Origin of the sequence: Streptomyces mashuensis (assembly GCF_014654785.1) — a bacterium.
Lineage (GTDB): Bacteria > Actinomycetota > Actinomycetes > Streptomycetales > Streptomycetaceae > Streptomyces > Streptomyces mashuensis.
The window spans coordinates 691767-804015 of the sequence record NZ_BNBD01000001.1; the positions used below are offsets into that span (position 1 = coordinate 691767).

107 protein-coding genes, 6 pseudogenes and 2 riboswitches (2 of these 115 only partly in view) are annotated in these 112249 nt (G+C 70.0%); of the genes and pseudogenes, 43 read left to right on the forward strand and 70 right to left on the reverse strand.

Translation table 11 applies throughout. The annotated features are described in order from the left end of the window. Nucleotides 1-442, forward strand: the 3' end of a protein-coding gene (locus IE305_RS02750) for a helix-turn-helix transcriptional regulator (RefSeq protein ID WP_190127714.1). Its footprint begins 695 nt before the window's first position; only the last 442 of its 1137 coding nucleotides appear in the window; its start codon lies beyond the left edge, outside the window; its stop codon occupies nt 440-442. On the opposite strand, the gene IE305_RS02755 is transcribed toward IE305_RS02750, so the two are convergent. The 9 genes from IE305_RS02755 to IE305_RS02795 form a co-directional block, all read right to left on the reverse strand. Continuing rightward, entirely contained in the window at nt 430-828 is a 399-nt protein-coding gene (locus IE305_RS02755) for a hypothetical protein (protein WP_190127715.1), read from the reverse strand. The two genes, IE305_RS02750 and IE305_RS02755, sit on opposite strands and share 13 nt — an antisense overlap. Nucleotides 829-914: 86 nt before the next feature. Continuing rightward, on the reverse strand, nt 915-2645 hold the full coding sequence (locus IE305_RS02760; protein ID WP_190127716.1) for a relaxase/mobilization nuclease domain-containing protein: 1731 nt from the start codon (nt 2643-2645) through the stop codon (nt 915-917). 11 nt (nt 2646-2656) lie between these two features. Continuing rightward, the gene (locus IE305_RS02765; protein WP_190127717.1) at nt 2657-3310 is read right to left on the reverse strand and encodes a plasmid mobilization protein; all 654 of its coding nucleotides are present in this window, start codon (nt 3308-3310) and stop codon (nt 2657-2659) included. Continuing rightward, nucleotides 3307-3543 carry a hypothetical protein gene (locus tag IE305_RS02770; RefSeq protein ID WP_229890450.1) on the reverse strand — a complete coding sequence of 79 codons (237 nt, stop codon included), beginning with the start codon at nt 3541-3543 and terminating at the stop codon, nt 3307-3309. The genes IE305_RS02765 and IE305_RS02770 overlap by 4 nt, the downstream gene beginning before the upstream one ends. A gap of 80 nt (nt 3544-3623) precedes the next feature. Then, on the reverse strand, nt 3624-3815 hold the full coding sequence (locus IE305_RS02775; RefSeq protein WP_190127719.1) for a hypothetical protein: 192 nt from the start codon (nt 3813-3815) through the stop codon (nt 3624-3626). Between the two features lie 88 nt (nt 3816-3903). Beyond that, on the reverse strand, nt 3904-5175 hold the full coding sequence (locus IE305_RS32775; protein ID WP_229890452.1) for a DUF2637 domain-containing protein: 1272 nt from the start codon (nt 5173-5175) through the stop codon (nt 3904-3906). After that, nucleotides 5172-5771, reverse strand: coding sequence for a WhiB family transcriptional regulator (locus IE305_RS02785; RefSeq protein ID WP_190127720.1), 600 nt, complete (start codon nt 5769-5771; stop codon nt 5172-5174). Before IE305_RS02785 ends, IE305_RS32775 begins: the two co-directional genes overlap by 4 nt. Nucleotides 5772-5885: 114 nt before the next feature. Further along, nucleotides 5886-6590 (reverse strand): ATP-binding protein, encoded by a 705-nt coding sequence (locus tag IE305_RS02790; RefSeq protein WP_190127721.1) that lies wholly within the window; start codon nt 6588-6590, stop codon nt 5886-5888. Next, complete coding sequence (locus IE305_RS02795) at nt 6590-7633, reverse strand: hypothetical protein (RefSeq protein ID WP_190127722.1); 1044 nt, start codon at nt 7631-7633, stop codon at nt 6590-6592. Before IE305_RS02795 ends, IE305_RS02790 begins: the two co-directional genes overlap by 1 nt. 464 nt (nt 7634-8097) lie before the next feature. Here IE305_RS02795 and IE305_RS02800 point away from each other — a divergent pair, with 464 nt between their 5' ends. Beyond that, entirely contained in the window at nt 8098-8598 is a 501-nt protein-coding gene (locus IE305_RS02800) for a helix-turn-helix domain-containing protein (RefSeq protein ID WP_308440223.1), read from the forward strand. 29 nt (nt 8599-8627) lie between these two features. Here IE305_RS02800 and IE305_RS02805 read toward each other — a convergent pair whose 3' ends face one another. Beyond that, nucleotides 8628-9461, reverse strand: coding sequence for a helix-turn-helix transcriptional regulator (locus IE305_RS02805; RefSeq protein WP_190127723.1), 834 nt, complete (start codon nt 9459-9461; stop codon nt 8628-8630). Nucleotides 9462-9733: 272 nt separating this feature from the next. Between IE305_RS02805 and IE305_RS02810 the strand changes: the two genes are divergently transcribed. The 4 genes from IE305_RS02810 (at nt 9734) to IE305_RS02825 (ending at nt 13522) form a co-directional block, all read left to right on the forward strand. Continuing rightward, nucleotides 9734-10438: a beta-ketoacyl-ACP reductase gene (locus IE305_RS02810; RefSeq protein ID WP_190127724.1), complete on the forward strand. Its 705-nt coding sequence runs from the start codon at nt 9734-9736 to the stop codon at nt 10436-10438. A 158-nt stretch (nt 10439-10596) separates the two neighbouring features. Next, complete coding sequence (locus tag IE305_RS02815; protein ID WP_190127725.1) at nt 10597-11121, forward strand: M48 family metalloprotease; 525 nt, start codon at nt 10597-10599, stop codon at nt 11119-11121. A gap of 35 nt (nt 11122-11156) precedes the next feature. After that, nucleotides 11157-12344 (forward strand): MAB_1171c family putative transporter, encoded by a 1188-nt coding sequence (locus IE305_RS02820; protein WP_308440224.1) that lies wholly within the window; start codon nt 11157-11159, stop codon nt 12342-12344. After that, complete coding sequence (locus tag IE305_RS02825) at nt 12341-13522, forward strand: cytochrome P450 family protein (protein WP_190127727.1); 1182 nt, start codon at nt 12341-12343, stop codon at nt 13520-13522. The genes IE305_RS02820 and IE305_RS02825 overlap by 4 nt, the downstream gene beginning before the upstream one ends. A gap of 228 nt (nt 13523-13750) precedes the next feature. Here IE305_RS02825 and IE305_RS02830 read toward each other — a convergent pair whose 3' ends face one another. The 3 genes from IE305_RS02830 to IE305_RS02840 are packed head-to-tail and all read right to left on the reverse strand — an operon-like array spanning nt 13751 to nt 15658. Further along, nucleotides 13751-14170, reverse strand: coding sequence for an arsenate reductase ArsC (locus IE305_RS02830; RefSeq protein ID WP_190127728.1), 420 nt, complete (start codon nt 14168-14170; stop codon nt 13751-13753). Beyond that, entirely contained in the window at nt 14163-15266 is a 1104-nt protein-coding gene (gene arsB / locus IE305_RS02835) for an ACR3 family arsenite efflux transporter (protein WP_190127729.1), read from the reverse strand. The genes IE305_RS02830 and arsB overlap by 8 nt, the downstream gene beginning before the upstream one ends. Next, nucleotides 15263-15658 (reverse strand): ArsR/SmtB family transcription factor, encoded by a 396-nt coding sequence (locus IE305_RS02840; protein WP_190127730.1) that lies wholly within the window; start codon nt 15656-15658, stop codon nt 15263-15265. The genes arsB and IE305_RS02840 overlap by 4 nt, the downstream gene beginning before the upstream one ends. Before the next feature lie 82 nt (nt 15659-15740). On the opposite strand from IE305_RS02840, the gene IE305_RS02845 reads away from it, so the two are divergent. Next, on the forward strand, nt 15741-16250 hold the full coding sequence (locus IE305_RS02845; RefSeq protein WP_190127731.1) for an ArsI/CadI family heavy metal resistance metalloenzyme: 510 nt from the start codon (nt 15741-15743) through the stop codon (nt 16248-16250). A gap of 74 nt (nt 16251-16324) precedes the next feature. Here the strand turns inward: IE305_RS02845 and IE305_RS02850 are convergent, their stop codons facing one another. From IE305_RS02850 to IE305_RS02925, 16 genes are all read right to left on the reverse strand, one after another. After that, on the reverse strand, nt 16325-17050 hold the full coding sequence (locus IE305_RS02850) for a 3-deoxy-manno-octulosonate cytidylyltransferase (protein WP_190127732.1): 726 nt from the start codon (nt 17048-17050) through the stop codon (nt 16325-16327). Nucleotides 17051-17110: 60 nt separating this feature from the next. Further along, complete coding sequence (locus IE305_RS02855; RefSeq protein WP_190127733.1) at nt 17111-18232, reverse strand: adenosylhomocysteinase; 1122 nt, start codon at nt 18230-18232, stop codon at nt 17111-17113. A 24-nt stretch (nt 18233-18256) separates the two neighbouring features. Then, nucleotides 18257-19252, reverse strand: a complete 996-nt coding sequence (locus tag IE305_RS02860; RefSeq protein WP_190127734.1) for an NAD-dependent epimerase/dehydratase family protein — start codon at nt 19250-19252, stop codon at nt 18257-18259. A 31-nt stretch (nt 19253-19283) separates the two neighbouring features. Next, nucleotides 19284-20120: a phosphotransferase gene (locus IE305_RS02865; RefSeq protein ID WP_190127735.1), complete on the reverse strand. Its 837-nt coding sequence runs from the start codon at nt 20118-20120 to the stop codon at nt 19284-19286. After that, nucleotides 20117-20773, reverse strand: a complete 657-nt coding sequence (locus tag IE305_RS02870) for a histidine phosphatase family protein (protein WP_190127736.1) — start codon at nt 20771-20773, stop codon at nt 20117-20119. The genes IE305_RS02865 and IE305_RS02870 overlap by 4 nt, the downstream gene beginning before the upstream one ends. Then, on the reverse strand, nt 20770-21522 hold the full coding sequence (locus IE305_RS02875) for an aminoglycoside phosphotransferase/kinase family protein (protein ID WP_190127737.1): 753 nt from the start codon (nt 21520-21522) through the stop codon (nt 20770-20772). The genes IE305_RS02870 and IE305_RS02875 overlap by 4 nt, the downstream gene beginning before the upstream one ends. Next, nucleotides 21519-22364 (reverse strand): class I SAM-dependent methyltransferase, encoded by an 846-nt coding sequence (locus IE305_RS02880; protein WP_190127738.1) that lies wholly within the window; start codon nt 22362-22364, stop codon nt 21519-21521. Before IE305_RS02880 ends, IE305_RS02875 begins: the two co-directional genes overlap by 4 nt. A gap of 31 nt (nt 22365-22395) precedes the next feature. Beyond that, a complete protein-coding gene (locus IE305_RS02885) occupies nt 22396-22908 on the reverse strand; it encodes a P-loop NTPase family protein (RefSeq protein ID WP_190127739.1) in 513 nt (170 codons plus the stop codon). Between the two features lie 93 nt (nt 22909-23001). After that, the gene (locus tag IE305_RS02890) at nt 23002-24060 is read right to left on the reverse strand and encodes a glycosyltransferase family protein (protein WP_190127740.1); all 1059 of its coding nucleotides are present in this window, start codon (nt 24058-24060) and stop codon (nt 23002-23004) included. Further along, nucleotides 24057-25775 carry a carbamoyltransferase family protein gene (locus tag IE305_RS02895; RefSeq protein WP_190127741.1) on the reverse strand — a complete coding sequence of 573 codons (1719 nt, stop codon included), beginning with the start codon at nt 25773-25775 and terminating at the stop codon, nt 24057-24059. Before IE305_RS02895 ends, IE305_RS02890 begins: the two co-directional genes overlap by 4 nt. 7 nt (nt 25776-25782) lie before the next feature. Continuing rightward, complete coding sequence (locus tag IE305_RS02900) at nt 25783-26733, reverse strand: thymidylate synthase (RefSeq protein ID WP_190127742.1); 951 nt, start codon at nt 26731-26733, stop codon at nt 25783-25785. A 62-nt stretch (nt 26734-26795) separates the two neighbouring features. Beyond that, nucleotides 26796-28589, reverse strand: a complete 1794-nt coding sequence (locus IE305_RS02905; RefSeq protein WP_190127743.1) for a hypothetical protein — start codon at nt 28587-28589, stop codon at nt 26796-26798. Continuing rightward, nucleotides 28586-29296 carry an HAD family hydrolase gene (locus IE305_RS02910; RefSeq protein WP_190127744.1) on the reverse strand — a complete coding sequence of 237 codons (711 nt, stop codon included), beginning with the start codon at nt 29294-29296 and terminating at the stop codon, nt 28586-28588. Before IE305_RS02910 ends, IE305_RS02905 begins: the two co-directional genes overlap by 4 nt. 89 nt (nt 29297-29385) lie before the next feature. Further along, complete coding sequence (locus IE305_RS02915) at nt 29386-29580, reverse strand: hypothetical protein (RefSeq protein ID WP_190127745.1); 195 nt, start codon at nt 29578-29580, stop codon at nt 29386-29388. After that, nucleotides 29577-29894, reverse strand: a complete 318-nt coding sequence (locus IE305_RS02920; protein ID WP_190127746.1) for a DUF6415 family natural product biosynthesis protein — start codon at nt 29892-29894, stop codon at nt 29577-29579. Before IE305_RS02920 ends, IE305_RS02915 begins: the two co-directional genes overlap by 4 nt. Nucleotides 29895-29992: 98 nt before the next feature. Beyond that, nucleotides 29993-30787, reverse strand: a complete 795-nt coding sequence (locus IE305_RS02925; RefSeq protein WP_190127747.1) for a TauD/TfdA family dioxygenase — start codon at nt 30785-30787, stop codon at nt 29993-29995. 168 nt (nt 30788-30955) lie between these two features. On the opposite strand from IE305_RS02925, the gene IE305_RS02930 reads away from it, so the two are divergent. Next, entirely contained in the window at nt 30956-31375 is a 420-nt protein-coding gene (locus IE305_RS02930) for an NUDIX hydrolase (RefSeq protein WP_190127748.1), read from the forward strand. A gap of 24 nt (nt 31376-31399) precedes the next feature. Continuing rightward, a complete protein-coding gene (locus tag IE305_RS32780; RefSeq protein WP_229890456.1) occupies nt 31400-32560 on the forward strand; it encodes a helix-turn-helix domain-containing protein in 1161 nt (386 codons plus the stop codon). Nucleotides 32561-32580: 20 nt separating this feature from the next. Here the strand turns inward: IE305_RS32780 and IE305_RS02940 are convergent, their stop codons facing one another. Next, nucleotides 32581-32784, reverse strand: coding sequence for a hypothetical protein (locus IE305_RS02940; RefSeq protein ID WP_190127749.1), 204 nt, complete (start codon nt 32782-32784; stop codon nt 32581-32583). A gap of 197 nt (nt 32785-32981) precedes the next feature. Between IE305_RS02940 and IE305_RS02945 the strand changes: the two genes are divergently transcribed. The 6 genes from IE305_RS02945 (at nt 32982) to IE305_RS02970 (ending at nt 40661) form a co-directional block, all read left to right on the forward strand. Beyond that, on the forward strand, nt 32982-34373 hold the full coding sequence (locus tag IE305_RS02945; protein ID WP_190127750.1) for a helix-turn-helix transcriptional regulator: 1392 nt from the start codon (nt 32982-32984) through the stop codon (nt 34371-34373). Beyond that, a complete protein-coding gene (locus IE305_RS02950; protein ID WP_190127751.1) occupies nt 34370-35269 on the forward strand; it encodes a phosphotransferase enzyme family protein in 900 nt (299 codons plus the stop codon). Before IE305_RS02945 ends, IE305_RS02950 begins: the two co-directional genes overlap by 4 nt. Before the next feature lie 724 nt (nt 35270-35993). Beyond that, entirely contained in the window at nt 35994-36596 is a 603-nt protein-coding gene (locus IE305_RS02955; RefSeq protein WP_190127752.1) for a hypothetical protein, read from the forward strand. Continuing rightward, on the forward strand, nt 36596-37267 hold the full coding sequence (locus tag IE305_RS02960; RefSeq protein ID WP_190127753.1) for an ABC transporter ATP-binding protein: 672 nt from the start codon (nt 36596-36598) through the stop codon (nt 37265-37267). The genes IE305_RS02955 and IE305_RS02960 overlap by 1 nt, the downstream gene beginning before the upstream one ends. Continuing rightward, entirely contained in the window at nt 37267-38019 is a 753-nt protein-coding gene (locus IE305_RS02965) for an ABC transporter ATP-binding protein (RefSeq protein ID WP_190127754.1), read from the forward strand. The genes IE305_RS02960 and IE305_RS02965 overlap by 1 nt, the downstream gene beginning before the upstream one ends. Continuing rightward, a complete protein-coding gene (locus tag IE305_RS02970) occupies nt 38016-40661 on the forward strand; it encodes an FtsX-like permease family protein (protein ID WP_190127755.1) in 2646 nt (881 codons plus the stop codon). Before IE305_RS02965 ends, IE305_RS02970 begins: the two co-directional genes overlap by 4 nt. A gap of 28 nt (nt 40662-40689) precedes the next feature. Here the strand turns inward: IE305_RS02970 and IE305_RS02975 are convergent, their stop codons facing one another. The 3 genes from IE305_RS02975 to IE305_RS02985 form a co-directional block, all read right to left on the reverse strand. After that, the gene (locus IE305_RS02975) at nt 40690-41982 is read right to left on the reverse strand and encodes a sensor histidine kinase (RefSeq protein ID WP_190127756.1); all 1293 of its coding nucleotides are present in this window, start codon (nt 41980-41982) and stop codon (nt 40690-40692) included. Nucleotides 41983-41984: 2 nt separating this feature from the next. Further along, nucleotides 41985-42668, reverse strand: coding sequence for a response regulator transcription factor (locus IE305_RS02980; protein ID WP_190127757.1), 684 nt, complete (start codon nt 42666-42668; stop codon nt 41985-41987). A 147-nt stretch (nt 42669-42815) separates the two neighbouring features. Continuing rightward, on the reverse strand, nt 42816-43646 hold the full coding sequence (locus IE305_RS02985; RefSeq protein ID WP_190127758.1) for a ZIP family metal transporter: 831 nt from the start codon (nt 43644-43646) through the stop codon (nt 42816-42818). 605 nt (nt 43647-44251) lie between these two features. On the opposite strand from IE305_RS02985, the gene IE305_RS02990 reads away from it, so the two are divergent. From IE305_RS02990 to IE305_RS03010, 5 genes and pseudogenes are all read left to right on the forward strand, one after another. Then, nucleotides 44252-45355, forward strand: a complete 1104-nt coding sequence (locus tag IE305_RS02990) for a bile acid:sodium symporter family protein (RefSeq protein WP_190127759.1) — start codon at nt 44252-44254, stop codon at nt 45353-45355. 125 nt (nt 45356-45480) lie between these two features. Further along, a riboswitch (M-box (ykoK) riboswitch) is annotated at nt 45481-45654 on the forward strand. A gap of 316 nt (nt 45655-45970) precedes the next feature. Further along, entirely contained in the window at nt 45971-47626 is a 1656-nt protein-coding gene (locus IE305_RS02995) for an NRAMP family divalent metal transporter (protein ID WP_190127760.1), read from the forward strand. Between the two features lie 148 nt (nt 47627-47774). After that, entirely contained in the window at nt 47775-47945 is a 171-nt protein-coding gene (gene rpmF / locus IE305_RS03000) for a 50S ribosomal protein L32 (RefSeq protein ID WP_190127761.1), read from the forward strand. A gap of 5 nt (nt 47946-47950) precedes the next feature. Then, on the forward strand, nt 47951-49135 hold the full coding sequence (locus IE305_RS03005) for a GTP-binding protein (protein ID WP_190127762.1): 1185 nt from the start codon (nt 47951-47953) through the stop codon (nt 49133-49135). A 513-nt stretch (nt 49136-49648) separates the two neighbouring features. Next, nucleotides 49649-49831: pseudogene (locus tag IE305_RS03010) on the forward strand (hypothetical protein); the annotation flags it as partial. Between the two features lie 3 nt (nt 49832-49834). On the opposite strand, the gene IE305_RS03015 reads toward IE305_RS03010, so the two are convergent. From IE305_RS03015 to IE305_RS03035, 5 genes and pseudogenes are all read right to left on the reverse strand, one after another. After that, nucleotides 49835-50320: a Fur family transcriptional regulator gene (locus IE305_RS03015; protein WP_229890459.1), complete on the reverse strand. Its 486-nt coding sequence runs from the start codon at nt 50318-50320 to the stop codon at nt 49835-49837. Between the two features lie 23 nt (nt 50321-50343). Further along, entirely contained in the window at nt 50344-51168 is an 825-nt protein-coding gene (locus IE305_RS03020; protein ID WP_190127764.1) for a metal ABC transporter permease, read from the reverse strand. After that, a pseudogene (locus IE305_RS03025) lies at nt 51165-52072 on the reverse strand (metal ABC transporter permease). The gene IE305_RS03020 and the pseudogene IE305_RS03025 overlap by 4 nt, the downstream one beginning before the upstream one ends. Beyond that, nucleotides 52059-52922 carry a metal ABC transporter ATP-binding protein gene (locus IE305_RS03030; protein WP_190127765.1) on the reverse strand — a complete coding sequence of 288 codons (864 nt, stop codon included), beginning with the start codon at nt 52920-52922 and terminating at the stop codon, nt 52059-52061. The pseudogene IE305_RS03025 and the gene IE305_RS03030 overlap by 14 nt, the downstream one beginning before the upstream one ends. A gap of 8 nt (nt 52923-52930) precedes the next feature. Continuing rightward, the gene (locus IE305_RS03035; RefSeq protein ID WP_190127766.1) at nt 52931-53917 is read right to left on the reverse strand and encodes a metal ABC transporter solute-binding protein, Zn/Mn family; all 987 of its coding nucleotides are present in this window, start codon (nt 53915-53917) and stop codon (nt 52931-52933) included. Between the two features lie 907 nt (nt 53918-54824). Here IE305_RS03035 and nicT point away from each other — a divergent pair. Together nicT and IE305_RS03045 are read left to right on the forward strand one after the other, a co-directional pair. Continuing rightward, on the forward strand, nt 54825-55964 hold the full coding sequence (gene nicT / locus IE305_RS03040) for a Nickel transporter NicT (protein ID WP_190127767.1): 1140 nt from the start codon (nt 54825-54827) through the stop codon (nt 55962-55964). Between the two features lie 149 nt (nt 55965-56113). Then, nucleotides 56114-56674: a GNAT family N-acetyltransferase gene (locus IE305_RS03045; RefSeq protein ID WP_190127768.1), complete on the forward strand. Its 561-nt coding sequence runs from the start codon at nt 56114-56116 to the stop codon at nt 56672-56674. 38 nt (nt 56675-56712) lie between these two features. Here IE305_RS03045 and IE305_RS03050 read toward each other — a convergent pair whose 3' ends face one another. The 3 genes from IE305_RS03050 to IE305_RS03060 all read right to left on the reverse strand — a co-directional run bounded on the left by IE305_RS03050 (nt 56713) and on the right by IE305_RS03060 (nt 58788). Continuing rightward, on the reverse strand, nt 56713-57333 hold the full coding sequence (locus tag IE305_RS03050) for a phosphatase PAP2 family protein (protein ID WP_190127769.1): 621 nt from the start codon (nt 57331-57333) through the stop codon (nt 56713-56715). A 154-nt stretch (nt 57334-57487) separates the two neighbouring features. After that, a complete protein-coding gene (locus tag IE305_RS03055; protein ID WP_190127770.1) occupies nt 57488-58420 on the reverse strand; it encodes a M48 family metalloprotease in 933 nt (310 codons plus the stop codon). Next, nucleotides 58417-58788 (reverse strand): BlaI/MecI/CopY family transcriptional regulator, encoded by a 372-nt coding sequence (locus IE305_RS03060; RefSeq protein WP_190127771.1) that lies wholly within the window; start codon nt 58786-58788, stop codon nt 58417-58419. Before IE305_RS03060 ends, IE305_RS03055 begins: the two co-directional genes overlap by 4 nt. Before the next feature lie 115 nt (nt 58789-58903). Here IE305_RS03060 and IE305_RS03065 point away from each other — a divergent pair, with 115 nt between their 5' ends. From IE305_RS03065 to IE305_RS03080, 4 genes are read left to right on the forward strand one after another with little or no spacing between them, the layout of a single operon-like run. After that, complete coding sequence (locus IE305_RS03065; protein ID WP_229890465.1) at nt 58904-59581, forward strand: DedA family protein; 678 nt, start codon at nt 58904-58906, stop codon at nt 59579-59581. Between the two features lie 23 nt (nt 59582-59604). Then, nucleotides 59605-60273 carry a phosphatase PAP2 family protein gene (locus IE305_RS03070; RefSeq protein ID WP_229890467.1) on the forward strand — a complete coding sequence of 223 codons (669 nt, stop codon included), beginning with the start codon at nt 59605-59607 and terminating at the stop codon, nt 60271-60273. A gap of 9 nt (nt 60274-60282) precedes the next feature. Continuing rightward, a complete protein-coding gene (locus IE305_RS03075) occupies nt 60283-60945 on the forward strand; it encodes a response regulator transcription factor (RefSeq protein ID WP_190127774.1) in 663 nt (220 codons plus the stop codon). Then, nucleotides 60942-62315 carry a sensor histidine kinase gene (locus tag IE305_RS03080; RefSeq protein ID WP_190127775.1) on the forward strand — a complete coding sequence of 458 codons (1374 nt, stop codon included), beginning with the start codon at nt 60942-60944 and terminating at the stop codon, nt 62313-62315. Before IE305_RS03075 ends, IE305_RS03080 begins: the two co-directional genes overlap by 4 nt. Here the strand turns inward: IE305_RS03080 and IE305_RS03085 are convergent. After that, nucleotides 62296-63138, reverse strand: a complete 843-nt coding sequence (locus IE305_RS03085; protein ID WP_190127776.1) for a COG4705 family protein — start codon at nt 63136-63138, stop codon at nt 62296-62298. The two genes, IE305_RS03080 and IE305_RS03085, sit on opposite strands and share 20 nt — an antisense overlap. Before the next feature lie 291 nt (nt 63139-63429). Beyond that, the gene (locus IE305_RS03090; protein ID WP_190127777.1) at nt 63430-63906 is read right to left on the reverse strand and encodes an ATP-binding protein; all 477 of its coding nucleotides are present in this window, start codon (nt 63904-63906) and stop codon (nt 63430-63432) included. Nucleotides 63907-64124: 218 nt separating this feature from the next. Between IE305_RS03090 and IE305_RS03095 the strand changes: the two genes are divergently transcribed. Beyond that, nucleotides 64125-64487: a hypothetical protein gene (locus IE305_RS03095; protein ID WP_190127778.1), complete on the forward strand. Its 363-nt coding sequence runs from the start codon at nt 64125-64127 to the stop codon at nt 64485-64487. Nucleotides 64488-64611: 124 nt separating this feature from the next. Then, the gene (locus IE305_RS03100; protein WP_190127779.1) at nt 64612-65256 is read left to right on the forward strand and encodes a carbonic anhydrase; all 645 of its coding nucleotides are present in this window, start codon (nt 64612-64614) and stop codon (nt 65254-65256) included. An 11-nt stretch (nt 65257-65267) separates the two neighbouring features. Here IE305_RS03100 and IE305_RS03105 read toward each other — a convergent pair whose 3' ends face one another. Continuing rightward, nucleotides 65268-65912, reverse strand: a complete 645-nt coding sequence (locus IE305_RS03105) for an L-threonylcarbamoyladenylate synthase (RefSeq protein WP_190127780.1) — start codon at nt 65910-65912, stop codon at nt 65268-65270. 710 nt (nt 65913-66622) lie between these two features. Here IE305_RS03105 and IE305_RS03110 point away from each other — a divergent pair. Further along, complete coding sequence (locus IE305_RS03110) at nt 66623-67831, forward strand: IS701 family transposase (RefSeq protein ID WP_190113413.1); 1209 nt, start codon at nt 66623-66625, stop codon at nt 67829-67831. Between the two features lie 136 nt (nt 67832-67967). On the opposite strand, the pseudogene IE305_RS03115 reads toward IE305_RS03110, so the two are convergent. From IE305_RS03115 to IE305_RS03155, 9 genes and pseudogenes are all read right to left on the reverse strand, one after another. Further along, nucleotides 67968-68888, reverse strand: a pseudogene (locus IE305_RS03115) (IS5 family transposase). 52 nt (nt 68889-68940) lie between these two features. Continuing rightward, nucleotides 68941-69297 carry a VOC family protein gene (locus tag IE305_RS03120; RefSeq protein ID WP_229890469.1) on the reverse strand — a complete coding sequence of 119 codons (357 nt, stop codon included), beginning with the start codon at nt 69295-69297 and terminating at the stop codon, nt 68941-68943. A gap of 246 nt (nt 69298-69543) precedes the next feature. After that, nucleotides 69544-69864, reverse strand: a pseudogene (locus IE305_RS03125) (transposase); the annotation flags it as partial. A 161-nt stretch (nt 69865-70025) separates the two neighbouring features. After that, complete coding sequence (locus IE305_RS03130; protein WP_229890471.1) at nt 70026-70919, reverse strand: hypothetical protein; 894 nt, start codon at nt 70917-70919, stop codon at nt 70026-70028. Between the two features lie 331 nt (nt 70920-71250). Further along, nucleotides 71251-71925: a tyrosine-type recombinase/integrase gene (locus tag IE305_RS03135; protein ID WP_190128191.1), complete on the reverse strand. Its 675-nt coding sequence runs from the start codon at nt 71923-71925 to the stop codon at nt 71251-71253. Next, nucleotides 71922-72707 carry a tyrosine-type recombinase/integrase gene (locus tag IE305_RS33725; protein WP_190127782.1) on the reverse strand — a complete coding sequence of 262 codons (786 nt, stop codon included), beginning with the start codon at nt 72705-72707 and terminating at the stop codon, nt 71922-71924. The genes IE305_RS03135 and IE305_RS33725 overlap by 4 nt, the downstream gene beginning before the upstream one ends. Before the next feature lie 705 nt (nt 72708-73412). Beyond that, entirely contained in the window at nt 73413-73982 is a 570-nt protein-coding gene (locus IE305_RS03145) for a hypothetical protein (protein ID WP_190127783.1), read from the reverse strand. After that, a complete protein-coding gene (locus IE305_RS03150) occupies nt 73979-75187 on the reverse strand; it encodes a WD40 repeat domain-containing protein (protein ID WP_190127784.1) in 1209 nt (402 codons plus the stop codon). Before IE305_RS03150 ends, IE305_RS03145 begins: the two co-directional genes overlap by 4 nt. A 117-nt stretch (nt 75188-75304) precedes the next feature. Then, entirely contained in the window at nt 75305-76597 is a 1293-nt protein-coding gene (locus IE305_RS03155; protein ID WP_229890476.1) for a PDDEXK family nuclease, read from the reverse strand. A 566-nt stretch (nt 76598-77163) separates the two neighbouring features. Here IE305_RS03155 and dcm point away from each other — a divergent pair. Next, complete coding sequence (gene dcm, locus IE305_RS03160) at nt 77164-79146, forward strand: DNA (cytosine-5-)-methyltransferase (RefSeq protein ID WP_190127785.1); 1983 nt, start codon at nt 77164-77166, stop codon at nt 79144-79146. Here dcm and IE305_RS03165 read toward each other — a convergent pair. Further along, entirely contained in the window at nt 79061-79555 is a 495-nt protein-coding gene (locus IE305_RS03165; protein WP_190127786.1) for a very short patch repair endonuclease, read from the reverse strand. The two genes, dcm and IE305_RS03165, sit on opposite strands and share 86 nt — an antisense overlap. Before the next feature lie 55 nt (nt 79556-79610). Here IE305_RS03165 and IE305_RS03170 point away from each other — a divergent pair, with 55 nt between their 5' ends. Further along, nucleotides 79611-79799, forward strand: a complete 189-nt coding sequence (locus IE305_RS03170) for a hypothetical protein (RefSeq protein ID WP_190127787.1) — start codon at nt 79611-79613, stop codon at nt 79797-79799. Nucleotides 79800-79818: 19 nt separating this feature from the next. Here IE305_RS03170 and IE305_RS03175 read toward each other — a convergent pair whose 3' ends face one another. The 8 genes from IE305_RS03175 to IE305_RS03210 all read right to left on the reverse strand — a co-directional run bounded on the left by IE305_RS03175 (nt 79819) and on the right by IE305_RS03210 (nt 94062). Continuing rightward, a complete protein-coding gene (locus IE305_RS03175; protein WP_190127788.1) occupies nt 79819-81828 on the reverse strand; it encodes an AIPR family protein in 2010 nt (669 codons plus the stop codon). Next, nucleotides 81821-82831: a PD-(D/E)XK motif protein gene (locus IE305_RS03180; RefSeq protein WP_190127789.1), complete on the reverse strand. Its 1011-nt coding sequence runs from the start codon at nt 82829-82831 to the stop codon at nt 81821-81823. The genes IE305_RS03175 and IE305_RS03180 overlap by 8 nt, the downstream gene beginning before the upstream one ends. Next, a complete protein-coding gene (locus tag IE305_RS03185) occupies nt 82828-85608 on the reverse strand; it encodes a Z1 domain-containing protein (protein WP_190127790.1) in 2781 nt (926 codons plus the stop codon). The genes IE305_RS03180 and IE305_RS03185 overlap by 4 nt, the downstream gene beginning before the upstream one ends. A 62-nt stretch (nt 85609-85670) precedes the next feature. Further along, on the reverse strand, nt 85671-87146 hold the full coding sequence (locus IE305_RS03190; protein WP_190127791.1) for an ATP-binding protein: 1476 nt from the start codon (nt 87144-87146) through the stop codon (nt 85671-85673). Nucleotides 87147-87188: 42 nt separating this feature from the next. Next, entirely contained in the window at nt 87189-87542 is a 354-nt protein-coding gene (locus IE305_RS03195) for a hypothetical protein (protein ID WP_190127792.1), read from the reverse strand. Between the two features lie 465 nt (nt 87543-88007). After that, the gene (locus tag IE305_RS03200) at nt 88008-89906 is read right to left on the reverse strand and encodes a DUF8724 domain-containing protein (protein ID WP_190127793.1); all 1899 of its coding nucleotides are present in this window, start codon (nt 89904-89906) and stop codon (nt 88008-88010) included. Further along, a complete protein-coding gene (locus IE305_RS03205) occupies nt 89906-93361 on the reverse strand; it encodes a helicase-related protein (RefSeq protein WP_190127794.1) in 3456 nt (1151 codons plus the stop codon). The genes IE305_RS03200 and IE305_RS03205 overlap by 1 nt, the downstream gene beginning before the upstream one ends. Before the next feature lie 548 nt (nt 93362-93909). Further along, nucleotides 93910-94062 (reverse strand): hypothetical protein, encoded by a 153-nt coding sequence (locus tag IE305_RS03210; RefSeq protein ID WP_190127795.1) that lies wholly within the window; start codon nt 94060-94062, stop codon nt 93910-93912. 395 nt (nt 94063-94457) lie between these two features. On the opposite strand from IE305_RS03210, the gene IE305_RS33915 reads away from it, so the two are divergent. Both IE305_RS33915 and IE305_RS03220 read left to right on the forward strand, forming a co-directional pair. Further along, nucleotides 94458-94619, forward strand: a complete 162-nt coding sequence (locus IE305_RS33915; protein ID WP_190127796.1) for a hypothetical protein — start codon at nt 94458-94460, stop codon at nt 94617-94619. A 41-nt stretch (nt 94620-94660) separates the two neighbouring features. Continuing rightward, a complete protein-coding gene (locus tag IE305_RS03220; protein ID WP_190127797.1) occupies nt 94661-95032 on the forward strand; it encodes a NaeI family type II restriction endonuclease in 372 nt (123 codons plus the stop codon). A 121-nt stretch (nt 95033-95153) separates the two neighbouring features. Here the strand turns inward: IE305_RS03220 and IE305_RS03225 are convergent. Further along, a pseudogene (locus IE305_RS03225) lies at nt 95154-95381 on the reverse strand (SGNH/GDSL hydrolase family protein); the annotation flags it as partial. A 44-nt stretch (nt 95382-95425) separates the two neighbouring features. Further along, nucleotides 95426-96019: a PadR family transcriptional regulator gene (locus tag IE305_RS03230; protein WP_190127798.1), complete on the reverse strand. Its 594-nt coding sequence runs from the start codon at nt 96017-96019 to the stop codon at nt 95426-95428. 93 nt (nt 96020-96112) lie between these two features. Between IE305_RS03230 and IE305_RS03235 the strand changes: the two genes are divergently transcribed. After that, a complete protein-coding gene (locus IE305_RS03235; RefSeq protein WP_190127799.1) occupies nt 96113-96499 on the forward strand; it encodes a nuclear transport factor 2 family protein in 387 nt (128 codons plus the stop codon). Between the two features lie 56 nt (nt 96500-96555). After that, nucleotides 96556-96690 (forward strand): annotated as a pseudogene (locus IE305_RS03240) (FAD-binding protein); the annotation flags it as partial. Here the strand turns inward: IE305_RS03240 and IE305_RS03245 are convergent. After that, nucleotides 96667-97620, reverse strand: coding sequence for a LysR family transcriptional regulator (locus IE305_RS03245; RefSeq protein WP_190127800.1), 954 nt, complete (start codon nt 97618-97620; stop codon nt 96667-96669). The pseudogene IE305_RS03240 and the gene IE305_RS03245 overlap by 24 nt on opposite strands. A gap of 190 nt (nt 97621-97810) precedes the next feature. Here IE305_RS03245 and IE305_RS03250 point away from each other — a divergent pair, with 190 nt between their 5' ends. The 7 genes from IE305_RS03250 to IE305_RS03280 all read left to right on the forward strand — a co-directional run bounded on the left by IE305_RS03250 (nt 97811) and on the right by IE305_RS03280 (nt 103277). Then, entirely contained in the window at nt 97811-98506 is a 696-nt protein-coding gene (locus IE305_RS03250) for a type 1 glutamine amidotransferase domain-containing protein (RefSeq protein ID WP_190127801.1), read from the forward strand. Between the two features lie 5 nt (nt 98507-98511). After that, on the forward strand, nt 98512-99087 hold the full coding sequence (locus IE305_RS03255; RefSeq protein ID WP_190127802.1) for a TetR/AcrR family transcriptional regulator: 576 nt from the start codon (nt 98512-98514) through the stop codon (nt 99085-99087). Between the two features lie 166 nt (nt 99088-99253). Next, nucleotides 99254-99442, forward strand: coding sequence for a hypothetical protein (locus IE305_RS03260; RefSeq protein WP_190127803.1), 189 nt, complete (start codon nt 99254-99256; stop codon nt 99440-99442). Between the two features lie 73 nt (nt 99443-99515). Then, complete coding sequence (locus IE305_RS03265; protein WP_190128192.1) at nt 99516-100934, forward strand: aldehyde dehydrogenase family protein; 1419 nt, start codon at nt 99516-99518, stop codon at nt 100932-100934. 146 nt (nt 100935-101080) lie between these two features. Continuing rightward, nucleotides 101081-101425, forward strand: a complete 345-nt coding sequence (locus IE305_RS03270; protein ID WP_190127804.1) for a hydrophobin family protein — start codon at nt 101081-101083, stop codon at nt 101423-101425. Nucleotides 101426-101523: 98 nt separating this feature from the next. Next, complete coding sequence (locus tag IE305_RS03275; RefSeq protein WP_190127805.1) at nt 101524-102093, forward strand: DUF3995 domain-containing protein; 570 nt, start codon at nt 101524-101526, stop codon at nt 102091-102093. A gap of 188 nt (nt 102094-102281) precedes the next feature. Beyond that, nucleotides 102282-103277, forward strand: a complete 996-nt coding sequence (locus IE305_RS03280) for a phosphotransferase family protein (RefSeq protein ID WP_190127806.1) — start codon at nt 102282-102284, stop codon at nt 103275-103277. Here IE305_RS03280 and IE305_RS03285 read toward each other — a convergent pair. The 5 genes from IE305_RS03285 to IE305_RS03305 form a co-directional block, all read right to left on the reverse strand. After that, entirely contained in the window at nt 103267-104481 is a 1215-nt protein-coding gene (locus tag IE305_RS03285; protein ID WP_190127807.1) for a cytochrome P450, read from the reverse strand. The two genes, IE305_RS03280 and IE305_RS03285, sit on opposite strands and share 11 nt — an antisense overlap. Before the next feature lie 51 nt (nt 104482-104532). Next, nucleotides 104533-105756, reverse strand: a complete 1224-nt coding sequence (locus IE305_RS03290) for a cytochrome P450 family protein (RefSeq protein ID WP_190127808.1) — start codon at nt 105754-105756, stop codon at nt 104533-104535. Next, nucleotides 105753-108935 (reverse strand): amino acid adenylation domain-containing protein, encoded by a 3183-nt coding sequence (locus IE305_RS03295; protein ID WP_190127809.1) that lies wholly within the window; start codon nt 108933-108935, stop codon nt 105753-105755. The genes IE305_RS03290 and IE305_RS03295 overlap by 4 nt, the downstream gene beginning before the upstream one ends. A 67-nt stretch (nt 108936-109002) precedes the next feature. Further along, a complete protein-coding gene (locus tag IE305_RS03300; RefSeq protein ID WP_190127810.1) occupies nt 109003-109491 on the reverse strand; it encodes a pyridoxamine 5'-phosphate oxidase family protein in 489 nt (162 codons plus the stop codon). Between the two features lie 149 nt (nt 109492-109640). Continuing rightward, nucleotides 109641-111209, reverse strand: a complete 1569-nt coding sequence (locus tag IE305_RS03305) for an MFS transporter (protein ID WP_190127811.1) — start codon at nt 111207-111209, stop codon at nt 109641-109643. A 163-nt stretch (nt 111210-111372) separates the two neighbouring features. Continuing rightward, a riboswitch (cobalamin riboswitch) is annotated at nt 111373-111596 on the forward strand. Between the two features lie 168 nt (nt 111597-111764). Between IE305_RS03305 and metE the strand changes: the two genes are divergently transcribed. After that, on the forward strand, nt 111765-112249 hold the 5' end (the start) of the coding sequence (metE, locus tag IE305_RS03310; protein WP_190127812.1) for a 5-methyltetrahydropteroyltriglutamate--homocysteine S-methyltransferase. Its footprint extends 1840 nt past the window's final position; only the first 485 of its 2325 coding nucleotides appear in the window; its start codon is at nt 111765-111767; its stop codon lies off the right edge, out of view.

The following is a 112249-nucleotide window of genomic DNA, read 5'->3' on the forward strand; positions in this document are numbered from 1 at the left end:
AAGGAGTGGTGATGGAAGAGTCAACTCCATGACATGCCTGGATGCGGAGGATACCTCGGACTGGCAGCGTGGTCGCCCCGCGTGGCGGATGAAGTATGCGATCACTGTTGATCATCAAGTGATGAGAAATAACCTACAGGCCCTCGGTCGCTACTATGGCGGTACCTTTATTCCTGTTCTTGCGCACCATACTGGACTCCCTGCTAAGTCCATAAAAAACTATCTGGACGGGGGAGGTCTCACGGTAGACGGCAAGAACCGCCTGGCGGCAGCCCTCATGCGTATTGGTAAAACTCCACCGAACCGTGATGCTCTGCACGTCATCCTGCCTCCCCAAGCGGTCGGGAGGCCCGCCTCTGGCGCACGTACTCAGCCGGGAGGATACGGGCGAATGAAAGGAAATGCCCCGCGCTCCTCTGATTATGTTCCCTATTGGAGATAGGCGCCAGTGAAGGTGCCGTCGTAGCCCAGGAAGCGCACAGCGTGGCTGAAGTCCTGTGCCACGGCTGCCACGGGCCCCATCAGGGCCTCGAACTGCTCTGCCGACATGCGCGGTTCGGGCCAGGTGCGGGTGCAGCGGCAGCGGATGCACATGCCTTCGGCTGTCTTGATTACCATCCACTCCCTGTCTGCCCCGCACTGATGGCAGACTACTGTCGTATTGGCGATGACCAGCGGGCCGGGGTGGGGGAACGCCAGGAAGGACACCGCCGTCCGGTCCACCCGTAGCTCCGCCGGAATATCGACGGATTCCGGGGAGGAGCCTGTCTCCGCCGGAGCGGCGGGTTGCTGCTCAGAGGAGCCAGATTTCCCGCTGCGCCAGAACATCCAGTGTCCTCCCTACTGCGTTTGCCGTTTGCTGTTTTAGGATCGGCCACGAGTGCCGGGTCGGGCCACTTGCAGTTCGGCGTGCATCAGCGAGCGTTCCTCCCGTCCCGGCGGTGATCGCTGGGAGGCATCGGACGCGCAGTCCGGGTAGCTGTTGCCGGTGGCACGGTGGTTGTGGCCTGCGGGGTGTGGGCGTGCAGGTTGGCGATGCGGCGTACGCGCCAGACCAGTACGTCGCTGACAGAGCCAGCGGAGTCCAGTTCGCGCTGGCCGGCGGCCTCGCGGAGGAGAGCGGCGGGGTCGGCCCCGGCTCGTGCAGCATCGCTGAGGGTGGCGGCCAGGGCGTCCCAGCCCCTTTCGGTCAGCACGGTCTCAGCGAGGTGCGGGAGCACGGTGCGCACCGTCGTCTCGTACCGGGCGCGGGTGGTTTTCGGCAGGCGTCGGCCTCGGCCGCGCAGTGTGGTCAGCGGTGCATGAGCGGCGGAGTTGTAGGCGGCGCGCAGGTGCTCGGCAGCCTGGCGGGCGGCTGCGGCCTGCTGGGCGTGCTGATGCTCGGCGTGCCAGCGAGCCGCGGCCACCACGACGAGGAGCAGTGTGGAGAGCACCATGGCGGTGGCTGCTCCGTCTTCTCCGCGGCCGAGGGAGGGTCCGGCGTAGACGATTTCCCGGGCGGCCTTGCGCAGTGCGCGCGCTTCGGCGTGCTGGGCGCGGATGTGGGAACGACTGGCGCGCTCGAAGGCACGTGCTGCCAGCCGCAGTTCTTCGCGTGTAGTGGCAGCGGACGTTTTGGCGAGGGTGTCGAGAATCTCGCCGACGGCCGAGAGCTGGGCTGCTGCTGCGCCGTCATCGCCCTCGTTGTCGAGGAGGAGCACGGCGTCCCAGATAGAGGTTGTCGCCGCGCGGCGGGCCGAGGCTGGACCGATCGGCCGGGAGCGGATCGTGCTCTCCTCGCCCGAGTCCGGTGCGCCGACACGTTCCTCGGTTCCGGAGGTGAGGCGTTCGCGGATGCGGGGGAGGGAGAGATCGGGTGCCAGTTTCGACCCGGAGTAGAAAACGGGCTGGCCGTCCTTGTTGCGGTCGCCGGGCAGAGCGACGGTGTAGCCGAGCAGGTCGCCCGATGGCGCGGTGCGGGTGCGGACGAGGAGGCCGGAGGCGGCGAGGCGGTCGAAGAACTCCGCTTCGGTGTTCGCGCCAGCCACAGCCCGGCGTACGCTCTCGCGCAGTTCCTCCCGTGGAGTCTGCTCGCGGCACTGCCGGTCAGCCTTGTGGCGCTCGGCGCTGGTGGGTCGTTGAGCGGCGGTCCTGTCACCGGTGTTGAGCCGGCGCAGCCCGAAGTCGGCTTCGATACGGCGGGCTTCCTCCTGTGAGCGGCCGGCGTCGTTGTGGATCCGCGGCTTGCGCCCGTCCTCGCGCATGAGGGTGGCGATGATGTGGACGTGGTCGTGCGCGTGGCGTACGGCGGCCCAGCGGCACCCGGCCCCGTCGCCGGTGTCGATGCCGGTGGCAGCCACCATGCGCCGGGCGATCTCGCCCCACTGGTCATCGGCGAGCACCGGGTCGTCGGGGGCGGAACGGATCGAAAGGTGCCATACGTGCTTGTCCGGGCGCCGGTCGGCGGCGACGGCCATCACGGGCTGGTCGAGCAGCTGCTGCAGCTGCTTGTACGTGGCCTGCGGGTCCCGGCCCGGGTCGGGGGCCATTCCGTCCCAGGAGGCGACCAGATGAGGGTCGATGTGCTCCTCATGGGTGCCGGGCCCGTACAGGTAGGCGAGCAAGCCGATGGTGCGGCTGCCGCGTTTGTGGACTCGAGGGATCACGCTGGAGTGCCTTAGCGGTCGATCAGCTGCTGGGCGGCGGCCTCGACGCGCTGGACTGCGCGGCGGACGGCCTGGAGGACGACCTCGGCATGCGGGGCATCGGCACCCGAGTTGAGCGCTTTCGTCACCTGGTTGAGGTTGTTGCCGATGTAGCCGAGATGCCGTCGGGCGGCGAATAGCTCGGAGATCACTTCGCGCTCGGAAGCGACTTCAGCCGCAGTGCGTTCGAGGTCGCGGGCGGCAGTGAGCGCGCAGTGTGCGAGGAAGCCGGCGACGGTCATGCCGGCGGCCTTCGCCCCGGCGGTGATGCGGGCGAGCTCTTCGTCGTTCAGGCGGGCGTTGCGAACGTGGGTGCGCTGGCCCTGGCTGCGCGGTCCGCGCTGGTAGGGGCGGCGACGGACAGGGAGCTCGGCGCGCTCGAGGTGCTCGCGCGAGGAGGCGTGGCACGCGTGATACTCCGCCTCGTGCTGCGGCCCGCCCTCGGTCGCAGCCTCTTCCTCTGGTGCCCCCTGGTGCCGGAGGGCCTCCTCCGCCCGCTGGGCGGAGGCCCCTTTGGATACTCCACCACCGGTGGAGTATCCAAAGGTATAACTTGCTCGGCCCTGTGCCGAGTTGGGCGCCTGTGGCGGGCCGTGGTGAACCGGGGGCGATGCGCGGTCGCTCATCGCGGTGCTCCGTCAGAGTCGCGCAGCTGCTGCTGGAGCGTGGCGGCCAGGACGAGGACTTCGCGGGCGTCGCGCAGCAGCCACACCGTGCTGCCGGGGCAGAGCTGGGCGAGCCATTGGCCGTCTGGGCCTTCGACCGCGGCGTGCACGAGACCGAAGCGCATCAGGACGTCGACCCACGCGGCGGCCTCCAGGCCGGTGTTCTTCTGCACGGGCGTCGGGCGGTGTTTCATGTGCGCGTCCATTTCTTCGATGGGGGAGCGGGGTGGGCTCGACGGCTTGGCCGCTCCCTCGTGGCGTTTGGAATGTCCGGTCAGCCGCATTCGCGGCAGCGGCCGAGGTGCCGGTTCAGGGCGCGGGCCATGGCGTGGCGGGTGGTCTGGGCGCTGCTGTGGCAGGACCTGCCCATCGGGCTGTGCACCGCGCGCTCGGCGCGGAGCTCGTAGCCGGCGATTTCGCGTTCGAAGGCGGTCCGGATGGTGCGGAAGCGGTGGCAGTGGTGCACGGAGAGGGTCCTTGGTCGTTCGCGCGGTGCGCGGCAGGCCGGAGCGGGTCGGCCAGCCGCGCACTGCGGGGATGGGGGAGTCGGAGCGTCAGGCGGCTTCGGCGCGCAGGCGCTGGAGGATCAGGCCCAGGCGCTGGTTGCTGACCTGGATCTGCTGCTCCCGCAGTCCGCCCCGGACGACGGTCCGGTTGATGCGGCCTTCACGCCGGACCGCGGCACGGGCGATGGGGAGGAGCTGCTCGAGATCCTGCTCGTCACCATCGCCATCGTGCGGACCGGGCGCGGACCGGTCCGCACCTTCCCGGTCCGCAGCGGAGCCGGTCCACCGACCGTCGTCGACGGCGCTCAGCGGTGCGGACCGCTCCTGCGGACTGGTCCCCGCTTCCTGGTCCGCGGGCTGGCCCGCGCTGGGGGTGCTGGTCCGCTGGTCCGCTGCGGACCGGTCCGCCGAACCTGTGGACGGTCCACCGGGTGTCTGATCGCCTGCAGCCGGCGGAGCGTCAGTGGGGCCCTTCGCACGAGCGGACCGGTCCGCTCGGCCGACCGGGAACATGGGGCTGGCCACCTCGTCCTGCGGGTGCGGCCGGGCGCGTTCGCGATCCGGAGCCGGGTGCCGGCTCTGCCGTCCGCTGCCCGTAGTGGTCCGCGGTCCGCCGGCGGTGCGGACCGGTCCGCTGGCCGCTCCGGAGTCTCCGCTGTGGCGTGGACCGCTTCGCGCGGTCCGGTCCGGCCGGCTGGCCGCGTGCTCTTGCTCAGTGGACTGGTCCGCATCCGCGGTCCACTGGTCCGTGTCGGCAGAAGCCTGCGTGCGGACCGGTCCGTCGGTGTCGTCTGACAGGTGGGTGCGGACCGTGTCCGCGGACCGGTCCCCGCCCGTGGAATGGTCCGGGCGGACCGGTCCACGCCAGCTGGCTCCGACAGCGTGCTGGTGGCGGGTGATGAGGATGTAGAGGTGGACGGCGCCGGCGAGCGCGAGCGGAGCCAGGGTGGACAGGACGCCGACAGTGAGGTCGCCGAGACGTAGACCGGCGCCGGAGACATGGTTGATCTGGTTGAGGCGGACGGCGTGCAGGGCGTTGGCCCAGATGCTGGCCGCAGTCGCGGTGCCGAACAGCACCCATATATAGAGGCGGGCTCTCCAGGGCGCCGTCCGGGTGACGATCAGCGCGCGGACGCCGTAGCCGATGAACCCGTCGACCAGGAGGGGGAAGAGGTAGGTGAGCAGGCCGCGGATGTGGATGGCGGTGGCCATCTGCTGCAGCGCGTCGTAGGAGATGGCGCAGCCGGCGGCACCGAGGAGCAGGATGGCGGCGCGGTCCCAGCCGCCGACCTCGGCGGTGGTGGGGTGGGCGTGGGTCACGCTGCCTCGCCGAGGCTGTCGCGGTCGATCGCTGCACCGAGCGGTTCGGTCACGGTCGTCGCGGGGGCGCCTGCTGGTCGGCCGTCGGTCTTGGTGCCGTCCCAGTAGCGGTCGCGTTCCTCGACCTCCAGGTGCGCGGTGCGCAGGAGGTCGGTCGCCCAGTCCTCGCTGACGTTCAGGGTCCAGGCGAGCTGTTCGGCGGAGAAGCCAAGCTGGTAGGCGCGGCGGGCGACGGCGGTGCGCTCGGCGTTGCTGAGGTGGACGTCCATGCCACGCAGCCGGGCAGCGATGCGGTCACGGTCCAGGCGGCGGGCGAGTTGGTCGTGCAGGGGGCGGCGCTCGGCCTCGGTCAGGCCGCCGCGGATGCCATGGACGCTCTCGCTTTCGAGGGCGGCGTCCAGGCAGATCCGGCGTACGGGGCACTGGGCGCACAGTGCTTTGGCCTGGGCGATGTCCTTACGGGCGCGGGGGGTGGGGAAGAACAGCTGGTCCGCGGTCTGCGGGTCGAGGCTGCTGCAGGTGGCCTTGTCGTGCCAGGAGTGGTCGCCCAGTCGACGGAAGTCGGTCGAGGGCAGGGTGGTGGTACGGGCGTGCATGCTGGTGGCTCCGTTCGCCCCCAGGGCGCTGTGCGGGTAGCGCTCGGCCAGGGGTTCGGGTCTGCGGAGATGTTCGAGGGGATGCGGCTGGCCGCTTTGGCGGTCTGGGCCGGGTTAGGCGGCGTTGCCGTGGCGGCGGCGGTCAGAGCCGGTGAAGACCACTTGCTCGCACATGCCGGCCAGGCGGGAGGCGACACGGTCGCCGATCTGCGCCCGGAGGTCGCCGACGGGCAGGTTGCTGGTGACCAGGGTGGGCAGCTGGTGGATGCTGCGCTGGTTGATCAGCCGGTAGGTCAGTTCCTCGGTCCATTCCGAGGACTTCGCGGCGCCGAGGTCATCCAGGATCAGCACCGGGATGCGGATGATGCGGCGCAGCATCCACTCCGGGTCGGCGCCCTGACGCGAGCGCATCTCGGCGTAGAGGTCGGCGGCGGTGGTGGCGTGCCAGCGCACGTCGATGCCGGCGCCGAGCAGGCTGCGGATCGCCCCATAGGCGGCGTGGGTCTTGCCCCGTCCGGTCCGGCCGACCAGTAGCAGCGACGGGCCGTGCGTCACCTGCCGCCGCGCGGAGACGTTCGGTGCCTCGGCGGTGCCGGCGATGGTGTGTACCCAGGCGGCCACCCGGGGGTGGTCGGCGACTGCGTCCCGGTACAGGCGCGGGATCTGCTTCTGGGCTCGCTCGAGGGCGGGGATCGGCTCGGGGGTGTCGCTGACCGGCATCCCGCTCGGAGGCATGCCGCGCTCGGCGAAGATCCGCTGGAAGCGGGCGGCGATCGGGGCGGCCGACAAGGGCGCTGGATCGCGACGGTGAGGGTGCATCAGAGTGCCTCCTCGTACGCCGAGTCGTCGGCCGGGTTCATCCAGGGCGAGTACCCGCCGCCTACCCCGGAGGGGGCATGCCGGGCGGTGGCGTTCATGACCTCGTTGACCAGGCTCGGCAGCACACTCGGGCTCAGCCCCTTCGCCCGCAGCCGCTCCAGCGCGGCGCGCAGGTGCTCGGTGGCGATGCCCTCGCCGAGCAGCTGGTTCAGCTCCCGCCCCAGATGCCCGAGTACCCGCTCCGGAGGCCGGTGCGCGCAGGCGGCGATGTACTCGCCGATCAGGGTCTTGGCCGAGACGGTCGAGGGCGGGGGCGCGGTGCGCCCCGAAGGGATGGATCCAGGATCCAAGATCCTAGATCCAGACGGCGAGGGCTCGTCGAGTCCTCGCCGAGAGTTCGATGAATCTTCGTCGAATGTGCTTTGACCTGCGTTTTCCTCGTCAACCGTGGAGGTGGCAGCTTCCAGGTGCCCATCGGAAGGCGCCGGGGTGTCCGCGAGTGTGGGGGAGGGGGCGGTCTTCGGCGGCGAGGGCTGTTCGGGGCTCGCGAGGACTCGTCGAACGTTCGTCGAGGGCTCGACGAGCGCTCGGGGAGTGTTCACCGAGTCCTCGACAACGCGGACCGAGGGTGTTGGCGCGTGATCCGGCCGTGGCGTGTGGCCGCACTCGGCCTTGCAGGCACCGCATCGCTTGTCCTGGTCGTGGGCGGAGCACAGCGGCAGGCGCGAAGCGCTGGGCCGGTCGATCTTCTGGTGCTTCGCCCAGGCCACGATGTGCAGGTACCCGCGCCCGTCGCACCCGGTGTACCGGCAGATCAGCCCGGCACTGGCGAGCTGCTGGAGATCGTCTTCGACGTCCAGCGGGGTGTGCTCGGGGCGCAGCGGCCACAGCTTCCCGGCGATGATCGCGGGATGATCACGGTGACGCCCGTGGTCGTCGGCCTGGGTGAGTAGCCCGAAGAACGTCCGCTCGGCGGTGACCGTGCAGGCGGCGAGGGACTCGGAGACGAACGCCTCCGGCTTGATCGTGCGGATGCGCGCCATGATCAGCAGCCCCCGTCAGCCGCGCGGCGCCCGGCGTGCGGGCCGAGGCCGGCGGCTTGGTCCGCCGAGCTTTCCTGCTGGTGAGCAGGCATGTAACAATCGCTCCTTCGAGTGGGGCCGTCCGGGATGCCTCGTCCAAAGGGTCCGGATCGGCTCTGGTTGGACCTCCTCGCCTTTGCAGAGGCGGGAGCGTCGCTGTGGTTGGCGCCTGAGAGTTACCGCTCTCGGGCGCCAGCTCGTGTCTGCGTCTGTCGTGGCGCCGCGTCTACCACCCCTTCTCCCCGGACCTCCCTGGCTGCGGGGATCAGCACCATACGGTTAGCCCTCCGCCACAGTCCAGCGGTGCTACCTATCTGACCTGCGACGGAACACTCGGGTGTTGCGGGCCGTGAAAAACTTACACCCCAGTTACACCGTGCGGTCAACTGGAGTGTCCGACCTCAGGCTGGCGCTACACTGGAGTGGTGATCGCTAAGTTGACCGGTGACCCGGGTGAGGGGAGGGCGGAGATGGCAGGCAGTTCGGGAAAGACGTTCGCCGAGCTTCTGGAGCACCTGTTCCAGGAGATCCACCCACCCGGGCGCGGCTCGTACACCAATGCGGAGGTCGCGGAGGCGATCACCAAGGCCGCAGCGAACGGCGGCAAGGGCATCTCCGCCAGCGCCATCGCACAGCTGCGCACCGGGCAGAAGAAGAACCCGATGATGTCGACGATCAAGGCACTCGCCGACTTCTTCGGCGTCGAGCCCGGGTACTTCTTCGACCAGGAGGCCAAGGAGCGGACGGAAGCCGAGATCGCGCTGGTCGCCGCGATGCGGGACCAGGACGTGCGGCGCGTTGCCCTGCGTGCGAAGGGGCTGTCCGGGAACAGCCTGAGCATGGTCACGGCGCTCATCGAGCAGGCTCGGAGCATCGAAGGCTTGTCCGATGGAGAGCCAGCGCACGGTCTGGATCTCAGCCAGTAGCCTGCCTGTGGTAGGAACTGCCGCGCTGCTTAGGGCCGGCGCGGTGTCCAATTGCGCATGAGGACGATGAAGCGCAGCTGCGTATTGCGCAATGGGGCCAGGGCCATGATTTTCACCGGCACCTCTTCCCTCTGGTGGTAGGGCAGTCGCAGACGCCGGATATCCCCGTCGGGATGTACCTGAGTCCGGTTTGCCTTCCAGAGTTCCGCCGCTTCTGCGTTTCCGGAGAGGATGTCGTCGCGGAGCTGCGCAAGTTCCTTGCTCTTCGGGTTATGTGCGATGGCCACCCGGATTTGCGCCAGAAAGGGATTCGCCCAGTCGTCTCGCCAGTTGACCAGCTGCTCGCGGGCCTCCGGGTAGAGGAAGGCCCACCGCATGCTGTTCCGCTCGTACGGAATCCAGGGGAACCAGTCCGCCTGCTGATCGTTGTGCGCGACGATGTCCCACCAGAGGTTGGTGACGTAGGCCGGATTCGGGAGCTGGGTATCCAGGAGGGCTTGCATGCTCTCGTCGACCGCTGTGTCCACGGCCAGGCGGGTTGGCTCGGGTGTCCGGCCTACGGCCAGCTGGAACAGTACTCCGCGCTCGGTCTCGTCCAAACGCAGTGTCATGGCGAGCCGCTGCAGGAAGGCGTCCGAGAAATCGGCCGGCTCGCCCTTCTCCAGCTTGCGGTACCAGGTGACGCTCACCCCTGTCAGGGTGGCCACTTCCTGTTGAGTGAGGCCGGATCTCAGGCGGCGTCGCTGCGTATCGATGCCGGGGATCCTCCGCGGGTCGAGCCTCTCACGCCAGGAGACGAGCAGCTGCCCAAGCTCGTTCCCTGACGGCCTGACATCTTTGAGATGTCTGTCACCGTTCTCCATGGTGGGCGCGGTCCTCCCTCTTACGCAAGGGCAGCGGTTCTTTTTCTGATCGTGCCCTCAGAACGATGGATGCGCGAGCCAACTGGCGAGGTCAGGGCGAAGGCAGGGACTGACAGACCGTGCGGGGGAAGATCCCCCGATCGGCCTAATGCAGGCAGCGTCACACCGACTGTCGCCACTCCGAGTGGCGATTGTGAAGGTGCAGAATGCAGGGGCTGGTCATTGAGCGATCGGCCGACATGGAAGTTCAATTCGAGAAAGTTTAATTCGCAATGTCGCGCTCTGTTCTTGTCACGGGTGGAAACCGAGGGATCGGACTGGCCATCGCCCGGGCTCTCTCGGCCGCGGGGGACCGGGTCGCGGTCACCTACCGCAGCGGCGAGCCCCCGGAAGGACTGTTCGGCGTGCGCTGCGACGTCACCGACTCGGACCAGGTAGCCCAGGCCTTCTCGGCGATCGAACAGGAGCAGGGGCCGGTCGAGGTCCTTGTAGCCAACGCCGGCATCACCAAGGACAACCTGCTCCTGCGCATGGACGAGGCCGACTTCCTCGCCGTCCTGGACGCCAACCTCATCGGGGCCTTCCGTGTCGCCAAACAAGCGGCCCGAGGCATGCTCCGCGCCCGCAAGGGCCGCATCGTCCTGATCGCTTCCGCCGTCGCCCTCGCCGGCGAGGCGGGTCAGTCGAACTACGCGGCCTCCAAGGCCGGCCTTGTCGGATTCGGCCGTTCCCTGGCCAAGGAGCTCGGCTCCCGCGGCATCACCGTCAACATCGTCGCCCCCGGCCTGACGGACACCGACATGACTGCCGCCCTGCCGGAGGAGCGCAAGCAGCACATCCTCGAGCAGATCCCTCTGCGCCGCGCCGCGGCACCGGAAGAGATCGCCCACGCCGTCAGATTCATCGCCAGCCCCGAGGCCGCGTACATCACCGGAGCAGTGATCCCGGTCGACGGCGGCGTCGCCATGGGCCACTGACCCGCAACCAGCACACGAGCGGCATGGCCCGTACAGCCGCATCCCAGCTCTGGTGAGTGCTGGCGAAAGCCGCCCCCAGATGGACAACGCCGTAGGCATCGCGCCCGCGCAGGGAGGTCGGGAAAGCGACACGGGCCCAGACGGAATTGGAGGAGAACATGGACGACCGGCTGCGCATAGCCTGCTCGGAGCGGCTCGAAGCCCTGAGTCTTCCTCACCGCTTCGGCACCCAACAGCTGTGCGACGCCGTGGCCGAACTCCGCGGCAAACCGATCATCCTGCGCCCCATGGACACCGCGGTCACGGGCGACCTGCCGTGCGGTATCCGCGTTGAGACCTCCACCGCTGACGTCCTGTACTTCGAGCGCGGCACCTCCGCGCTCCACCAGATGCATATCCTCGCCCACGAAATCGGCCACGTCCTGTGCGACCACCCGGGCACCCTGTCACTGGGCGACAGCGCGGACCAGGCGCTCGGGCTGAATCCCACGCTCGTACAGCGGATGTCCGGCCGTACCAGCTACCGCACCGACGACGAGCGCGAGGCGGAAGTCATGGCCACCGTCATCCGCCAGCGGATCTACCGCGGAATGGAATTTCCGCCCAGTCAGCCTCACGACCGAAGTGAACGCTGGGAAGCCCTCTTCGCACACTTCCCCCAGAAAAAGCGCAAAAGACTGTGACCCCACCCCTCATTTTCCATACCGCGGACATTCTCATGCTGGCGGCCCTCTTCTGGTTCGTCCGGGGCCGTCGTACGAATCGGCGCCCAGTAGGCGCGAACGCAATGGTCGCCATCTTCGCCTCGCTCTGGGTGGCCTTCGCCGCGTACGCTCCCGCAGGCCGGTACGTCGTCGAGTCCGTCATCCCCCACGGCTCCCGGCTCGTCAGCAACTGCGCCAGTCTGACCGCCGCTACCGCGGTCCTGGCCTTCATGTTCCAGATCAGCGACCCCGACACGGCCCGCCGACGCATCCGCTTGCGCCTGATCTACCTGATCTCCGCGGTCTCCGTGATGAGCGGGCTATTCGTCGCCGGAGACGAAGACCGGTTCTCCCCGCAGCTCTACGCGCTCTACCTCTTCGTCTACGTCGCCTACCTGGGCATCACCGTCGGTGAATTCCTCGTCCAGACCTGGAAGCAGTCCTTCCGATCCCGCCGGACGAGCCAACGCATCGGACTGCGCACGGCGTCCGTCGGCTGCGCCTCCGCCCTGGTCTACTGCTGCTACAAGATCTTCACCCTGGTCTCCCTTGGGTTCGACCTGGGCCTGATCACGCACGGCTACCAGTGCTCCAGCATGGTGACCCCGGTGCGCTGCACATTCAGCGTTGCAGCGCCTGCCATCGGCGTGCTGCTGGTCGTCTTCGGCCTGACCCTTCCGGCGCTGGCCTGGCCCCTCAGTCAACTGGCCCGCAAGCGCTGGGAGACCCGCTCCTTCAAGGCCCTCGCGTCTCTGTGGAGCGAGCTCGTCGAGGTCAGCCCGGACATTGTTCTCACCCCCGCCGGCTCCGGCGAAGTGGCGGAGGACGACGCGGACTTCTTCCTCCACCGCCGCGTCATCGAGATCAACGACGGCATCCTCACCCTGCGGGCATACCGCTCCGGACGGGTCCAGCACGCCACCACACACGCGCTGGCCCAGCTCGGTGAGGCCGACACGCTCCGCGGACATGCCACCGTGGAAGCGGCTGTCCTCAAAGACGCTGTCAGGGCCAAGCACCGCGGCCTGAAACCGAACGGCGACATCGCCCGGCCTGCACCCGGCACCGACAAACGAGAGGGCAACCTGAGAGCCGAGACCGAGTGGCTGCTCCTCGTCGCAAAGGCATACGCCGACAGCGACGTCGTGCGCGCGACCACCACCGAGACCGCCCAGGAAAAGGAAGTAGTTTCCACACCATGAGCGACCCGCTGTCGTGCCCGGAGCTCCTCCAGAACCCCTATCCCTTCTATGACGAACTCCGGGCGGCAGCCCCAGTCAAGCAGGTGACCACCGGCTCCGGCGGCAGGCACAGCTATCTGGTGACCGGCTACGCCGAAGCGAAGGAGGCGTTCACGGACCCGGGACTGTCCAAGGACACCGCCCGGTTCTTCGCGGACCGTCCCTCGGGCCGTAACCTCCACCCCGCGGTCGCCCACACCATGCTCGCCACCGACCCGCCTGAGCACACCCGGCTGCGCCGCCTGGTGACCAAAGCCTTCACCACCGGCGCCGTCACCCGCTTGCGGCCGTACATCCGGGACACCGCCGACCGCCTCCTCGACGGCTTCCCGGACGACGGGGAAGCCGACGTCATCGCCGGTCTCGCCGTGCCACTGCCGGTCACGGTGATCTGCCAGCTGCTCGGCATCCCCGAGGCCGACCGAGCCCAGGTACGTACCTGGTCGAGCGACCTCTTCGCTGCCGGACAGCCCCAGCGGATCGACGAAGCCTCCCACGCCGTGGCCGGCTACATGGCCGACCTCATCGAGGCCAAGCAACGAACCCCGGACGACAGCCTCCTGCACGACCTGATCACCGTCCGGGACGAAGGCGAACACCTCAGCGAGGACGAGCTCGTCTCCCTTGCCGTCCTCCTGCTCGTAGCCGGCCACGAGACCACGACCAACTTCATCGGCAGCGCCGTCCTGGCGCTCCTCCAGCACCCCGAACTCCTCAACCGCGTACGAACCGAACCCGGCACGATGAGCAGCATGCTGAATGAGCTGTTGCGCTACGACTCGCCGGTCGGCATCGCCACCTTCCGCTACAGCACAAAGGTGATCACTCTCGGCGATACCGAAATCCCCGCCGGCGTGCCCGTGCTCATCTCGCCGGGAGCAGCCAACCGGGACCCCGCTCAATACCCGACTCCCGATCTCCCTGATGCCGACCGCGACGCCAGGGGGCACCTGGCCTTCGGGCACGGAATCCACCGTTGCCTGGGCGCGCCGCTCGCCTTGGCCGAGGCGGAGCTCGGCCTAGGCGCGCTCCTGGCCCGGTTCCCCGGACTCCGCCTCGCGGTAGCGCCCGAAGAACTTCGATGGCGTCGAACGCGACTCATGCGGGGACTGGAATCCCTGCCGGTGCTCACTCGGTAAAGGGAGGTTCCGCATACGGAGTGGTTATTGGGCCCTCTCGTATTGGCGCGCAGCTGAGTAATCACTCCATTGTGAACTGTCCTGGCCGACCGGGGGCTGGTACCCGCTGGCTCGTTGACGCCTATCCCATACTGGCTCGGAGGAGTTGGCACTTCTCGTCGCCTGTTGATCTCAATCGGACCCTCCGCGCTTGTAGTTGACCCGTCGTACAGGCCCTGGGGACACCCGTCATGCGCCAGCCTCGATACCGAGGTCGGTGAGCAGGCTGCGGACGTGGTGCTCGATCGCGTCGCGGATGGGGCGGACGGCGTCGACGCCCTGGCCGGCGGGGTCGTCGAGTGTCCAGTCGAGGTAGCGCTTGCCGGGGAAGACGGGGCAGGCGTCGCCGCAGCCCATGGTGATGACGACGTCGGACGCCTCGACGGCGTCGGTGGTCAGCAGCTTCGGCGTCTGGGCGGAGATGTCGATGCCGACCTCGCGCATCGCCTCGACGACGGCCGGGTTCACGGTCTCGGCGGGGGCGGAGCCGGCGGAGCGGACCTCGACCCGGCCTGCGCCGAGGTGGGCGAGGAAGGCGGCGCCCATCTGGGAGCGGCCGGCGTTGTGGACGCACACGAAGAGGACCGAGGGCTTGAGGGACTCAGACACGGGCAGAACCTTCCGGGGCGGTGGCCGGCTGGCCGGCGGGGGACGGCGGGAAGTAGCGACGGGCGGCCAGAGCGACGTACACCAGGCCGATCAGGACGGGTACCTCGATCAGCGGGCCGACGACTCCGGCGAGGGCCTGGCCGGAGGAGGCGCCGAAGGTGGCGATGGCCACCGCGATGGCCAGCTCGAAGTTGTTGCCCGCAGCGGTGAACGCCAGGGTCGTGGCGCGCGGGTGGTCCAGACCGGCCGCGCGGCCCAGTGCCATCGATCCGGCCCACATGACGGCGAAGTAGACCAGCAGGGGCAGCGCGATCCGGGCGACGTCGAGAGGCCGGGAAGTGATGGCGTCGCCCTGAAGGGCGAAGAGCACGACGATGGTGAACAGCAGCCCGTGGAGAGCGAACGGCCCGATGCGGGGGATCAGCTTCGTCTCGTACCAGGTGCGGCCCTTGGTCTTCTCGCCGAGGCGGCGGGTGAGGTAGCCGGCGGCGAGCGGGATGCCCAGGAAGATCAGCACGCTGCGGGCGATCTCCCACACGGAGACGTCGAGCGCGGTGGTCTCCAGGCCGAGCCAGCCGGGCAGGAGGGACAGGTAGAACCAGCCCAGTCCCGCGAAGGCGATCACCTGGAAAACGCTGTTGAGCGCGACCAGGACGGCGGCGGCTTCGCGGTCGCCGCCGGCGAGGTCGTTCCAGATGATGACCATGGCGATGCAGCGGGCCAGCCCGACGATGATCAGGCCGGTGCGGTACTCGGGCAGGTCCGGCAGGAACAGCCACGCCAGCGCGAACATCACGGCGGGACCGAGCACCCAGTTCAGCACCAGGGAGGGCACGAGGAGCCGGCGGTCGCGGGTGACGGTGTCGAGGCGGTCGTAGCGGACCTTGGCCAGCACCGGGTACATCATCACCAGCAGCCCCAGTGCGATCGGCAGCGAGACCCCAGTGACGGTCACCTTCGCCAGCGCATCCCCTAGGCCGGGCACGAGACGCCCCAGGCCGAGACCGGCGGCCATCGCGGCGAGAATCCACACCGCGAGGTACCGGTCGAGGAAGGACAGCCGGGCCGCCACCGGGGCGGTAGCCGTGCGGGTCACGAGGCAGACTCGGCCGGCTCGGGCAGGGGCTCGCCGGCGGGTCGGGTGAGGATGCCGGCGAGACGGTCGGTCATCTCCGGCAGCAGCCGGTAGTACACCCACGTACCGCGCCGCTCGGAGGCGATCAGGCCGGCCTGCTTCAGCAGCTTCAGGTGATGCGAGATCGTCGGCTGCGACAGGTCGAACGCCGGGGTCAGGTCGCACACGCACACCTCCCCGCCGGCCCGCGAGGCGATCATCGACAGCAGCCGCAGCCGCACGGGGTCACCCAGGGCCTTGAAGACCTTCGCGAGCTCTACGGCCTGGTCCTCGGCGAGCGGGGCAGTCAGCAGGCCGGGGCAGCAGCCACCGGGGCCGTCCTGCCCGAGCATCACGAATTCTTGATTCGACATGTCTCTATGTTGACGCTTGTCGATTCAAGGCGCAAGCTTGCATCGAAGTCGATCGATACAGTTAGAGATCGAGGAGATCGCCATGTTCCGTGTTCAGCTCGCGCTCAACGTCGCCGACCTCGAAGCGTCGGTGACCTTCTACTCCAAGCTCTTCGGCGTCGCGCCCGCCAAGCGGCGGCCCGGCTACGCGAACTTCGCCGTCGCCGAGCCGCCGCTGAAGCTCGTCCTCATCGAGGGCGAGGCCGGCCAGGACACCCGCCTCGACCACCTCGGCGTAGAGGTGGAGAGCACCGACGAGGTCACCGCCGCGACCGAGCGCCTCAAGGCGGCCAGCCTGGCCACCTTCGAGGAGAACGACACCTCCTGCTGCTACGCGCTCCAGGACAAGGTCTGGGTCCACGGCCCCGGCCGCGAGCCGTGGGAGGTCTACGTCGTCAAGGCCGACACCGACGCCCCTGGCAAGATCGCCGACATCACGACCGCGGAGTGCTGCGGTGCCACCGCCTGCTGCACCTCCAACGAGCAGGCCGCCGCCCCGGACCCAGCGTCGGCCGAAGTGGAGGCCAACGCCGGGTGCTCTTGCGCCGCCTGAGCCTCGTGGCTATTTTGCCGCCCGAGAAGCTGGCCCCGAGTCGGTCGGCTACTGCTCAAAGTCAACGGAGTTCGTCACAGCATTGCCCGCGCTCTTTCGAGGTCTTCCGGCGTATCGATGGCGATTCCGTTGTCCGGTACGGGCACCATGCGGACTCCGTAGCCATGTTCGACGAGGCGGAGCATCTCTATGCCCTCGGCACGCTCGACGGGGCCTTGCTCGAGCTGCCGGAACAGTTCGAGCCCGTCACGAGTGAAGCCGTAAAGGCCGAGCTGCCGAAGGTAGGTGGGGTGGTGGCTCTTCGGGTACGGGATCGGCTGGCGGGAGAACATCAGGGCCTTGTCGTTGTCATCGATGACGACCTTGACGACGTTGTGGTCGATGACCGCTGCGGCGTCGCTCAGAGTGGCGTACGCATTGACGGCCAGGGCGTCGGCGTCCGGGCGGGTGAGCGCGTGCGATACGGCGTCGATCGCCTCGGGGGAGATGAAAGGCTCGTCGCCCTGGACGTTGATGTATGCGTCCGCCTGAAGACGTTGTGCGCATTCGGCGACTCGGTCGGTGCCGGTGGGGTGCTCGCCGGTCATGATGCAGGGGATGCCGAGCTGGCGACACGTGGCTTCGATTCGGTGGTCGTCGGTCGCGACGACGGCGTAATCGAGGTGGTGCGCCTGCCGGCAACGTTGATGGACGTGCCAGAGCAGCGGCATCGTGCCGAGCACGGCAAGTGGCTTTCCCGGGAATCTCGACGCTCCCCAGCGGCAGGGGATGACCGCTATGTGACGGCGTGCGGCATTCATGGTCAGCTCTCGTTGATGGGGTGTGCACGGGCGTGTGCGCCGTGGCGGGAATACGAGTGATCACCTGTCGAAGTGGTCGAGCCAGACTTGCGCGATGGTCTGCCGGACCGTCGACGGCACTTCGTGCAGGCCGGGGTCGCACCCGCCGTGGCTGAGCGCGGCGGTGGCGGCGATGATCTCGGCCTGGACGAGGTGGATATAGCTGCCGACCGCCGCACCGTGCACGAAGTTGACCGCTCCTCCTTCGGCGAGCACGTAGAAGTAGTGCCCGGTCACCTCGTAACGGGTCAGGTGGTCGCCGACGGGAGCGCGCTGATAGAGGCCGTCGAGCGCGTCGAGCTCGAGCTCGTCTTCAGAGGAGGTGACCGAGGCGACGTAGGCGCCGTTGCGGAGGGCTTCGAAGTGACCTTGCCGCAGCGCCAGGTTGCCCGTGGCGCAGAGAACGAGTTCGGCGTCGCGGATCGCCTCGGTGCAGGACGACGGGGTGCAGAAGCCCTGGGAACGAGCCTGTACTCGTTTGACGGGATCACTGTCGAAGACGGTGACACGCAGGTCGTGGGCGCGCAGGGTGTGCGCGACGGAGCGGCCGACCTTGCCGAAGCCGATGACACAGGCACCGCGGCTGGTGAGGATGTCGCCCCGAGTGCGGACGAGCGCATCGGTCGAGAAGACGATGGAGCGGCCGACCAGGTGGTCCTCGCAGTGCTTCAAGGGAGATCGGGCCACGGAGAAGACCGGGCACGGCAGCTCTTCCAGAGCCTCGTACCGCTGGTGACCGTTCTCCGTGTCCTCGACGATGCCCAGGACGTGGCCGGAGAACTTCTCGGCCAGGGTGGCGACGGCGGGAGCGAAGTAGCCGCCGATGTCGAGCAGGACGACGTCCTGGCCGGGGGCGGTCTTCTCCAGGTAGTCCAGGGTTTTGGCGGGGTCGGCGAACGTGGCGCGGCTGAGGTCGTGCACGGCGTAAGTGCGCCGGACTTCCAAAAGCGCCTGGCGGTTGACGGAACGGGGCTTGGGCAGAACGGCCGCGATGGTCGACGCGCGGGCCAGCGCGTGCAGGAAGGCCGGCCTTTCCGCGAGCAGGTGGGTGATGACCAGCAAGCTGATCGCGCCGTCGAGGGGGAATTCGGCGGTGATCCGACGGAAGTACGCGTCGAGCCGGGCTTTCTCGGGACCTTCCACGGCATCTCCCTCTCTGCGGCGAGGTCAGGCCGCGGCGGGGTAGGTGGACCGGGCGAGCGCCTGCATCTGGGCGCGCATGCCGCTGGGCAAGTCGGTCGTGGCGCGCCAGCCGAGAGCGGCTTCGGCGAGCCGGGTATCGGCTCGGGTGCTCAGGACGTCTCCGCTGCGCGCCGTGTCGGAACGAACGTCGATTTCCCGGCCCGCGAGGCTCTGGGCGATGTTGATCACGTCGATGAGGGAGGCGTTTGTCCCGCCGCCGATGTTGACGATGCTCATGTTGTCCGAGGCGGCGCCGGCGGCGATGGTGGCGGCGACCACATCGTCGATGAAGGTGAAGTCCCGGCGCTGGTGACCGTCTCCGTAGAGCCGCAGGGAGCGGCCGGTGAGCGCGGCGTCGAGCGCGCGGTGGATGAACATGTCCGGGCGCTGGCGGGGTCCGTAGACCGTGAAGTATCGCAGGGCGATGACGGAGGTCGGGCATCCGGCGCGGGCGGCGTGGGCCAGGCACAGCTGTTCCTCGGCGAGCTTGGTGACCGCATACGGAGAAGCCGGGCGGGGACGGTCGCTCTCGACGCTGGGCCCTCCGCTGGTCACCCCGTAGACGCTCGAGGAGGAGGCCACCACCAGGCGGGGGACGCGCATGCGGGTGGCCGCCTCCATCACGCGCTGGGTGGCGAGGATGTTGGAGCGGACGTACTCGCTGAACTGCCATCCCCACGACGGGCGCACACCGGGGACGCCGGCCAGGTGGAAGACGAGGTCCGCGTCGACGAGCAGCGGGTCGATCGCGCAATCGATGAGGTCGGCGGTGACGGGGATGTAGCCGTCGCGGCCGTGCAGCACGCTGAGGTTGATGGCTGTGACCTCGTCGCTGGCCGGGCCGCGCCGGTCCACGGCGACCACGGTGGCGCCTGCCTGGAGAAGGGCGTGTGCGAGGTGGGAGCCGATGAATCCGGCCGCACCCGTCACGACCGCACGCTGGATGACCGGTGCGGAGACGGCGGGATGGATCTCTGACATGGTGACCTCCGAATGGGTCGCGGCAAAGGGTTCAGCTAAGGCGTGAGAGGACGGTGCGGCCGTGGGCGGCCAGGGTGGGGTCGCCTTGCTCGTGTCCGCGGACCAGGGCGGTGGCGGCTTCGATGGCGCCGAAGCGCTCGAGAAGGCGCTGCTCGGTGGCGGATGGACGGGATCCGTAGCCTTCGAAGAAGGCATCGCGGAGGCGCGGAGCTGCCTGCCAGCGGCGGAACTCCAGCCGCGCGAAGTCGCGCACGCGGGCATCACGTCGCATGTGCTCCATGTCAACGACCCGGAACGCATCTCCAGTGATCCAGTTATGCGGCTGGTAGTCGAGGTGGCAGACGGCGCTGTCCATCGGGGTGCCGGCCAGCTCGGCGGCGATCCGGCCGAGGAGCCGGTGCTCGGCTCCCGAGAGGAGGCCGGCTCGCTCGGCCTTGGCGATCCAGCCGCGCAGGCGGGTGGCGAGCTCGATGCTCAAGGCGCTGGCACTGCGTGCTGCCGTGGCCCGGTGAAGGGCCTGCAGGGCACGGCCGGCGTCGTGGTGCGCCTGCTCCTCCTCGGGAGATCCGGGAGGAAGGCTCTGACCTCCTTGCCCGTCGACGGCAGTGAGCAGCAGCGTTCGCGTGGCGTCCTGTCGGGCGACGAGCGCCGGTGCGTGACCCCGCAGGTGGCGGACCCATGTCGTGTAGGCCCGGACCTCTTGGGCGTAACGGACGGACCGCTCGTGCTGCTTGGCGACGTAGGTGTTCCCGACGCTGTCGGCGAGGCGTAGGAGCCGTGGGGGGAGCGCCAGGTCTGCGACGACGGTGACCTTGCCGACGACTCGATGAGCGAGTTGGACGCGCGGGTCGTCGAGGTCTGCGCTCATGGCGTGGGCTCCGCCGCCGGCCCGGCGAGGTGCGCGGCGTCGTTGTGAACCTTCAGCAGCCACCGGTGCTGGCCGAGCCGGTTGAGGTGGTGCTGCCACCGGCTGATCGATGCGTGGGAGACGACGAAGCCGGCATCGGTGCCTGGGCCGAGACCGAGCAGCAGGGTGTGGGCGGCGATCACGGTCTCGCCGTGCGCGGCGAACAGCAGGCGGTCGCCTTCGTGCGCGGCGATGAGGTTGCGGAGAAAGGCACTGGCCCGTTGCAGGTAGCCGTTCCAGGTGTCGGATCCCTCCGCCCACGGCTGGTCAGGGTGGACGTGCGGCGCGCCTCCGGCGGCGGTTTTCACCTCGGTCCAGGGTTTGCCGTCGGCTGCGCCGTGGACGGGACCGTCGAGGCCAGGGTGGGTGCCAACCGGCAGGCCGAGGGCCTGGCCGAGGATCTCGCCGGTCTGGCGGAGCCGGAGCCGGGGGCCCGTGTAGAGCGCGGTGAACGGGGTGCTTCGGTGCTCGGCGGCCAGCCGGGTAGCCGCCAGCGTCACCTGGGCGTAGCCGCGGGTGGTGAGTCCGGTGCAGGTCGCGGGCCCGCCGACGACGCCGTCGACGTTGCACTGGGCCTCGCCGTGCCGGATGAAGACGAGTTCGGTGGTGATCATGTTGAGCCTCCGAATCCGGGGACGCCGAAGCGATAGCCGTTGCGTCCGGCGTACGGGGCGGTCAGGTGCACGTGGAGGGCGAGAAAGGTATGAAGGTGCTGGAGATCGATGGCGGCCAGCCGGGTGTCGTGACGGGAGGCGGCCTCGTTGTAGAGGTCCAAGGCCTGTTCGACGCTGGGCGGTTCGATCGGGCCGTGCGTCATGATCAGCGTGGTGATCAGCTTGGCCAGGTCGTATCCGAAGGGGGCGAGCGTGAGGTCGTCGGTGTCGACCGTGAAGATCGTGCCCTCGGTGGTGATCAGGAAGTTCCGCGGGTTGCTGTCCTTGTAGAAGGCGACGGGCCCTTCAGCGGTCTCTTCCAAGAGCGCGAGCAGCATGTCCAGAACCGATGAGTCGGGCAGGTGGCCCTGTTCCAGCCGCTTGCGCAGGGCGACCTCGCGGCAGGCGACGTAATCGGGGAAGAGGGCGCCGTCGCGGAAGGCGTGCGGCCTGGTGAGCGAGGCGCGGTGCAGGTCGCTGGTCCAGGCGGCGCCGTGGGCATCACCCAGCAGGCCGGCCAGTCGGGGCAGGTCGTGCGGCTCGGCGTGTCGGCCCTCGATCCACGCGAAGGTCAGGCTGGTGGGGGCGGTGGCTGTGAGCGCGGGTTGGAGCAGCGGCCGGGCGTGCGCGGCCAGCCAGCGGTGGTGCCGGGCGGCTTCGGCCGCTTGCCTGGCGCTGACGTAGCCCTTGGTGAACCGGGTGGGGGTCATGGTCGGCCTCCCCGGTGCCGGGCCACGACATAGGTGATGACGGAGCTGGTGGTGATCGGCTGCTCGGGGAGCGCTTCGTGGAGTGCCTCGGCCAGTGCGCTCGGGTTGCCGTACAGGCCGGGGGCGAGGTGGTACTTCGGGTTCGTGGCGAGGTACTCCGCTGCATGATCAAGGCCGTCGAACGTGAAGCGGTGCTCTTCATGCTCGGTCGTGATCACTTCCAAAGAGGTGTCCGTCAGCTCCGCGAGGTTGCTGCTGTGCGCGGCGGTGTAGAGGCTCTCGTGTTGCTCGGCGAGCGGGTCGAGCCCGGCGGCGGCGACAAGGGCGTCCATGTCCCGATAGCTGTCCAGCGCTTTGGTGACCAGGACAGCGAGCCCGTCACCAGCCAGCACGCGGGCGATCTCGGCGAGGGCCTGCTCGGGCTGCGGCGAGTGGTAGAGGCAGAAGGCGGCCACCACCGACTCAGCTGAACCGCTGGCCAGAGGCAGCTGGTGGAAGTCCGCCTGGACGAACTCCGTACGAACACCGCGCTGCCTCCCCGCCCGCGCGCGGGCGTCGGCCAAGAGCGCCGGGGCCAGGTCGATGCCGATCAGCCTCGTCGGCCGGAGCTGCTCGGCCAGGGCCCGGCAGGTGGTACCGCGTCCGCAGCCGATGTCCACCACCAGCCCAAGCTGCGGTGCATCCTCGTCGCGATGATCCGTGAGGCGGCGGACGATGACCTCGGGCACCGGCCGACCAGAGGTCTTCGCGCGCATGAGGGCGCCGGTCCGGCGGGTCAGCCGGGTAGCTCGGCCGTACAGATCGTGATGCAGTCCGGGGTCGAGAAACGGGTTGGTGATCATGAGCCGCACCCCCGCAGGGGCTGCGACCGGGTCAGCCGTGCTCGGCGGCGACCTGTCGGAGCCAGCGGCGCGTGTGGCGTCGGCTGGTCAGCAGCACCACGGTGGCGTGCCCGGCGGCGAACTGCTCGATCTTGGCCATGACGCGGGGCCGCATCTTGCGCCGGTACGTTGCGACGTACTTGATCACGCCCCAGTGGATCCGGTTGTGCACCCCGTTGCCCCGGTGGCCGGCGCCGTGCCGGATCTGCCGGGAGAAGATCCCCCACAGGGCGGCCGGCGTGGAGACGTCCATGAGGACGACCGTGTCGCAGGCTTCGAGCCGGATCCGGAGCGTGGAGTTGTAGTTGCCGTCGATCACCCAGGCCGGCTGGGCGACGAGGTTCCGCTGCAGCTCGGCGAACTCCGCCATGGGCAGCTCGTTCCACTCCTCGTCGTAGAACGCGGCATCCAGGTGCGTCACCGGTGCGCCGAGCAGGGCGCCGAGCTTGCGGGCGACGTGCGACTTGCCGCTGCCTCCGCAGCCGACGACGGCGACCTTCTTCATGGTGCTCCAGCCTAGGGCTACGGGGACGGCCAGGCGGCCTGGCTGGCGGGAAAGGTCCGGGTAATCCGGGACGGGCTGCCCGGGTGCGGTGCCTCATCGGGCCGCTCCTCGGCAGGCACCCGCCGGGGTGCTGGCGACCGAGTCGAGGACGGCTTCCAGCGCGTCCACCTGGCGGCTCAGACCGAAGAGCTCAAGGCGGGCGAGGCAGGCGGAGATCAGTTCCGCGTGTCGGCGGGTGCCGGCGATCTTCTTCAGGTCAGTGATCTTGCGGACCACGTGGCCGCCCGACCGGACTACCAGCTCGTCGGGTACGAACCGCTCGACGTGCCGGATGCCGGACGGGGCCAGCGGCAGGCAGCCGGCCAGCACGGCCTCGAAGATCCGCTGCGTCATCTGGCCCGCCGCGGCGTACCGCTCGGGCAGCAGCAGGACGGTGGTCAGTGCGTCACCGTACAGGTTGGCGACTTCTGTGAAAGGGACCCGTCCGAGAAAGGTGACGTGCGGCCAGCGACCGGTCTGGGACCACTTGCCGCCGACCCGGTGCTCGAAGCAGGAGGCGGCCGGGGCGAAGAAGCGGTCGAAGGCTTCGTTGCGGTCGTACTGGTTGCCCACGTAGGCCAGCGGCACCTCGCGGGGCTTCATCGCCAGGGTGTTCGGATCGGCCTGGGCGAGCAACTCCTCGTCGACGGGGAACAGGAGCGTGTGGGCGCCCGGGGTGGGTTCCAGGGCGGCCTCGCACACCGCGACCGTGGAGCAGCGTCGCCAGATGCTGTCCGGTCGCAGCTGGCGGTCCTTGTCCCAGATCACCGTGGGCACGCGACGGTGCGTGGTGTAGTGCAGCAGCAGCTCGGACTGGCGGTGCAGATCACAGGTGTGACTCGAGGTTCCGCAGATGGTCGTGTTGCGCCCTTCGATGGGCCAGCGCCACTCGAGGAACAGGACGTCGATGTCGGGGAACCCGGCGTCGAAGGTGTAACGGCTGCCGACGGCGTCGCCGGCTTCGAACCGGTCGCGGTCGGCCTGCAGGAAGAGGATGTCGTGGCCGCGCGCGAGGAGGGCATCGATCAGGGGACGGCGGTGGCTGCGGCCTCCGTCGGGGGTGTCGGTGATGCCGTTGCCGAGGAAGCCCCAGAAGCTGTATCCGATCTTCATTTAGTGATCCACCGGCCTTCCAGGAGCAGCGCGTCCAGCCCGGAAGTCGCGAGGCAGTCGAGTGCCATCTCCGGAGTCCCGCAGATGGGCTTGCCCCTGACGTTGAGCGACGTATTGATCAGTACGGGGACGCCGGTGCGGCGCCCGAACGCCTGGAGAACGTCGTGCATGAAGAGGTTCTGCTGCGCGGTGACGGTCTGGAGCCGGGACGTTCCATTGGCGTGGACCACAGCGGGGATCTGCTCGCGGGCCTTGGCGGTTACCTGGGAGGCCATCGACATGTACGGGGCGTCCTGGCCGAGAGTGAAGAACTCCCCGGCCCTCTCGGCGAGGGCGATAGGGGCGAACGGGCGGAACGACTCCCGGAATTTCACCGTGGCGTTGAGCCGTTCCACGACGCCGTTTTCCAGAGGTGAGGCGAGGATCGACCGGTTTCCCAAGGCACGGGGGCCGGCCTCGACGCGTCCCTGGAACAGACCGACGATCATCCCCTGGGCCAGCTGGTCCGCGAGAAATTCCGCGGCCTCTCCGCCCAGCATCTTCTGCTTCAGCCCCGGCCGCCGGGTCAGGTCCAGGTGCGGCTGTGGGTAGGACGGCCCGAGGTAGCAGGCGCGAGCGACCCCTTCGAGAGGCTGCCGGCTTCCGGTGTCCGCGTGCACGGCGATCGCGGCGCCGATCGCCGTGCCGGCGTCGCCCGGTGCGGGCGGGACGAAGACTTCATCGAAGATCCCTTCCTCGACGATCCGCCCGATGCTGACGCAGTTCGTGGCCACGCCTCCGCCCACGCACAGCCTCCGCGACCCGGTGACCCGGTGAGCGCGGCGGGCCAGGTGGCGCATGACCTGCTCGGTGCGTTCCTGGAGCGCTGCGGCGAGGTCCTGGTGGACCTGCTGGGGCGGCTCCTCTGGGTTTCGCGGTGGGCAGGTGTCGGTGGTGAAGAGGGGCGAGATCCGGGGGTAGCCGGAGTGGAGGGCCCGTGGGGGAAAGTAGGCCGGGTCCACGACGAAGCCGGTGGCGGTGGTGCGGAGCGCGCGGGCGAAGACGGGCCGGAACCGGGCGGCGTCGCCGAGGGCCGCGAGCGCCATCACGGTGCCCTCCTCGTCGCCGCGTCGCCAGCCGAGATGTTCGGTGACGGCCCCGTACACGTAGCCGAGGGAGGCTGGGTCTCGGATCTCCTCCAGGGAGCGGATGCATGGGCGTTCGGCATAGTGGCCGTGGGCGACGGTGGTGGTCTGCCGTTCTCCGAGGCTGTCCATGACGAGGACGGCCGCCTCGTGCCATCCCGAGGCCGCGAAGGCGATCAGCTGGTGGGCGCGGTGATGCAGTACGGGGACGACCCGCGCGCGGGGGAACTCCCGCCGCAGGTATTGGAGGCGGCGCTGGGTGCGTACGGCGACCTTGGCGAACCCGGTGGCGCGTGGCAGGGCCCGCGAACGAGTTGCACTCGACAGCAGCAGCCGCGCCGAGGCGGGGACCTCGGCCAGGTAGCGGGCGGGCTGGAAGTTGTACGCGACGGCGTCCACATCGGTCGGCGCGAGGCCGGCCCGGCCGAGGAGCCAGGCGATGGCGTGGTGGGGGTATTCCCGCGTGTGCTTCTGCCCGGAGAGGCGTTCCTCTTCGACGAAGCCGACCAGCTTGCCGTGCACCAAGAGGGCTGCGGCCGAGTCGTGCGTGAAGGAGCACAGGCCGAGGATGACGCCGGGTACCTGATCCATCGCGGTCTTACCTTTCCGCCGCGGACGGGACGGAGACGCTGGCGCGGCGGTTCAGCTCGCCGTACCAGTGGATCAGCGCCTCGCCGAGCGGTCCCTCGACGGTCGTTGCGGTGTGCTGTGCCTCCCGGCGCGCCCCGTGCTTCCACAGGCGGTAGCTGCGCATCGTCGTGGCCATGGCGTCCCAGGTGGGATGCCCGATCTCGTCTCCGGCTTCGACGCGGCTGAGCAGTTTGTCGAAGCCCTCCCATGGGGTGACGAGGGTGGGCATGACCTGGCTCGCGTTGACGTCGGTCAGGCCGTCGGCCTGCTCGAGGTCGTGCTCGTAGATGTGCAGGGAGCCGACCTGGTGGTGGTACTCCCCGAGTTCGGCGCCCAGCCATCCGGCAACCAGCTCGTGCAACATGGTGTAGAAGAACAGGTCGTACGGCATGCCGGTCCACACGTCCTGACCGCGCATGCTCGTCGTCATGTGCAGGCGGCCGGCGCGCAGGTGGAAGCGGAAGCCGAGGGTGCACGGGACGTCCTTGTGGCCGGCGGCATCCCGTGCCGGGTCGTAGAGCTGGATCAGGGCCCGGCGGGAATCGGGGTCGTCCTTGAGAATCTCGACGACCCTCTGGAGCTGGTCGATCCTCCCGGCCCAGTTCCGCATCCGGGGCCCGTACGCGCCCTTGAGAACGCCGTCGTCGGCGTAGCGGCGCAGACGTCCGTTGAACTCGTGGATCCACGGAGCATCGGTTCCGGACAGGTACCAGACCGTCTCCGCCACGGCGAAGGCCGGGTTGATGATCCGGGCCGGCGGAGCGCACAGCAGCCGTGCCCTGGGTTGGGTCAGCTGCATGGTGACGTTGAGGACCTCGCGGGTCGCCATCCCACGAGGGCTGACTTTGTCCCCGTTCTTGGCCAATGTCACGGCTCCGACAAAGAGTTCGGCGATGCTGTCGGCGGTCAGATGCGTCATGGTCGCGTCTCCTCACCTTGCGATTCGCCAGGGCCAGCGCCCCGGCACGGTGGTGAACGGGGCTACGCCGGACCGGTCCGAGACCGGTCGACGACGAGGCGGGCGATGTCGCGGGCGCTGGTGCCGCGCCAGTGGCACACCGCGTCGGTGGCCCTGCGTGATCCCTGCGACTGGGAGGGCGTGCTCAGCGCGTTGGCGATGTCGTCCGCCGAGCTGCAGCGCTGGGCCAGGCCATGGTCGGCGAGGCCCAACGTCCGCCCACCGGGATGAGCAAGTTCGAGAACGGGCACACCCAGCAGCACGGCCTCGATGCCGCAGGTGGAGTAGGCGCTCAGGACCGCGTCGGCGCCGGCCAGGCACCCGCGGGCGCCGATCCCTGGATTGGCGGTCGCCACCGGCGGCCTGCTTGCCCTTTCGAGGAAGAGGTCGAAGGAGCCGGCGCTCTGCGCAGGGTGGGGCGCGATGACCAGGCCCCAATCTCCCCCGGCCTTCCGCATGCCCTCCAGGACGAGGTCCCCCTGGGCGCGGAGAAGGTCGGGGCCGAAGGGCTGGCAGGCCCACACCGCGATCTTCTCCGGTCGGCGGCCCGCGCGGGCGGACAGAAGGTCGTCGAGGTAGCGGCGCTGCCGCTCTTGATCGAGGCCAGCGAGGGCATCGAACCGCGGCTGCCCCAGGGCGTGGACCTCGGCGTCCGGGTGCCGTGCCCAGGCCCTCGCGGTCGCGACGTCCCGTTCGCCCATGACGACGATGTGACGGCTGTGCAGGGCCGGCCACGCCACCGATTGCGGGGTCCAGGCTCCGTGCTGGACGTAGACCGCCGTGATGCCGTTCCGCTCGGCAGCATGAACCGCGAGCGCGCCCAGCGGGCTGGTGTCGTTGCAGAGCAGGACGGTGTGCGGCCGAGTGGACGCGAACACGCCGTCCAGCCAGGTCTCGGCGCGGAGCACCGCGCGCCACGACGGCTGGCTGCTGCCGCAGCTCGTCTCGACGACGGAGGCAGCGAGGCGCTCCAGCCGGTCCAGTCGCACGGCCAGCTCGCGGACGCGGATCGTCTTGTCGTCGTCGCCAGGGTCCTCGTCTGTGGAGGCGGGGCCGGAGACCGTACCGGCGGGGGAGAGGAGGTCGGCTGGCGCCGGGCACAGGTGGATGGACGGGGCCGTCGGCTCCGGGCATCGGTCCGCGGAGTTCGTGGCCAGATCGACCAGGACACTGCGGTGGCCGTCGCGGGCCAGTTTATCCAGGACCGGCAGGATGGTCTCGGCGTGACGGGATGACCACGACAGAGCTACGACTACGGACTGCGGCAGCGCTGGCAGTATGGGGCGGGGTACAGGCGAAGCCTCCGCGGGGGAGACCGTGAGCTGCCCGAGCTGAGCCGCCCGCATCGGATCGCCGGCAACCGGCGCGCCCAGGAGGTAGGCGGTGCCGGACCAGCTGACGGTGTAGAGGCGGTACTCACGGGAGCTTGTCTCACGCGTCCCGATCAATGCTTCGCCCGCAGCGGGGATGATGCAGCCGGGGTTTTGTGCGAACGGCTCCCACGAGCTCAGGGCGAGCAGCTTGCGGACAAGTTGACCGACGAGGCGGCGCACAGGGACGTGCTGCACGTGCAGCCATGAGGCCCCGCCGGGGGTCAAAGCCCGCTGGCCGCTGTGCGCCTCCAGCTTGGCCATCACGGCCTGGACGTGGGAGTCCAACTCTTGCCGATCGATGGGCACATCTTCGAGATCCGTCGTGGCGATCCACGCCGTCGTCCGCTGGTCCGGCAGGGCGTCTTCCGTGACGAGCGCCCACCAGCACGCCCTGTCCGCCCCCACCCGGGCGAGCAAGAGCGGGCCTATGCCGACCGGGCTCACAGCAGACTCCCTTCGAGGAAGGGCCCGGAGTGCCGGCCCTCATCGAGGAAGTGCAGGAGATCCTCCGGAGCGCGCGCGACCGGAGGGACCGGGGCACCGGGAGATCCATAGCCCCATTCCGCGTGGACGTAGGCGATGCCAGCCCGGCGCGCGGCTTCATGGTCGACCGCCATGTCGCCGACGAAGGTGGCTTGCGCCGGATCAGCACAGAGATCGACGAGTGCCAGCAGCAGGGGATCGGGGGCCGGCTTGCTGCGGCCAGGACCGCCAGCTGCGCGAACCGAGCCGAACGGGCACCCGAGCCGCGCCAGCAGCGGGGCCGCACGATCCAGCGGCTTGGACGTGACGACACCGAGCAGCCACCCGCGAGCGATGAGGGCATGGAGCACTCCCTCCACGCCTTCGAACGGCCGAGCCAGATGGGCGACGGCCTTCGACGCTTCCGAGTACGTCCGATGCACCGCCTCGGCGTCAGCCACGGCCAGGCGCCTCATGATGTCGTTGAACGGGCGGCCCAAATGCTGCTCGTACTGTTCGAACGGCACATCGATGTGGTGGCGCTGCTGGACCGCGCGCCACGCCTTCTGCATCACCGGTCGTGTGTCGAGCAGGACTCCATCGAGGTCCAGGAGCAGCGAGCGCTGTCCGCTGCGGCGCGCCGGATCAGTGTGAGGAAGCTGTATCGCGGGGCGGGGTGTCGAGGGCATGTTCTGCTCCCTGGAGTCCGGGGTGGAAGTGCCGTGGTTCGAAAGGGCGTGGTGAGCCTTCGGATGCCGGCGAAGCGCAGCGTGGGCGATCACTCCTCAGCCGGAAGGTCGGGCACGCTGGCCGGCGGTGGGCTCGGGAGGGCGTTGTGGTGGTGTTCGAGCCGGACGAGCTGCCCGAGCAGCCCCAGCGTGGCGACGATGCCGACCCCGTACGTCCACTTGCACACGGTGCCGACGGGGTCGTACCAGACGAGGCGGCGTCGAGGCTGTGCGCGGCCCCTCATGACGCGGCTGCCGGGTAGGGCTGCTCGAAGCCCGGCTCGGCGAGCGCGAGAGCGAGGAGGTCGCGACAGATGTGAGCGAGCTCTTGGGCGTACACGCAGCGCACGACCGCGGGCCCGGTCTTCGGTTCGTTGTTCAGCCTGTCTCGCACGGATGCGGCCATGAAGCGGATCTGGTCGTCCTGGCCGTACCGGGCCCAGTCCTTGGTCTCGATCTCGGGCAGGAGCAGCTGGATGTGGCCGCGCAGGCGCAGCAGCAGGTGATCGACTGTGGCGGCCAGCGGCAGCCTGCCGAGGGTTACGCGGACCGTGCTCATGATGTTGTCGACGTCGATGGGGTAGTCGATTTGCCTGGACTGGGGAGCGCCCCGGCGAGTAGCGTGCGGTCGGCGACCAGCGGCCGTCTTGAGAGTTCTCACGACGCGACCACCCGCCCGGATGCGGCCGGCCTCGCGGCGGATCGCGAGGCGGGCGCGAAGCCGCGGGGGAGGGGGAAGCGGGGTTCGCCGAGGACGCGCCAGCACAGGCGGTTGCCGGTGAAGGATTCGCGGGCGTGGAGCCAGCGCTGGTTGTCGATCAGGTAGCCCTGGCCGGCGTCCAGCGGGAGCCGGACCTGGTAAGTGATGAGCGCGCTTCGGAGATCCGGCAGGTAGCTCTGCACGGTGGGGCTGAAGCGGGCGAGGCCGTCGAGCCTGAGCCGTACGGATACGCGGTCGTCGGGATGCTCGGTGAACACCTGTGTCGCATGGCCGTCTCCGCCGCCGAAGAACGCCGTGCGCTCCTTGCTCAGCGCGACGATGGCTTCGCGGCGGCGTGCTGCGATGTCCGCGTAGACCGCTCGGCCGTCGGTGAGCAGACAGTCGCCGCCGGAGTGGGCGGGCGTGCCGCAGACCAGCAGCATGAGCCGAGGCGGCTCGGGGACGCCGGAGCGCTCGGTGTGCGGGGTGAGTTCGCCGTTGCCGAAACCCCCGTATCCGGCAAGGTGTGTGTGGCGGCGGGTGTCGCGGAGGGTGGTGAGCCCGTCGGGGTCGCTGTCGCGGTGAGGGGTGATGTTCATGATCCGGGAGGCGAACTCGCGGACGATGGTGCGGGAGGTGAAGCCGCTGAGTGTGATCATCCCGGTGTCGCGTAACCGCTCGCGGACCATCTCTTCGGCCCGCGACGCCTGAACGTCGACGTAGTGGGCCGTGTACGGCTTCGCCTCGCGCATCAGTGCGCTCCTCTCTTCCGGGACGGTGCGGCCAGGGTCGACTCGGACCAGTGGCGTGGTACAGCGACGGATTGTCGACTCGGACAATTCACATATCGAGACGGAGGGTTGTCGGGCGCGTGCTATGTTCCGCACGCCCCAAGGACCGGCGACGTACGAAGGACAGCGATGACCTACACGCCCCCGACCTGGCCCGTTTCCGTCAAGGCCGTTGCCCTCGACGTCCACCAGCGCGTGCTGCTGCTCAAGAACGAACGCGCGGAGTGGGAGCTGCCCGGCGGCCGCCTCGAGCACGACGACGACAGTCCGGAGACGACGGTCGAGCGGGAGCTGCTGGAGGAGACCGGCTGGGAGGTGAAGACCGGGCCGCTCATCGACGGCGGCGTGTGGATCTACGAGCCGATCCCCGGCCGACGTGTGCTGATCGTGACGTACGGCTGCACGGTGCTCACCCCGCATCGCGAGCCGGTCGTCAGCCATGAGCACAAGAGCATCGGCCTCTTCACGGCCGACGAGGTCCCGGACCTGAACATGCCCGACGGCTATAAGCGTGCCATCGCCACCTGGTACGGACAGCGGCAGCGCTGACCGGCCGTCGGGAGGCGTGACGTGATGCCGCCGGCGCCCCGCCCCGCCGCCCGCCATGTGCTCTGGCACTGGGCGACCCCGCAGGCCGAGGCCGTCCTCGCCAGCCGCGAACTCGGCACGATCCTGCGTTTCCACAGGGCCATGCACCGGCTCAACCAGACCGAGCTCGGCGAGGCCCTGGGCTACGACAAGACGTACGTCTCGGCCCTGGAGCTCGGCAAACGCTCGCTGGACGACGTCGGCTCCCGCCGTCGCGTCGCGGAACGCCTCGGCCTGCCGCCGCACGTCCTCGGCGTGACCGACGCCGCCGACACCGACCACCGGGCCATGGTGCAGTTCGGGGAGTCGACCGTCCGGCTCGCCGAGATCGCCCGCCAGTCCGGCCACGCCTCCGAAGCCGTCGCCGAGCTCTGGCCGCTCGTCGCCCGCCTGGAAGCCCGTGTCGAGGACGGGCACAGCGAACGTGACGTCGTACGGCTCCTCGCCCGCGCCCGCCTGGGCATCGGAGTCGCCCTCGGCAACGTGCTCCCCGAGGAGCGCCTGGCGACCGCGGCCCGCTGGACCGCCCGCAGCCTGGAAGCGGCCCGCCACCTCGGCGACGACCCCGCCCTGCTCTCCGGCATCCTGCGCATGCACGGCAACGAACTGCGCAAGGCCCGTCTCACCGGCGCCGCTGTCGAACGCCTGCGCCACGCAGCCGCCATCGCGCCCACTCCCGACGACCGCGCCGCCGTCCTGCCGCTCCTGGCCCGCGCCGCCGGAGCCATCGGAGACCGGAACCTGTTCGACACGGTGATACGCGAGACCGACAGCCTTCTCGACCGGGCCGCGCACACCTCGCTGTTCAACCCCTACTCGCTCCACGAGATCCGCCTGCGCGGACTCCTGGCCACGGGCCGCGCGCCGGCGGCGATACGGCTCGTCGAGGAACGGCCGGCGCTCACGACCAGGGTGGCGCCGCAGTGGCGGGTGATCGAGCTGGTCACCGTCGCCCAGGTCCGTCTCATCGGCGGGGACCGGGCGGGGGCGGCCGAGGCCCTGGACGTGGCGGTGAGCGAAGCGGTGGTGCAGCGGCTGCCGCACCAGCTGCAGCGCATGATGCGTGCCGCCGGCTTGCGGCTGCCGGACATCCGGGCCGCCGCGGGTGAGGCGCTGGACCGGATGCGACACGAGATGGCCGCGTAGGGCCGCGGCCGCGAGCCCGCTCACTGGGTCTGCCCAGGACCGAGATCGGGGAACGGGACCGCGCGGGCGAGGTCGTAGTAGACCTCGAAGTCGTGGGCGGGCCAGGTCGTCGCATCGCCGTGCGCTTTCCGGTAACGGGCCCCGACGGGGGATTCGGCGGGGCTCTCGAGCTTCTGGTCCGGGTGGGCGGGTCCGGACATGGCCGTGCCAGGAAAAACGGGCATGGGGAGGCTCCAGCCTGAGCGATCTGCGCGTTGTGTACGGGGGATGGAAAGCGTTGCCCAAAACCGGGAAGAATCATGGTCGTTGGGCTGTCCGCCTGGGCACGGATACTGCACTTCGCCGCCAAGGCTGTGAAAGCAGCTGATGCGTACGGTCCCCGGGTGTACGCATCAACGGTGTGAACGATTGAGGAGACGCGATGCCGCAGCCGCCGAAGCCACTGAACCCGACAGGATCGGTCAGAGAACGGTTCGGTGCCCACCTTCGCCACTGGCGCATGGTCCGGGGCCTGTCGCAGACCCAGCTCGGCGACATGGTCCACGTCAGCGGCAACCAGATCGGCAAGATCGAAAAGGGTGAGCGGACATGCCGGTTACCGCTGGCCCGCCTTCTCGACGCCGCCCTCGACACGGGCGGAATCCTGGAGTGGATGTGCGCCTTCGTCGAAGCCGAAGCGGACAGCGGCCGGCCTGATGCGTACAAGACCAAGGGCGGGACAGACTCTGGCCGTATAGGTGTTCCCGAGGCGGTCATGCTGTCACTCGACGATGACACGCTCAGTGACAACTGGAGTGACGTGCGACGCCGTTCCTTCCTCACCGCTGGAGGCGCGACCGCGATAGCGGCCTCTCCCTTCTCCCACCTGCTCGCCCCCACCGAGCCCGCGCAGCTCCCGGCCGTCGTACGCCTCCAGGACATCGAGCAGATCCAGGACGCCGCGAACGTGGTCTCCGGCTGGGACAACGCCTACGGCGGAGGCGGCATCGTCCGCCAAGTGGCCACGGCACAGCTGAAGTGGGCCTCCGCCCTCCTGGAGTGCCGCTGCCCGGAGAAGATCCGGCCGCAGCTGTTCGCTGCCGCCGCGCGGCTCGGCATGGTCGTCGGCGCCACCGACTTCGACGCGTACGCCCACGACGACGCTCGCCGCGTGTTCGCCTTCGCCGCCGCCTGCGCCGAGGAAGCCGGGGAATGGCACCTGCGCGCGAAGATCTACAGCTTCCGAGCCCGGCAGGCCATCTGGCTCGGCGACGGAGACACCGGCCTGACCCACGCCGAGCTCGGCCTCGCCCGCTCCGACCGGCTGACCGCCACCGAGCACGCCATGCTCCACACCGCCCGGGCCCGCGCCTACGCCAAGCTCGGCGACACCGAAGCCGCGCTCAAAGCCATCGGCCAAGCCGACGACGCCTTCGCCCGCCGCGACCCCGCCGCCGACCCTCCGTGGATGGCCTACTACGACGAAGCCCAGCACCAGGGCGACACCGGCCACGCGTTGTACGACCTGGCCCTCGCAGGCCATCACCAGCCGGCGGCCGTGGAGCGCTTCGACACTGCGGTGAGGCTCCACACCGATGCCTACGTGCGGTCACGGGCAATGTCGCGGACGAAGCTCGCCGCCCTGCACATGGCCGTCGGGGATCCGCGTGAGGCCGTTGCTGTGGGAGCGCTGGCCCTTGAGGATGTCGGGCAGATGCGCTCCCGGCGTGCCGCGGACGGGCTGCGCGAACTCGCGTCCCTTGGATACTGGCACCGCGCCATCCCGGAGGTTACGGAGCTTCGTGAGCGCGTCAAGGAGACGATCAACGCGTGAGCACCGTGGGCGCACAGTCCCGCGGTGTCCTCAGAGCCGCCTGCCGCCAGGTCGGACTCCCTGATGAAGGGGCCCAGCCGATACGAATCGCCGGCAATGCGATCTGGCGGCTCCCAGGTGGGATCGTCGCCCGCATCGGTCGCCCCGACGGCCGGGAGATCGCGGAACGAGAACTGGCCGTGGCTCGCTGGCTCACCGATAGCGGCGTTCGCACCGTCCGTCCGGCGATCGCCGACGGCCCCGTCCTCGTCGACGGCCGGCCGGTGACGTTCTGGGACGAGCTCGCGCCTCATCGGCCGGGGACCGCCGCCGATGTTGCCCGGCTGCTGAAGCAGATGCATCAGCTCACCCCGCCGGCCTCCCTCACCCTGCCGCCGCTCGAACCCCTCACCAAGCCCACGCGCCGCATCGCCGAGGCCGGCCTCCTCACCACCGATGACCGCCGCTGGCTCCAGGACCACGTCGGCCAGCTCGCCGCGGACTTCGCCGGCCTCCCGGCCGGCCTCCCGGCCGGCCTGCCGCTGTGCGCTCTGCACGGCGACGCCTGGGACGGAAACGTCGCCGTCGACGCCGACGGCACCGCCTACCTCCTCGACCTGGAGAACACCTGCTACGGGCCACCGGAATGGGACCTCGTCTCCACCGCGGTGAAGCACCTCACGACCGCCACCGTCACGGCAGCCGCATACGAGGACTTCTGCTCGACCTACGGCATGGACGTCACCTCATGGCCCGGGTATCCGGTCCTGGCGGGTATCCGGGAACTGCGCATGGTCACCTTCGCCCTCCAGATCGCCGACGAGCACCCACACGCCCGTGCCGAAGCCCAACACCGCGTCGACTGCCTGCGTGGCCGCAAGGGCCCACGCCCGTGGACGTGGACAGCTGTACCTTGAACCTACCCATGCCTGCAGCGCGCGCAGGACGTGACAGATTCTTCCGGCGGAGTGGGATGGCAAGGCTTGGACGGGGGCGATCAACACGCCGCCTCGACGACGACCTCGCCACCCGACGGCTGGACTTCGGACGAACCGGGAGATGGGCATCCGGTCCCAACTTCCATGTGCCAGGCCTTCTCGACCGCGTCTCTCACCCTCCGAAACTGATCAACTACCCTTTGTGGCGCATGGCTGTCCGTTAGGCTCGCAGCGGTGAATCAGGACACCAGCGCGTCGGCCCGGAACACTTAGAACCTCTATCGGAATGAGGCCCGAGTAATGCGGTGGTGGCGCAGGTGCTGGGCCTCGCATCATGAGCTGTGACAGTGATGGGTGCGGCAGAGCAGAGGTGGTTCGGTGGATCTGATCCATCTTTCGGACGGCGACAACAGCTTCCGCGTCCGGGTCCGCAGACGGCGGAACCAGTGCACATGGGTGAACGCACACTCGACAGCCCAACGTTGAACACCCAGTCCGGAGCCGTGCTCGGTGCCCACGACGTCGGGACCGCCCAGGGTGAGGCTGGCTGCTGATTCTTCCGCCGGCCCGCCGGGGCGGGTTTTCACCGCGCGCTTACCTCGCGCGGTGCGGGCGCTGGCCGGAGGGTTCCTAGCGTGGAGGCAGAGAGTCGGAACCGGGGTGGTGTTCCGGCCGCCCCGCACCGGCCGTGGAGGTGTCTGCCATGCGTCGTTCCCTCGCTGCCGCTGCAGCCGTTCTGGCCCTGGTCGCCGGAGCCGGGGCGGCCTGTTCTTCCTCGTCGTCTCCTTCGCACCCGCCCGCCTCGCCCTCGCAGACGCAGAAGCCCTCAGACGTCAATCCACCCGGTGACATACCCGACACCCAGGCGTTCGTGCCCTGGTCGTCCCCGGACGGCGCCTTCACGGTGAAGGTGCCGGAGGGCTGGTCGCGGATGTCGCAGGGGGTGGCGACGGTGTTCACCGACAAGTTCAACAGCGTGCGCGTCGAGCACGTCCCCGCCGCGACGGCTCCGACCGCGGACTCCGTACGTACCAGGGACCTCCCCGCGATCCAGGCCGGCAGCAGGCACTTCTCTCTCGTCTCGGTGACCGAGGTGCAGCGCAAGGGCGGCAAGGCGGTACTCGCCGAGTACCGCGCGGACTCGGCGCCCGACCAGGTGACCGGCAAGAGCGTCCCGCTGGACGTGCAGCGGTTCGTCTTCTTCTCGCCCGCCAAGGGCGAGGCCGTGCTGACGCTGTCCGGCGGTGTGGGGGCCGACAACGCCGACCCCTGGCGGACCATCACCGATTCCTTCCGGTGGACGTGATGACCGCGTCCGTGACCCCCGTGCTCAGCTCCCGTTCCCTGTACCGGTTCTTCCGGGCGGGAGAGGAGGAGACCTGCGCGCTGCAGGGGGTGGGGCTGGACGTGGGCGCAGGTGAGACCGTGGCGGTGACGGGGCCCTCCGGGTCGGGGAAGACCACGTTGCTCAACTGCCTGGCCGGCCTCGACGAGCCCGACGGCGGTGCCGTGACCGTGGCCGGCGAGCGGCTCAGCCACCGGCCCGAGCGCGAGCGGGGCCGCATCCGGGCACAGCACATAGGGATCGTGTTCCAGTCGGGCAATCTGCTCGAACACCTCACCGTGCGGGACAACGTCGCGCTCGTCCAGAGCCTGGTGCCCGCCCGGCCCCGGGTGCCGCCGCAGGTGCTGCTGGAACGGACAGGGATCGCGCACCGCGCGGGTGCTCTGCCGCGCCAGTTGTCCGGAGGGGAGGCAGCCCGCGCCGGGCTCGCCGTCGCCCTCGCCAACACGCCCGGTGTGCTGCTCGCCGACGAGCCGACCGGCGAGGTGGACGGGGAGACCGAGCGGCGGCTGCTGGCCCTGCTGCGCGAGCGTGCCGAGGAGGGAACGGCGGTCGTGGTGGTCACCCACAGCAGGGCCGTTGCGGCGGTCGCCGACCGGGTGCTGCGGCTGCGGGACGGGCGGTGGACGTGATGGGCGCCGTGACCCCCGACGGCAGCCTGCCGCTCGTCCGCTGCGAGGACGCGGCGCGCACCTACGGCCGCGGGCCGGGCGCCGTCGTGGCCGTGCACGGTCTCACCTGCGCGGTGCCGCCCGGTGCCCGCGTCTGCGTGGTGGGACCGTCGGGCTCGGGCAAGTCCACCCTGCTGCACCTGATGGCGGGCCTGGACCGGCCTACGACGGGCCGGGTGAGTCACCCGGGGCTCGGCGGGGAGAGTGCGGAGGGACTCGCCCGGCACATCGGCGTCGTCTTCCAGGGCCCGAGTCTGCTGCCCCCGCTCACCGCCGCCGAGAACGTCGCGCTCCCGCTGCGGATCGACGGTGTGCCGGAGGACGAGGTCGCCTCCCGTACGGGGGCGGCCCTGGTGCGCCTGGGCCTGGAGTCGCTGGCCGGACGGCTGCCGGACGAGTTGTCGGCCGGACAGGCCCAGCGGGTCGCGGTGGCCCGGGTACTGGCGCGCGGGCCCGCCCTCGTGCTCGCCGACGAGCCGACCGGCCAGCTGGACCGCGCCACGGGCCGTCAGGTGCTGGCGGTGCTGCTGACCGCCGCCGCGGAGCTGGGGGCGGCGGTCCTGGTGACGACCCACGACCCGCTCGTGGCCCGCGCCCTGGACATCCGCTGGTACATGGCCGACGGGCGTCTGGTCCAACCGGGGGGCCGGACGGATACCCGGGCCGGGACCCGGCCGGGGACCGGGCAGGAGAGGGGAGGGGACCGGCGGTGATCGGGATCTGGCTGGCCGGCCTGCTGCGCCGCCGTGGCGGACGGCTCCTCGGCGTCGCGGCCGGTGTGGCCATGGCCGTGGCGCTCCTGGCCGCGCTCGGCGGCTTCCTGGCGGCGACGCGGGCGACGATGACCGAGCAGTCCGTCCGCGGCGTCACGGTGGACTGGCAGGTGCAGACGGTGAGCGGCGCCGACCCCCGGGCCGTGCTGGCCACCGTGCGGAACACCCCCGGCACCCGGGCGGCGCTGCCCGTCGGATACGCCGACACCAGCGGACTGACCGCCACCGCCGGGGGCACCTCCCAGGCCACCGGCCCCGGTGTGGTCCTGGGCCTTCCGGCCGGATACGGCTCGGTCTTCCCCGGCGAGCTCCGGGTGCTGGCCGGGCGCGGCGACGGCGTGCTGCTGGCCCAGCAGACCGCCGCCAACCTCCACGCCGGCCCGGGCGACACCGTCGCCATCGGGCGCACGGGACTGATACCGGTGAAGGTCCGGGTGGACGGCGTGGTGGACCTGCCGCACGCCGACTCGCTCTTCCAGAAGGTGGGCGCGCCGCCGCAGTCGCAGCCGTCGGCACCACCGGACAACGTCGTGCTGCTGCCCGAGGCCCGGTGGCACTCCGTCTTCGGCCCACAGGCCAGCAACCGCCCCGATCTCGTCCACGACCAGATCCACGTACGGCGCAGTCACGCGCTGCCGCACGACCCGGCGTCCGCCTACGTGGCGGCGACCGGCAGCGCCCGCAACGCTGAGGCACGGCTCGCGGGCACCGCGGTCGTCGGCGACAACCTGGGCGCGGTGCTGGACGCGGCCCGCTCCGACGCCTTGTACGCCCAGATGCTCTTCCTCTTCCTGGGCGTTCCCGGTGCGGTTCTGGCCGGCGCGCTCACGGCGGCGGTGGCCGGCGCCGGAGCGGCCCGGCGGCGCCGGGAGCAGTCCCTGCTGCGGGCGCGCGGTGCCCCGGCGGGGCGGATCCTTGGGCTGGCGGCCGTGGAGGCCGTGGTCGTGGCGGCCGTCGGCGGGGCGGCGGGGCTGGGCGTCGCGGCGCTGCTGGACCGGGTGGCCTTCGGCACGACGGGCACGTTCTCCGCCGGATGGGCGGTGGCCGCGCTCGTGGTGGGGGCGGCCGTCTCGGGCGCCACCGTCCTGGTGCCCGCCCGCCGGGACCTCAAGGCTTCCACCGTCGTCGCCGGGCGCACGGCCGTGGAGCGCCGGCCCGTGCCGCGCGCCGCGTGGTGGCCGCTGGCCGCCGGGTTGCTGCTGGGGTCGCTCGCGGTGTTCCGGATCACCAGCCGTACGAATTACGCCCTGGTCCTCGCCCCCGAGGGCGCCCCCACCCTGTCGGTGGACTACTGGGCGTTCGCCGGGCCCGCGCTGCTGTGGACGGGCGGAGCGCTGCTGGCCTGGCTGGTGGCGGACCTCGTGTTGCGGCGCGGCCGGCCGGTGCTGGCCCGGCTGCTGCGGCCGGTGGCAGGGCCCCTGTCCGGGACGGTGGCGGCGAGCCTGTCGCGGCAGCGCGGCGCGGTGCTGCGGGGGGTGGTGCTGCTGGCGCTGGCGACCGCGTTCGCCGCCTCGACCGCCGTGTTCAACTCCACGTACCGGCAGCAGGCCGAGGTGGACGCGGTTCTCTCCAACGGTGCCGACGTCACCGTCACCGAGTCCCCGGGCACCACGTCGGGCCCGGCGGACGCGGCACGGGTGGCGGCGCTGCCGGGCGTGCGACGGGTCGAACCGTTGCAGCACCGCTTCGCCTACGTCGGCCCGGACCTGCAGGACCTGTACGGGGTACGGCCGTCCACCGTCGTGACGGCGGGCCGGCTCCAGGACGCCTACTTCGCCGGCGGCACGGCGCGGCAGTTGATGGACCACCTGGCCAGCCGACCCGACGGCCTGCTCGTCAGCGCCGAGACGGCGAAGGACTTCCAGCTCAGCCCCGGCGACCAGGTGAGCCTGCGCCTGCAGGACAGCCGCACCCACCGGCTGCGTTCCGTCGTCTTCCACTTCGCGGGCGTTGTCAAGGAGTTCCCGACCGCTCCCAAGGACAGCTTCCTGGTGGCCAACGCCTCCTATGTCGTCCGGCAGACCGGGGACAGCGCGGCCGGCACCCTGCTCGTCGACACCGGGGGCACCGGCCAGCAGGCCGTGGCCCGGCGCGTCCGGGCGGCGCTCGGCCCCGCCACGCACGTCGCCGACCTGCCGTCGGCCCGGACGGTGACCGGCTCCAGCCTGACCGCCGTGGACCTGAGCGGCCTCACCCGCGTCGAACTCGGCTTCGCCTTGGCCATCGGGGCGGCGGCGGGCGGTCTCGTCCTCGCCCTGGGCCTGGCCGAGCGGAGGCGCACTCTGGCACTGGCCTCCGTGCTGGGCGCCCGGGGGCGGCAGCTCTCCGGATTCGTGTGGAGCGAGGCGGCCCTGGTCGCCGTGGCGGGCGCGGCCGGCGGCACCGTGCTGGGCTGGGCGCTGTCCGAGATGCTGGTCAAGGTGCTCTCCGGCGTCTTCGACCCGCCCCCGGCCGCCCTCGCCGTGCCGTGGGGCTACCTCGGCGCCCTGGCCGCGGCCGTCGCGGCGGCCCTGGCGGTGGCCGCCTGGACGGCGGTACGGCACGCCCGGCGGCCACCGCTCACGGAGCTCCGGGAGCTGTGACCCGAGCTGCGCCTCCGAAAACAGGCGCTCACGGCTCCCCTCCTTCTCGCCCGCCGGCGATCAGCCAGGTGAAACGAGGGTGCGGCGACCTCCTCGACACCCTCAGCCGCCCACCCTCGGCCTCCACCAGGGAACGGGCGAGCGCGAGCCCGATCCCGTGCCCGCCGTCGTGCCTCCGCCGGGCGAAGACGTCCTCGTCACCGGGCAGGCCCGGGCCCTCGTCCTCCACGTCCACCGCCACCACCCCGGCGGCGTCCCTGGCCCGGACGGTCACCACGCCCCGGCCGTGGACCGCGGCGTTGGACAGCAGCACGTCCAGCACCTGCCGGGCAGCGCGCGGCGAGCCGACCGCCTCGGGCAGCCCTTCCTCGACGAGGACCCGCAGCGGCCGGCCGGCGGCCGCCAGTTCGCCGTGCCAGCGCCGTTCGGCCTCGGCGAGCAGCGAGCCCAGGTCCAGGGGCGCGCGCTCGGGCAGGTCCCGGGCGAGGGAGAGCAGATCACCCAGCGTGGTCTCCATGGCGGTGAGTGAGCCGAGGGCGGAGCGCATCGCGTCGCGCGGCCCGGGGGCACCGGTGGTCAGCGCGCTCTCCAGCTCCAGCCGCGCTCGGGTCAGTGCGGTGCGCAGCTGATGGGAGGCGTCGGCGCTGAAGGCCCGCTCCCGGCCCAGGAGCCGCTCGACGCGTTCGGCGGCACGGTTGAGGGCGAGGGCGACCTCGTCGGCCTCCGGCAGCCCGCAGGGGGCGGCTCGTGCCGTCAGGTCACCGCCCTCCAGCCGTCGGGCCGTCGCGGCGAGCGCTTCCAGCGGCTGTGCGAGGTGGCGGCTGGACCGCACCGACAGCGCCACCCCGGCACCGACCGCGACCACCGCCAGCCCCGCCATTCCCGCCCAGGTGAGCGCCGCCCGCCGCAACGGCCCGTCGGCCGGCGAACCGGCCCGCACCACCGCCCGGACCCGCTCCCCGGAACCCACCGGAACCGCCGTCACCAGCCAGTCGCCCAGCTGCCGTGCCGGAGTCCCGCCGGCCAGGGCGTCGCGCACGGGACCGTCGCCGTGGGCCGGCCCGGAACCGGTGACGAGGCGGGCCCCCTCGTCGTACACGGCGACCCGGGTGCCGGGATCGGCGCTCGGCACCTCCATGGGATCCCGGGTGTCGTGCACGTCGGCCGGCACCCCGACCGCCGTCCGCTCGGCGAGTTCCTGCAACGCGCGGAACTCGTCCTGCCGGTACAGCCTGAACACCGCCACCGCGAGGGGAACGGAGAACAGTGTCACCGCGCACACCACGGCGACGGTGATCGCCCGGAGGACGCGGCGCCGCACGGTCAGTGCTCCGGCGGCGGTTCGAGCCGGTAACCGAAGTGCCGCAGCGTCGTGATCCGCGCCCGGTCGCCGAGCTTGCGGCGCAGCGCGGCCACGTGGACGTCCAGGGTCTTGGTGGGGCCGAACCAGTGCTCGTCCCACACATCACTCATCAAGTCCTCCCGGCTCACGGCCTGGCCGGCGGAGGCGGCCAGCCGGGCGAGGAGGTCGAACTCCTTCGGCCGCAGCTCCACCTCGCCCGCCGCGGTGAGACAACGCCGGGCGGCGCGGTCGATCAGCAGGTCGCCGTGGCGGATCCGTACGGCGCCACCCGCCCCGCCGGGTGCGGCACGCCGCAGATGGGCCGCGATCCGTGCCTGAAGCTCTGCGAGCCGGAAGGGTTTGGTCAGGTAGTCGTCCGCCCCCGCCTCCAGGGCCTCCACGACGTCCATCTCCCCGGTCCGGGCCGTCAGCACCACGAGCACCGCACCGGGAAGCAGCTCCCTCAGGCGTCGGCACAACTCGAACCCGTCGGCGTCCGGCAGCCCCAGATCCAGCAGTACCAGCTCGGCGGGCTCCCGGGAGGCACGGGCGAGCGCCGCCGCACCGTCGGGGCACCACTCGCTCTCGTACCCCTGGGCGCGCAGCATCGAGGCGAGTCTGTCTCCGATGGTGTCGTCGTCCTCGACGATCACAACGCGTGCCACGTCTTTCACGCTAGCCGCGAGAAGGCGGCTGCTCGACCTGCACACCCCGTACGGCCCCGTATGACCCGCGTCGACGTGCTCAGCCCTTGAGGCCCCGGAAGTGGACCGGGACTTCCGGGACCTCATGCGTCATACGACGGGCGGGCGTCAGACGCCCGCCGCGGTGACGACGGCGTCGGTGGCGAAGCCGAGCACCAGGCCCAGCAGGACACACCAGGTCGTCAGCTCCTTCATGGCGGCCTTGCGCGCGACAGCCAGCAGCTCGATGACCACGTAGAGGATCGAACCGGCGGCCAGGCCCAGGAAGGCCACGGAGAGGGTCTCGCTGACCAGGTGCTGGCCCAGCAGCGTGCCGGCGAAGGTGGGCCCGCCGCCGATCAGGCCGAGCCAGAGCAGGGTGAGCCAGGACGGGCGTTCTCCCTCGGCGGCCAGCGGAGCGACGATGCCGAAGCCTTCGGTGGCGTTGTGCAGGCCGAAGCCGATGATGAGCAGTACGGCGAGGGAGATCTCTCCCTTCGCGGCGGAATTGCCGATGGCCAGGCCCTCGGCGAAGTTGTGCAGGCCGATGCCGGTGGCGATCATCAGCGCGAGTTCGCCGGCCTGCGAACGTGCAGCCCGGGTGGGCTCCTCGGCGACCGCGGCCCCGGGGCCGTCCGGGCGAGGCGTGGCCGCGGCGCGGCGGCGCGCGGTCCAGGCGTCGTAGCTGACCAGGCCGGCCAGACCGGTGGTGAGGCCGAGGACGAGCACGAAGCCGTTGGAGGCGACGGCTCCCCAGTGATGCCCGGCGAGCGCGCCGTCGACCGGCTCCCAGGCATGGGTCAGGACATCCCAGACCAGGAAGACCAGAATGCCGATGGCAGTGGCGTTGAGGCCGGCCTTGAGCCGGGGCGTGGGCCGTCGCAGGCGCCCTATGGGCAGGCCGAGGTAGATGGTGAAACCGGCTATGGCGCCGAGCAGGGCGACATGCGAGCTGGACATGGGACTCCGCAGCGGAAGAGGGGAAATCGGGAAGGCGAGGGCCGACATTAAGCCAACTAAGGTTTGCCTAACAACCGCCGGGACGGCTTCTTGGCTGACCCGTTACCTTGCAGGTGGGGGCGATATCACCGCGTTGCCGCGCTGGCAATTCGGCTCTGTTGTTCGAGGGGAGTCTGTTCGCTGGTGGCTTGGTCTCGACGCTCACTGATCGACTGCCGCCCTCGGCACACCATCACCCGTGGACCGGCACCTTCGGCAGGCGCGTAGCCGTCGAAAGCCGAGTTCCCAGTCGGCGCGTACTCGGTCCCGCGGGGGGCGCCCCCGCACAACGGCCTGGCGGCGACCGCGCCGGACAGGGCGACCGAGCACCTGCGGTCGTCCGGCTGGGACTTCTTCCGGGTGAACCGCCGACGACCAGCGGGCCGGCCGTTTGCGGCCGTGCGCGGCAGCTGCCTGAGGCCCTGCCGGGGAGGTCATGGCGGAAGACCCGGTGGGTACCTCCGCCTCCTTCGCCCGCGGGCACCCAGAGCCCGCCCCTCGAAAGCTGCCGCCAGCCGTATCGGAACCGGCCCGTACGACTGGGAACCACCGTTACGCTGCGCCGCGTGGTGAGTCGGGTGCTGACGGTGGCGCAGCGATGGCTGCTCGGGCTGATGATGGGGTGCTACGTCCTGGCCGGGGCTTTTCCCGGGCCCGGGGAAAGACTGCGGGGGCTGACGCTGCGGCTGCCCGTCGGCGGGGCGGTCTTCACCCTTCCGGCGTTGCTGCTGGCCGTGATGCTGGTGAATGCCGGACTCGGGGCGCGGGTCCGGGATCTGGGTACGGCGCTGAGGCGGCCGCTGCGGCTGGCCATGGGGGTGGTGGCGAACGCGCTGCTGCCCGCCGTTGTGCTTCCGGCCGTCGCCCTGTGCCTGCGGTCGTGGCCCGACCCGCGGGAGGTCGAGGCTCTGTTGGTCGGGCTCATGCTGGTCCTGGCCATGCCGATCGCGGGCGGGGCCGCCACCTGGGGGCAGCAGGCGGGCGGCAACGTTCCGCTGGCGGTCGCGATGGTGATGGGGTCGACGCTGCTCAGCCCGCTCACCGTCCCGCTCGGCCTGCGGCTGACCGGCTTCCTGGTCGGTCCCGGCGGCATGGGCGGCCTCGACGATACGGCCCGGCTGGACAAGCTGGCCGGTGCCGGGGTCGGCAAGTTCGCCCTGGCTTCCGTGGTGCTGCCCGCTCTCGTGGGGATCGTCCTGCGCACGCTGCTCGGGGAACGCCGGATCGCTCCGCTCATGCCATCGGTCAAGGCGGTGAACCTGGTGAACATCTTGCTGCTGTGCTACATCAACGCGGCGGGTGCCCTCGGGCGAGCAGTGGCCCACCCCGACCCGGACCTCTTCGTACTGGCCCTGGGCGTGTCAGGCGTGGTGTGCTGCCTCTCGTTCCTCCTCGGCCGGTGGATGTCCGTGTGGACGCGGTGTGAGAGTCCGGACAGCATCTCGCTCACCTTCGCCACCGGCATGAACAACAGCAGCGCGGCGGCGGTTCTGGCCGCCGTCTGGTTCTCCCACCGTCCGGAGGTGCTGCTGCCGGTCCTGTCCTACAGCCTTCTGCAGAAGGTCACGGCCGGAGCGTTGGGGGGTCGGCTGTCCTCCGACGGCGGGGTGGTCGACCGGTCCGCTCGGGAGGCCGGGCCCGTGCCGGCAGGAACGCGGGAAGGCCGCTGACGGGCACGGCCGGCATGCGCCCAGTGGCTCGCATCGGCCGCGCACCCTGGGAGCGTCAAGGTTGAGTCAATCAGTTGCGTAAGCGTGCAAGTATCACGCTATGCTGCTGGACGTTCGAAACGTTTGAGGCACCTCGTTCGGTGAGGCGTCTTCACGGACACAGGCCACTGACCCCACGACGTCGAGAGACGCCCAGGGTCAGGACAGGTCTCCCCGGCTTAAGGGGTGACCCCAAGTGGCTACCCTGTTCGAGGGATTACGCCGTGGAGTGCCAAAGCTCTGACGAGTCGGGGTGAGCCGACCCGCATCCGTCGAGGCCGGCTGGCTCCTTGCCGTGTCCGTCATGGCGCCCCCGTGCGCCCCGGCCGGGAGGAGGCGAGAGACATGGACGGCAGTAGTCACAGTCCGGGCCACAGGAGGCCCCGCATCCGAATGTCCTCGTTGACCTCCGGTACGCGGTAACGACCTTCCCTGCGCGCATTCCACGCGCCACGGCTTCGCAGCCGGCACCCGTGCGGCACCCTGCCGCTTCGGGTCGTCGCGCTGCCCGCTCGCAGGGGGGATCGCTGCTGCGTGCCCCAGACCCTCCCCCCGACGGGGGATCGGGAGGCTGTCATGACCGACCTCAGCACCACCGCCACCGCACCACCCGCTTCCGCATTGCGCACCGCAGTGCTCGACGACGCCCACGTCGGCGACATCCGCGGCGCCCTGGGCACCATCAAGCTGGACGACACGGCCCCGCGCCGGGGCCTGTCCGCCAAGCTCAAGACCCTCCTCGCCATCGTCGGCCCCGGCCTGATCGTGATGGTCGGCGACAATGACGCCGGCGCCTTCGGCACCTACAGCCAGGCCGGCCAGAACTACGGCACCAGCCTGCTGTGGACCCTCCTCCTGCTCATACCCGTCCTCTACGTCAACCAGGAAATGGTGCTGCGGCTCGGCGCGGTCACCGGGGTGGGGCACGCGCGGCTGATCCTGGAGAGGTTCGGAAAGTTCTGGGGCGCGTTCTCCGTCATCGACCTCTTCCTCCTCAACGCCCTCACGATCGTCACCGAGTTCATCGGCATCACCCTGGCCGTGGGGTACCTGGGGCTGCCGAAGGCGCCGAGCGTGCTGCTGGCGGCGGCGATCGTGGTGGTGGCCGCGTCGACCGGCTCCTTCCGCCGCTTCGAGCGCACAGCGATCCTCCTGTGCGCCGGCTCGCTGCTGCTGATCCCGGTCTACTTCATCGCGCACCCCTCGACGGGGCGGATGGCGCACGACTTCGTCGTCCCCGGCATGCCCCACGGCTCCCAGCTGTCGGACGTCATGCTGCTGATCATCGCGATCGTCGGCACGACGGTGGCCCCCTGGCAGCTGTTCTTCCAGCAGTCGTACGTCATCGACAAGCGCATCACCCCCCGCTTCATGCGCTACGAGAAGGCCGACCTGTGGCTCGGCATCGTCATCGTCGTCATCGGCGCCGCCGCCATGATGGGCTTCTGCGCCGCAGCCTTCGGCGGGCACGGCGAGTTCGGCCACTTCACCGATTCCGGTCACGTGGCGGCCGGGCTGGAGAAGTACGCGGGCAAGACCGCAGGTGTACTGTTCGCCGTCGCACTGCTCGACGCCTCGGTCATCGGCGCCTGTGCCGTCTCCCTCTCCACCGCCTACGCCATCGGCGACGTCATGGGCCTCAAGCACTCGCTCCACCGCGGCATCAAGGGCGCCAAGGGCTTCTACGCGGTCTTCGCCGGCCTGATCCTCACCGCCGCGATCATCGTGATCATCCCCGGCTCCCCACTCGGCCTGCTCACCGAAGGCGTACAGACCCTCGCCGGCGTCCTGCTGCCCTCCGCCTCGGTCTTCCTGCTCCTGCTCTGCAACGACAGGACCGTGCTCGGCCCATGGGTCAACGGACGCGCGATGAACGCCTTCACCTCCATCGTCGTCGCAGTCCTGGTCACCCTGTCCGTCATCCTGACCGCAGCCGTCCTCTTCCCTGGCATCACCTCCACCGCGATCCTCGACACCATGGCCGTCTGCGGCGTCGCCGGCATCCTCGCCCTCGGCTACGCCGAAACGCGCCGCCGCCGCAAGGGTTGGGCCCTGGCCGGCCCCGTCGACCGCATGGACAAGGAGAACTGGCGCATGCCACCGCTGGACCAACTGCCCCAACCCGTCATCTCCACCGGCCGCAAAGTCGGCCTGGCCGCCCTGCGCACCTACCTCCTGGCCGCGATGATCCTGGTGATCGTCCGCATCGTTCAGCTCGCCCTCGGCCACTGAACGTCCCCTGGCAGCGGCTGCCCCCCGTTCACCCGCAGCCCGGGGACGCAGGTGCAGGCAGGGGCCGCCCGGGGACCCCACCGTTGGTAACGGTTTCCGTTTTCATATAGCGTGGCGGCACGCACCCGACGACGGAGGTCCCGTTCCCATGGCCGTGCCCAAGCGGAAGATGTCCCGCTCCAACACCCGCCACCGCCGCGCCCAGTGGAAGGCGAGCACGCCCCACCTGGTGCCGGTCACCGTCGAGGGCTCCGTACACATGGTTCCGCAGCGCCTGGTGAAGGCGTACGAGCGCGGACTGCTGCGCCCGGAGGGCTGACGGCCATGGCTGATCACCGGCTGCCGGTGACCGTTCTCTCCGGCTTCCTCGGCGCGGGCAAGACGACCCTGCTCAACCACGTCCTCGCCAACCGCGACGGGCTGCGCGTCGCTGTGATCGTCAACGACATGAGCGAGATCAACATCGATGCCGCGCTGGTGCGGGGCGGAGAAGGCGCGCTGTCGCGGACCGAGGAGCGTCTGGTCGAGATGACCAACGGCTGCATCTGCTGCACCCTGCGGGACGATCTCCTCGAGGAGGTGGACCGGCTGGCCCGCGAAGGCCGCTTCGACTACCTGCTGATCGAGTCGAGCGGGATCTCCGAACCGATGCCCGTCGCCGCCACCTTCGCCTTCCCCCGGGACGATGGCGCGACGCTCGGCGACCTGGCCCGGCTCGACACTATGGTCACCGTCGTGGACGCCGCGAACTTCCTCCCCGAGCTCGCGGGCGGCGGCGGTCTGGCGGAACGCGGTCTCGACCAGTACGAGGACGACGAGCGGACGGTGAGCGATCTCCTCGTGGACCAGATCGAGTTCGCCGACGTCATCGTGGTCAACAAGCTCGACCTGGTGGACGCGGCGGACGCCGACCGGCTCCGGGCGGCGCTCGCCCGCCTCAATCCGGCCGCCCGCGTCGTGCCGGCCGAGCACGGCCGGGTGGACCCGTCGGCGATCCTCGGCACCGGCCTCTTCGACCTGGAGCGCGCCCAGCAGGCGCCCGGGTGGGTCAGGGAGCTCAACGGCGACCACACCCCCGAGACCGAGGAGTACGGCATCTCCTCGACGGTCTTCCGCGCCGGGAGGGCCTTCCATCCCGAGCGGCTGTGGAGGTTCGTCACCGAGGAACTCGACTCCGGTGCCTACGGCCAAGTGCTGCGTTCCAAGGGGTTCTTCTGGCTGGCCGGGCGTGACCGGGTGACCGGGCTGTGGTCGCAGGCCGGGGCCGTGGCCCGGTTCGAGCCCGCCGGCGCCCGCGAGCAGGGCGGGCCGGACGGGCAGGGGCAGGAAATCGTCTTCATCGGTACGGATTTGCGTCCTGAGGCACTGCGGCAGGCGCTGTCCGCCTGCCTCGTACGGCCGGACGAGTCGCAGACGTCATGGCCCGACCCCTTCCCCGCCTGGGACGCCCACGGCCTGGACGAGGACACCTGCGAGCACGACCACGGGCTGGAGACAGCCCGCGCTTAAGTGCCCGGGAACGAGGCCCGGACGTCAGCCGTCCCGCCAAGGTTCGCCCGGCGGGACGGCACTCGGCGTATCAACGCCGGCATTTGTCTCGTTGTAGTCCCTCGGCGCAGTGGGCGGTGCTCGGCTACCCGCCGCACTGGCACGGGCCGCCGGACTGGCATCCGCAGCTGCAGCCCGGACCGCAGGTGCAGCCTGCGCTGCACGTCGGGCCCGGAGTGTGAACGGTCATGTCAGCGCTCCTCCTTCGCTCATGCGGCTGTCTCATCGAGCGAACACCCGGCCGGTTCTTGACCGCAAGAGGGGGTACACGGGTAGCGGTCGCGAGAATGGAGAACCGGCCCCTCTCGTCGGATGCGCGTCGGCGGGCTGTGAGGTGGCGGTGGCCGCTCGATGTCGGAGTTACCTTCTGTCGCATGGCGTGGCACGGCGTGTTTCCAGCCGACTTCCGGCGACTTTCGTGAATCCCCGGCGCGGCTGACACTGGAAGGGCAGGCTCTCCCGTCGGACAGATCCGATCACGCGGGGGAGAAGGAAGGCTTTGCCATGCTGACCAGCGCGCACGCTTCTCACGCGAACCACACTCACCAGCACGGTGCGGAATGCGGGCACGTTGCCGTGCCCCACGGCGACCACGTGGACTACGTCCACGACGGGCACCGTCACGCCCGGCACGAGGAGCACTGGGACGACCACTGATCTTCAGCGTGTCTGTGCCTGATCTTCCTTCCGGCGGCAGTCCGGACAGCGGCCGGAGAGTTCGACGGCGTGCCGCACGTCGGCGAACCCGGAGGTCCGGGCGATCCGGGCCGCCCATTTCTCCACCGGGCCGGACTCGACGGGCAGGCTGAGGCCGCACTCGGTGCAGATCAGGTAGTGGCGGTGGTCGGGGCCGGTGCGGTGACGGAAGAGCCGCTCACCGTTGGTGTCGCGGAAGATGTCCGCACGGCCGGCCTCGGCCAGCGCGGTGAGGGTGCGGTAGACGGTGGACAGGCCGACGGACGAACCACCGGCCACGAGCCGCTTGTGCAGGGCCTGGGCGCTTACGAAGCCTTCCGCCACGACAAGGGCCCCCAGGACCACCGCACGCTGCTGTGTGGCGCGGCCGATCAGCGCCATATCGTGCACGGTGTCGTGCGTCGTTGTCGTTGCCTGCTGCATCATTGCCTGCTGCCGGTCGTCTGCCATCGCGGCGCTCCTCCGCTCAGCCTTCAGCCAGTACGCGGGGCGGGGCGCCGTATGAGGAAGGTGGCGGCGTAAACGGCAGTGGCCGTGGCCATGATGGCGAAGCTCGGCGGCATCCGCGGCACCGCGTACGAGGCGAACAATCCCGCCCACATCTCCGTCACCGCAAGGCCCACGGAGAGGGCAAGGGCACGATACGGGCGGTCGGTCAGCCGGATCGCGGCTCCGGCAGGGGCGGCGAGCAGGCCGAGCAGCAGCAGGGAGCCGACCGCCTGGGTGGCCTCGGCGGCACTGGCCCCGGCCACGGCCAGGAAGCCGTAGCCGAGCAGCCGGACCGGGACGCCACGCGCCGCGGCCACGGCTTCGTCCACCGTGGCGAACAGCAGCGGGCGGGCAGCCATCAGCACGACCAGGCAGACACCCGCGGCAAGCAGGGCCGCAGTGGTGGCGTGAGCCGCCGACATACCGAAGATCGAGCCGAACAGGACGCTGACACCCGCGGGGCCGTCGGCCGTGCTGCGGGAGGTGGTGTACAGGGTGACGAAGAACGCGCCCAGGCCGAGGACCCAGGAGAAGACGCTCCCTATGACGACGTCGTCCGGACGGGCCCGCCGGCCGAGCACGCCGAAGAGCAGCGCGACGGCGATCGTCGCGACGAACAGTCCCAGACGCAGGTCGCACCCGAACGCGAGGGCGGCCATGGCGCCGGTGAACGCGACGTGGCTCAGCGCGTCGGCGGTGAAGACCTGGGCGCGCAGCACGAGGAAGTAGCCGACCATGCCGCAGGCGGCCGCAACCAGCGTCCCGGCGAGGAGGGCGTGCTGGAAGAACGGCTGGGACAGGGCGGTCATGAGGCGCCCTCCTTGACCGGCCGGTCCGGCGAGGCCGCGCGCAGCGCACGCGTTCCCAGGGCGGCTCCCCAGGTGGCTCCCCGGGCGAGGACGTGTCCGGCGAAGGCGAAGGAGGTCACGAAGAACCCCAGCGGGTAGGGCGAGTAGTAGGCGGCGATCAGCCCGGCCCAGGTGGCCGCGAGGGCGAGCGCCACGGCCAGCGTCAGGCTCGCCGCCGGGCGGGCGGTGAGGGTCTGCGCGGTGGCGGCGGGGATCACCATCAGGACGAAGACCAACAGCGTGCCCGTGATCTGGCTCGCCTCGGCGGTCGCCGCCCCGACCAGCACGAGGAACGCGATGGACAGTCCCCGCACCGGAAGCCCACGCCCGCGGCGACTCTTGGGTCGACGGAGGCGAATAGCAGGGGTCGGCCGATGAAGGCCAGCACCGCGAGCACGGCGGCGCCCACGCAGAGCAGGACGGTCACCTGCGCGGCAGTGATGCCGAGGAACGTGCCGAAGAGGATCGTCTGCGGTCCCTGCAGCAGTCCCTTGTAGAGGACGGTGAAGAGGTACCCGCAGGCGAGGAGGAAGGCTTGGACGGTTCCCGTCAGCGCGGAGTTCTCACGGTCGCCGGTGTCGCGCAGGGCTGCGAGGATCAGGGCCGCGATGATGCAGAGGGTGAAGTAGCCGGAGACCGCGCCGGCTCCGAGGAGCACGGCACCGGCGGCGCCGGGGAAGGCGACGGCGGAGACGGTGTGCGCGGCGAAGGTCTGCCGTCGCAGCACCACGAACCACCCGACGACGGCGGAGACCACGGCCACGATCGCGCCCGCGCGGAAGGCGTTGACCATGAACGGGTACGACCACATCTGCTGGAGGTCGGCTACGAGGTTCCACGACCAGTGCGGGTCAGCCGGCATCATGACCGCCCACCGAGGAATCGGGCCGGCCGACCACGACGAGCCGTCCGTCCGATGCCCGCAGCACCTCGACCGGCGTGTCGTACAGTCCCGTCAGGGTCTCGGAATTGATCACGTCCTGCGGAGTGCCGGTGGCCGAGCCGCCCTCGGCGAGGTACACGACCCGGTCGAGGTGGTGCAGTATCGGATTCACGTCGTGCGCCACCATCACCACGGCCACACCCTCCTGATGGCAGATGCGTCCGATCAACGCGGCGACGCCGCCCTGGTGAGAGAGGTCGAGACTGTCCAACGGCTCGTCCAGCAGAAGAAGTCGCGGCCGGCGGACGAGCGCCTGCGCGATGAGAAGCCGCTGCTGTTCACCGCCGGAGCACTCCCCGACGGCCCGGTGGGCATAGGCGGTCGCCCCCACCAACTCGATGACCTGGGCGACGCGTTCGCGGGCGGCTCGGCGGTGCGGGCCGGGAAGGGGCAGCGGCACGCCCCAGCGGTCGCCGTCCAGGCCCAGGCGGACCACGTCGATGCCGCGGATCCGCATCGAGGCGTCGAAGCTGCGGCGCTGCGGCAGATAGCCGATGCGATCGCCGGTCCGACCGGGCCGGGCCCCCAGGACGCGCACCTCGCCCGCCGCGACCGGCATCGCCCCGAGCACCGCCCTGACCAGGCTGGACTTACCGACGCCGTTCGGGCCGAGGACGGCGATGAACTCCCCTGTCCCGACAGTGAGGTTCACCCCTGACCAGAGGGTGCGGCCGCCCACCCGCACGGCGGTGTCACGCAGCTCGAGTACGGGTTCGGCCGCTTGCCGAGGGCCGGGGATCCGGGCCCCGGCAGCCCCCGCCGGCGGCTCCATGGCCTCGATCATCGCCCGGTGGCCTTGGCCAGGGCCTCTGCGATGCCCTGGAGCTGGGTGGTCTGCCACTGCTGGAAGGTGATGTTGCCCGGGGTCGGCGTCTCCGTCACGGTGGCCACCGGAATGCCCGCCTCCTTGGCCTCCTTGACCTGTGCCTGCACATCCGGCGTGGAGTTCTGGCTGTTGTAGACGTAGATCTTGATCTGCTTGTTCTTGATCTGGTCGTCGATGGTGGCCTTGTCCTTGGCCGTGGGGTCGGTGCCCTCGCTCATGGCGTCGAGGAACGTCCCGGGGGTGAGCGTCTTCAGCCCGAGCCCCTCGGCGAGCGGGGTGACGATGGACTCCGAGGCACCGATCGGCGTGCCCGCGTACTTGCTCTTCATCTCCGATATGAGCTTGGTGTACGGGGCGAGATCCTTGGTCTCGTATGCGGTCCTGCGCCGGTCGAAGTAGGCGGCGTCGGCCGGGTCGGCCTTCTTGTAGTCGTCGGTGATCTTCTCGATGACCTTGTGGACGTCGTCCGGGGAGTACCAGCGGTGCGGGTTGCCGCCCTCCTTGACGCCGACGAGGTCGCCGACCTTGAGCTCGGCGCGCCCGCTCGCGGGGTTCGCGGCGAGGAGCTTGTCGGCCCAGGCGTCGTAGCCGATGCCGTTGACGATCGCGTACCGGGCGCCGGCGACGGCACGGGCGTCGGCGGCCTTGGGCTCGTAGTCGTGCGGGTCGGTGTCGGGGTTCCTGATGATGCTGGTGACGTGGACGTGGTCGCCGCCGAGCTGAGCGGCGATGCTGCCCCAGAAGTTCTCCGCCGCCACCACCTCGATCTTCCTGCCCGCACCGGAGCCGCTCGTAGCCGACGTGCTGCCGCCTGCCTTCCCGTCGGAGGAGGACGAAGTCGAACAGGCGGTGGCGGTCGCGGCCGTCAGGACCGCCAGGGCGGTGACGACGGCGGCCCGTGCGGGTGGCCGGGGAGATCGGAAAATGGCGGCAGCGGGCATGGGGGGCTCCTTCGGGTGGTGCCGGTGGCCCTGTGACCGTTCCGGCGGGCGTGGCTCACCCAGAAGGTGAATGAAAATGATTGTCGTATTAACTTAGGGGGGGAGTCATTACCGTGATTTGGCAGGAGTGCGACCATCCGGGCCGGACCATCTGCCAGTTGGGCGGCTCACCCTTGGGCGGGGCCGGGGTGTGCACGACCGAGCCGCCCCCCGACCTGCCGGTCGACGTCCCTCCGCCGGAGCTTGACGCCTTGGCTGCCCAGACCGGGGCAGGAGAACGGCCCGCCGACCGCTATTACGGGGACGCTGACGGCGCCCGGATGGGCGGTCGAGTAACGGCGGCGCACAGCCTCGTCGGATTGGCCTCGACCTTCTGCGAGCCGACGCAGGAGTGGGTCCCGGAGAGTTGACCTGCTGGGTAATCGGCACGGCGGGGCCGTGCTGAAGAAGACGTCAGACGGCACGGCCCCGCGCACATTCCAGCATGACGTCATTCCCCCGGAACTGTCTTCCCTCAGTTCCTCGGGCCAGAGGTTCCGTTGGTCAAGGAGAGCAAGTGGCCGACGGTGCGGGGCGTTGCGGGGCGAGAGGCTTTGCCGGCGGTGCGGCTCACCTCCCTTCCGGTCGCCGCGGATGGTGATAGCGCAGTCATCGGAAACGGGACTGGACGGCGGTGTATTGCTCGCCGTGTTGCCGGCGGCGGTCGACTCGGCCTGCGCCTGCTCGCAGACCTTTGGTGTCACGAGGCGGAGGGGTGGTGGCGGAGTCGGTGAGTGGCGCGTGATCTTCAGTACGCGCCTGCTTTTGCCGCGCACTGCGGAGTGTTGTTGCATAGGTATTGCAGGTGAGAATCCGCCCCGCCTACGGTGTGCCGTCTTCGGTAGCCGAAGGAGAGGAGCCCCCTGCGATGACCAGCAGCTCTTCCACCATCCCGGACATACGGGCACCCCGGTGGCGCCAGGCAGTCGTGGGGATATCCGGCCGTGAGTGGCGGCACCTGGCCGGCATGGCTGCAGCGATCCTCGCCCTGCACCTGATCGGCTGGTGCACGCTGATCGCCCTGGTGGTGCCGGAGCGCTACAGCCTGGGGGCGAAGTCCTTCGGGATCGGCGTCGGGGTGACCGCATACACGCTCGGCATGCGGCATGCCTTCGACGCCGACCACATCGCGGCGATCGACAACACCACCCGCAAGCTGATGCACTCCGGCCGACGGCCGCTGTCGGTGGGCTTCTGGTTCTCCCTCGGTCACTCCAGCGTCGTCTTCGCCCTGGCCTTCCTGCTCGCCCTGGGGGTCAAGAGCCTGGCCGGGCCGGTGGTGAACGACGACTCGCCGCTGCACAACGTCACCGGCTGGATCGGGACCGCCGTCTCCGGCACCTTCCTCTACGTCATTGCCGCCATCAACCTGGTCGTCCTCGCCGGGATCTGGAAGGTTTTCCGGCGGATGCGCGCCGGCCAATTCGACGAGGCGGCGCTGGAGGAGCAGCTGAACAACCGTGGATTCATGAACCGCCTCCTCGGACGGGTGATGAAGTCCCTCACCAGCCCGTGGCAGATGTACCCCATCGGTCTGTTGTTCGGCCTGGGCTTCGACACGGCCACCGAAGTCGCCCTCCTCGTCCTCGCCGGCTCCGGCGCCGCTTCCGGCCTGCCCTGGTACGCCATCCTGTGCCTGCCCGTCCTCTTCGCGGCGGGCATGTCGCTGCTGGACACCATCGACGGCACCTTCATGAATTTCGCCTACGGCTGGGCGTTCTCCAAGCCCGTCCGCAAGGTCTACTACAACCTCACTGTTACCGGCCTGTCGGTGGCTGTCGCCTTCCTCATCGGCACCGTCGAGCTCCTCGCCCTGATCGCCGACAAGGCCGGCCTCCACGGTGCCTTCTGGGACTGGATCGGCGGTCTCGACCTCAACGCGATCGGCTTCGCTCTCGTCGCCCTGTTCGTTGCGACCTGGGCCGTCGCCCTGATCGTGTGGAAGGTCGCCCGCGTCGAGGAGAAGTGGAGCACTCCCGTACGGCCCAGCGAGCCCACCACGGACTGACCGAGCGGACCCACCAGCCGCCCGTCGCGAAGCTTCTTGCGCATGGTGTGCAGGTACGATGAGGGTGCAAGAAGTGCCGGAGGGGGCCGGGAGGCAGTGTGGGGAAGGCTGCAGACGGGGGTCAGGAGGCGGCGGCCACGCTGCCGCCTGTGTCGCTCCTCCGTGCGGGTGCCGGAATCCTTGCTCAGGCACTGGCCGTACGCGAGGTGTACGAGAACGTCTTCACCGCGCCGACCTGGGAGGAACCGCACGGGGCCGGCGACGCCTTCCTCGACCGCCTGGCACGGGACACCGAACGTCCCGGGTTCGACGCCGTTCTCGCCGTTGACGGCACCCGCGTGCTGGGATTCGCGACCACCTGGATCACCCCCGACCCCTTCCCTGCCGGACGCTGCTACCCCCAGGTCGCCGCCATGCTCGGCTCCAGGCGTGCCAGGAAGTGGCTCTGCGGCGGCCGGGAAGTCGACGAACTGGCCGTGCACTCCGAAGCGCGCGGCCGCGGGATCGGCGCGGCCCTGCTCGCCGCAGCAGCCGCTCCAGCCGCGGACGGCCGATGCTGGCTCCTCACGTCCGCGCGGGCAACGGCCGCCGTCGGCTTCTACCGGCGCCTCGGCTGGCGCCAGGCCACTCACCCCGCGCCCGGAGGCGCGGGCGCCGTCGTCTTCCTCAACCCGGCCCACCCCGCGGTACGAAGCCGCGAACTGCGCTGACTCCTCGAAATGCGACGGCGTCGGCAGTTGCTGCAGGATCAGGCAGCTCCGAGGAGTGAGCGCGCCGGACCGCCGCGCAACCTGGAGACGATCGGGGTGACCGTGCGACGGGCGATCGCCACGATGGCCGCTCCGAGGACGATGCCGACGAGGGCTCCCACGAGGACGTCGTGGGGGTAGTGGGCGCCGACGTAGACGCGTGAGGCGGCCATCAGGATCGCCGCCGGCCAGGCGAGAGCGGCGAGGCGCCGGTCGACCAGCAGGAGCCCGGCCGCCACGGCGAAGGCGACGGTGGTGTGGTTGCTCGGGAAGGCGTAGTCGTTCGCCGGCGGGCACGCCTCGATGAGGAAGTCGTGCGGCAGGGCCCGGCAGGGGCGCGCCTCCTGGAAGAGGGATTTGACGCCGTCGTCGACGAGGTAGGCGATGACGACGGCGACCGGAGTGGCCAGGGCGGCAGCCATGGTGCGTGCGTCACGGGGGCGGGCCAGCCACCAGCCGGCCAGCAGGAGCAGGCCGAAGAGGGCGACGCCGTACGTCGTGTAGAGCGACACCGCGTCGTTGAGCCAGTGAGTCCGGTGCGCGAAGTCGGTGACGTCGGTGTAGAGGCCGCCGTCTATCGCGGCCCCGTCGAGGCCGGGCGCGCCGGAAGCGGTCGTCATCGTCTGCGAGTTCCCATCGTGCGGAGGGTGCGGTCCCGCGTGGTCGCGGTCCGACGGCATGCGTCGGGGGTGCGGACACCCGTCGGGTGACTACACGCCGATAGACGATAGCGGCGGTGGGGTGGTTCCGTGCGCCCGGGCCGGGTGAGGGCGATCAGTGAGCGACTTCGCCCTGGGCGACTTCGATCTTGTGGTGGAAGCCGATGGCGCCTGTCGCCGACGCGCAGACGGAGGTGGTGGCGCACGCGGCCAGGAGTACGGCGACCCACGGGGCGGCCCGGCGGCGGTGAGGCGCCGGGGCGGCGAGGAGGGCGGCGACGCGGCGCGGGACGGGGCCGGTCGTCGCCGCCGGTGCGACGGCCGGCCGCTCGGGGTGGTGGGCGCCCGAGGCGAGGGCCGCGCGGGCGATGGCGCGGGCGGTCAGGCGCCGGTCGCCGACGGCGGCGGCAGCGGCTTCGTCGGCGGCGCGCTCGGCTGTGTACCGGGTCGCGTCACGGACGGCGCGCAGGGCCGGGTGGCAGTGTGCGGCCAGTTCGGCGGCGGCCAGGAAGAGGTGATGGCGGTAGGCGTTGTGGGCGCGCTCGTGGGCGAAGAGGACCTCGCGTTCGGCCGCGTCGAGGCTGCGGATCATCGCGGTGGTGATCACGATGCGGCCGGGCCTGCCGGGCAGGGCGTAGGCGTCCGGGTACGGCGAGTCGACGACGCACAGGTCCCCCGCCACCGGCCGGCGGCGGACTTCGGCGTGGGCGGCCCGCAGCGTCCTGGCCTGGCGGACGGCGGAGCGGATCAGCGCCCAGGCTCCGACGGCGATCAGGCCGACCGCGGCGGCGGCCGAGGGCACGGCGACGGCGTCCCAAGGGGTGCGCAGGGGGTGGGCGAGCTCCCCGAGCGATGCGAAGAGGGGCAGTTTCAGCAGGCCCGTGACGACCAGGGCGCCCAGAGCGATCACCGAGCCGCCGGCCAGCGCGAGCGCGGCGAGGGTCAGCACCCACACCGCAGGAGCGGGGGCGAGCCGCCGCGCGGTGCGCTCCGCCAGCGCCGGCGCGATGAAGGGCAGCAGGAGGGGGAGCAGGAGGAGGGCGGTCATCGGTCTTCCGGTTCCAGGAGGTCCCTCAGGAACTGCTCGTCGTCGGGGCTGAGCCGGGCGACGAAGCGGGCCAGAACGGTTTCGCGGTCGGCGTCCCGTTCGAGTTCGCTGTGCATGCGCAGGGCCGTGAGGCCGGGGGCGTCCTGGACGGGGAAGTAGGCGTAGCCGCGGCCCTGCCGCAAGCGTCCGGCTATGCCTTTGTCGTACAGGCGCGCCAAGGTCGTGGTCACGGTCGTGCGAGCCGGGTCGTGGGGGAGGGCCGCCTGAACCTCGGCCGGGGTCAGGGGGGTGCCTGCTGCCCACAGGACGGCCAGGACGCTGGCCTCGAGCTCGCCCGCCGGCCGCCGTTCGTCCTTCGCGTTCGTCATGGGAACGTCCCTCACCCCGCTGTCGTCTACACACCGGTAGACCGTCTATATGCTTGTAGTCAGTCGGGGTGCCGTGCAGGCCGCCCGCTCCCTCATTATGAAAGGGCACGCGACGATGTCCGCACCCCTGCTCGCGACGGCGTCCCCGCTCGCCGTCAACGTCCTGGACGCCCAGTCGCTTCTCGGAGCCTTCGGCGTGCTCGGGGTCGGCGTGGTGCTGTTCGCCGAGACGGGCCTGCTGGTCGGATTCTTCCTGCCCGGTGACTCCCTGCTCTTCACCGCCGGCCTGCTGTGCACCAGCTCCTCGGCCACCGGCGTGCACCTGTCGCTGGCGCCGCTGCTGATCATGGCCGTCGCCGGGACGCTGACAGGCTCGCAGTGCGGCTACCTGATCGGCAGGAAGGCCGGTGGCACCCTGCTCGCCCGCAGTCGCTCCGCCCGGCTCCACGAGGGGGCGCAACGGGCGGAGGAGCTGCTGGGCCGGTACGGGTTCGCCAAGGCGATCGTGCTGGCCCGGTTCGTGCCCGTCGTGCGCACCGTCCTCAACCCCATGGCCGGGGCCCTCGGAGTCCCGGCGCGCTCGTTCACGCTCTGGCAGGTGGCCGGCGGGGTGCTGTGGACGGTGGGTCTCACCCTGGGCGGCTATGCGCTGGGCTCGTCCATTCCCAACGTCGACCACTACCTCCTTCCCGTCGTCGCCCTGATCGTCGCGCTGTCGCTCCTGCCGCTCCTGACCGAGGTCCTTCGCTCACGTCGCGCCGCGGCCGGGCGGCGGAGCGGGGCGGGCGAGTGACGGGGCGCCGCACAGCGACTGTGGTGGGCCTCACGGCCCTGGCCGGCTTCGCGTCGCTGGCCGGCATCGTCATCGCACGGGGTGGCGCCCCTCTGGCGGGGGACGGCCCCCTGCTCTCGTGGGCTGTCGGTCACCGCCCGGTCACGGCGGTGACCGCGATACGGAGACTGACCGATACCGGGACAGGCGCGGTCCCCTACGTGCTGGCCGCCCTGGCGGGTGTCATCGCGGGGCGTACGAAGCGCCAGAAGGTGTACGCGGCCACCGCGAGCCTGCTGTGCCTGGGCGTGGGGCAGCTCCTGCGACGGGCGGTGCTGTACCTGATCGGCCGGTCCCGCCCGCCGGCCGCGGAGTGGGCGACGCACGCCTCAGGGTGGTCGTTCCCCTCCGGCCACGCCACCACGGCGGCCCTCACGGCCGCGCTGCTGATCACGGCCGTACTCCTGCGCTCGCCCCCTGGCCGCTTCCTCATCGCGACGGTCGTCGGATGCTGGGGTGTCGCGGTCGGACTGACGCGCGTCTACCTTGGGGTCCACTGGTTCAGCGACGTCGTCGGTGGCTGGCTCTTCGCTCTCACCTGGTATGCGGCGTGCGCTGTGGCGGCCGCCCGGTGGGTCCCTACGCTGACCGCCCCACATGCAAGGGCGGTCCGGGCCCGGGGGGGCGACGCGCCTCCTCGCGCGAACGTCTGAAGGAGCGGCGTGCAGCACACCATCCTGGTCGTGGAGGACGACCACGCCTTGCGGGACGCGCTATTGCGCGGCCTGCGCGAGGAGGGCTTCGCGACCCTGGCGGCACAGGACGGTGCCGGCGCGTTGCGGCTGGCCGGCGGTGCCGTCGACGCGGTCGTTCTGGACGTCGGACTGCCCGATGCGGACGGGCGTGACGTGTGCCAGGCGATGCGGGCCAACGGATTGCTCCTCCCGGTCATTTTCCTGACCGCCCATCACGGGCTGACGGACCGTCTCGGTGGGTTCTCCGCCGGCGGCGACGACTACCTGACCAAGCCCTTCCACCTCGCGGAACTGGCCGCCCGGCTGCGAGTCGCCCTCAAGAGAGCAGGGCGAGCCGCTCCGGCCCCGGCCGGGGACCTGGCGCTCGACCCAGCGCGGCACACGATGACCGTACGCGGCCGCGACACCGCCCTCACCCCCACCGAGTTCCGGCTCCTGGCCCTGCTGACGGCCTCCTGCGGGGACATCGTGCGCAGGCGCGAGCTGGTCCGGACGGGCTGGCCCCACGGTGCCCAGGTCAGCGAGAACACCCTGGACCAGTATCTGAGCCGGCTGCGACGCAAGCTACGGGAAGCGGGCAGCGACCTGACCATCCGTACCGCCAGGGGAATCGGGCACCGGCTGGCATGAAGGCGTTCCTGCGGGCCATGTGGCCCTGCACCTTGCGCGGCCGTCTCTCACTGGTGGCACTCACGACGGCCGCGCTGGTGATGGTGGTCCTCACCGTGATGTTCAACACCGTCGTACGCGACCACCTGCAGCGCCAGGCCGACGACGAGCTGCGCACCCGCGCGGAGGCCGTGGCCACGACCGTGGACACGAGCAGCGACACCGTACGGGTGCGGGAGACGGCGGACGACACACTCCTCGACACGAACGTGTGGATCTATGCCGGCCCGCGGCTGCTCGAACACCCCGCCTCTGCTCAGGCAGGCGGCAGCCTCTCCGTGACCGCCGCCCGCCTCGCCGCGCGCGGGACCCGGTGGTGCACCACTTTCGAAGGCAAGGGCCCCGTCCGCCTGTGCTCACGTCCCGTCGGCAAGACCCCTGCCGGCACGGCACCGGGCGCCGTCGTCGTCACCGCCCTGGACCTCTCCCCCTACCGGGCCTGGGCCGACACTCTGCTCCTCGCCTCCCTTGCCCTGGGCACGGCGGTCCTCGCCTGCACCTACCTCCTCACCCGGCTCGCGGTCGGACGGGCTCTGGACCCGGTGCGGGTCATGACCGGCCAGGCCACCCGGTGGAGCGCCGCCGCCTCCGGCGAACGCTTCGGCGCCACCGCCCGCCCCGTCGAACTGGCACAGCTGGGTGCCTCCCTGGACGGACTCCTGGACCGCATCCGCGCGGTGCTGCGCCACGAACAGCTGCTCACCGGCGAGCTGTCACACGAACTGCGCACTCCGCTCGCGTGTATCACCGCCGAACTGGACTGGTGGCACGCCCGGCCGCGGTCGGCCGAGGAGACCCGGGCCATGCACGCCAGACTCGCGGAGGCCGCCCGGCGGATGCGGACGATCTGCGACACCCTTCTCGAGGAGGCGCGGGACAGTTCCCGGACCGTCTCCGGCATCACCACAGTCCTGCCGGTCCTGCGGCACCTCGCCGCCGAAGCCCCCGCCGCAGGCACGGCCACCGTGACGGTCAGCTGCCCCGAGACGCTGATGGCCGGCGTTCCCGCCGGCTTGCTGGAACGGATCGTCAGCCCCCTTCTCGACAATGCGTTGCGCTACGCCCTCTCTCGCGTCCTCGTCAAGGCGGAGCAGTGCCCCGAGGGCAGCGTGCGCGTCGAGCTTGTCGACGACGGCCCGGGCGTCCCGGAGTCCTTCACCGGTCAGCTGTTCAAGCCGGGCCGCCGCGCCGACCCCGGCGACGGCCACGGCGGAGCAGGACTCGGGCTGCCGCTCGCGCGACGCCTGGCCCGCTCCGCCGGCGGCGATGTGCGTCACGACGCCCGGCCCGCCCCGGGCGCCGTGTTCGTGATCAGTCTTCCCGCGGCGTGAGACGTTCGCGGTCGATCACGTCGCGGCCCGTCACCGTCAGGAACACCACCAGGCCGGCGATGACGGCCAGGAACAGCCCGCTGGTGGCCACCGTGCCCAGTCCCAGGCCGCCGTCGGCGGTCGGCTGGGACAGGTAGTCGCCGACCGAGGCTCCCAGCGGCCGGGTCAGGACGTAGGCGATCCAGAAGCCCCACACCGCGTCCAGGCCCAGGGCGAAGTGCGCCACCGCGACAGCCGCGATCGCCGAGGCGAACAGAGCGGCCGAGAGCCAGTACCCCAGATCCATGCGCTCGGCGACCAGGTCCCCCGCCGCAGTGCCCAGGGCGAAGGTGAACAAGACCGCCAGCCAGTAGAAGCCCTCCCGCCGAGCGCTGTCCACGTGATGGATGGACAAGGTCCGCTCGCTGCGGTACCACACGGCGAACACTCCGAGGAGCGCGAGGGCGAACGCCCCGGTGCTGGCCTCCAACGGCACACCCAGGTTGTCGGTCAGGTTGTCGGTGATCAGCGTGCCGACGACGCTGACGAGGGCCACGACGAGCCAGTAGAGACCGGGACGGTAGGCACGGGCCCTGAACTGCGCCACAAGCGCCGCCACCAGGAGCGCGCTCATCAGCAGCGACACACCGGTCAGCCCCAGGCCCATCCGGCCGTTGAGCAGATCCGCGGCGGTCTCACCGACCGTCGTGCACAGCACTTTGATCACCCAGAAGCAGAGCGTGACTTCGGGGACCTTGTTCAACAGCAGACGACGGCCGGCAGTCGTGCCGCGGGCGCCGGCCGCTGCCGGCGCCTCGGCGGCTTCGGAGATCTCAGGGGTCATGGCGCAGACCATGCCATCGCCAACCTGAACGCATCCTGACCAAAAGGGCCCGGCGCGATACCGCATGGCCGGGTTCCGGTACGCCACGCTTCGTGCGCCTGTTCATCCGCGAGAGTGGTGCTGCACCGCCGGCTCATGTCCTGGGTCAGGACCGGTGGGTGCGGGACTCTGCTGCTGTGGAGGACGCATGAAGGCGGTGGTGGCAGCCGTGGCGAGGATCAACACGGCTGCGGCAGGCGTTCCGGGCACCTTGCCGCGCGGGCCCACCGCTGCCCCGTCTCGCGGCCTGACTCATCCGACCTGCCGGCCGGTCACGTCGCCGCCCGGGTCGTCGGCCAGCACCACAGTCGCCTTGATCCGCTTGCCCACCGGCTCGCGGTGCATCTCGAAACTCCGGCAGACGGCCATCACGATCTCCAGCCCGTGCTGGCCCACCCGCCCGGGGTCGGTCGGTCTGGCGGCCGGCAACACCGGATCGCTGTCCCACACCGTCACCTCCACGGCACCGTCACTGACCTCCAGCGTCAGTAGACACGGCCCTGGAGCGTATTTCCGGGCGTTCGTCACCAGCTCGCTCACCACCAGCTGGACCATGCCCATCGCACGGCCCGACACCGGAAGCCCGTGCACCGCCTGCACATCCGCCAGGAAGGACCGGGCCAGGGCACGGGCCTCGGCGATCTCCTCGCTGCCCCCGAACGCAGCGGACACCGAGAGCAGCCCCCTGATCAGAAGCTTCTCGTCCTCGCCCTCTTCGGTCTGGTCCATGCGGGCCCCGTCTCATACCCCGAGCATCACACCTGATGCACACCGTTTGCCCCCGTACACGGACCGCAGGCGCACACAAACGGGTGATCAATGAATCGGTCAAAATTGCATCGCGGCCGGTCCGTCAGGCCGGGACAGGCACTCCATGATCGTGGGACGCCCTCCCCAATGACGGTGGGAGAGTTCTTCCCTTCAAGTAACAGCGTGTAGGGGGCGGTATGGGCAGGATTCCTCCGCTGACGGGCGTCAAGGAACTCGTGACCGTGCTGGACGGGCTCGTCGGGCGGCCTGTGGGCCGGCGGGTGCTGCCGGCGGTCGTCCTCGAAGGGAACCACGAGCGGGGCGCCGCTTTCGTCACCGGTTACCGTGACCGGCTGCGTGACGCGAGCGGGGCAGCGCTGGCTCCGCATGCGCTGCTCGGGGAGGCGCTTGTGGAGCAGGCGCAGCGGTCCGTCGAGCCCGACGTCGTGCTGCTCGACGAGCTGACCCGGCAGCTGGAACAGACCATGCCTGCGGCCGCCGGTGCGGCGCGCGCCCAGCGCCGTACGCTGGCCGAGAAGCTCTGCGTGGCCTGGGAGTAGGACATGCCCGGTCTGAAGGGGCTGCGGTCCTTCATCAGCACGGCATCTCTCGCCCATGGGGCAGGGAGCCGGTTGTGCCGGGTACCTGGGCGGGAGCCGAGACCCAGGCCGGTAACCTGCGGTTATGACCGAGGTCCAGATTGCGACACCACGCGACGCCTACGAAATGCTGCTGGCGGGCAACCAGCGGTTCGTGACGGGTACGCCGGAGCACCCGAACCAGGATGCCGCTCGCCGCACCGAGGTGGCGCCGGCCCAGAGCCCTTTCGCCGTACTCTTCGGCTGCTCCGACTCGCGCCTGGCGGCCGAGATCATCTTCGACCGTGGGCTGGGCGATCTGTTCGTCGTGCGCACCGCCGGGCACGTCATGGGGCCGGAGGTGCTGGGCAGCATCGAGTACGGGGTGAGCGTGCTCGGCGCGCCCCTGGTCGTGGTGCTCGGCCACGACGCGTGCGGCGCGGTCGCGGCGACCCGCTCCGCCGTTGAGGACGGCACGACGGCCGGCGGCTACGTGCGGGATGTGATCGAACGGGTGACGCCGAGCGTGCTGGCAGTCCGCGCCGCCGGGCGCACGGAAGACCAGGACTTCATTGCCGAACACATACGGCACACCGTCGACCTGCTGCTGGACCGCTCCCGTGTCCTCGCGGAGGCGGTGGACGCCAGGCGCGCCGCGGTGGTGGGGCTGTCATACCGGCTGGCTGACGGGACCGCTCAGCTGGTGACCGTCCGCGGCCTCGACGACGTAGCGGCCGACCTGGCCTCGTGACGGGGCGGAGCTCAGCGTTCCCGAAGACCGGGTACGACCGTGCGGAGCTGGTCGGCGCCGATCGCGCCCGCTCGCAGCAGGACGGGAACGTCGCTGCTGACGTCCACGATCGAAGACGGCACGGCGGCCGGCGTGGGGCCCGCGTCCAGGTAGACGGCCACGGCATCGCCCAGCATGCGCTGGGCGGCGTCGCAGTCCTGCGGCGAGGGGTGCCCGGTCAGGTTGGCGCTGGAGACGGCGAGTGGCCCGGTGGCGGCGAGCAGGTCAAGGGCGACCGGATGCGCGGGCATGCGCACGGCCACCGTGCCGTGGGTCTCGCCGAGGTCCCATTCCAGCGACGGCTTGTGGCGCGCGACGACGGTCAGCCCGCCTGGCCAGAAGGCGTCCACCAACTGCCTCGCCTGCTCCGGCAGGTCGTCGACCAGGCCCTCCAGGTCACCGGGGGAGCCGACGAGCACGGGCGAGGGCATGTTCCGCCCTCGCCCCTTGGCATCCAGCAGGCGCCTGACCGCCGCCGGGCTGAAGGCTTCCGCGCCCACTCCGTAGACCGTGTCGGTGGGCAGCACGACAAGCTTCCCGCCGCGCGCGGCATCTGCTGCTTCGCGCAGTCCGGCGGCGCGCTCGGACGCATCCGAGCAGCTGAAACGACGCGCCATCTTTGTTCTCCAGCCGAGCGGGCACCGCCCCGCACTCACCATCAGGTTCGATCCGCCGCCAAGACGGCGGCGGTGGTCAGCCTACTCGGTTCCGTCCGCCCGCTGCTGCCCACTGCGGCCGTGACCGCCGTCGCCGTCTGATGAACATGTTCGAGCGGTAGCGGGGGACCGTCCGAAAGAGGCAGTTGCCGGTTCGGACAGGCCTTGTCGAAGCCGGAATCGGCCTCGTGGCCGCGCTGCCTGCTGGCGAAGGGTGCGCGCTGTTTACGCGCTCGTTCAAGTAGTCTCGTCGTTCCTGGGGATGTGGCTAGTGTGGACGGGCAACCCGTTCGACCGCATGCACTGGGCGGTTCCATGGCCGCATAAGGACTGCAAGGCACTGGCTCGCAGGACAGCAGCGGAGTCGAACTGCTGGCTGAGCTGGTCAAGGCGGGCTTCGCCCCGCGGTCCCCCCCCGCAAGCCTGCGCGAGGCCACCTGGGGCGACCTCGCGTAGTGGGCCGAGGAAGCGGTCCGCAACCCGCGGTTGGGTCGTCTACCGGAGCGACACCTCCAGATGCCGGCCGAAGTCCAGCGGCGGCTCCGCGCACTCATGCCGGAGCGGGACCGCGCCACGCTTCTGTTCGAGCTCGGACCGACCGGTTCCCGGCACTAGTAGTGCTTTGTTAGGTGGCCCTTGTCGTGGTGGGTGGGCGGTAGTTCGCTGGCTGTATGAGGGCTGGGGAGCTTGCCGCGGTGCGGGGCCGGTTAGAGGAGTTCGTGTCGGATGTGTTCGCGCCGTTGGTGCGGCGGGATCAGCGGGCGAAGGGCGGGTTGTATCTGCGGGGGCTGCTGCTGGACGGCCGCAGGAAGTCGATGCAGCCGATGGCTGAGCGGCTTGGTGTCGATCATCAGCAGCTGCAGCAGTTCATGACGTCTTCGACCTGGCAGGTCGAGCAGGTGCGGGCCCGGCTGGCGTGGAGGGCTGTGGCCGTGGTCCGGCCGCAGGTATGGGTGGTGGACGACACCGGTTTCCCCAAGGACGGCCGTTTCTCGCCCGGGGTCGCCCGGCAGTACTCCGGCACTTTGGGCAAGGTCGGCAACTGCCAGATCGGTGTCAGCGTCCATGCCGCCTCCGGGGAGGCCTCGTGCCCGCTGTCCTGGCGCCTGTTCCTGCCCGCTGCCTGGGACGGTCCCGACGCGCAGGTCCGCAGGCAGGCCTGCCGGATCCCCGGCAGCGAGCGTCACCGGGCCAAGTGGCAGCTGGCCCTGGACATGCTCGACGAACTCGCCGGCTGCGGGCTGCGGCCTGCTGTCCTGGTCGCGGACACCGGCTACGGCGCGAACGCCGATTTCCGTCACGGTCTGGACGAACGCGGCCTGGCCTGGGTACTCCAGGTCAAGGGCGAGATGACCGCCCACGGCCAGGACGCGGTGCCGCACCAGCCTGAATACGGCGGGCTCGGCCCCAGGCCACTGCCCCGCTATCGCACCCGGCCGGTGTCATTGCGCGAGCATGTGCTGGCCGCAGGTCGCAGCCGTGGGCGGACCGTGACCTGGCGCAAGGGATCGAAAGCGGCAATGAGCTCGCATTTCGTGTTCCTGCGCGTCCGGCTCGCGGGCCGTCGCCCGAAGCCGGCTGCCGACGGCACCATCCCCTTGTCCTGGCTGATCGCCCAATGGCCCGAGGGCGAAAGCGAACCAGTGAAGTACTGGATCTCGAACCTGCCGGCCGACCTCCCCGCCAAGGATCTGATCCGTCTGGCGAAAGCCCGGTGGCGGATCGAGCATGACTACCGCGAGCTGAAAACAGCCCTGGGCCTGGACCACTTCGAGGGCCGCTCGTTCGCCGGCTGGCACCGGCACGTCACCCTCGTCACTGCCGCCCATCTGTTCCTGACCGAACAGCGGACACACCCAAAAGCCCCTGCCAGGGCCTGACCCTCTACCAGGCCCTGGACCTCCTCCAGCAGCTCATCGCCACCTGGACCGGAACCTGCCCCACCTGCCGACAGACCGTCCCATGGCAGCCCTACGACACCACCTAACAAAGCACTACTAGGCCATGTCTCTCCGATCATGAGCGGAGCCAGATGATCGCGAAGGTCACGGTGCCTGGGAACGCGTGGCCTCGCTTGTCATAGCGGGTCGCCACGGTTCGGAAGCCCTTGAGCTTGTTGATAGCCCGCTCGACGACGTTGCGTTGCTTGTACCACTTTTTGTCGAAGCCGGGAGGCCGGCCGCCGTGCGAGCCGCGCTTGATGCGGTTGAGCGCCTGGTCGACCTTCTCGGGAATGATGTGCCCGATACCTCGTTTGCGCAGGTAGGCCAGCGTGCGGGGGTTGCTGTACGCCTTATCGGCGCTGACGCTGTTCGGGCGGGAGCGGGGCCGCCCGGCACCGATGCGTGGGACGCGGATCTTCTCCACGACCGGCTCAAACCGGGTGCAGTCGGCCCGCTGTTCGGGTGTGACCACCAGGGACAGCGGGCGACACCGGCCGTCGGCGCTCAGGTGGACCTTGGTGATGAACCCGCCGCGCGAGCGGCTCAGGTCCTCACCTGCAGCACCACCTCCGCCAGGTGGCCGAGCAGGCCCGCCCACGCCGGATCGATCAGATGTTCCGCCGCCATCGCCCCTTTTGGGATGACGGGCGCGGGGCCTTGCGGGCACCGGCAGCGTGCTGGTGGGCGCGGATCACCGTCGAGTCGACCGAGACGTCCCAGTCGATAGAGCCCTCGGCATCCGCGACGGCCTGGACCTGCTGCAGGAGCCGCTCCCAGGTGCCGTCCGCAGACCACAGCAGATGCCTCTTGTGCACAGTCTTCCAGGGGCCGAGCCTCTCGGGCAGGTCACGCCACTGCACCCCGGTCCGCACCCGGTGCAGAACCCCGTTGATCACCTGTCGGTGATCCCGCCACCTGCTCGTCCGGTGCTCACCGGCAGAAGCGACTCCAAGCGAGCCCACTCCTCGTCCGTCAGATCACCGTGACCAGCCATACCAGGCCAACGAGTCGGGTGATCGGAGAAGCATGGCCTGGGCCGAGGTGGTTCACCGCCCCGTCGGGGCCCATGCGGCAAGTTCGTTGCCACCCGGCTCCCGGAAGTGGAAGCGCCTGCCGCCGGGGAAGTCGAAGGCCTCGACCGTGATGGTGCCGCCCGCCTTGAGGACCGCGCTTCGTGTCGCCTCCAGATCGTTCACCTGGATTACGGCGAGCGGCCCGGCCGGGGCTTCTGAGTGGTCCTGTTGGAAGCCGAGGCTGACTCCGCCGCCGCAGTCCACATCGGTGTACTCCGGGCCGTACGGCGTCCCCGCCCAGCCGAAGACGGACCCGAAGAACTCTGCGGATTCCCGAGCCGAGGTGGTGGGGAACTCGACCATCGTGAAGCTGTTCATGTCCTCGATCATAGGAAGGGCTGTTGGGGCCGTGTCAGTACACCTGGTGACAGTTCCGGGCCGTAGCCGCCCGCTATGACAAGCACGGCTAACGCCCGTCCGGCACGGTCACACAGCCGCACTGCTCATCTGGCCCTGCTCATGTTCGAAGAGACATGACCTAGCCGAGCACCTTCAGCACGCGCCGCCGACAGGACCGCGTGGCGATTTCGTGCTGCGGGGGAGTGGTACCGGTTGTCGGGAAGCTCCTATAGATCGTCAAGTGGTCTGTGGGAGCGGTTCAGTGCGGGTCATGTGAGGTAGGTGGCGGTAGATCTCGCGGGCGACGAACCGTTTGAGGCAGCGGACGATGTCCTTCTTGACCATGCCTTCGGCGGTTCGTCGTGCGACGTAGTCCTGGGTGCGCTGGTCGTATTTCATGCGGACCAGGACGATGGTGTGCAGAGCGTTGTTGGCTGCTCGGTCGCCTCCGCGGTTCAGCCGGTGGCGGTTGGTGCGGCCGGAGGAAGCTGGGTCCGGTGCGGCTCCGCAGAGGTGGGCGAAGGCGGCTTCGGAACGGAGGCGCTCGGGGTTGTCCCCGATGGGACCTTTGGCCGGGCTCCTATGAAGTCACAGAAGCCCGACCGGCCACGCGCCAGTCGACACCGCCCGGCCGGCCGACGATTCCCGTCAAGGACAGCCGAAGCGCCAGTCAGTCGAAGAGTCAGACCCTCGAGCGGTGCCACGTCACATCCTCACTGTCAGTCGGTGGCGGTGTTCCGTTCGAGGGCGCGGCGCAGTTGTTCGATTTTCGGGGGCAGGAGATCCGCGAGCCCGTAACGGTGGCGTCCGCTGTTGTAGCTGCGGATCAGCCCGCGCTGTTGCAGGGGCATGCCCTGGCGACGCCGGGTGTACGAGCCGTCGTCGTGCAGTGTGCCGGCGTGGTTGTGGGCGAGCGAGACCCATAGTGCCTTGGCGCTGCCCTCCAGGCTCTCGGTCAGCTCCGCACGGATGGGCAGCCAGCGGTCGAGTGCAGCCCGGCTCAGGGGCGACAAGGGGATGGTTTCGCGGCGCGCTGGCGTGTCCGTGCCGTGCTGTGGGCGGCGGAGGACGTCCATACTGCGGCCGTCCCCCGACAGGTGACAGATGCGCTGGACCACCAGCTCGCCGGCCCGCGCCCGGGTGTCGAGCATCACCCCCAGTACGGCGATGAACCTTGCCTGACCGGGCGACTGAGCCGTGCACACATCGCGATGCAGTCGGCGTCGCAGAGCTCTGAGCTGCTCGTCCTGCGGGACGGGCCTCAATGCGACAGGCCCCGCGACCCCTATGGTCAAGGCCGGAAGCCCTGCTTCTCGGCGGAGGATCTCCAGACAGACCAGCCGGGCCGCGTTCGTCGGCTCCGATGTCGGCGGCTTCTCACCGTTCACCAGACGGGTGCGCAGCGCGCCGGTCTCCGCCACCCGGATGTAGTGCCGTAGGACCGCCGCGTCGAGGAGCTGCGGCAGATCTTTCCGAGCTTGGCGGGGCAGCCGGTCCTGCTCGAGCGCGGCTGTCAGCTCCTGACGGACCATGCCGAGCTGACGCCGACGTGCCCCTCCGACGGCGAGACCGCCGATGAGCTCGTCGAGAACTGCGATGGACGGATGTGACACAAGGAGCATGGTGCCGCAGGGATGTAGCTAATAACAGGCCCCATGCGCGCTTGACTCGTTCCATCCCTGGTAATGGGCCAGCAGCGGGAGGGGGCCCTGCGATGACCGGGCGACGAGGGAAAGCCCTTGCCGTAGGGCGCGGCGGTGCTGCGTTGTAGCTAGCCGACAGTGCCTCAACGGAGGAGGGCCAGCCGTGGCGACAGGAACGTGGGGACCATTTGGGGACCACACGTCGTGCACGTAAACGGACAACTTTGGCGGTACTGCACGAAGTGGCTCGATGATTTGCCCTGAATATTGGTGATGTGGTGCATGTCTCCTTGACTGGGGGTCAAGGGGTCGTGGGTTCAAATCCCGCCGTCCCGACCAGCGTTTTCGCAGGTCGGAGCCCGTTTTCGCAGTGATGCGGAGGCGGGCTTTCGGTTGTTTGGGGCGGTGGCGGTCGCAGTGTGGTCGCGGGCCAGGCCCTGGGGATGTGAGGCGGAGAGTGAACTGGCTGCCGGGGCAGGGGAGCGGAGACGTGCGAGCCAGCGGCGGATGGGGCCGTGGGGGTTTCGGTGTGGCCGCGGCCAGCGAAGGGGAAGCGGGCGGCGGGCACGCCGCTTCTCTTGCCTCTCGGCCGTGGTGAGGGCGGTCTCGATGGCGTCGACGGCTTCGTGGGCAGCTTGGCGGGTGAGGTGGGGGTAGACGTTTGCCTGGTCGAGAGGGCGGAGTGTCGCAGCGTCTTCGATACGACGATGAACGGGACGTTTGCGGTGATGCTGAGCGTGGCGGCGAGATGCCGGAGGTCGTGGATGGCGATGCGTGAGACATGAGCTTCCATGGCGCGTTTTCGGAAGCGGTCGAGGATGGTCTGTGGTCGTAGTGGTCGCCCGTCGGGTCGGCAGAAGACCAGGCCGATGAACGGGTCGGCCGAGCTGTCGGCAGAAGGCCAGGCCGATGAACGGGTCGGCCGAGCTGCTTTCCAGATGAGTGGCTGCTGCTCGGCGCCGCAGGAGTGCCTCAGCTACCCGGGGCGAGATAGCGGCCCAGTTCTTGCTGCTGCGAGACTTGGGGGGAGTTCGAGGCGGGCATTGTTGATCGCCGAGAGTGTGCAGCGGATATAGAGGACGCGTTCGTCAGGTGGACGTCATCCCAGTGCAGAGCGAGTGCCTCGCCCTTGCGGATGCCGGTCCCTATGAGGACCTCGCACAGGTCTGCCATGAGTGGGTCGGCCTCGTGGCAGTAGGCGAGGAATCGCACTGCCTCCTGTGGGGTCCAGATCTGCCGTTCCGGGTTCGGCGGACGGGGGATGACCGTCGGTCGTGCTGGGTTGTGGGAGAGGCGGTGTTGGCGGACGGCGTCGCCGAGGGCGCTGGAGAGGGTGGCGAGGATGCGGCGGACGGTGACGCTGCCGCCGGAGAGTTGGGCGTGGGCGTAGCCGGCTATGTGCCAGTGGCTGAGCTCCTCCAGCCTCAGTGGCCCGAGGGCTGGTACGAGATCGTCCTGGACGTAGGCGCGGTAGCGCACCAGCGTCGTCGGTTTGAGGCTCAGGGCCTTGGTCTTGAGCCAGTCGGTGAGGTACTCGGCGACGGTCTGGTTCGGTCGGCGGTGAACCCGCCGGCCTCTCCGTCCAACAGCCGGCGGAGAGCGGCTTTGGCGGTGTCTTTGTCGGGGAAGCCGCCGCGGCGGACGGTGGGGCGGTCGGGTGTGGGGGAGGGGAGATCGACGGCAAGGTCCAGGTGCCGTGCTCACGGTTGATTGCGAGGTGGGGGCAGCGGTTGCCCAGCTGCCGTCGGTACTGGTCACGGCATCCGCACCGACGGTAGACGCGCCCCCGCGTGGCGGCGGAGCGCATGGTGATCACTTCCGGAAGATTGAACTGGTCCTACATGCTCATGCTGGACCTCGAAACCGGCGATCCGCGACCATCTATGCAACCACATGGCGGCTGGTGACCACCTGACCTGCAGATTCCCCTTGGCGGGGCGACAAGTGCGGGCTTCTGCTCAAGAGCGTCCGTGGTGACGTGGGTGAGCGCTGACATAGGGATGGCGCTGATTTCACCGGAGCGTGAGCGCAACGACAAGCACTATCGGAGCACCTGTCAAGATCTGCTCTTCTCGTATCCCGGGGGACCGAGACCACGTGTACCACCAGACGCGTGCCTTTATCTCGGTCGTCATGGACCGATTCCTCAAGGCCCGACGAGTCAGCTCTTCCCGATGCGGTCCGGACTTTCGGGCTGCGGATGAATGGAGCGTTGCTGCAGCGGTGAGCGGCGAGGATAGGTACGCCCCGAGGTGGGGAAGTCGATACAGCCGACCGGCGTGTCGACGTGCTGGTCAACGGGGAATCGGTCGCCGAGCCGATGAGGAATTGCCACAAGGTCACCGGTGTCGGCGAGTTCACCCAGTAGCGGACTCCGGTTGGCTTAGCGCCCCGATCGGCGATTGGCGCGGGTATCAGGTGATCGAAAAATCCCGCCGGGCAGGCCAAAGGGGGGGACCAAGGTTACGAAGCAGTCCACGGCCAGTTCCGGGTGTGCATGGAGAGCCTCGTACGCGATGACTGAGCCGAGGGAGTGTGTGCCAGCACCACCTTGGGGCGCACCTGTCGAATCGACTCGGTCATGGCGGACCGGGCAGCAGCCCGTACCTGTGGAACGTGGAGGTAGCGGTGGACCTCGCCCGCCAGCTGGACGGCGAGTCGAATGACCACTTTGATGGGGATGTTGCGTCGTCGGGAGATCCAGGACAGGACTTGCCGCAGTGGTGCAGTGATCAGTCCTTGTTGTTCTTGCAGGGTGGGTGAGCACAAGGCCAGCGCCCAGGCGATGACGAAAGACTGTTCTCGTTCGTCGATGGAAAGCAGGTCGGGTACGGTGGCCTGCTGTTCCGCGGCTTGGGTGTGGTGGGCGTAGTACGCGACGTGCAGGGTAGGAAGTTGGGGGTCGTCCAGTCCAACGGCCGTGAACCCCTGCTGAAGCCTGGGCTGCCACTGCCCTGCTAGTTCGGCGGCCCCCTGTTTCGGCGAGCGGCCGCACAGGTGGTTGGCGATGCCGTGCACTGCGGTGATCGTCACTGCATTGATCCTTCCTCAACGTGACAATGCACGGAGTAGGCCGGGAATCGCCACGGGTCGCCCGTGGTTATGCCCTTGATCTTGGTGATCTCGTACCAGTGTGCCTCCAGCCGCACAACCTCAAATCCGTCGAGCTCCAGTACGGCGACGAGAGCGCGTCCTGAAGTTCGGCCGTCGTCGCAGTAACGAGGCGTGCATAGACCAGGCCGGAGGAGGGCGGCTGTCCCCTCTCCCATTCGTCGACGGTGTGCAACTCCCATCCGTCCGCACGGGCGTCGCCACAGAGCAGTTCGCCCGGCAACCAAGCCAGGATGTGCGTGACGTGGACAGTCGGCTGCGTCGGGCGGGGTGCCGATGCGGCTGAGGAGCAGGCCCAGCCGAGGGCTGCGACGTGGCCACCCTTGCTGCCTATCAGTACACCACCGTCGTAGGGGGGTGATCGTGTGCACTCGGTCTGGTATTGGGGCCGGCCTGCCGTTCACTTGGCTGATCGTCATCAACTGAAAGCTGGCCACGAGGACGGAGCCCAGGAGCGAGGTCGTCAGGAGATCCCGGACCCGCACATGGTCGTCGTCCTGGGACTGCTCAGCCGCGAACAAACGCCCGCCCAGCATCGCAATCGATCTGACGCGGTCCAGCCTGATCGACTGCCGCAGGGTGCCGTCGGTCAGGGACCAGAGACAGACTCTCGTTGCGTTGTGGACGCTGACCATGAGGGACTCGCCGTCGATCTCGCCTGCGACCAGCTCCGTGACCGGCCCCTCCACGCCCGTGAGGATGTGGGAAGTCGACTCTTTCTGCGTGTCCCACACATGGATACCGCCGTCGGCGCAGCCGACCACGGCCCGGACCAAATTGCCCTGCGGGATGGCGGTCAGCGTTGTGGCCGGAGCAGGGAGACGGACCGTCGATTCCAAGAAATCTTCACCGATATTCCAGGTGTCGAGCTCATTCTCCGTGGTCACCGTGACGACGTAGGATGCGTCGCCGACGGTCACGGTAACGACGTGTGTGAGCTCGCCCAGGTCAGTCAGTTCGTGCTCTTCGGCGCCGGTGCTCAGATCCCAGGTCTTGACCTCGCCAAGCGCGAGTTCGGCGCTGAGGACGAGCTCCGAGCCGCCGAGCCGGGTAGTGCCGAGGACCGTGACGGGGTACCAGTGGTTCTGGCCGTGACCGAACCGCGGGCAGACGTCGAGGTCCCACACCCGCAGGTTGCCGTCGCGATGGCCGTGAGCGCGAGCCGAAAACGTTCGACCTGACGGACGTCTCCGAGCGTCAGTCCCCGGTCCTTGGCTCCCGTGACGACCTGGACGGTCTCGCCGTCACCCCGGACCGCATACATGCCGGGGTGGTAGGCGATGGGGGAGAACAGCGGGGCGGGTGCGTGCGTGCTGGATCCGCACCTCCTGGAGCGGGCCGTCTGATGAGAGGGTGACGGGCTGTTCATCCAGTTCGCACAGCACTCTCGGCCTGTGCTCCTGGGGCTCGGCGGAAATGCAGTGGAAGGCGAGGGAACCGTCTGCGGACTCCCTGCCGAGCAGTGAACGGATGGCGGTGTCCCCGGCGTTGGTAGTGTCGAGGGTCATGCCTAAGGAATCACCTGGCAGGCCGATCAGGGTGACGTCGCCACTGACCCGACCGACTGCCAGGCATGTTTCGTCTCCGCTGCCGACTACCGGCAGGGCTGAGACCCTCGCGCCGTCGAGGTGCGCGTCGGCGATGATCGCACCTGTGGCAAGTTCGTACAGCCGAGACGCACCTCCAGGTCCCCGGTCCCGAGATGCCCGATGCCGCGCATGTCCCGGGTGCAGCCCTCCACCAGCGCGACCGAGTCCGGGTCGAGTCTGAGACAGACCAGGATCGCCTCGTGCTTCGGACGGAAGATCACCGATGCCACGGTCACCAGCCGTCGGTAGGCGATGTAGTGCCGCAGTGATGCCACCTCGACCTCGCCCCACGCCGTGAGGGCCTCGTCCAGCTCCGCGTACAGGTCCCGCAAACACTCCGGCACGAGGCTGGTACCTGCAGGTGAATGAGTCGCAAGGGGCCGTCGGCGCGCCGCCGACCACGGCGTCCCGCTCCCGGCTCCGCCGAGACGAAGCGGCGCTCGGTGAGCCGGACGAGGGATCGACGGGCAGCAGGCCGCCGTCGAAGACGCGGTAGCGCACCAGGTCGGTGCGCTCGGGCAGCCACTGCGCGGCCACACGGTCGTGGTGGGAAGAACCAGCCGCGATGCGGACCATCCGCGGACGGCGCCAGTCGGTCGACTCGGCAGCCTCCGCGCCCAGCACCTTCCGGACCAGCGCCTCGAACTCGTGCTGCGCCAAGCGCAGCCAGGAGAGGTACGAGACGGCCTCCGACAGCACCTCGCTGTCGGAACCCTTCTTGAACTCGATCAGCACCGGGCTGCCGTTCTCATCCAGCCCCAGCGTGTCGATCCGCCCCCGGTGCCACGGACCAGTCGCGTACTCCGACGCCACGAACCGAATGCCGAGCATCTGCTCCAGACCGGCCTCGACCCGCCGCTGCAGCTCCACCTCCAGCGCCACCGTCGAACCGGAGAGCTCGACATCCCGACCGTCCGCGTCCTGCCGGAACAGCATCAGCTCGGTCACCAGCGCCCCCCGTGATCTCTGTAAAGGCCAATCAACGGGAGGCCGTGGGTATTCCGCCGTTGGGTAGCGGGAAGAGTGGCTTGCCCAGTCTCCGGGCCGGTACGCCCGAGCCAGGGGCAGGCGCCAACCAGTGGCCCGAAGTCCCGGCTCACCTCAGCGTTCGCAGTACTCTGGATCTTCCCCGAACGTTCGGGGGCCTTCCAGACAGACCATGGGATGGGCCAACCGTAGGATGCCGGCAGCACCTCGGGGCGGAATCCGACGCCGCGGACGTGGCAATGGCATGAGCTCCGGTGTCTGTTGCTGCCGCCAGCGATACACGTCTGCGGAGTCGCATGGATAGCAGGGCCCTAGCGGTCTTGTCGGTGTTTGTCCGTATGATTGACCCTCTCTGGAGTTACTGGGGGCTGCTTTCGGTCACAGGGGTGGGTGCCGCGTAATATTCTCGGGGCGCCTGGCGCGTCCGATCGATCTTGTTCTCCGAGGTAGACGCCGGATTCTTGATCTTGCCAGAGGTTGTGTGATCTCCTGGTGCTCGTTCTTCTCGTCCGATGGAGGTTGGCGCAGTGCGCAGGCAGCACTATGAGGTGCCTCTGGAGCGAAGCGACTACCTGGAGCTCAAGCGTCACAGGAACAGCTGCAAGCCCGAGAACTTCGGTAAGTGGCTCGGTGGCTTCGGTGCTGGCAAGCGCTTGGCCGTCGACCTCTTCTCCGGAGCGGGTGGACTGAGCCTCGGACTGGAGCGAGCCGGGTGGACGGTCGCAGCCGCGGTCGACTTCGACGAGCGGGCGCTCCAGACGCATGCCGCGAACTTCCCGGGCATGAGCCTCCACATGGACCTGGGCAATCCTGACGAGCGTGACAGACTCGTCGAGATGCTGGCGCCGGCCAAGATCGATCTGGTGGCCGGCGGCCCGCCGTGCCAGCCGTTCAGCAGGGCTGGCCGGAGCAAGATCCGCAGCCTCGTGGAGCATCACGGCCGCGATCCCCATGATCGCCGCAAGGAACTGTGGAGTGCCTACCTCGACGTCGTGAAGCGCCTCCGGCCGCGTGCGGTCCTCATGGAGAACGTGCCGGACATGGGTCTCGGCGACGACTTCTTCGTGGTACGCACCATCGAGGAGCAGCTGGAGGACCTCGGCTACGCGACGCAGGTCCGTCTCGTCGATGCGTGGAAGTACGGCGTTCCGCAGCACAGGAAGCGACTGATCCTGCTGGCGAGGAACGACGTGGAGCGCTTCTCGTGGCGGCAGGAGCTGGAGCACGATCAGCGGACCACGCTGCGTGACGCCATCGGTGACCTGCCGGTGCTGTCTGTCGTGCCCACCGAGCGTGTCGGGCAGCGCGAACTCCCTTACGACGAGCCGTCCGAGCTCTCCAAGTTCGCTCAGGACATGCGTAAGCGGGCGCGCAAGGACCGGGTATGGGACCACATGACCCGACGGGTCCGGAAGGACGACGCGGAGATCTTCTCCAGCATGGACTCCAAGACCCTGTACTCGGAGATCTCCCCGGAACTGCAGCGCTACAAGGCCGACCACTTCACGGACAAGTACAAGAAGCTCGACTGGGCGGACCTCAGCAGGTCGATCACCGCGCACATCGCCAAGGACGGCTACTGGTACATCCACCCCGACCAGGATCAGCCGCGCACCCTCACCGTGCGCGAGGCCGCGCGGGTGCAGACCTTCCCGGACAAGTTCAGGTTCGCCGGCACGCGCAGTGACGCCTTCCGCCAGATCGGTAACGCTGTGCCGCCCCTCCTTGGCGAGGCTGCGGCGGAGGCACTGCTGCCCGTGGGCGACGAGCAACCGAGCGAGGGTGGACTCCAGCCGCACTGGCGCACGGTCCGAAGGGACCTGACCGCATGGGCCGAAGGACGGCGTGAGTCGGAGGACTGGTACCAGCTTCCGGGCGAGCAAATGTCCGGCTTGCAGGCCGCCGTCGTGGCCATACTGTCCGGGACCCGGATCCAGCCCGCGCAGCTGGCGGAGATGGTCGAGGTCGTGCGGGGGCGGACGTCCCTGAGCAAGGCCGCGCTCGAGGCACTCACTGCGGCGGCACCCTCCGAGGCGGCGAAGGCGCGGGTCGCCCGGCTAGCCGCGGTGATCGGCAAGTCGAGTGTCTGGGGCGACGAGGAGCAGGTCCGCGAGCAGCTGAAGCTGAAGCCGGCTGAGGCGACGGTCTACCGGCTGCTGGTCGGCGAGGATCTTCTGTGGGTCGGGCAGGGGGCGCTGCGCGTCGCCGCCCGTCTCCACGGCAGCGACTCGGATCGCACGAACAGGCTCAGCGACGGTCGAGTGGACCTGGTGAAGCTCGTCGGAGCCGGCGAGGACGCGCCTCTGCGCATGGCTGCGCTGCGGCTCATCGGAAGCAGCTTCTGCCGGGCCAAGGAGCCGCTCTGCGAACTGTGCCCCCTGAGCAAGTACTGCGTCGCCAGGGAGAGCGTCTCGGGTGACCTGTTCACGGACGCGTTGACCGGAACCCACGGACGGGAGACGGTGCCGACCCGGACTCGCGAGCCTGGTCGCACTGCCGGGCGACGCTGAGCGCGGCGCGCTGAACGTCCGCCCGGATCTCGCACTCCCAGACGCGGACGACGGTCCAGCCGGCGGCCTCGGCTGCTGCGGTGTTCCGGCGGTCGCGTTCCTTGTTGGTCTCGATCTTCGCTTCCCACAGGGAGGCGTTCGGGCCGCGGAACGTCTTCGGGCCGTGCACAGGACATCCGTGCCAGAAGCACCCGTCGACGAACACCGCCATGCTGTATCTGGGCAGGACGAAGTCCGCCGTGCAATGGGCAGCCACCTTGCGCTGTAGACGGAACCGGAGGCCGAGCCGGTGTACGGCACGCCGGAGGGCCACCTCGGGTTTCGTGTCGCGGGGGCGCCGACCGCGCAGATGGCCGCTCAGCTCGGTGCTGACCCACTCCGCGCTCGTGGTGTCCTCACGTGCTGCCATACCTCTGCCCCAGCCCGTCGTCGGCCTACGAGTGCGAGGGTGCCACACTCGTCCCATGCTTCGTGAACCTGCAGAAATCCGTGTCGACGACCACGGCTGGATCGAGCTCCCCATCGGCCTGCTCGCGGAGGCGGGCATCGCACCTGGGGCGGACCTCTTGGCCTTCAGCGACGGCGACGGTCGGATCGTGCTCCGCCGCGCAGAGGACGCCATGAGGGACCTGCTCGAGCGCGGGGAGCTCTGAGGGCCGGGAGGAGTCGGACCTACGGACCAGGGACGAAGCCGAGCGAAAGCGCCTCGCTGCGCGCGTGCAGTGCCTGTACCGCCTGCGGCTCGGGAACCTCCCGTTCGAGCTCGAGTCGCCGACCGACGTACTGCGTGAGCTGGCGCTGCGAGGGATCCAGGTTGTGCGTCTCCTTCGCCCATCGCTCGATGGCATACCACTCGTCCGCCGGGATCGACCTCACCTCGTCGCTCGCCCCCCGATCGCTTTCCGCACCACCCGCGAGGGCCTCGTCGTCCAGCGGCTGATCACGGAGCTCGGCCTCCAGATCGCGAGGCACGGCCCAGGCCACACGGGAGACGGCGTCCCAGCAGGCGGGCTTCTTGGCCCACTCGCCCACGTGGTTGCCCTCACGCGGCCTGGTGACAACCCGCATGACCCGGGGGCACAAGTCGTCGATCGCGGCTTCGAGGGCTGGTGAGACCTGCTGCTCACGCCAGACCCTGTCGAGATCGATGCGCTGTTCCGTGGCGAGCGCCAGACGGGCCATGGTGTAGGTCGTGATCATGCTCTTGTAGCTGCCCGCCTCGTGGTTGGCAGCGATGCGGTCGACTGCCTTGAAGAGGACTGCCATGGCTATCACGCGCTGGCAGTACTGGACGTCGACCCGCGGGGGCGCCTCGCTGATGCGGTCCATGAACGCGACGAAGTTCTTCTGCGCGCCGCGGCTGACGCTGAACGGGAGCAGACTCCAGGAGTTGACGTACTTCGCGAGGTCCGCCTTGGTGAACTTCCGATTGGTCGGGTTGAGCTTCTTGAAGGTGCGCTGCTTCGCCGGAGTCCGGGCCTTGGCCACCTCGTCGGTGTACTGGCCGCGCGCCCTCTCGTAGAACCAGTGGGTCTCCTGGCCGCTGCCGTCCGTCGCCGGCGCCCACAGCGATCGGGTGATCCGCTGGACGGCCACGTGGTACGCGTGGTTCGAGCTGAAGTCGACGAGCGTCACGCGGTTCTGGGTGTTGGAGTACTCGGAGATCATCGGGACGATCTCCGAGAGCCGCTCGGGAGAGACCTCCGTCAGCTTCATCTGGACGGTCACCTGAGACAGGTCGGCCTTGTCCCGGCTCGAGGCGTAGTGCAACGAGGCCGTGGTCTGACCGCCGTTCACCACCTGGAGCCCGTGCACCCGGGAGATGCCCGTGGGGGTGCCGTCAGGGCCGTGCACGAAGTCGACCTGGGACGCGGTCGCCGTGATGCCGTTGTTGTACGCCAGGAACCTGCCCGGTGAGTGCAGCAGGGTCTCCCTGATACCCCGGTTGACCGATCCGCGGGCCTGCAGGAAGGACCGGACGTTCAACTCGAGAAGTCTGGTCCCGTACTCCCCGTACAGGTCGGCCAGTCTCTGGCCGGGGATCATGGCCATGGTCACCGAGTGGTCCGGCTCGCTGTTGGGTGCCGAGACGCAGGGCAGTGGTGGGTCGAACGAGACCACGATGGGCTCGCTGATGCTGCCGGATGTCTCGTGGCGGTGCAGCCGTGCCAGGTCCCACACCTCGTGGGTCACGGGGAGGCCGTCGAACTCGGTGGGCGGGAAGGCGGTACTCGTGCCGACGCGGTTGCTGAGCAGGAAGAGCCGGATCCTCCGTACCTCGGTGAGTGCTTTCTCCACTGCCGCGCACATGTCGTACACGTCGAAGGACTCGTCGATGTGCTGACGCAGCCCGTCCCGACACCGGCGGACGAACGTCAGCAGGCGCCTGAACGCGGTCTCCGCCTGCCCCTTCGTGAGCTTGGACTCCAGCGGGTCCAGGTCGAAGTCGGTCACGAAGAGGTCGAGGCACTCCCCGGAGTCCCCGATGCCGTACCCGTGCACGAGATGACCGTAGGCCGAGTGATAGGCGGTGAACGTGTTGGACACGATGCCGGCCCGTTCCAGGTCCTCGAACACGCGCCGCGTGAACGACTCCGGGGTGGTGGTCCCCTCGGCGTCGGCGGTGGCCTGGACGTCCGTGACGACGTCGTGGGCGTACTGGGACAGGTCGAGCTCAGGCATGGGGTCCCCCGATCAGTGCGGTCACCTCGTCGGTCGTGGCGCGGTGATGGTCAAGTCCCGAGGTGTTCACGTGGTACGAGCACTCACCGACGCCCTCGGGAAGATCCGCCTCGACGAGTCTCGGGAAATTCTCCCCCACGTGCCAGAAGCACAGGTCGCGAACTGTGTAGCGGGGCTCCTCGTACACGTCTCGCTGGCCGGGGAGATAGCCGGCCTGCACGAGACGACCGTCGAAGGCTGCTCGGACGACAGGGATCGTGAGCTGTTCGCGTATGCGGTCCACCAGGCGGTTCAGACTCTCTCCTGAGCCACCCCGCCGTTCGTCGAGCATCGCCAACGCCAACAGGAGCGCAGGCGTCCCGGTGTCGTCCAGCTGGCGCTCGCTGGCGATCCGGATGCTGCGGGGCCGTTTGGCGGTGCTGGCCTTCGCCTCGACGGCGACTCCGGGCAGCTGGAAGTCCTGGTTGGCTCCACTGGGCCCTGTCCATGCATCGACGGCCTCGGCCGGCCCGACGACGGGCAGGATGTGGTCGCGCAGCACCAGGAGCTCGCCGACGAGTCCACGACGGGCCTCAGGGCCGAGACCGTCCCTGCCGACGGCGCGAAGGAGGTCCTGCCACCGCTCGAACCTCTCCACCGCTGCTGTCAGGGCTGCTGCGGCCCCAGGGGCCTCTCGGACCGTGTCAGCTACGTCCGTAACGAGCGGGTTGAACACCTCTCGCAGCTCGTCGGCGGTGAGGACCACTTGGAGCTCGTACTCGAGACGCGACACGGCGCTCACGTTCATCTCCAGCCCGGCAGCGCGAGGCAGCTGGCGCACGGAGCGCACGATGTGGTCGGCGGAGCGAGCGTCCGCCCTGAGCACGAGCATGCGCTGCTGTGCCGGGTGGGAGACGGAGAGGAAGACGTCCAACGGGGCGTCTGGGTGCAGGCGGATACGGGACCTGCCCGGGGCCCCCTGGGGCGCCTCCAGGTCGCGCCACTCGGCTTCGGTGACGGTCACTCCCCGTCCTCCTCGTCGTCGACGGCGTCAAGGCCCTCCTTCTGCCAGATGGCGTTGACCACGTACTCGGTGTCGGACTGGTGCTCGGAGCGCGGGAAGCTCACCTTGAAGCCGACCAGGGGCGGCCGGGTCGGACCGTCCTCGGTCGCCGGCCGCTCGACCAGGTAGACAAGCATCAGTGCCTGGTCGGCTCGGCGCTGCCAGCGGACGTGGTCTCCCGAAGGCGACTGGGGTGCCTTCTCCCGCTTCTTGATGGCTGCGGCCTTCTGTGTCGCTTCCAGGGCGGCGTCCACCTGGTCGCGATCGAGGTCGAAGCGGTACTCGTCGGGAGGGCTGAGCAGTCGGCGGATCGTGTACCGACCGTCGCTGTCGACGTCGTTGAGCGCCGTGCGCTCCACGGGCCCCAGGCTGTAACCGGCGATGTCCTGCGGTTCCTTGGCTGCCTGCTTGCCGACCAGGACCACCGTCCACTGCGGGAGCTCACCTACAGCCATGCACTGTTCGATGTACTTCGCGATGAAACGGGGGCGAACCCTCTGGGCCATGCGGTCGGTCTCGTAACGCGTGAGGAAGTCCACGATGGCGTCGGAGGGCACCTGCTTCCACGTCACGTTGGCCCCCGCCGTCGTCTGGTCGCCGGTGGCCAGGCCGTCGAGTCTCCGGACGAAGTCCCCGAGTACCTTGAGGTTGTGTTCCGGGACCCCGTCGGAGACGTTGAAGATCACCGTCTCAGGCCCCTCCCCGGAATAGCTGAGCATGACCTTCGTGCCCTGGCGCATCTTGTTGGCAGCCGTGACGGCGAGGCCCAGAGAGGAGGCGCGGACCTTCAGGCCGAAGCGCCTCGGACTGAGGTTCAGCGCCGCCATCTCCTCGACCTCACGACGCAGTTCGTCGGTCGCGGCAGTCACCTCGATGTACTTCGCCTGCAGATCGGGAGTGGTGTACAGGCGGCAGAGGTCCTCGTGCCCCGGCCGGTATCCGAACCAGCGTCCCATCTGGAGCAAGGTGTCGTACGTGCTGGACGTGCGCAGGTAATAGCTGACTGTCAGCCCCTCCAGGGTGAGACCTCGGGAGAGCTTCTGGCCCCCGATCGCGATGACCGAGAGACCGGTCCTGCGGTGCTCGTAGTAGTCGAGTGCGTCGCGGGAGGCGCCGTTGACTGTCTTGACCACGATCTTCCGTAGCGCGGGCATGAGCTGGCTCGACACGTCCTCCCAGGTGATGCGTCGGGCTTCGTCCGCGGGAAAGTGTTCCGTGGTGGGGACGAAGTCCCGCTCCCACAGGGCCCGGAACTCGGCCATGCGCTGCGGTGCCTGTCCGTACCGGTCGCGGAGCGAGTCCACGAGGAGCCGCAGGTAGTCGTCCACCTGGTCCCGGACGATGCCTTGGACCGCCGTGAAGCGGGTGACGTGCACCAGCATGGAGTTGTGCACCTTGGTCTGTCCGCGCACCCGCCGTGCAGCGCTGGCGAGGACGAACGAGGCGATCGCCTCCCGGAAGGACCGGGGAAGGTCGTCGGAGGGGACGAAGGAGGACTTGTGCTTGCTCGGGATCCAGCTCTCGGCGTCGTCCACGGGGCGTACGAGCGGAAGCGGGGGCACGTCCTCCTCGTCGTCGTCGACCTGGAGACCGAACACCCGCTCCGGACCAAGATAGTTGGTCGGCGAGGGCAGGGTGCGGATGAAGCTGTCGGGGAAGAGGTCGGCGCCGAGTTCGGCGTGGTCGGCGTCGGGATCGATGTAGATGTTGGCGAACGGGGTGGCGGTGTACCCGACGTACGCCGACTTCTCGAAGCTCTTCATGAGCTCACGGATCGCACCGTTGGTCCTGGTCGGATCCGCGTCCGGATCACGCTCGGTGTTGATGGAGGCGTTGTCCGCCTCGTCGTCGATGACGAACAGCGGGATGTCGCGTACGACCTTGTTCCCGCTCTCGTCCTCCGTGCCCTGGACCTCGGTCACCCACGTCCGCAGGTACTCGAGGATCTTCCAGTGCTTCTTGACGACGAGAACGACCGGGAAACGGCCGAGCGGGAAGTTGACGGCGTTGGCCGCCTGCCGGCCGAAGTCGCCCTTCTCCGAGCTGTTGGTGGGGGATGCGATGTCGAGCTTCTTGGCGCCCGGCATGCGGCCGGCACCCATGAGGCGGGACTTCCCGTTCTGGTTGGACCGTTGCTGGTGCTGGGTGTCGAACCCCAGGAGCCCCTCGTCGACACGCAGCTGGGTCTGGCTCCGGAGGTCGTTGTGGATGCCGGCGAGGATCACCACGAACTGGTACCCGGCGTCCACGGCCTTCGCGGCGAGCCCGATGTACTGGCCGGTCTTGCCCGACTGGACCTGGCCGATCACCAGGCCCGTCCGGCGCCACGAGCCGACACGGCGCGGGTCCTCGAGCTGGCTCAGGACCTCGTCCGTGCTCTGGTCCAGCCGGCGCACGACGAGCGGCGGGAGGTTCCGGACGTCCTCCAGGTAACGGCGGTAGCGTTCCCAGAAGTCCCAGGCCCGGTCGTTCTTGGCTTCGGGCAGCCAGGGCTCGTGCCCGCTGTCGCTCTCCAGCCCGGAGGAGCCCTCCTGGAAGACCGCCGTCAGGACCTCGATCTCCTTGGCCAGCTGCTCACGGTCGAGAACCTCGCCCTGGCCGGCCAGCATCCCGAAGATGACGGTGACCGCGTTCTGCACCTCGTCCGGCGTCGGCTGACGGTCCTGCGACAGTAGTGCGAGAACCAGGCGACGGGCCTTGGCAAGGGACTCGAGAGAGTCCTCGGGGGTGGAACTCACAGCAGACCTCCGGCTGGGCGGGAATGGCATGGGCAGGCTAGGGGCGGGCACTGACAACGGGTTCACCCGTTCCAGAAGCCCTGCATCTGGTCGAAGGGGGGCATCGTCCGGAGGCGTTCGCGAGCGGCCGCAGGCGAGCGGCCGTCTGAGACCAGCGCCTCGTAGATGCGCTGTGCGACCTCCGTGGCCTCGGCGTCGGCAGGCCCGGGGCCCCCGAAGGGCTCGGGGTCGTCGCTGGTGTCCGTCTCGTGCATCACGCGGAGGGCGGTGACCGGCACCGTCTCCTCAAGCAGACGGATCAGGGCACGCACGTCATCCGAGCCGGTACCGCCAGAGCGCAGAGCCGCCTTCACCAGAGGGTGGCCCCGGTTGATCCGGCAGGTGACCTGGTCGTCGGCACGACGGACGTTCCACGCGTACACGAGCGGGTCCCCGTGCGTGCGCGCAGCGATCTGCCCGCGGTGCCGAAGCACGTCGGCGGCCCTTCTCCTGGCCTGCAGGGCGATGCGCCGCAGATGAGAACGCAGTGCGACGGGCGGGACGACACTGGACTTCCGGACGTCGACCCCCCATTCGACATCCGTCTCGGCGGGGATGTCCACGGCGATCCGTGCCAGGTTGTACTTCTCCTCGCGGCGCAACCCACGCTGTCCGAGCCAGTCACCGGCCAGGATCAGACGGTCCCGGCGGTACACGTAGAACCCCTGCTGGTCGAGCCACCCACGCGGGCCGGCGGCCTTCTCGTACTCGTCCGGGGCGAGCCTCTGGGCACTGGGGAGGACGAACGCCTCCACCCGTACGGAACCCGCCCCCGACCGCAGACGCTCGACCGGAAGGGGTTGCACGGACGGGTGGCGGGACAGGAACGGATCCCAGGGCTCGACGGGGCTGCCCGACACACGCAGGTTGCGACGTCGGCTTCCGGTGAGGAACCTGCCGAAGACCATGCCCAGGTGGGACTCCGTGCGGGCGGCCTCCGCGTAGAACTGCTTCTGGGTCCGCTCGTCATCCACCGTCACCGCATCGACGTGGTAGCCGTTGAGGCGCCGCCACAACACGATTGTGCCGTGGTCCGCCTCACCCCGGATCCTGTCGATCAGCTCGCAGGTCGTCTCGTCCGCGCCGCGTAGCAGTCGCCACTCGCCTGACCTCTCGACGACGTCGAGGTCCCACGTGCGTACGTGCCATTCGCCGCTGGTGGCGGTGGCGACGGTGAGCTGCCGGGCCTGTGAGAACGAGGCCGACTTGAGGCCGACGCCGAAGCGCCCCAGGTCCGTAGCGCTTCGGGGCGTCGCAGGGCCTCGCGCGGCCACGGTCATGGCGATCAAGAGCTCGCCGGCAGTCATCCCGGCACCGTCGTCGGCAACGGCGATCCAGGAGTCCTGCCCGGCCCAGGTGAACTCGACGTCGATCGTGAACGCCCCCGCGGAAATGCTGTTGTCCACGAGATCCGCGATGGCGGCAGGCAGGGAGTACCCGAGCGAACTGAGCGAGGCGACCATGCCCGCCGGCTCCGGAGCTGCTATGTCGTACGTCACGCCGATGTCCAGCCTGTTTCCGATTTCTGATACTGGTTGCGATTATCCACGTATGCCGTTCGGGTCCTGGATGGGTAGTCGAGTCGAGGTGTGAACGTTCCATTCCACGGCCCTCGGAGTCACGAGGGCTGGGCAGACGATGAGGACGTCGCCGTGTCGGATCAGCGGAGAGCTCCTGCACGAGCGCCCGGTCCGGTAAGTGAGTCTTTCCACCGCCAGCGCCCGATGCGACTCCGAGACGTCCGGGCACATCTCCGCGAGGACGGCCATCAGCCGGGCGTCTGTCAGGTGGAAGAGCGTCGTCTCCAGCCGGGAGAGCCTGTGCGCTGTCTGCTCGCACAGGGAGGCGAGTCCCGTGATCAAGACCAGGACGCTGATCATGTCGTCGGCGGTCATCCCTCACCCATGGGACAGGAATCGGCCACCTGTCCTTCGGGCACCGGCTGCCGGTATGCCTCGATCGTCGTGGAGGCGCGCTGGACGGCAGCGCGCAGGACCTCTGGTGGCGGGCTGGTCCGGGAGTCGACAGGCGAGTGGAGATCCATCGGCGCTCCGTCTCCGACAGCTTCAGCAGCCGTGTGGGACGTGCGTCGTGTTCGAGGAACATGTCGGCTACCTTGGCTGATGCGTTCCAGTGGTGGCGCATCCGGAAGCTTCCCCTGGTCATCAGAATCCGATAGGCCCCGCTCCGGTGGAGTCTCGTCGCCGTCCGGAGAAAGCCGTAGATCCGCTCCGGTCCGGAGTTCCAGCCACGCATTCACGCAGGCTCCACTTGTGGACGATCGGTGTTTGACGGGCCCTGCGACGCCTGGCGGGGCCGGTGATGGGGAGGGCAGAGCGTGGGCCCTCCCCACCGGGCATTCACAAGGTGGGGTCCCAGTACCCGACTTTCGAGCCGTCCGGGGAACCGAACAGGTGCCAGCGGGAGAGATTCCGGTTCCAGGACTGACAAGCCGTCTCGGGGAGCTGGAGGCAGCCGTGGTCCGCACCCTCGTTCGTGATCATGCAGTTGGGGTCGTACAGACAGGAGTCGTTGTCGACGGCCCGGCTCACGACCGCGTCGAGGTTCTGCTCGAGTACGGTCCGCATGGCTCCGAGGCTGAACTCGCTTCCGCCGTTGGGATAGATGGCGAAGGCCAAGTCGTACGGGAACAGGTATTCGGAGAGGCTGGTCTCGCTGTAGCCACTGTCGACTGCGAGCGCCCGCAGGAGCTGATGCGACAGGGAGTGGAGCAGACCGAAAAGCTCGTGGACGGGTAGATCGGGATGCCCTGGTGCCGGGCGGGTCTCGTGGGAAAGGGCCTTGCCGTCGCTCGGACCGAGCTGGTGTACCAGCCACTGGGTGACGCCGCCGGCGTCATCGAGGGCGCGTCGACTCACGAGCTCGTTGCGGACCAACCACCGGCTCACCCGTTCCCTGTCCACCGGGAAGAGGAGTGCCTCCGCCTGTGTGGGATGTGCGTAGAGCAGGGTCTTCTCAGGGGTGCCCCGTGAGGCGCGCCCCCGGTAGGGCACGAGGTCCGCCTCCTCGGGGCTGAACCCCGTCCGGCTGTAGCCGATCGCGAGGTAGGTGATCGGGAGATCGCTCACCAGACAGGTGTCCCGGCCGAGGCCGGCAGCCGCAAGGACCTCGGGGTAGCGCTCGTACAGGGCGCGGCGCTCGGCGTTGCGTGCCTCCCGCTGGAGGCGGGGGACGCCTAGGCGCTCCAGGTTGAGGACCCGACGGTAGGTGTGCAGCTCGGCTGCGAGCCCGCGGGCGTCGTCGCTTTCGGTGTCGAGCCCGAGAGCCTTACCCACCCGCTCCCTCAGATGGTCCACCTCGACGGGCATGAAGCGCGCCCGCAGCACACGCGCCTGGTCGTGCAGACCGGCCTCCTCCATCACACGGATGCTCTCGACGACCTCCTCGGGGACGTCCACCGTGTGTCCGTCCGTGAGTCGCCGGAACTCCTCCTCGGTGATCTCACCGAGCCACCAGCCGAGCACGGCAGCCGTGTAGAGGGGATTGCTCTGACGGGTGGCCTCTTCGGTCGTCGTCACGTTCACGAGCGTCAGGCCTTGGCCGACATGCGCCGTTCCCGCCGTGTGGAGCAGGGGATGCATGAACTTGTCCGGGTAGCTGCACGAGGAGTTGCTGCAGCTCCACTGCACACCCAGCGGGAACCCGCATGTCATGCACTCCCACCGGAAGTCGCGGAACCGACTCGCACGGTCGTCCAGCCTGAACCGGGTGTGTCCCCTCGGGCACTTGCTCGGCGGGAACATGGGCGACATCTCGCCGCACCTGTGCGCGAACACGAACTGGAGCTGCCGGTTGCCGACGGCGTTGCCGCACGCGGGACAGGCCGGCGGCCAGTCGTTCGTTCCCGGCCGGGGGTCACTGGCCGACCAGACGTGTCCGCACCTGCCGCCGGCACAGCGCACCACCCGAGGCCAGATACGGCAGAAGACCTTGCCGGGGACCACGACCTCGTAGTGGCGATCGGCGAGACGGTCCTCGTCTCCGGGAAACTCGGGTGCGCGGTCGGAGCCAGCGGCGAACGCGCGGCCGGCGGCCCGCCACCTGCGTACGAACCGCATGGCCTCCTGGACCAGGTGCACGCGGTCGAGTGAGGGGCCGTCGAACTCCTCGTCCCGTCCGAACTGCACCACCTGGGCGGTGTAGCCGCCGCGGTGGTCGAAGGTCTGACCTGGGCGGTACCGGTAGAGGACCTGGCCTCGGTCGCGGGCCATGTCGTCGTTCCTCGGGTTGAACGCCATCACGGCCTCCTGCCGTCGGACACGATGTGGAACGGGATGCCCTCGGAGACATCTCGGAGACTCGTCATGGGCCGGTATTCGAGGCCCAGGTAGTCGCCTGTGGCGCGGTATCCGCGGTTGTTGCCACCGGAGAGGCCGGCAGAGGCCCCGGCGGAGCGGAGGCTGGCCAGTGCATGCTCCACCATGTCCTCGAGGTCACTGTGGAGCTCCTGGCCCTCCGGGCGATCCGACTGGAAGACAGTGTGAAGTGCTTCCAACAGTGCGGTGAGCTGTACACCCTCGAGCCCTCCGAACGAAGGATCACGGAGCGCGGCCTGCATCTTCGAGAGGTCGTGCAGGTGCCCCGGCGCGTTACCCGCCCGCCACCAGTCCCGGTTGGCGACCTGGAGGAGATGGCCCATCAGTATCCCGGGGAGGGTCCTGCGGACGGCGAACCGGCTCCAGCGGTTGATGGCCACCGGCTCGACCATCCGGTCGAGGTACTCGTGGAACTTGCCGTGGTACCGGTAGTGCGACCGGTCCCGCTCCCGCACCGGGTTGAAGAGCATGAACACGAGGCCGTGGTACGCACGGCCGACCCGCGACGACGCCTGGATGTACTCGGCCATGGACCTGGGCATCCCGTTGAACAGCATGAGGTTCAACCGGTCCACGTCGACCCCGTGGCTGACCATGCTCGTCGCGACGACCATGCCCGTGTTGCCGTTGGTGCTACCCAGGTCGTCTAGGACGCCACGCACCTCGTCCAGGCGCGTCTCGCCTTTCAGCTCGGCCACGCGGAGATCAGGGAACCCCTCCCTGCGCAGGGCCTCGTTGACCTGGGTGTCCAGCGAGCGCCGGATACGACCGAAGTCCACGAGGGTCGTCGCATACGTGAGACTCGTACGGTACAGGTCTACGACTGCGCGGAGCTCCTCCTCCGGCCAGGCTTCGAGAGCCGGGGGAAGATCCCGGCGCTGGTCGAGCTTCCACAGAGCCCGGTGTGCGGACGTCAGGATCCTGACCAGCGTCATCTCCGCCGTACCTCGTGTCGGCATGACCCCGACAAAACGGCGCAGGGGAAGACCCCGGTCGAGACGCCAGTAGAAGCTCTCGTCGAGGTTGGGGCCGGGAAGAGGAACCACCACCGACCGCAGGCCGAAGAGGTGCTCGCTCTGGCGGTCCTCGCCACGGATGGTCGCGGTGGTCGCGACCACCTTCATCCGGACGCCCCGTCCGTCGGGGCGCTGCCGGGCTGTCAGTGTGCGCTGGACCTCCGCCAAGAGCCCCTCGTAGTGCCCCGAGAACGCACCGAGTTCCTCGTTGACCATGTGGAGTTCGTCGATGATCTCCAACGACGGGGAGGGGTCGTAGAGGGGAGCCCCCAAGGGCTTGGGAGGCGATTTCGGATGGCCTGGGGCATGACGCTCGTGGCACTTGCCGCCCCGACCGAACCCGTGGAGGGTGCACCAGCAGTCGACGTCCCCGAAGAGCGCGCCGAACCGGTCCGACAGTCCGATGTTCGCGAGCTTGTCCAGCGTGCCGACCACGACGGTGGGGAGGTAGCGGTAGATCTCCGTGTCCACCACGACGATCGGGAGGACCTTGCCGCACCGTTCGTTGCCGCAGACGTGTTCCAACCTGAGGCGCTGAGGGTCGGGCGGCGGGATGTGCACCGACCGCTCACCGCAGTAGGGGCAGTCGTGCACCAGTCGGAACGCGTGCCGCTCCGCCTCGCTCGACCGGAGGCGGTCGAGCGTGCGGTCGGCGGTCAGGGAGTTCGGCGTGTTGCCGCCGCCGGCGTAGAACCCGATGAAGAACGGCCACCCGGGGTCACCGCCGACCTCCTTGAGCCTGTCGGCGTTCCGTTCCCGGACGATGTCCGCGGCAGCGACGACGTCGAGTTGTCGCTGTGTCTGCTGCAGGGTGAGCAACCTGAGGGGGAAACGGCACCAGGCAGAGACCCCGACCGTTTTGCCCCTGGCGCGGTCGTAGAACATGCACACCAGCACCAGCCCGAGGTACGCCTCGGTCTTGCCGCCTCCGGTCGGATACCAGACGACGGTGGCCGCCTCTGTCGGATCCACGCCTTGGTCGTCGCCCCAGAGCCCGGGGGAGAAGAGGTGCTGCGGGTGTTCCCGCCAGGCCAGGGCGCCAAGCTGGCTGACGATGGCCACGAGCTGGAACAGCCGCCATCCCCGACTCGGCCGCTTCCGACGCTGGTTGAGCTCCGTCATGGACTCATTCGCGAGCTGGAAGGCCACCAGCAGGCGCCTGTCCCGACGCAACCACGCGATGCCGTCGCGGAACCGTGAGACCTCGAGCGCTGCGGCCCATCGGTCGGCCTCCTTCCGATCGGCCAGTCCGGGCCTGTCCTGGAGATCCGCTGTGCTCCAGGCCGGCGAGTCCAGGTACGCCTCCATCTCGTCGGCGAGGTCGTCGAGAACCGTAAGCGGGTCGGCCGCGAGCGCTGCGTATCCCCATCGCTCGTCTGTCCGGGCCACGGCGCGGTGGGTGTCGTGCTGTGGAACAGGCACACTTCGCACAGCCACGAGTCGCCCGTCGTGCCACTGCGGCTCGACACCGCAGTTGTTCGCGTACGCCCCGAGCTCCCCGGAGTAGCGATAGGCGTCGGCACCAAGGTCCATCGTGATCGGCAGCAGACGGTCGCCCTCGACTTCCAGGCCCGCGCGGAACAGGGCGTTGTCCCTGGCCTCGTCACGGCGCGTACGGCCGGCGTTGCTACCACGACCCTGGACGGTCACGACGGGGTCCTTGGCGAGGTTCTGGAGCGTCGCCGTCACTCGGAGCCGACCGGAGCCGACCGGCCTTGACGTGACGACGACGTGCGCGGCGGGGGACGGCACCACGGGGTCCCCGCCCACCTCCCGGGCCAGCCACTGCTCGAAGGCATCGTCGTCCTTCATCGCGGCAGGAGGGACCAGGCGCTCTCGGCGGTCGCTCCCGACACGACGGTCGATCCGCGGGTCACGGAGAGCCAGCTCGACGGCCTTCGCGAAAGCGCGCCGGAACTCGGCTTCCAGGGTCGGCCGCAGAGCGGCCTCGTGCCCCAAGACGATCTCCACCGGCCCGACCGTCACACCAAGTCGCTTGAACAACGGAGCCAGCCGGTACGGCTCCTCGCGTTCGCCGGCCCACTCCAGCTGCTGGACGCGGGTCGGCAGCGCAGAGTAGTAGAACGAGGCTTTGGCCTTGACAATGACGGAGCTGGCGTTCTCGGCTTCAAACTCGAATCCGAGGCTGTCCGGAGTGGTCCGTCCGTATCGTGGAGCGGCGCCGCCTGGCTCGACGGTGTGGGGGCCGAGGCTTTCCATGAAGTAGCGGGCACTGGGAGGTTCGCCCAGGCATACATCGCCTTGGGCCTCTCCCGTCGCGTCGCTGACCACCGCGCTCACGAGGTGCTCGACGAGCGCTGTCTGCTGGGCGACACTCGGCTCGAACGGGGGAGTGGTCACGGCGTCTCCCCAAGAGGCTGGGCGTGTGCCGCCGGAATGGGGGAGAGGCCGTAAGAGGACCTGACGAGGCAGGTGCCGTCGCTCGGGAACTGGCGACGGGGGAGCCGAATCGGCTCCGATGTGCGTGCCGGGGGTGGTGAACATGCCGAACCGGCCCGCAGGACAGGGATGTCCACGGGAACTCCAAGGTCCGCGAGTCAGAAGCCGCCATGGCACGACGCCAGGGCCGGACATCTTCTGCTTCTCCGAACCTGAGCAGCATGGGCTCAGATGGAGTGAAGTTACAAGATGCTAATCCGAATTGGTCAACTCTGTCTCGAACGATTCGATCTCTTGTCTGGATCGATCGAACGCGCCGATGAGCTCCTGCTCGGAGCGGATCGGTGTCCCCGTCCCCTTGGGCCATGGACGGGGGTGCCGACCTCTGTCGCAAGGGCGGACTGCGAGTGGCCCCGCTCTCGCCTTACCGCTTCGGCCTCCCGGTCCCGGTCGTCGTGTGTCGTCAGGTCGGGCTCCCGTTCCGTATCTCGGCCACCTGGTCCTGCGCGTCATGCGGAGTAGAGGGGCGCCAGCGCGATGGTCGCCGCAGCAAGCGCCTCGGGTGCGACACCGAGCGCCACGAGGGCCACGCCCGTCGCCAGCACAGTCACTAGAGCCACCAGGTCGTACACGGAGCGACGGCTGGGGGTGTGCTGGGGCATGGTGACTCTCCTCTGGTGACGTACGTGACGGAGTCGGACTGCGACCCCCGACTGCAGCCCGGGTAGTGGAGATCACCGAACTGCGGCGAGGGTTGCTGGACGCTGAGGACCGTCGAGGAGGCGATGCAGCAGATCACCGCCTTGGAGCGGAAGTTTGCCGCAACCGGTACGCACCCGTCTCCTGACACGAAGGCGGAACAGTGGCAGGGGACGGAGTCGATCCCCGGCGTCACACCCGGTGTGGACGAAGCGGCGATGGTGAGGCAGGAGCTGCTTGGTCTAGACGTATCGGGACGTCGAATGACGGCCGCGCTGGAGCCGGCCATGGAGAGGCTGCTCGACGGGGAGCTCACCGGACGGTTCCGCTGGGAAAGTTCACCAAGTCGGAGAAGGCGATGGCGGGGCAGCCCGTCGCGAACCTGATGCGGCGCGATTTCCGGTTCGACACCAGCGGAGGGCTCGGCCTCCGGATCGCCGGGGTTGATATGGAACTCAAGGTGACGTCCGGTTCGACCTGGATCGTGTCGAGGGAAGCGCAGGGCCTGTGTGCATGCTGATCCGCTTGGACCACCGGAGGTGGCTGTGAAGCCTCGGGGTGGTGAGGGCGACCGAGGAGCTGCTGGTCGACGGCGTCAACAAGGACGGCAAGCGGAATCTGAGCCGTGCAGGACACGAGGCGATTGAATGGATCCACAAGGACAGCCGCCTGCCGGCGAACGTCCTGAACCGACTTCCTGCCTCCGATCTGCAGGCGATTCTTGCCCAGGCAAGCTGCCAGGGGCGGGTGAACGAACTGTTCCGCCTGGCGCAGCGTCAGCCGGTGACCCCTCCGGTCCTCGCCACGGTCGAGAGGCAGCGGGATGCGGCGCCCTTCCCCCGGAGTGGCCCGCTACGGGGGGCCTGCGGTGGTGCTGCGACAAGAGCCCCCATCGCCGGTCGCCGCGCGGCAGGCGGTGGCGGTACGTTGTGATTGGCTGACAAGGCCCTGAGCGCGGCAGAGTGAGTAACGGGGGAAGAGCCCTGGGGACGGCTTGTGGTCGCAGGGCGGTCGCAGTGCTGGGACCGGTCGCGAGGGCATGGGCGATGGCGTCGGCCACCACCGTCGCGAGGTCCGGTCGCAGGGCGAGCGCGGGGGCGAGTTGTCCGGCGTGGACCTGCCCGGCGAGGCGGCCTCGGACGGCGAGATTGGCCTACACCAGACCGGAGTTGTGGCGGGCCATGTGTTCGGCGAGGCGGTCGGCCCAGCCGCGTAGCCCTGTCACGTCGTCGCCGTCGCCGAGGGCCACGTACCGCGAGAAGGGAAACTGCGTGCCGGGCATGGCAGGGCCTCTGTTTCGGTGAGTGGGCGGGGGGGCCCGAAGCATCACGTCCCTGATGCGGCGGGTTCCCCGTCACGTGTCTCTGCCGCGCGTCGTTCGAGGATGCGGAGCGCGGTCTCGCCCCACTGGATGTTCTCCTTCTCGAAGGCCATGCCGCGCAGCAGGGTCAGGTACGGCCCGATGCGTTCGGCCTGTGCGCAGTACTCGTCCTCGGTGCGCCCCTTCAGGAGGCGTTCCTTCAGTCGTTCGTAGCGGGCGAGTTTGGCCGCCGCCCACTCCATGCGCTCGGTGATCGCCGCTCGTACGGCCTCGACGTCGCCCACGTCTGCGCACTGCACCTTGACCAGCAGCTCGTCGCGGATCGCCGTCGGCTTGCCGGGTGGTTCGGCGACGTAGGCGCGCACGGCCTCCACCCCGGCTTCGGTGAGCGAGAAGAGCCGCTTGTTCGGCCGGCGCTCCTGTTGGACGACTCGGGCGGAGATGAGCCCCTCGCTCTCCATGCGTTCGAGCTCCCGGTAGAGCTGCTGAGGGGCGGCCATCCAGAAGTTTGCGACGGAGGCGTCGAAGCCCTTGGCCAGGTCGTAGCCGGACGCCTCGCCTTCGAGGAGGGCGGCCATCACCGCGTTGCGCAATGCCATGAGGGCAGAATATCGCCTCGTTGACTAGTCATGGATATGACTATCAAGTAGCCTCCGCGGTGCCTAATCAATTTATTGACTAGAGGTGATGCCGTGCATCCGTTCCGCCAGGCCGTCGAGAACCGTGACGAGGCCGCCATCGAAGCCCTCCTCGCCGAGAACGTCGTCTTCACCAGCCCCGTCGCCTTCAAGCCGTACCCGGGCAAGGCGATCACCGCGGCGATCCTGCGCGGGGTGATGCGGATCTTCGAGGACTTCACCTACGTGCGGGAGATCGCGAACCCGGACGGCCGCGACCACGCCTTCGTCTTCACCGCGACCGTCGACGGCAAGCAGATCCACGGCTGCGACTTCCTCCACTTCGACGAGGAGGGGAAGATCGACGACTTCACCGTCATGGTCCGCCCGCTGTCCGCCGCCCAGGCACTCGCCGAGGCCATGGGGGCACAGTTCGAACGGATCGCCCGCGAGGCCATGTAGGCCACGCAGGCCACACAGGCTTCGGACGCTTCGGGGAGCCGAGATGCGGCCGAGGCGTGAGCGACGTCGACGTCGACGCCGTCGTCATCGGGGCCGGCACCGCCGGCCTCACGGCCGCCGCCACCCTCCAGCGCGCCGGGCTGCGCCACCTCGTTGCCCTGCCGCCGTCACGCCTCGTGGACGGAGCGCAGGAGGTGGTCGCGCACCAGCGTGACATGCGGGTTCATCGACGCGCCGGGGCGCTGGACCAGGAAGCCGGTGTTGATCGGTGGGTCGTCCGGCTCGTTCAGGAGCACCAGAGCACCTGAGAGCAGCTCGTCGGCGCACAAGTAGCGCGGCAGCACGCTGAACCCGGCGCCGCCGACGACAGCCTCTTTGACCGCCCTCAGGTCGGGCACGGTGACGGTCGGACTGCAGGTCAAGCGCCTGCCGAACACGTGGCGCCAGTAGCGGCGGACGATCGGCACATCCTCGGCGTACGAGACGAGGGGCACCCCGTGCAGCACGGCGGGGCCCTCGGTTGCCAGGCCTGAGCCGATCCGTTCGGCCCATGCGGGGGCGGCGACCAGGACGAACTCCTCGTCGCCCAGCGGCACGGAGGCGAGCGTGCGGCCGCGTGGGCGCAAGGTGGCCACCACCAGGTCGTGCCGGCCCGCGCGCAGCGCGTCCAGCAGGTCGTCGGTGAGGCCGAATGTGATGCGCAAGCGCACGCCCTTGCCGACGAGCGGGGCGAGCGTCGGCATCACGCAGTGCGTGAGGTACTCGGCAGGCCCAGCCAGGTGCACAGGCTCCGCGTCACCCCCGCCGAAAAGTGTGCCGGCGCCGCTGACGGGGCCGAGGGCGTCCAGCGGCTCCATGACGCGCGCGGCCAGCTCGTCCGCGAACGGCGTCGGCACGACACCGCGTGACAGCCGCTCGAACAGCTCCCGTCCCAGCCGGCTCTCCAGAGAGCGGATCTGTGTCGTCACCGTCGGCTGGGACAGGCCCAGCGTCCGGGCGCCCGCGGTGAAGGCGCCGGCCCGGTACACCGCGAGGAACGTCCGCAGCAGATTCAGATCGAGAAGGCCGCCGCCGTGGGCCGGCAGTATTCCCGGCCTCCCATTGAAATCCCTATCTCTCACATGTAAGAGCCTATTGGATTTCGATGGATGAGGGTTCTACCTTCGACGACATCGCCGCACTGACGCACTGACGCACTGAGCACAAAGTGTCAGAGCTCCGGAAACGCCGGAGAGGCGGCGACATAACGTTCCCGATCCTGTACGGCCTGTATCGCCCCGTACGGGACCCGCACCCTCGGAGAACCCCCTCATGTCGAAGATCCTCTTTGTCCTCACCGGCGCCGACCACTGGACCCTGGCCGACGGTACGAAGCACCCCACCGGCTTCTGGGCCGAGGAGGCGGTCGCCCCGTACGAGGCTTTCAAGGCGGCCGGCCACGAGATCGTCGTCGCCACCCCCGGCGGCGTCGTGCCCACCGTCGACAAGGGCAGCCTGGCGCCCGCCATGAACGGCGGCGAGGAAGGCGCCGCCAAGATCACGGCCGCCCTCGCCTCGTTCACCGAACTGCAGTCCCCGATCCGCCTGGCGGACGTGCACCTCGACGACTATGCCGCCGTCTTCTACCCCGGTGGTCACGGCCCCATGGAGGACCTGGCCGTCGACGCCACCTCCGGCGAGGTGCTGACCCTTGCGCTGGAGTCCGGCAAGCCGCTCGGTGTCGTCTGCCACGGCCCGGCCGCGCTGCTCGCCGCCACGAAGGCCGACGGCACGAACTCCTTCCAGGGCTACGACGTGGCCGCGTTCACCAACGAGGAGGAGACCCAGGGCGGCTTCGCCGACAAGGCGAAGTGGCTGCTCCAGGACCGCCTCACCGAGGCCGGCGTGAACGTGAAGGCCGGCGAGCCGTGGGCGCCGAACGTGGTCGTCGACCGCAATCTGGTCACCGGCCAGAACCCGGCCTCCTCCGCCCCGCTCGCCGCCGAGCTGCTCAAGAAGCTGGCCTGAGCACCATGGGCACCGGCCGGCTCGACGAGGTCCTCGACGCGACGTACGACTGCCTGACCCGGTACGGCGTGCGGCGCACCACGATGGACGACATCGCGGCCACCATGGGCGTCTCCCGGTCCGCGGTCTACCAGTACGTCCGCAACAAGGACGACGCCTTCCGGCGGCTCGCCGGGCGGCTGCACGAGCAGGCGCTCGCGCGGGCCCGCCGGGCAGCGGCCGACACCACCCTCCCGTACGCCGCCCGCATCCAGGGCATCCTCGCAGCCAAGCTCGAACTCGTCCTCGAGCTGCACGGCGACTCCCCGCACATGGCCGAACTCCTCGACGACAAGGCACGCCTCTTCGGCGGGATCTGCTCCGCCTTCACCGCCGAGCTGCGCCGCCTGCTCACCGGTCTCTTCGCCGAGGCGGGCACTGCCGAAGGGGTCGAACCCGCCGAGGCCGCAGACATCTGCATCGCTCTCGTCATCGGCCTGGAGGGCGCGGCAGCCGCGCGGCACTTGCTGCCACTGGCGTCCGATGCCCTTGCGGCCGGCCTCCTCGGCGTACCCGCCCCCACCGTGACCGCGGGCAGCTGACCTTCCCGTCCGCCTCCCACCCGGCACCTCCCCTCAGGATCGTCATGCCTTTTTCCAGCCGTGAATGGCACCTCGTCGCCCGCCCCGTCGGCGAGCCCACGACCTCCGATGTCGCGCTCGAGACGGCCACCGTGCCCGAACCGGGCCCCGGCTCAACCTGCGCGGCATGAACGTCAGCGACCACTTCCACCTCGTGCCGGACTTCGCCCAGAAGGTGGGCGGCTGGCTCGCGGACGGTTCCCTCGTCGCCGATGAGACGGTTGTCGACGGCATAGAGAACGCCTTCGAGGCCTTCCAGGCCATGATGCGCGGCGCCAACACCGGAAAGATGCTCGTCCGCCTCCCGCGGGGCTGAGCCCGCCGGGCCCCTGAAAGCCGGCCGGTGTCGACCGCGCCGCCTCAAACCGGCTCCACCCCCACTTTCTCGCCTGGCGCCAGGCCGCCGACCGGTACGCCGAGCCCGGCAGCCAGGTCAACCACAGCGCCGACCTGCTGGTCAGCGCCTGCTGAGCAGCAACAGGAGTACCACCGCAATGTCTGACATCGAAGCCCTCGTCGCGTCGCTGCGGGCCACGTTCCGCTCCGGCAGGACCAAGCCCCTCGCCTGGCGCCGCGCTCAACTGATCGCGCTGCGCGCCCTGTTCACCGAGAACCGGGACGCCATCGCCGACGCCCTCCACGCCGATCTCCGCAAGCCGCGCCGCGAGGCGTACGCCGCCGAGGTCGACTTCCCCATCCGCGAGATCGACCACACCCTCGCCCACCTGGAGGAGTGGCTCGCCCCCGAACCGCTCGGCTCCGAGTCCCTGACCGGGCTGCCGGAGGGCACGACCGCCGCAACGCACTACGAACCGCTGGGCACCGTGCTCGTCATCGCGCCGTGGAACTACCCGGTCCAGCTGTCGCTCGTCCCCGTCGCCGGGGCGCTCGCCTCCGGCAACACCGTGATCCTCAAGCCGAGCGAACTCGCACCGGCAACCTCGACGCTGATGGCCCGCCTCGTACCGCAGTACCTCGACCCGGAAGCGGTCGCCGTCGTCGAGGGCGCCGTGCCCGAGACCACCGAGCTCCTCGCCCAGCGCTTCGACCACATCTTCTACACGGGCAACGGCACCGTCGGCCGCATCGTGATGCGCGCGGCCGCCGAGCACCTCACGCCCGTCACGCTCGAACTGGGTGGCAAGTCCCCGGTGTTCGTCGACCGCGACACCGACATCGACACCGTCGCGGCACGCCTCGCCGATGCCAAGTTCCGCAACGCGGGCCAGACGTGCGTCGCCCCCGACTACGTCCTGACCGACCCGGCCACCGCCCAGCGCCTCGCATCCGCACTGGCCGAGGCCGTCGAGCGCCTCTTCGGCAGCGACCCGCAGACGTCGGACGCCTACGGCCGCATCGTCAACCAGCGCCACTTCGACCGGATCGCCGCCCTGCTCGACTCCGGCACCCTCGCCTTCGGCGGCCGGACCGACCGCGACGACGTCTACATCGCACCCACCGTCCTGACCGGGGTGCAGGCCGAGGACCCGGTCATGCAGGAAGAGATCTTCGGTCCCGTCCTGCCGATCGTCGAGGTCGCCGGCCTGGACGAAGCCATCGCCTTCATCAACGACCGCGACAAGCCCCTGGCCCTGTACGGCTTCACCGAGAACGAGACCACGCGCGCCCGCCTCGCCGCCGAGACATCGTCCGGAGGCCTCGGATTCGGCCTGCCCATGGCCCACCTCCGCGTCCCCGACCTGCCCTTCGGCGGCGTCGGCGAGTCCGGCCTCGGCAGCTACCACGGCCCCTACTCCATCGCCACATTCAGCCACCGCCGCGCCCGGCTCGACGTACCACTGAACTGACCCCATTGCCGTGATGTCCGGCCTGCGGTTCGCGCAAGCCATCGAGGTGTCCCTCGTCGGGGTGAGGTGGCGCGTGGCTGCTGGGCGTGGGGGAAGGCTGGTGCCGCTGTGGGGACTTTGCGTGTCCGACGGAAAAGGGGGAAGTCGTGATTCGGATCTTCCGGGCCCGTGCCTTCGCTGCGGTGAGCGTCCTGGCCCTCGCAGCGTCCGCGACCGTCACCACCCTCACCACCAGCACTCCGGCGTACGCCGCCGACACCTTGCTGTGCTGTGACCAGGTCGTCGATGCCAACAATCCAGCCCCGCAGAACGTTGCCGGTCTCCTCGGTGTCGACGTCTCCCGCACCGTCGGAGAAGTCGGCCTCCAGTGCACGCCGATGAGCTCGGTGGGCGGTGCCGGTAGGTGTAACGCCCATCCTGTCGTCTGTGCGAGCAACAACCTCGACGGGATCATCGCGACAGGGTGCAGGCCGGGCAACGTGGGCGTGTGACCCCGCTCGTCGGGCCGGCCGCGAGGTAGCCCGCGTGGGGGAGGCGGATCGTTCGTGCGGATGAGGTGCGTCGGCGCGCGGCGGGGGAGGGTCGGATCATGTCGATCTCTCCTCACCTGGGCAAGTGGCCCGGGCGGGTTGCTGCGGCGTGGGGAGTCCTGTTCGCGGTGCCCAGTTTTGTCTGGGCGTCGGGCAGCACCTTCGGTGCGCAGTCGACGGTGTCGCCGTCGTTGGTGAGGCTCGCTCGCGACGGAGTGCCGTGGTTCCTCGCCGTCCTGGTGGTGACCGGTGTGCTGAAGCTGTTCGGGGCGCTGGTCGGCATCGGTCTGACGCGGCCGCGGGGCTCGCGGGTCAGCCGGCTCCTGGTGTTCTGCGGGGGTGGCGCTGCGGTGCTGCTCGCCTGGCACGGCGGCCTGTTCGTGGTCCACGGTGTGCTGGCCGAGGCCGGTGCCGTCCCTGTCGAGCCGGATCTGGCCGGGCTGACTCGCTGGTACCTCTACCTGTGGGGGCCGTGGTTCGTCGCAGGTGGTCTGGCCTTCGCCGCGGCGACCGCGCTGTACGTCCGCCACGGCGCCGGCGACCGGCGCACGCTGCGGTTCCTCGGAGCGGTGGGCGCGTTCGGGTCGCTGGCTCTGTCCGTGGCCTCGACCGCCACCGGCATCGGGTGAGAACGTAACCGCGAGCCGGCAAACGCGTTGGTCCGCCCGGCGGGGGTGACTGGGCCCGTCTCCCCGGACGACAGGAAGGCGCAGGCGTGCCCGTACCGCTGCACCGTGACCCGCAACGCACCCGTGAGGCGATCACCCGGTGGCTCGTCGAGCGTTTTCCGGGCGACGGGACCCCCACCCTCGGGCCCGTGAGCAGCCCTGTCGAGACGGGGTTCAGCGGGGAGACGCTGCTGTGCGACGCGACCTGGAGGAACCCCCGGGGGCGGCGCGTGGTCCGGCCGCTGGCGATCCGGGTGGCGCCCGTCACCCACCGTCTGCTGCCGGAATCCCCCTGGCACCGCCAGCTCAGGCTCCAGGAGCTGCTGGCCGGGACCGACGTACCCGTCGCCAGGATGTACGGGAGCGAAGCATCCGGTGAGCTTCTGGGCGGCCCCTTCGTCGTCATGGAACGGATCCGTGGGCGGGTGCCGGGGGACATCCCTTCCTATCACCGTTCCGGCTGGCTCGCGGAGCTGCGCCCGGCCGACCGCGCCCGCGTCTGGCACGGCGGGCTGGAGCTGATGGCACGGCTCCACCGGCTGGATGCCGGCGGTGCGCTCGACCTGTCCTTCCTCGGCCCGGCCGGCATCCGTCACCAACTCGGCGAATGCCTGGCGCGCGTGACGTTCTACGGCGTCCGGGACGCCCCCGTCGTCACGCGCGCCGGCGACTGGTTGCGGGCCCACCTCCCGGAGGAGCCCGACCCGCCGCGGCTGCTGTGGGGTGATGCCCGGATCGGCAACATCATCTACTCCGGGGCGACGCCGGTCGCCCTCCTCGACTGGGAACTCGCCACGCTCGGCGCCCCGGAGAGCGACCTCGCGTGGTACCTGTTCGCCGACCGCTACCTGAGCGAGGGCATCGGCGTACCCCGGCTCGCCGGCCTGCCGAGCCGGGAGGAGACCGTCACCGCCTACTCCTCCCTCCTCGGCCGGCCCCTCCGCGACTTCACCTTCTACGAGGTGTACGCCGCCTACCGGTTCACCCTGTTCACGTCCCGTGTCACACGCCTCATGGAGCGCACGGGCATCACATGGCCCAACGGACAGACGCCGTACGTACAGAGTGCGGCGCTGCTCGCAGAAGTGCTGGACGACGCCGCCGGCCGGGCCTACGCCCGCCCCGGCGCCGGCCTCACCACGTGACCGGCAGCCCCGCCGGCATGATGGCCATGCGGTTGGGGTGCCACGGCACCTCCTCCGCCGGGACCGCCAGCCGGAGGTCCGGGAGGTGGTCCAGCAGGACGCGGAACGCCGTCTCCGACTGGCGGCGGACCAGGTGGGCGCCGGGGCAGTGGTGGCGGCCGTAGCCGAAGCGCAGGTGGGGGTTGGGGGAGCGGGACGGGTCGAAGGCGTCCGGGTCGGCGAAGGCCGCCGGGTCGTAGTTGGCCGCGTCGAGGGACAGCAGGACCATCTCGCCCTCGCGTACACACGTGCCGCCCAGCTCCATGTCCTCCGTCACGAAACGGGGGATCGCGTTGCCCAGCACCACGCTGTACCGCAGCAGCTCCTCCACGCACTGCGGCAGGGTCTCCGGCCGGGCGCGTACGGCGTCCATCACCTCCGGGCGCTGGAGCAGGTTGAGCGCCGCCACGCCCAGGAAGCTCGCGAAGTCCTCGTAGCCGCTGACGAACAGCACGGAGACGATGTTCGACAGCTGCTCGTCGGTCAGTCCCCGGCCGCTCTCGTTCAGGTCCGCGAGGCGGTCCACGAGTCCGCGCGGCCGGCCGGGGGTGCGGCCCGCCATGTACTCGTGCATGTAGACACGGATCTCTTCCCAGTTCTTGGCCAGCTCCTCCTGCGTGGGCGTCACCATCGTCAGGTCGAGGTCCGCCCGCACGGCGAGCCACGCGTGGTCCTCGAAGGGCAGCCCCAGCACCCGGCACATGCACTGCGCGGCCACCCATTCCGCGAAGTGGCGCTGGAGGTCTCCCGGGCTGCCCTCCCGGACCATGGCGTCCAGGCCCTCCCGCGTGACCTCGGCGACCCAGCTGGCCGGCAGCTCCGGCTGGTTGCGGCCCAGCGCCTTGAGGACCTCGTCGCGCAGCCCCGCCCGCTGGAGGTGGTTCATGGCGTCCAGCAGCTCGGGCGCCAGGATCGGCGTGTCCTGGGCCGGCCCCTCCGGATCGGCCAGGACGGACCGTGCGAACCGCCGTTCGCGCAGGACGTGCTGGGCCAGTTCGTAGCCGGTCACCAGCCACGCCTCGCCGCCGGAGTTGGTGCTGACCCGGGCCACCGGGCAGCGGCCCCGCAGCTCGCCGAGTTCCGGGGCGAGACGGTCGCCCTTGGTACTGAACGGGTAGTGGGGGAGCGGCGTTTGCGGTGCCTGGGAAGCCTGCGGTGTGGTCACGGGATCACGGGGCCTTTCTCGTAAAAGGGGGCTTGCAAGGGGACTGCACCTTCACCAGCGCACCGGCAGGACGGCCGGGGCCCGCAGCGGCGTCGACTCGTCCCATGGGACCGACTCCGCCGGCACCGCCAGCTCGATGCCCGGCAGCCGCTCCAGCAGCACCTCGATCGTCGTGGCCAGCTGCATCCTGGTCAGGTTCCCGCCGGTGCAGGCGTGCGGCCCGTGCCCGAAGGCGACGTGTGCGTTGGGCGTACGGGTCAGGTCCAGGCGGTCGGGGTCGGTGAACGCGGCGGGGTCGCGGTTGGCCGAGGCGGGCACCGGGATCACCGCGTCACCCGCCCGGATGTGCTGCCCGTGCAGCGTGAAGTCCTCCTGCGCGACGAGGATGTTGATGGCGTTCATCAGCGGTACGTAGCGCAGCAGCTCCTCCACCGCCGTGCCCATCCGCTGCGGCGCGGCCCGCAGCTCGCGCAGCTGCTCGGGGTGCGTGAGCAGGGTGAACAGGGCGTTGCCGGTGTGCTGGATGTTGGTCTTGTAGCCCGCCATCAGCATGGTGACGACGAAGCTGACCACGTCGTCCCGCGCCAGTTCGCTGCCCGGCCGGCGGCTCTCGGCCAGCAGCAGCTGGATGTAGTCCGCGTCCCCGTCCGCGCCTCCGTCCTCCTTCTCCTTCCGGGAGATGAGGTCCTCGGCGTAGTCCTGGAGCGCGTACAGCGCCGCCAGCACTTCGTCCATCGACAGCCCGGCGGCGCCGAGCAGCGTGAGGGTGTGCGGCAGGTAGATGTCGCGGTCCTCGTGCGGCAGTCCCGTCGTCTCGCACAGCACCCGCAGCGGGAGCGGATCGACGTACGCGGCGACCAGGTCGGCCGTGCGGTCCTCGGCCGACGCCACCATCGCGTCGATGAGCTCCTCGGCGACGGCCCGGATGCGCGGCACCATGAACTCCAGGCGGCGCCGGCCGAAGAGCGGCAGCACCGTGCGCCGTACGCGCTCGTGGTGCTCGCCCGTCATCTCCAGGAACGTCGGCAGGCACGGCGGCGGTGCGTCGGGGCCCTCGCGGGGCGGCCAGGCGGACAGCAGCGGGCGGACGAGGCGGGGGTCGGCGAATGCGGCCCGTACGTCCTCGTAGCGGCTGAGCAGCCAGCCCGTCTCGCCGTTGGGCAGCTGGGCCTTCACCACGGGCTGCTCGGCGCGCAGCCGTGCGTAGCCGCAGGGCGGGCCGGCGGTGCCCGGCTCGACGGCCGGGACCGGGACGAGTTCCTCGGGAGCGGTCATGCGCCGGCCTCCGTTCCGGGGTGTGCGGCGCCTTCCGTGGGCCGCGGGATGTAGCCCGAGGTGAAGAAGAACTCCAGGTAGCGGTCCAGCAGTTCGGAGTCGACCGGCGGGCAGTGCAGGCCGCTGCCGGCCAGCGCCTCCTCCGCGTTGGTGCGGCCCAGGACCGGGAAGACGCCCTTGAGGTACATCTCCTTGACCGACATGTCGGCCTTGCGGCTGCGGTCCACGCACAGCGAGACGAACGGGGCCGTCGCGCTGGTCGGGTTCTTGGCGACGTGCCGCACCAGCTCGCCCACCCACTCGGCGTACGGCAGCATCCGTATGGAGAAGCCGGCGGCGCGCATCCGGTCGAGGACGTCGCCGAGGACCGCCGGGTGCGGGTTGGTGAGGTGGTGGACCCGCCACGGGTCCGGGGCCGGGTGCGTGGCGATGTGGACGACGGCCTCGGCGAGGTGGTCGACGGGGACGAAGTCCATCGGCAGCTCGATGTCGGGCGCGAGGCCCGTCTCGGCGATCGTCTTGAACAGCGAGCAGATGGCCGTCTCGGTGTTGCAGGCGCCGGTCGCGCGGTCGCCCGTCACCTCGTACGGCCGGTGGACCGCCACCGGCAGGCCCTGTTCCGCCGCCCGCCGCAGCACCTCCTCGGCGACCCACTTGCTCTCCGCGTAGCCCATGGTGAGCCCGTCGGCGTGGGCCAGCGGCATGTCCTCGTCCACCTTGTCCACCCCGGCCGTGCCGAAGCCGGCGACGACGGCGACGGTGGAGATGAAGTGGACGGGCACGCGGCGCGGTGCCGCCAGCCGGACGATGGTGCGGGTGCCCTCGACGTTGGGCGCGCGCAACTCCTCGTACGGGTAGAGGAAGTTGACGCGGGCGGCGTTGTGCACGATCAGGTCCAGGCCGGCGGACAGCTCCGCGGCGTGCTCGGCGGGCAGGCCGAGGCCGGGTTCCGTCAGGTCCGCCGGGAAGCACTCCACGCGCTGCCACGCGGCCTCGTCCAGGTGCAGCCCGTAGCGGCCGAGGGTGTTGCGGACGCGCCGGGCGGCGTGCGCGCGGCTCGACGCCCGTACGGGGCAGTGGATGCGCGCCGGCGTCATGCGCAGCAGCCGGTCGAGGAGGAACGCGCCGACGAAGCCGGAGGCGCCGGTGAGCAGGATGTTCCGGGGGTCCTCGGGGCGCGGGGCGGGGCCCTGCGCGGGCGGCAGGTCGAAGCCGAGCTCGCTCTCGCGCTCGAAGTCGACCGTCGGGCCGGCCGGGCCGGTCTGCCCGGGGCCGCCGCCGTCGGCGCGCAGGGCGCGGACGGCCGCCCCGAAGCCCTCCAGGGTGGGCGTGGCCAGCAGGGCCCTGATCAGGGTGGAGCCCAGCGCGGCGTCGAGGCCGAGCACGGCGAGGGTGCGGGTGACGGCCTCGGAAGCGAGCAGCGAGTCGCCGCCGAGCTCGAAGAAGCCGTCCTGCGGGGTGGGGCGGACGCGGAGCACCTGGTGCCACACCTCGGCGAGGACGTCGAGCAGCCCTTCGACGGTGGCGGGGCCGGACCCGGTGGTTGCGGCGTCGTCAGGGATGGGGGGCGTGGGCCGGGGTGCGGCGGCCTTCAGGCGCGCCCGGTCGACCTTGCCGCCGCTGGTCACCGGCAGGTGGTCCATGGCCACCAGCGCCGGCACGGCCTGGGCGGGCAGCCACTCGGCGCAGTAGGCGCGGATGCCGGGCAGGTCCAGGGCGTCTCCGGGCGCGGCAGCGGTGACGTAGGCGGTGAGGGCGTCCCCCTCCAGCTCCACGACGGCCTCGCCGATCCCGGCGTGGGCCCGTAATCGCGCCTCGACCTCGTCCAGTTCGACGCGTATGCCGCGCAGTTTCACCTGGCGGTCCAGGCGCCCCCGGTACTCCAGCAGCCCGTCCGCGCCCAGGACGACCCGGTCACCGGTCCGGTACAACCGGCCGAGCGGGCCGTGCGGTTCCCCGGACGGCAGGTGGACGAACCGCTCTGCGGTCAGCCCGGCGTCGCCCAGGTAGCCCAGGGCCAGGCCGTCCCCGCCGACGTACAGCTCACCCTCCTCGCCCGGCGCGGCGGCCGAGCCGTCGGGGCGCAGGACGTGGCAGACGGTGGCGCCGAAGGGGCGGCCTATCGGGACGTGCGTGGCATCGGCGGGCAGCGGGCGCACCACGTGGGCGGTGGAGACGACGGAGTTCTCCGTCGGGCCGTAGAAGTTGACCAGGGTGATGCCGGGGCACGCGGCGAGGATCTCGTTCGCCAGCCGGGGGTCCATCGCCTCGCCGCCGGCGGAGACGAAGCGCAGCGGGGCCAGGGCCTCGGGCCGGGTGCGGGCGACGAGGTGGAGGACGCTGGTCGTCAGGTACGCCACGGTCACGCCCCGGGTGCGGAACAGCTCCTCCAGCGCGGCCGGCGACAGCAGCTCCTCACGGTCCGCCAGGACGAGGCAGGCGCCGGTCAGCAGCGCGCCCCAGATCTCGATGGTGGAGGCGTCGGAGGACAGGCCGTAGCCGTGCAGCACGCCGTCGCCGGGCCCCGGCGGGAGCAGCTCGCGGTCGGAGAGCACCAGGCGCGCCACACCGCGGTGCGGGATCGCCACCGGCTTGGGGCGGCCGGACGAGCCGGACGTGAACACCACGTAGGCGCAGTCGGCGGCGGAGACGCCGGCCGGGGCGGCTACGGGGGTGCGGGCGGGTGTCCCGTCGGCGACGGGGGCGACGGCGTCCAGCTCCAAGCGGACGCTCAGCCCGCGCACCGGGCCGGCGCTGCCCGGCAGCACGACGGCCGCGCGCAACCCGGCGTCCTCGGCCATGGCGCGCAGCCGGGCCGGCGGCAGGTCCTCGTCGAGGGGGACGTAGGCGCAGCCCGCCTTGAGGATGCCCAGCAGCGCGACCAGCGCCTCCAGGGAGCGGCTGCCGCACACGCCCACCGGCGTGCCGGGCTCGACGCCCCGGTCGAGGAGGTGCGCCGCGAGGGCGTCGGAGCGGGCACCGAGCTCGCCGTAGGTCAGCGTGCGGTCGCCGTGCCGCGCCGCGAGCGCCTGGGGACGGGCCGCTGCCTGCTCCTCGAACAACTCGGGGAGACGCCGGTCGCGGGGGTAGGCGCGCGCCCAGGCGTACGCGTCGTGCGCGTTGTTCGCGTCGTACGGGCGATCGTGCGGCGTCCGGGCGGAAACATCGATGTCTGCCATGAAGACCTGTTCACTCGAAGTGCGGGGGGTGTCATGTCATCCATGCCGTGCTGTGCGTGGTGGAAGGTCAGCCTTCCGAGCCGGCCGGTTCGGCCTGGCCGTTCTCCGCGAACTCGGCGGCGAACGCGGCGAAGTTCGCGGTGCGCCAGTGCTGCGGGCGCATGCGGAAGGTGATGTCGTCCTTCAGCTGGTCCGCCGTCGCGTCGAGATAGGCGCTCGCCTCGTCGGGGTCGAGGTAGCGGCGGGCCATGGCCTCGCGCAGCGCGGGGTCGACCGGGTCGGCGACGGAGGTGATGGGGCCCTCCACGCTGACGTACCGGTACGGCCGGCTCTCGTCCTGGGCGCAGAGGCTGAAGCGGCCGGCGGCGCGCAGCATGCGGGCCTTGACGGTGTCCCGGCCGGTCTGCACGACGACCTCGCCGCCGGGCTCGTAGTGGTACCAGACCGGCACCAGCAGCGGCGCGCGGTCGCCACGGGTGTCGGTGACGCCGAGCACGCCGATGCGCGGCTCGGCGAGGAAGCGTTCGCGTTCGTGGTGCGGCATGACGGGCAGCATGAGGCGGCTCCCTGGGTCGATGAGTCGATGGACCGACGCGTCGATGGGTCGGCGATGGCGAAAACAGTGGTTTTAAGGGGACTTACCGCTAGTAATCAGGCCATGACCGGTAATCGGCGGAATGAGCCTGTACGTTCGCCATGCATCTGTCAACCATCGGCATCGTTCCCCGGCCAGTCACCGCGCCCGCGCCGGCCGGACGGCGCCGGGAGCAGCGCGGAGGCCACCAACGTGACCAGCAACAACGCGGCTTCCGCAGCCAGCGTGATCTGCATGGTTCCGGTGTAGCCGGAAGAGGCCGCCGGCCCGGGGCCCCCGGCCTCCGCCGTGGCGGTCGTCGCCGGGATCCGGCCGCCGAGCGCCGAGAAGAACACCGTGCCCAGCACCGCGCTGCCCAGCGCGCTGCCGAACTGCTGCACCGCGGTCAGCGTCCCGGCGGCCGAACCCGTCTCGTGCGGCTCGACGGCGGCCAGCACCGTCTGGAAGAACGGGCCCATCACCAGCCCCGTCCCCAGGCCGACGACCACCAGCGCCGGGGCGCCCTGCCACACCGTGGCGTGCGCACCGGCCGACCGCAGGACGTACGCGAACACGCCCACGCCGAGGGCCATCACCACGATCCCGGCCTGGACGAGCGGACGCCCGTACCTGCTCAGCGCCCCCGAGCCGTCCAGCACCTGGATCACCGCGAAGCCGGCGACGGTGCCGGCGGACCACGGCAGCACGGCGAGCCCCGCCTTCAGTGGCGAAGCGCCCAGCCCCGACTGGAAATAGAGGCTGAGCACCAGCGAGAGGCCCGCGATGGCGGCGAACAGCGCGGCACCGGTCACCAGTCCGCCCGAAAACGCTCGCTTGCGGAAGAGCGCCGGCACCACCAGCGGGTCGCCGCCACGGCGCACGACGCGCCCCTCGTACCAGCCGAAGACGCCGAAGAGGGCCACTCCGGCCGCCACCGACACGAAGGTCCACGCCGGCCAGCCCAGTTCGCGCCCCTGGACGAGCGGGAGGACGACCGGCAGCGCGGCGGCCGAGGCCAGGACGGCACCCACCAGATCCAGCCGCGTCGCAGCCGTCGGCCCCGAGGGCGGGAGGAACCGCCGGCCGCCGAGGAACGCCAGCAGGCCGAGCGGCAGGTTGACGAGGAACACCGTGCGCCAGCCCGCCCCGAACCAGTCGGCGCTCACCAGCCAGCCGGCCAGCACCGGGCCGCCCACGTAGGACAGCCCCATCACCGGCCCGTACATGCCCAGCGCCCTGCCGAGCTCCCGGCCGTGGAACATCTCCTTGATGAGGCCGAGCCCCTGGGGGATCATCACCGCCCCGAACAGCCCCTGGAGCCCGCGCGCCCCGACCAGCATGCCCGGCGACACGGCCGCCGCGCACAGCAGCGAAGCGGCGGTGAAACCGGCCGCGCCGGCCAGGAACGTCCGCCGGCGTCCCATGACGTCGCCCAGCCGCCCGCCCGTGATCAGCCCGACGGCCATGGCGAGCGCGTAGGCGGCTCCCAGCCACTGGGTGATGCCGGCCCCGCCGCCCAGGTCGGCCCGGATCGCCGGTGCCGCGACGGAGGCCACGAGGGAGTCGAGCATGTCCATCGCCTCCCCGGACAGGAGCACCCACAGCGCCGCCCACCGCCATTGGTAGGGCGGCGGCGCGAGCGCGGCGGAGGGCCCGCCGGGGGCGGACAGGGTCAGGTCATCGGCGCGGGGCTCGGGCATGAAAAGGATCTTTCCCAGGAACCGGGGGAGCGAGGCGGACTCGGCGACGGTTGGCGGGAAGCGATCCACCAGGGGTACGTAGGGGGTGCGCAGGGGGTTCCTCAGGGGGTTTCCCAAGGGTGGCGTCGTTGTGGCCGAAACGCGCCCTGGCCCCGCACAGGGATCTTCCGGCTAGGGTGACGGTGCAGCCGGTTCGCCCTGCTCGCCAGGCAGGCGCGTCGCAAGAGGGAACCCGGTGGGAATCCGGGACTGCCCCGCAGCGGTGAGCGGGAACGACCGCCGTCATACGCACTGGGCCCGCACGGGCCCGGGAAGCGACGGCCAGTAGGGGTCTGCCCGGCAGACGTGCCCGCGAGTCCGAAGACCTGCCGCTGCCCGCGCGCGAACGGTCGCGCGCGGCCATCCCGGTGACCTCGAGGGCGGGTCGGCGTACACAGGTGCGGTTCAGCGGGCGGGCACGCGTACGACGGTGGTGTCCCGGCCGGGCCTGTCGTCCCCCTTCGCGCCCTCGTCACGTCCCCGGGGCCTCGGCAGAGACTCGCGAAGGAGAGCTCCGTGACCAGCACGTCCGCAGCCGCGGCAGCACGCGCCACCGTCCACGGCTACCCCCGCCAGGGCCGCAACCGGGAACTGAAGAAGGCCGTCGAGGGCTACTGGAAGGGCCGCGTCACCGCCGGCGCCCTCCACCGGACGGCCGCCGAGCTGCGCCGCGAGAACTGGCGGCAGCTCGCCGAGGCCGGCGTCCACGAGGTGCCGACCGGCGACTTCTCGTACTACGACCACGTCCTCGACACCAGCGTCATGGTCGGCGCGGTCCCCGCCCGGCACCGCGCCGCCGTCGCGGCCGACGCCCTGGACGGCTACTTCGCCATGGCCCGCGGCACCCAGGAGGTGGCGCCGCTGGAGATGACCAAGTGGTTCGACACCAACTACCACTACCTGGTGCCCGAGCTCGGCCCCGACGCCGTCTTCACCACGCACTCCGCCAAGCAGGTCACGGAGCTGAAGGAGGCCCTCGCCCTCGGCCTCGCCGCCCGCCC

What these genes read in the sequence shown, in the direction of transcription:
- IE305_RS02870 (WP_190127736.1), bottom strand. Translation starts at nt 20,773, where the DNA reads ATGATCACCACCGAACTCGTCTTCATCCGGCACGGCGAGGCCCAGTGC.
- IE305_RS02960 (WP_190127753.1), top strand. Translation starts at nt 36,596, where the DNA reads ATGACCGCGTCCGTGACCCCCGTGCTCAGCTCCCGTTCCCTGTACCGG.
- IE305_RS02845 (WP_190127731.1), top strand. Translation starts at nt 15,741, where the DNA reads ATGTTCCGTGTTCAGCTCGCGCTCAACGTCGCCGACCTCGAAGCGTCG.
- IE305_RS02875 (WP_190127737.1), bottom strand. Translation starts at nt 21,522, where the DNA reads ATGACCCCCACCCGGTTCACCAAGGGCTACGTCAGCGCCAGGCAAGCG.
- IE305_RS03165 (WP_190127786.1), bottom strand. Translation starts at nt 79,555, where the DNA reads ATGGCAGCACGTGAGGACACCACGAGCGCGGAGTGGGTCAGCACCGAG.
- IE305_RS02805 (WP_190127723.1), bottom strand. Translation starts at nt 9,461, where the DNA reads ATGGAGAACGGTGACAGACATCTCAAAGATGTCAGGCCGTCAGGGAAC.
- IE305_RS03105 (WP_190127780.1), bottom strand. Translation starts at nt 65,912, where the DNA reads ATGGCGCGTCGTTTCAGCTGCTCGGATGCGTCCGAGCGCGCCGCCGGA.
- IE305_RS02945 (WP_190127750.1), top strand. Translation starts at nt 32,982, where the DNA reads ATGCCGCAGCCGCCGAAGCCACTGAACCCGACAGGATCGGTCAGAGAA.
- IE305_RS03175 (WP_190127788.1), bottom strand. Translation starts at nt 81,828, where the DNA reads ATGCCTGAGCTCGACCTGTCCCAGTACGCCCACGACGTCGTCACGGAC.
- IE305_RS03195 (WP_190127792.1), bottom strand. Translation starts at nt 87,542, where the DNA reads ATGACCGCCGACGACATGATCAGCGTCCTGGTCTTGATCACGGGACTC.
- IE305_RS02985 (WP_190127758.1), bottom strand. Translation starts at nt 43,646, where the DNA reads ATGTCCAGCTCGCATGTCGCCCTGCTCGGCGCCATAGCCGGTTTCACC.
- IE305_RS02840 (WP_190127730.1), bottom strand. Translation starts at nt 15,658, where the DNA reads ATGTCGAATCAAGAATTCGTGATGCTCGGGCAGGACGGCCCCGGTGGC.
- IE305_RS02900 (WP_190127742.1), bottom strand. Translation starts at nt 26,733, where the DNA reads ATGACGCATCTGACCGCCGACAGCATCGCCGAACTCTTTGTCGGAGCC.
- IE305_RS03080 (WP_190127775.1), top strand. Translation starts at nt 60,942, where the DNA reads ATGAAGGCGTTCCTGCGGGCCATGTGGCCCTGCACCTTGCGCGGCCGT.
- IE305_RS03295 (WP_190127809.1), bottom strand. Translation starts at nt 108,935, where the DNA reads ATGGCAGACATCGATGTTTCCGCCCGGACGCCGCACGATCGCCCGTAC.
- IE305_RS03250 (WP_190127801.1), top strand. Translation starts at nt 97,811, where the DNA reads ATGTCGAAGATCCTCTTTGTCCTCACCGGCGCCGACCACTGGACCCTG.
- IE305_RS03110 (WP_190113413.1), top strand. Translation starts at nt 66,623, where the DNA reads ATGAGGGCTGGGGAGCTTGCCGCGGTGCGGGGCCGGTTAGAGGAGTTC.
- nicT (WP_190127767.1), top strand. Translation starts at nt 54,825, where the DNA reads ATGACCAGCAGCTCTTCCACCATCCCGGACATACGGGCACCCCGGTGG.
- IE305_RS02770 (WP_229890450.1), bottom strand. Translation starts at nt 3,543, where the DNA reads ATGAAACACCGCCCGACGCCCGTGCAGAAGAACACCGGCCTGGAGGCC.
- IE305_RS02810 (WP_190127724.1), top strand. Translation starts at nt 9,734, where the DNA reads ATGTCGCGCTCTGTTCTTGTCACGGGTGGAAACCGAGGGATCGGACTG.
- IE305_RS02965 (WP_190127754.1), top strand. Translation starts at nt 37,267, where the DNA reads ATGGGCGCCGTGACCCCCGACGGCAGCCTGCCGCTCGTCCGCTGCGAG.
- IE305_RS03210 (WP_190127795.1), bottom strand. Translation starts at nt 94,062, where the DNA reads ATGCCCCAGCACACCCCCAGCCGTCGCTCCGTGTACGACCTGGTGGCT.
- IE305_RS03030 (WP_190127765.1), bottom strand. Translation starts at nt 52,922, where the DNA reads ATGGAGCCGCCGGCGGGGGCTGCCGGGGCCCGGATCCCCGGCCCTCGG.
- IE305_RS03170 (WP_190127787.1), top strand. Translation starts at nt 79,611, where the DNA reads ATGCTTCGTGAACCTGCAGAAATCCGTGTCGACGACCACGGCTGGATC.
- IE305_RS02940 (WP_190127749.1), bottom strand. Translation starts at nt 32,784, where the DNA reads ATGCCCGTTTTTCCTGGCACGGCCATGTCCGGACCCGCCCACCCGGAC.
- IE305_RS03290 (WP_190127808.1), bottom strand. Translation starts at nt 105,756, where the DNA reads ATGACCGCTCCCGAGGAACTCGTCCCGGTCCCGGCCGTCGAGCCGGGC.
- IE305_RS03275 (WP_190127805.1), top strand. Translation starts at nt 101,524, where the DNA reads ATGTCGATCTCTCCTCACCTGGGCAAGTGGCCCGGGCGGGTTGCTGCG.
- IE305_RS03015 (WP_229890459.1), bottom strand. Translation starts at nt 50,320, where the DNA reads ATGGCAGACGACCGGCAGCAGGCAATGATGCAGCAGGCAACGACAACG.
- IE305_RS02915 (WP_190127745.1), bottom strand. Translation starts at nt 29,580, where the DNA reads ATGAGGGGCCGCGCACAGCCTCGACGCCGCCTCGTCTGGTACGACCCC.
- IE305_RS03120 (WP_229890469.1), bottom strand. Translation starts at nt 69,297, where the DNA reads ATGATCGAGGACATGAACAGCTTCACGATGGTCGAGTTCCCCACCACC.
- IE305_RS02955 (WP_190127752.1), top strand. Translation starts at nt 35,994, where the DNA reads ATGCGTCGTTCCCTCGCTGCCGCTGCAGCCGTTCTGGCCCTGGTCGCC.
- IE305_RS03065 (WP_229890465.1), top strand. Translation starts at nt 58,904, where the DNA reads ATGTCCGCACCCCTGCTCGCGACGGCGTCCCCGCTCGCCGTCAACGTC.
- IE305_RS02925 (WP_190127747.1), bottom strand. Translation starts at nt 30,787, where the DNA reads ATGCGCGAGGCGAAGCCGTACACGGCCCACTACGTCGACGTTCAGGCG.
- IE305_RS03255 (WP_190127802.1), top strand. Translation starts at nt 98,512, where the DNA reads ATGGGCACCGGCCGGCTCGACGAGGTCCTCGACGCGACGTACGACTGC.
- IE305_RS03100 (WP_190127779.1), top strand. Translation starts at nt 64,612, where the DNA reads ATGACCGAGGTCCAGATTGCGACACCACGCGACGCCTACGAAATGCTG.
- IE305_RS03005 (WP_190127762.1), top strand. Translation starts at nt 47,951, where the DNA reads ATGGCTGATCACCGGCTGCCGGTGACCGTTCTCTCCGGCTTCCTCGGC.
- IE305_RS33915 (WP_190127796.1), top strand. Translation starts at nt 94,458, where the DNA reads ATGGCGGGGCAGCCCGTCGCGAACCTGATGCGGCGCGATTTCCGGTTC.
- IE305_RS02930 (WP_190127748.1), top strand. Translation starts at nt 30,956, where the DNA reads ATGACCTACACGCCCCCGACCTGGCCCGTTTCCGTCAAGGCCGTTGCC.
- IE305_RS03200 (WP_190127793.1), bottom strand. Translation starts at nt 89,906, where the DNA reads ATGGCGTTCAACCCGAGGAACGACGACATGGCCCGCGACCGAGGCCAG.
- IE305_RS03050 (WP_190127769.1), bottom strand. Translation starts at nt 57,333, where the DNA reads ATGACGACCGCTTCCGGCGCGCCCGGCCTCGACGGGGCCGCGATAGAC.
- IE305_RS02910 (WP_190127744.1), bottom strand. Translation starts at nt 29,296, where the DNA reads ATGCCCTCGACACCCCGCCCCGCGATACAGCTTCCTCACACTGATCCG.
- IE305_RS02790 (WP_190127721.1), bottom strand. Translation starts at nt 6,590, where the DNA reads ATGCACCCTCACCGTCGCGATCCAGCGCCCTTGTCGGCCGCCCCGATC.
- IE305_RS03020 (WP_190127764.1), bottom strand. Translation starts at nt 51,168, where the DNA reads ATGACCGCCCTGTCCCAGCCGTTCTTCCAGCACGCCCTCCTCGCCGGG.
- IE305_RS03260 (WP_190127803.1), top strand. Translation starts at nt 99,254, where the DNA reads ATGAACGTCAGCGACCACTTCCACCTCGTGCCGGACTTCGCCCAGAAG.
- IE305_RS03300 (WP_190127810.1), bottom strand. Translation starts at nt 109,491, where the DNA reads ATGCTGCCCGTCATGCCGCACCACGAACGCGAACGCTTCCTCGCCGAG.
- IE305_RS03230 (WP_190127798.1), bottom strand. Translation starts at nt 96,019, where the DNA reads ATGGCATTGCGCAACGCGGTGATGGCCGCCCTCCTCGAAGGCGAGGCG.
- IE305_RS02765 (WP_190127717.1), bottom strand. Translation starts at nt 3,310, where the DNA reads ATGAGCGACCGCGCATCGCCCCCGGTTCACCACGGCCCGCCACAGGCG.
- IE305_RS03060 (WP_190127771.1), bottom strand. Translation starts at nt 58,788, where the DNA reads ATGACGAACGCGAAGGACGAACGGCGGCCGGCGGGCGAGCTCGAGGCC.
- IE305_RS02795 (WP_190127722.1), bottom strand. Translation starts at nt 7,633, where the DNA reads ATGGCGCGCATCCGCACGATCAAGCCGGAGGCGTTCGTCTCCGAGTCC.
- IE305_RS02850 (WP_190127732.1), bottom strand. Translation starts at nt 17,050, where the DNA reads ATGAATGCCGCACGCCGTCACATAGCGGTCATCCCCTGCCGCTGGGGA.
- IE305_RS02860 (WP_190127734.1), bottom strand. Translation starts at nt 19,252, where the DNA reads ATGTCAGAGATCCATCCCGCCGTCTCCGCACCGGTCATCCAGCGTGCG.
- IE305_RS03095 (WP_190127778.1), top strand. Translation starts at nt 64,125, where the DNA reads ATGGGCAGGATTCCTCCGCTGACGGGCGTCAAGGAACTCGTGACCGTG.
- IE305_RS02785 (WP_190127720.1), bottom strand. Translation starts at nt 5,771, where the DNA reads ATGCACGCCCGTACCACCACCCTGCCCTCGACCGACTTCCGTCGACTG.
- IE305_RS03085 (WP_190127776.1), bottom strand. Translation starts at nt 63,138, where the DNA reads ATGACCCCTGAGATCTCCGAAGCCGCCGAGGCGCCGGCAGCGGCCGGC.
- IE305_RS02885 (WP_190127739.1), bottom strand. Translation starts at nt 22,908, where the DNA reads ATGAAGAAGGTCGCCGTCGTCGGCTGCGGAGGCAGCGGCAAGTCGCAC.
- IE305_RS02820 (WP_308440224.1), top strand. Translation starts at nt 11,157, where the DNA reads ATGCTGGCGGCCCTCTTCTGGTTCGTCCGGGGCCGTCGTACGAATCGG.
- IE305_RS03305 (WP_190127811.1), bottom strand. Translation starts at nt 111,209, where the DNA reads ATGCCCGAGCCCCGCGCCGATGACCTGACCCTGTCCGCCCCCGGCGGG.
- IE305_RS03055 (WP_190127770.1), bottom strand. Translation starts at nt 58,420, where the DNA reads ATGACCGCCCTCCTCCTGCTCCCCCTCCTGCTGCCCTTCATCGCGCCG.
- rpmF (WP_190127761.1), top strand. Translation starts at nt 47,775, where the DNA reads ATGGCCGTGCCCAAGCGGAAGATGTCCCGCTCCAACACCCGCCACCGC.
- IE305_RS02895 (WP_190127741.1), bottom strand. Translation starts at nt 25,775, where the DNA reads ATGGATCAGGTACCCGGCGTCATCCTCGGCCTGTGCTCCTTCACGCAC.
- IE305_RS02865 (WP_190127735.1), bottom strand. Translation starts at nt 20,120, where the DNA reads ATGAGCGCAGACCTCGACGACCCGCGCGTCCAACTCGCTCATCGAGTC.
- IE305_RS03090 (WP_190127777.1), bottom strand. Translation starts at nt 63,906, where the DNA reads ATGGACCAGACCGAAGAGGGCGAGGACGAGAAGCTTCTGATCAGGGGG.
- IE305_RS03035 (WP_190127766.1), bottom strand. Translation starts at nt 53,917, where the DNA reads ATGCCCGCTGCCGCCATTTTCCGATCTCCCCGGCCACCCGCACGGGCC.
- IE305_RS02995 (WP_190127760.1), top strand. Translation starts at nt 45,971, where the DNA reads ATGACCGACCTCAGCACCACCGCCACCGCACCACCCGCTTCCGCATTG.
- IE305_RS32780 (WP_229890456.1), top strand. Translation starts at nt 31,400, where the DNA reads ATGCCGCCGGCGCCCCGCCCCGCCGCCCGCCATGTGCTCTGGCACTGG.
- IE305_RS02920 (WP_190127746.1), bottom strand. Translation starts at nt 29,894, where the DNA reads ATGAGCACGGTCCGCGTAACCCTCGGCAGGCTGCCGCTGGCCGCCACA.
- IE305_RS02890 (WP_190127740.1), bottom strand. Translation starts at nt 24,060, where the DNA reads ATGAAGATCGGATACAGCTTCTGGGGCTTCCTCGGCAACGGCATCACC.
- IE305_RS02815 (WP_190127725.1), top strand. Translation starts at nt 10,597, where the DNA reads ATGGACGACCGGCTGCGCATAGCCTGCTCGGAGCGGCTCGAAGCCCTG.
- IE305_RS02880 (WP_190127738.1), bottom strand. Translation starts at nt 22,364, where the DNA reads ATGATCACCAACCCGTTTCTCGACCCCGGACTGCATCACGATCTGTAC.
- IE305_RS02825 (WP_190127727.1), top strand. Translation starts at nt 12,341, where the DNA reads ATGAGCGACCCGCTGTCGTGCCCGGAGCTCCTCCAGAACCCCTATCCC.
- IE305_RS02755 (WP_190127715.1), bottom strand. Translation starts at nt 828, where the DNA reads ATGTTCTGGCGCAGCGGGAAATCTGGCTCCTCTGAGCAGCAACCCGCC.